Below are 112,375 nucleotides of genomic sequence, written 5' to 3'. Positions count from 1 at the left end.
GGGCAGGGTGTGGAAGATGCGGTCGACCGGGGTGGCGCCGGTGCCGTCCAGCAGGCGCGAGGCGCTGCGTTCGGTGGCGGGGTGTTGCGCCACCAGTTCGGGCGGCAGGTCGAAATCGAAATCAGAGAGCGTGAAAGCGCGCATGGGCTTGAGGGCTGGACAGGCCCGTTCCAAGGAAGCGTGGGATTCTCCCATGCCCCCTGCGCAGCCTTCGCATGCCATGCAAAATCCGCCGATGCCAACCACACCCACCACCGCTGACCCGATCCGCTTCGGCCCCGTGCCGCAGCATGTGCTGGTGACCGGGGGCACGGGCTTCATCGGCCGGCTGCTGGTGCAACACCTGGTGCAAGGAGGCCATACGGTCACGGTCTGGACACGCAACGCCACCGCCGCTGCCCGCCATCTGGGCGCCGGCGTGCGCTGCGTGGAGCGGCTGCAGGACATCGCGCAGCAGCAGCAACCCTGCGACGTGGTCATCAACCTGGCGGGTGCGCGCATCCTGGGCCTGCCGTGGACTGACGCGCGCCGTGCGCAGCTGCTCGCCAGCCGCGAGGGGCTGACGAACCAGCTGGTCGAGTGGATGGCCGGCCTGCCGCGCAAGCCTTGGCTGCTGCTCTCGGCCTCGGCCGTCGGTTACTACGGGGTGCAGTCTCCGAGAGACGACTCCGCCCTCACCGAAGACGCGCCGCCGCAGCCCATCTTCATGTCCGAGTTGTGCCAGCGCTGGGAGCAGGCCGCCATGCGCGCGGCGCCGCTGGGTGTCGAGGTGGTGCGCCTGCGCTTTGGCGTGGTGCTGGGGCGCGGGGGCGCGCTGCCGCAGTTGCTGCTGCCGATCTCGCTGGGCCTGGGCGGGCCGCTGGCCGGCGGGCGGCAATGGTTCTCATGGGTGCATGTGGAGGATCTGCTGCGAGCCATCGCCCACACCTGGACCTTGGCCCGCCAAGCGCACGACGCCGGCCGGGCACCTGCCACGCCGGTCTACAACGTCACCGCACCGGGCACCGTGCGCCAGGCCGAGTTCAGCCGTATCGCTGCCAAGCTGATGCACCGGCCTTGCTTTCTGCCCCTGCCCGGCCTGCCGCTGCGTGTGCTGATGGGCGAGCAGGCCGACCTGCTGCGCGAGGGCCAGCGCGTGGTGCCTGCAGCGCTGCTGCGCAGTGGCTTTGCGTTTCGGTTTTCGGATGCCCAGGCGGCACTGGCCGATCTGCGCTGACATGCAACTGGCAGCACGCGTCAGCGCGCCGCGTCTCTCGTTTCTCCATCTTCCCAATGGGCGAAGGGGCCATACAGCCTTGTGCGCCATCTGCTGCAAGCGGCCCGCAGCGCAAGGCCAGTGAGCGTCCTGTGGATCTGACCGCCAAGCCTGCCAAGCCCGCTGCCTCGGCCAAGCTCAGTGGGCCGCAACGCGCGCTGCTGAAGATGGACCTCAAGCGCGACATCGACCTGGCCCTGCACCTGCCGCTGCGCTACGAAGACGAAACCCGCATCACCCGACTGGCCGATGCGCGTGACGGCGAGGTCGTGCAGATCGAGGCGACCGTGCAGACCTGCGAAGTCAAGCTGGGCCCGCGCCGCCAACTGCTGGTGACGGTGGACGATGACAGCGACACCTGTGTGCTGCGCTTCTTCACCTTCTACCCCTCGCACCAGAAGGCCCTGGCGCCCGGGGCCAGGGTGCGCGTGCGCGGCGAGGTGCGCGGCGGCTTCGTCGGCCGCACGATGCTGCATCCCCACTTTCGCGCGGCAGCGGGTGAGCTGCCCAGCGCGCTGACCCCGGTCTACCCCACCACCGCCGCCCTGCCGCAGACCTACCTGCGCCGCGCCGTGCTGGCGGGCCTGGCCCGTGCCGAACTGCGCGAAACGCTGCCGCCCGGTCAGTCGCCCGTAGCCTGGAGCCTGCGGCAGGCGCTGGAGTTCCTGCACCACCCCACGCCCGATGTGTCGGTCGAGGCGCTGGCCGACCGCAGCCACCCAGCCTGGCAGCGCCTGAAGGCCGAGGAACTGCTGGCACAACAGCTGTCGCAGCTGACTGCCAAACGCGAGCGGGGCCGGCTGCAGGCGCCGGTGTTGCAGGCCGCAGGTGCCGAGGCCCTGCCCGCGCAATTGCTGGCCGCGTTGCCGTTCGCGCTGACCGGCGCTCAGCAGCGCGTAGTGGCCGAGATCACCGCCGACCTCGCGCGCGCACTGCCCATGCACCGCCTGCTACAGGGCGACGTGGGCTCGGGCAAGACCGTGGTCGCCGCGCTGGCCGCCACGGTGTGCATGGACGCCGGCTGGCAGTGCGCGCTGATGGCGCCCACCGAGATCCTGGCCGAGCAGCATTTCCGCAAGCTCGTGGGCTGGCTGGAGCCCCTGCTAGCCGCTCACGGCCGGCGCATCGCCTGGCTGGCCGGCGGCCAAAAGAAAAAGGAGCGCGACACCATGCTGGCGTTGATCGCCAGCGGCGAGGCCGCGCTGGTCGTCGGCACGCACGCCGTGATCCAGGACAAGGTGCAGTTCCAGCGCCTGGGCCTGGCCGTCATCGACGAGCAGCACCGCTTCGGCGTGGCCCAGCGCCTGGCACTGCGCGGCAAGCTGGCGGCCGAGGGGCAGGAGCCGCACCTGCTCATGATGAGCGCCACGCCCATCCCACGCACGCTGGCCATGAGCTACTACGCCGACCTGGATGTGTCCACCATCGACGAGCTGCCACCCGGCCGCACGCCGGTGCTGACGCGCGTGGTGCACGACGCGCGGCGCGACGAGGTGGTCGAGCGCATCCGTGGCCAGATCGACGAGGGCCGGCAGGTCTACTGGGTCTGCCCGCTGATCGAAGAGAGCGAGGCGCTGGACCTGGCCAACGCCACCGCCACGCATGCAGCGCTGGCCGATGCCTTGCCCGGCGTGCTGGTGGGCCTGCTGCACTCGCGCATGGCACCGGCCGAGAAGAAAGCCGTCATGTCGCTGTTCACCGACGGGCTGATGGGTCTGCTGATCAGCACCACGGTGATCGAGGTCGGTGTGGACGTGCCCAACGCCTCGCTGATGGTGATCGAGCATGCCGAGCGCTTCGGCTTGTCGCAGCTGCACCAGCTGCGTGGGCGCGTGGGGCGCGGGGCGGCGGCATCGGCCTGCGTGCTGCTGTTCTCCACGGGCGACGCGCCACGCCTGGGCCAGACCGCGCGCGAGCGGCTGAAAGCCATGGTCGAGACGTCCGACGGCTTCGAGATTGCCCGGCGCGACCTGGAAATCCGCGGCCCGGGCGAGTTCCTGGGCGCACGCCAGTCCGGCGCGGCGCTGCTGCGCTTTGCCGACCTCAGCACCGACGCCGACCTGCTGGCCTGGGCGCGCGCGCTGGCCCCCGTGATGCTGGACCGCTACCCCGAACTGGCCGAGCGCCATGTGCAGCGCTGGCTGGGCGGCAAGGCCGAATTCCTCAAGGCGTGAGGGGGCCACAATAGATCCCATGACGCCGACCGAACTGAATTCCATCGTCGCCGTGATCGTCGGAGCGAAGGGCGAGGGGCCCCGCTTGCGGGGATCGACCCGCGCAGGCGATCAACAACGGCGAGCAGCTGTCAGCGGAGCTGTGAGATGACCCTCACCGAACTGAAGTACATCGTCGCCGTGATCGTCGGAGCGAAGGGCGAGGGGCCCCGCTTGCGGGGATCGACCCGCGCAGGCGATCAACAACGGCGAGCAGCTGTCAGCGGAGCTGTGAGATGACCCTCACCGAACTGAAGTACATCGTCGCCGTTGCCCGCGAAAAGCATTTCGGCAAGGCCGCCGAGGCCTGCTACGTGTCGCAGCCCACGCTGTCGGTGGCGATCAAGAAGCTCGAAGAAGAACTGGACCTCAAGCTGTTCGAGCGCAGCGCCAACGAAGTCACCGTGACCCCGCTGGGCGAAGAGATCGTGCGCCAGGCGCAAAGCGTGCTGGAGCAGGCCGCCAACATCAAGGAAATCGCCAAGCGCGGCAAGGACCCGCTGGCCGGTCCGCTGCGCCTGGGCGTGATCTACACCATCGCCCCCTACCTGTTGCCCGACCTCGTGCGCCAAGCCATCCAGCGCACGCCGCAGATGCCGCTGATGCTGCAGGAAAACTTCACCGTCAAGCTGCTCGAATCGCTGCGCACCGGCGAGCTGGACTGCGCCATCGTGGCCGAGCCTTTTCCCGACACCGGGCTGGCGATTGCGCCCCTCTATGACGAGCCCTTCCTGGCCGTCGTGCCGACCTCGCACCCGCTGGCCAAGCAGGACCACATCACCGCCCAGCAGCTCAAGGCCGAGACCATGCTGCTGCTGGGCAATGGCCACTGCTTTCGCGACCATGTGCTGGAGGTCTGCCCCGAGTTCGCGCGCTTTTCCAGCGACGCCGAGGGCATCCGCCGCAGCTTCGAGGGCTCGTCATTGGAGACCATCAAGCACATGGTGGCCGCCGGCATGGGCGTCACGCTGGTGCCGCGCCTGGGCGTGCCGCGCGAGGCCTTGTCGGCGCACGCCGGCAAGCGCCGCCGGGGCGAGGAGCCCTACGTCAAGTACCTGCCCTTCGATGGCGATCCGCCCACGCGGCGCGTGGTGCTGACCTGGCGCCGCAGCTTCACGCGCTACGAGGCCATCGCCGCGCTGCGCAACGCCATCTACGCGTGCGAGCTGCCGGGCGTGAAGAGGCTGTCTTGATTGGCCGTTGCCCGTCGCCGGCATAGGCGGCGCCAGATTGCAGCGTCCCAGCCGCCTGTTTCAGAATATTTGCTTTCATCCAACGGAGAACCCATGGCCAAGAACCCCAAGTCCGCCGCAACCGCATCGTCGTCCGCACCCGGCATCAACATCGGCATCAGCGACAAAGACCGCGCGGCCATCGCCAAGGGCCTGTCACACCTGCTGGCTGACACCTATACGCTGTACCTGACCACGCACAACTTCCACTGGAACGTGACCGGTCCCATGTTCAACACGTTGCACGTGATGTTCATGACCCAGTACACCGAGCTGTGGAACGCCGTCGACCCCATCGCCGAGCGCATCCGCTCACTGGGCCACAAGGCGCCTGGCTCGTACACGCAGTTCAGCCAGCTCGCCAGCCTGCCCGACGCACCGGTCGAGCCGCCGAACGCGCTGGAGATGGTGCGCATCCTCGTCAAGGGCCACGAAGCCGTGGCCCGCACCGCGCGCGAACTCTTCCCCACGGCCGACAAGGCCAGCGACGAGCCCACGGCCGACCTGCTGACGCAGCGCCTCACGGTGCACGAGCAGACCGCGTGGATGTTGCGCTCCTTGCTCGAAGAGTGAAGCCTTGGCCGCGTCGATGCCAGCCGCGCCACCGGGCCGGCTGCAGCTCTACCTCGACCTGATCCGCTGGAGCCGGCCGGCTGGCTGGCTGCTGCTGCTGTGGCCCTCGCTCAGCGCGCTGTGGGTGGCGGCTGATGGCTTCCCCGGCTGGCACCTGCTCACGGTATTCGTGCTCGGGACCATCCTCATGCGCAGCGCCGGCTGCTGCGTCAACGACGTGGCAGATCGTGATTTCGACAAGCATGTCAAGCGCACGGCGCAGCGGCCCGTGACCAGCGGGCGCGTCTCTGTGCGCGAGGCGTTGACGCTGGGGGCCGTGCTGGCGCTGGCGGCCTTCGGCCTGGTGCTGACGACGAATCTGGCCACCATCGCCTGGTCGTTCGTGGCGCTGGCCGTGACTCTTGTCTACCCCTACGCCAAACGCTTCGTCTCCATGCCGCAGGCAGTGCTGGGCGTGGCGTTCAGCTTCGGCATTCCGATGGCGTTCTCGGCCGTGCGCGGCGGGCCGGCGTGGGAGCTGTTCCAAGGTGGGGCGTTCAGCCTGCAGGCCGCGTGGGACAGCGTGCCACCGCTGGCGTGGGTTCTGCTGGTGGGCAATCTGTTCTGGGTGATCGCGTATGACACCGAGTACGCGATGGTGGATCGGGACGACGACCTCAAGATCGGGATGAAGACCTCGGCGATCACGCTGGGGCGCTTCGACGTGCCAGCGGTGCTGGCGTGCTACGCGCTGTTCCTGCTGGTCTGGACGTTTGCGCTGCGGCAGCTGGTGCCGGGCTGGCTGTTCCTGGTGGGCATCGCCGCTGCGGCTGCGCAGGTGGTGTGGCATGCGGGCTTGATCAAGGACCGCACGCGCGATGGGTGTTTCAAGGCCTTTCGGCTGAACCACTGGCTGGGGTTTGCGGTGTTTGGCGGTATCGCCGCCGCTTACACGCTGCGCTGAGGCGCGCTCAACCCGCGCCGAACTCGTCGCCCAGTTCCCGTGCGCGCTGCTCAGCGGCGCGCATGGCCTTGACGAACGCCTCGGCAACCTGAGCTTGCTCCATCGACGTGATCGCCGCATAGGTCGTGCCGCCCTTGGACGTGACGCGCTGGCGCAGCACGGCGGGTGGCTCGTCGGAGCAGCGGGCCAGTTCGGACGCGCCGGTGAAGGTGGCCACGGCCAGCTGGTGCGCCTGCTCTGGTGGCAGGCCCATGTCGGTGCCGGCCTGCACCATGGCTTCGATGAAATAGAACACGTAGGCCGGGCCGGAGCCGGACATCGCCGTCACCGCATCGAGCTGCGATTCCTGCGCCACCCACAGCGACGCGCCCGTGGACGCGATCACCTGCTCGACGCGCGTGCGGTCCGCCGCCGTGACCGCGTCGCGAGCGAACAGGCCGGTCACGCCCTGGCCGATCAGCGCCGGTGTGTTCGGCATGGCGCGCACGATGCGCTCGGTGCCCAGCCAGCGCGCGATGCTGTCGCTGCGGATGCCCGCCGCCACGCTCAGGTGCAGCGCCTGGGCGGTGTGGGCGCGCACCGGGGCGGCGGCTTCCTGAAAGACCTGCGGCTTGACGGCCCAGACCACCAGATCGGCATCGGCCAGTGCGGGGCCGGCCGATTCAAGGGCGGTCACGCCGTGGTCCGCTGCCAGCTTGGCCCGCGTTTCTGCAAAGGGCTCGACCACCCGCACGCGGCTGGCCGACAGACCTTCTCGGAGCAGGCCGCCGATGATGGCGCTGGCCATGTTGCCGCCGCCGATGAAGGCGATCGATGCGTTCGATGGTGGGTTGTTCATGGTGGTGGGAGGCAAGGGCAATGCCCGGTCCGGGCAGGGGCAGCCATTGTCGCCAACCCGGCCGTTCATGCGGCCGCGCGAGAATGGCTTGATGCCCTCGACCACCCAGCTTCTTGCCACGCCGCGCGCTTCCTTGATGGCCCAGCTCGCCCAGGGCGATCGCTACGACCTGGTCGTGGTCGGCGGTGGCGCGACCGGGCTGGGTGTGGCGGTGGATGCGGCTTCTCGCGGGCTCAAGACGTTGCTCGTGGAATCGCACGATTTCGCCAAGGGCACCTCGTCGCGCGCGACCAAGCTGGTCCACGGTGGCGTGCGCTACCTGGCCCAGGGCAATATAGGCCTGGTCCGCGAAGCCTTGCGCGAGCGCACCACGCTGCTGCGCAACGCCCCCCACCTGGCGCAGCCGCTGGCCTTCGTCATGCCCTGCTATGAGTTTTGGGAAGGCCCGTTCTATGGTGCCGGGCTCAAGGCCTACGACCTGCTGGCTGGCGAGGCCGGGTTGGGCACGACGCGCTTCCTCACCCGCACCAAGGCCCAGGCGGCGCTGCCCGGGCTGCGCACCCAGGGACTCAAGGGCGGCATCCTGTACTGGGACGGCCAGTTCGACGACGCCCGGCTGGCGCTGGCGCTGGCCCGCACGGCCGCCGCCCAGGGCGCGCTGGTTCTCAATTACTGCGCCGCCACGGACCTGATCCACGAGAACGGCCGCATCGCCGGTGTCCGCGTGCAGGACCAGGAGACCGGCGCGTTCCACACCGTGCGCGCCGGCTGCGTTGTCAACGCCACCGGTGTCTGGGTCGATGCCCTGCGCGAGCAGGACGCGGCGGCGCTTTCGCAGCCCGTGCAGCCGCTGGTCGCACCGAGCCAGGGCGTGCACGTGGTGGTGGACCGCAGCTTTCTGCCGACCGAGCATGCGCTGCTGGTGCCCAAGACGGCCGACGGGCGGGTGCTGTTCGCGGTGCCCTGGCTCGGCAAGCTGATCCTGGGCACCACCGATACACCGCGACAGGACCTCGCGCGCGAGCCACGCCCTTTCGGCGAGGAGCTGGACTTCATCCTGCGCGAATCCGCGCGCTATCTCGCCCGAGCGCCCCGCCCGGCAGACGTGTTGAGCTGCTGGGTGGGCCTGCGCCCGCTGGTGCGACCGGCGCAGGACGATGCCACCGCCACCCGGCAACTGAGCCGGGAACACACGGTGCTGGTCAGCCGCAGTGGCCTGGTCACGGTCACGGGCGGCAAGTGGACGACCTACCGGGCCATGGCCGAAGACGTGCTGGCACGCTGCCTGGAAGACGGGCTGCTGCCGCAGCGGGCGCCATGCCGCACGCAGCGGCTGCAGTTGTGGGGGGCCGACGATCTGCTGCCGCAGAACCGGCGTTCGATGGCCGAGGCGCAAGGCCCGCACAGCTACGGCAGCGATTGGCCGGCGGTGGTCGCCCTACCCGGCGCCGACCGCATGCTGGGCGACAACCTCACCGAGGCCATGGTGCGGTTCGCCGCACGTCATGAGTACGCGCGCACTGTCGAGGACATGCTGGCCCGCCGCGTGCGACTGCTGTTTCTCGATGCGCAGCGCGCCGCTGCGCTGGCGCCGCTTGTTGCTGCGGTGATGCGGGAGGAAACGGGTGTCGACCCCCAGCTGGACGCCTTTCTGGCGCTCGCCGCTTCCTACCAGGAGCTGCCTACTTCGACAATCTGATCGAAACGTGTTGACAGGGCGATTTCGGGCAAGCATAATCGCGGGCTTCGCCTTCAAAGCGTTGCTCTTGCCCAAACGCAAGCACCCCGAGTGGTTCGGAGTGTGCGCGACGGGCCCAAGACTGATCAGGTGGGTGTGGTGCCGGTTTCCCGGTGTCATGCCCTCCCGGTACAAGTTGGGAAATTACTGAAATGATCCAAACTGAATCCCGGCTGGACGTGGCCGACAACACGGGTGCGAAGTCCGTCCTGTGCATCAAGGTGCTCGGTGGTTCCAAGCGGCGCTATGCCAGCGTGGGCGACATCATCAAGGTGAGCATCAAGGAAGCCGCGCCGCGAGGCCGCGTCAAAAAGGGCGAGGTCTACAGCGCTGTTGTGGTGCGTACCGCCAAGGGCATCCGTCGTGGTGACGGTTCGCTCGTCAAATTCGATGGCAACGCAGCCGTGTTGCTCAATGCCAAGCTGGAGCCCATCGGCACCCGCATCTTTGGACCGGTGACGCGCGAGCTGCGCACTGAAAAGTTCATGAAGATCGTGTCCCTGGCTCCTGAAGTTCTGTAAGGGGACGCCACATGAACAAGATTCGCAAGGGCGACGAAGTGATCGTGCTGACCGGGCGCGACAAGGGCAAGCGCGGCACGGTGTTGCAGCGCACGGATGACTCCCATGTGCTGGTCGAGGGCATCAACCTCGTCAAAAAGCACACCAAGCCGAACCCGTTGAAGGGCACCACCGGTGGCATCGTGGAAAAGGGCATGCCCATCCATCAGTCCAACGTGGCGATCTTCAATGCCGCGACCGGCAAGGCCGACCGCGTGGGCATCAAGTTGTCGGAAGACGGCAAGACGCGCTCGCGTGTCTTCAAGTCCAGCGGCGCAGACATCAAGGTGGCATGAGCATGACGCGCTTTCAAGAAATTTATCGCGACAAGGTGGCTCCCGAGCTGGTTGCCAAGTTCGGCTACAAGTCGCCGATGCAGGTCCCCCGCCTGACCAAGATCACGCTCAACATGGGTGTGAGCGAGGCCGTCGCCGACAAGAAGGTCATGGACAACGCCGTCGGCGACCTGACCAAGATCGCCGGCCAGAAGCCTGTCGTGACCAAGGCCAAGAAGGCCATCGCCGGTTTCAAGATCCGCGAAGGCCAGGCCATCGGCTGCATGGTCACGCTGCGTGGCGTCAAGATGTATGAGTTCCTGGATCGTTTCGTCACCGTGGCTTTGCCGCGTGTGCGTGACTTCCGCGGGATCAGCGGCCGCGCCTTCGATGGCCGCGGTAACTACAACATCGGCGTCAAAGAACAGATCATCTTCCCTGAGATCGAGTACGACAAGGTCGATGCCTTGCGCGGTCTCAACATCAGCATCACCACGACGGCCAAGAACGACGAAGAGTGCAAGGCACTGCTCGCCGGTTTCAAGTTCCCGTTCAAGAACTGAGGTCATCCATGGCTAAACAAGCTTTGATCCAACGCGAACTGAAGCGGGACCGTCTGGTTGCCAAGTACGCGACGAAACACGCCGAACTGAAGGGCATCGCCAACGACGCCAAGAAGTCCGATGAAGAGCGCGCGTTGGCTCGCCTGGCACTGCAAAAGCTGCCGCGCAACGCCAACCCCACGCGTCAACGCAACCGTTGCGAAATGACCGGTCGCCCGCGCGGCACGTTCCGCCAGTTCGGTCTGGCGCGCGCCAAGATCCGTGAATTGGCTTTCGCTGGGGATATTCCCGGCGTGACCAAGGCCAGCTGGTAAGTAGGCAGGAGATTCGATATGAGCATGAGTGATCCCATTGCCGACCTGCTGACCCGCATCCGCAACGCGCAGATGGTGTCCAAGACCACGGTGTCGCTGCCTTCTTCCAAAGTGAAGATCGCCATCGCCCAGGTGTTGAAGGACGAGGGTTACATCGACGGCTTCCGCGTCAAGAACGAAGGTGGCAAGACCGAACTCGAGATTGCGCTGAAGTACTACGCCGGCCGTCCCGTGATCGAACGCATCGAGCGTGTGAGCCGCCCCGGCCTGCGCGTCTACAAGGGCCACGACGCTCTGCCCCAGGTCTTGAATGGCCTGGGTGTGGCGATCGTGACCACGCCCAAGGGCGTCATGACCGACCGCAAGGCGCGCGCATCCGGTGTGGGTGGCGAAGTCTTGTGCTACGTCGCCTAAGCCCGGCACCGAGGAGAAATCGAACATGTCTCGAGTAGGAAAAATGCCGGTGTCCATCCCTTCAGGGGTGGATGTGGTGATCAAGGATGACCAGATCAGCGTCAAGGGCACGGGCGGCAATTTGTCTCTGTCCCAGAACCAGCTGGTCACGGTCACGAACGAAGACGGCAAGCTGAGCTTCGTTCCCGTCAATGAATCGCGTGAAGCGAATGCCATGAGCGGCACCATGCGTCAGCTGGTGAACAACATGGTGGTCGGGGTGACCAAGGGCTTCGAGAAGAAGCTGACGCTGGTCGGCGTGGGCTACAAGGCCCAGGCGCAAGGCGCCAAGCTGAACCTGGCTGTCGGCTACTCGCATCCGGTCAACGTCGATATGCCTGCGGGCATCACGGTCGCCACGCCGGCGCCGACGGAAATTGTGCTCAAGGGCGCAGACCGTCAACGCGTCGGCCAGATCGCCGCCGAGATTCGTGCTATTCGTCCGCCAGAGCCTTACAAGGGCAAGGGCATCCGCTACGCGGACGAGAAGATCACGATCAAAGAAACGAAGAAGAAGTAAGGGGCAGCATCATGTTGACCAAGAAAGAACAACGTTTGCGCCGTGCGCGGCAGACCCGAATCCGGATCGCTACGCAAGGGGTCGCACGCCTGACGGTGAACCGCACCAACCTGCACATCTACGCCGCCGTGATTTCCGGCGACGGTGCGAAGGTGCTGGCCAGCGCGTCCACGGCCGAAGCTTCCATCCGCAAGGAACTGGGCGGCTCGGGCAAGGGTGGCAATGCCGCCGCTGCCCAGGTCGTCGGCAAGCTGATCGCCGAGAAGGCCAAGGCTGCTGGCGTGGAGAAGGTTGCGTTCGACCGCTCCGGCTTCGCCTACCACGGCCGCGTCAAGGCGTTGGCCGACGCTGCCCGCGAAGCTGGCTTGCAGTTCTAAACAGATCGGAATTCATCATGGCAAGAATGCAAGGCAAGATGCAGGGCAAGGCTGAAGGGCCTGAGGACGGTCTGCGCGAGAAGATGATCGCGGTCAACCGCGTGACCAAGGTGGTGAAGGGCGGCCGTATTCTCGGTTTCGCCGCACTGACCGTGGTCGGTGACGGTGATGGCCGCGTCGGCATGGGCAAGGGCAAGTCCAAGGAAGTGCCCGCAGCCGTGCAGAAGGCGATGGAAGAAGCCCGTCGCAACATGGTCAAGGTCACGTTGAAGAACGGTACCGTTTTCCACAAGGTGTACGGTCACCACGGCGCGGCCAACGTCATGATGGCGCCTGCTCCCAAGGGTACCGGCATCATTGCGGGCGGCCCGATGCGCGCGGTGTTCGAAGTGCTGGGCGTGACCGACATCGTGGCCAAGAGCCACGGTTCGTCCAACCCCTACAACATGGTGCGTGCAACGCTGGACGCGCTGCGCAACTCCACCACTCCGGCCGAGATCGCCGCCAAGCGTGGCAAGACGGTCGAAGAGATCGTCGGCTGAGCAAGGTAATCACATGACTACCCAACAAACTGTCAAGGTGCAATTGGTGCGCAGCCCGATTGGCACCAAGGAATCGCACCGCGCCACCGTACGTGGCCTGGGTCTGCGCAAGCTCAATAGCGTGAGCGAACTGCAGGACTCGCCGGAAGTGCGCGGCATGATCAACAAGATCAGCTACCTGGTCAAGGTTCTCTGAAGAGGTCGATGATGGAACTCAATGGCATTCAACCGGCTGCAGGCGCCAAGCACGCCAAACGCCGTGTCGGCCGTGGCATCGGCTCCGGCCTGGGCAAGACCGCAGGCCGCGGTCACAAGGGTCAGAAGTCGCGCGCTGGGGGCTACCACAAGGTGGGCTTCGAGGGCGGTCAAATGCCCATGCAGCGTCGCTTGCCCAAGCGTGGCTTCAAGTCGCACCTGCTGCAGTTCAACGACGAGGTCACGCTGACTTCGCTCGAGAAGCTGGGCGCGTCCGACGTCGACATGATGAGCCTGAAGCAGGCTGGCCTGATCGGTGAGATGGCCAAGGTGGTGAAGGTCATCAACACCGGCACGCTGTCGCGCGCTGTGAAGTTGACCGGCATCGGTGCGACGGCTGGCGCCAAGGCTGCGATCGAAGCAGCCGGCGGCAGCCTGGCCTGAACCCAGCACCCGTGAACGAGGATTCGACCGGTGGCCACTAGCTCCGCAAACATTGCAAAGACCGGCAAGTTCGGCGACCTGCGTCGCCGGCTCGTCTTTCTGTTGCTGGCGCTGGTCGTGTACCGGATCGGAGCGCACATTCCGGTGCCGGGCATCAATCCGGAACAACTGCAGCAGCTCTTCAGTGGGCAGCAGGGCGGCATCCTGAGTCTGTTCAACATGTTCTCAGGTGGCGCGCTGTCGCGCTTTACCGTGTTCGCGTTGGGCATCATGCCGTACATCTCGGCGTCGATCATCATGCAGTTGATGACCTACGTCGTGCCGACCTTCGAGCAGATGAAGAAGGAAGGCGAGGCAGGCCGTCGCAAGATCACGCAGTACACGCGGTACGGAACGCTGGCCCTGGCCTTGTTCCAGTCGCTGTCGATCGCGATTGCGCTCGAAAGCTCGGCAGGCCTGGTGATTTCGCCTGGCTTCGGTTTTCGCGTCACTGCCGTGGTGAGCCTGACGGCTGGCACGATGTTCCTGATGTGGCTGGGTGAACAGATCACCGAGCGGGGTCTGGGCAACGGCATTTCGATCCTGATTTTTGCCGGCATCGCAGCAGGTTTGCCGAGTTCCATCGGCGGGCTTCTGGAGTTGGTGCGTACGGGTGCGATGAGCATCATCGTGGCACTGGTCATCGTGATCGCGGTGGCAGCGGTGACGTACTTTGTAGTGTTCGTGGAGCGCGGCCAGCGCAAGATCCTGGTCAATTACGCGCGCCGTCAGGTGGGCAACAAGGTGTATGGCGGTCAGTCGTCACACCTGCCGCTCAAGCTGAACATGGCAGGCGTGATTCCGCCGATCTTCGCGTCGTCGATCATCCTGCTGCCGGCAACGGTGGTGAGCTGGGTGAGTTCGGGTGATTCCATGCGCTGGCTGAAGGACATTGCCGGCATGCTAAGTCCGGGCCAGCCGATTTATGTGATGTTCTACGCTGCGGCGATCATCTTCTTCTGCTTTTTCTACACGGCGCTGGTGTTCAACAGCCGTGAAACCGCAGACAACCTGAAGAAGAGCGGTGCGTTCATTCCCGGCATTAGGCCTGGTGAGCAGACCGCGCGCTACATCGACAAGATCTTGCTGAGGTTGACGCTTGCGGGCGCGATCTACATCACGTTTGTTTGTTTGCTGCCTGAATTTCTGATTCTCAAGTACAACGTGCCGTTTTATTTCGGTGGTACGTCGCTGCTGATCATTGTGGTGGTCACCATGGACTTCATGGCCCAGGTCCAGAACTACATGATGTCGCAGCAGTATGAGTCCTTGCTCAAGAAGGCCAACTTCAAGGGCGGTTGAGATTGACATGTCACCTGGCGAGTGCGCGGACAGTGGTCCGTGCCAAGCGGGTTGAAACGGTTAAACAGTTTTAGGAGAGAGTTATGAGAGTTTCGGCTTCGGTAAAGAAAATTTGCCGCAACTGCAAAGTCATCCGTCGCAAGGGCGTGGTTCGTGTGATCTGCACCGATCCGCGTCACAAGCAGCGCCAAGGCTGAGCAAGAGTTTAAGAGGACGTTATGGCACGTATTGCTGGTATCAACATTCCGCCGCATCAGCACGCTGAGATCGGCCTGACCGCTATCTTCGGAATCGGCCGCACGCGTGCGCGCCAGATCTGCGAGGCCACCGGCATCGCATATTCGAAGAAGGTCAAAGACCTGACCGACGCCGATCTGGAAAAGATCCGCGACCAAGTCGGCCAGTTCACGATCGAAGGCGATCTGCGCCGCGAGACCACGATGAACATCAAGCGTTTGATGGACATCGGTTGCTACCGCGGCTTCCGTCATCGCCGCGGCCTGCCCATGCGTGGCCAGCGTACGCGCACCAACGCCCGCACCCGCAAGGGTCCGCGCAAGGCCGCTCAGGCCCTGAAGAAGTAAGGATTGAGAGAACACCATGGCTAAAGCACCGTCGAACAACGCCGCGCAACGCGTGCGCAAGAAGGTCCGCAAGAACGTCTCCGACGGTGTTGCGCACGTGCACGCTTCGTTCAACAACACCATCATCACGATCACCGATCGCCAGGGCAATGCCTTGTCGTGGGCATCGTCCGGTGGCCAAGGTTTCAAGGGTTCGCGCAAATCGACGCCCTTCGCAGCCCAGGTGGCTTCCGAGGTCGCTGGTCGCGCCGCGATCGAACAAGGCATCAAGAACCTGGACGTCGAGATCAAGGGCCCAGGCCCTGGTCGCGAATCGTCGGTGCGCGCATTGGGCGCCCTGGGCATCCGCATCACTTCGATCTCCGATGTGACGCCGGTTCCCCACAACGGCTGCCGCCCGCAGAAGCGTCGCCGGATCTGATCGCCGCCGCGACCTTCTCCATCATCCAAGCCCACCGCCGTCGGCACACAGACCGACGGCTCCCACAGCGACGCTGTGGCAGCTGAATTCAAAGGACTACACAAGTGGCACGCTACCTAGGCCCCAAGGCCAAACTCTCCCGCCGTGAAGGCACCGACCTGTTCCTGAAGAGCGCGCGCCGTTCCATCAGCGACAAGGCCAAGTTCGATTCCAAGCCCGGCCAGCACGGTCGCACTTCGGGCTCGCGTACCTCCGACTTCGGCCTGCAACTGCGCGAGAAGCAGAAGGTCAAGCGCATGTACGGCGTGCTGGAGAAGCAGTTCCGCCGCTACTTCGAGGAAGCCGATCGTCGCCGTGGCAACACGGGCGCCAATCTGCTGTTCCTTCTGGAGTGCCGGCTGGACAACGTGGTCTACCGCATGGGTTTCGGGTCCACGCGTGCCGAAGCGCGTCAGATGGTGTCGCACAAGGCCATCACGGTGAACGGCCAGAGCGTCAACATCCCGTCGTACCTGGTGAAGACCGGTGACGTGGTGGCGGTGCGCGAGAAGTCCAAAAAGCAGAACCGCGTGGTCGAGGCTTTGCAGCTGGCGCAGCAGGTTGGCATTCCCGCCTGGGTAGAGGTCAGCATCGACAAGGCCGAAGGCACCTTCAAGAAGGTTCCGGACCGCGACGAGTTCGGCGCCGACATCAACGAGTCGCTGATCGTCGAGTTGTACTCGCGTTAAGTCGCACCGTATCGAGAGATTTCATTCCTGGGCCTTCAGGGCACTGCGGCCCAGGCACTCCACCAGCCTTACCGGTGTAACGAGCTGGGGGTATTGAGAGGACGCTGCATGCAAACCAATTTGCTGAAACCCAAAGCCATCAACGTAGAGCAACTGGGTCTGAACCGGGCCAAGGTTGCGCTGGAGCCATTCGAGCGCGGCTATGGTCACACCCTGGGCAACGCGTTGCGCCGGGTCCTGCTGTCGTCGATGGTCGGCTATTCGGCAACCGAGGTCACGATTGCGGGCGTGCTGCACGAGTATTCGTCGATCGACGGTGTGCAGGAAGACGTCGTCAACATTTTGCTGAATCTCAAGGGTGTGGTGTTCAAGCTGCACAACCGCGACGAAGTCACGCTGAGCTTGCGCAAGGATGGCGAGGGGATGGTCACGGCTGCTGACATCCAGACGCCGCACGACGTGGAGATCATCAACCCTGAGCATGTCATCGCCACGCTGTCGCAAGGCGGCAAGCTGGACATGCAGATCAAGGTCGAGAAGGGCCGTGGCTACGTTCCGGGCAGCCTGCGTCGCTACGGCGACGAGCAGACCAAGTCCATTGGCCGCATCGTGCTGGACGCATCGTTTTCTCCGGTCAAGCGCGTGAGCTACACCGTCGAGAGCGCTCGCGTCGAGCAGCGTACGGATCTGGACAAGTTGGTCGTCGAGATCGAGACCAATGGTGCGATCACGGCCGAAGATGCAGTGCGTGCTTCCGCCAAGATCCTGGTTGAACAGCTCGCCGTGTTCGCCCAGCTGGAAGGCAGCGAACTGGCCGCATTCGATGCGCCCGCGCCTCGTGGCAATGCGCAGTTCGACCCGATCCTGCTGCGCCCAGTGGACGAGCTGGAACTGACGGTGCGTTCGGCCAATTGCTTGAAGGCCGAGAACATCTACTACATCGGCGATTTGATTCAGCGCACCGAGAACGAGTTGTTGAAGACGCCGAACTTGGGCCGCAAGTCCTTGAATGAAATCAAGGAAGTACTGGCGTCGCGCGGTCTGACTCTGGGCATGAAGCTGGAAAGCTGGCCGCCCGCGGGCCTGGACAAGCGCTGATCGATAAGTCACCCGCTAGCGCGGGATGTGCACGGGTGGTACCTGATACGGCCATCCTTTTAATAAGCTGAAGGAAAAAGCACCATGCGTCACGGACACGGACTCCGCAAACTCAACCGCACCAGCTCGCATCGACTTGCGATGTTGCGCAACATGATGAACTCGTTGATCGAACACGAAGTCATCAAGACCACGGTTCCGAAGGCCAAGGAATTGCGCCGCGTCGTTGAGCCCATGATCACCCTGGCCAAGGAAGCCACGGTGGCGAACCGCCGCCTGGCGTTCGACCGCCTGCGCAGCCGTGACAGCGTCACCAAGCTGTTCAACGACCTGGGCCCCCGCTTCAAGGCGCGACCGGGCGGCTACACCCGCATCCTGAAGATGGGGTTCCGCGTGGGCGACAACGCGCCCATGGCGTTGGTCGAACTGGTCGATCGTCCCGCAGCTGTCGAAAATGATTCGGCCGACGAAGCCAAGGCTTAAACGTGCTATACTCACTGTCTTGTCGCGCGATGGAGCAGCCTGGTAGCTCGTTGGGCTCATAACCCAAAGGTCGCAAGTTCAAATCTTGCTCGCGCAACCACAAACAGCATAACGGCCGGTCATTTGACCGGCCGTTTTTGTTCGTGCGCGCTTTGCACGTGATTCGCCGATGTCCTCGCCCGCACACATGTGGGCGCCAAAACCGCTCGGGGGGATCCCGCTTGACGCGCGTATTTAGCGTCAAATCCTGAACATGTTCCGCGCAAAAAATGCGCAAGTGGATGAGAATTGCACTGATCTAGTGCGGTGATCGCACGAAACGTGGCCAGCGGTGTTGTTCTTCCGGTCATCATCGGCAATTTGGGGAGTCCATGACATCTCGACGGGGCGATGCAAAGCCGGCCGATGCAGGCCTCGCGCCGTTGGGTGCGGTCGTGGAAGCCTCGGCGTCTGAATCGCATGCGGTGGCCGTGCCGGACATCCGCCGAGCCGCACTCGCGTTGGCCGACGTCGTCTGGGACTGGGATGTGCCGGGCGCGACCGTCTGGTGGAGCCACTCCTGTCATGGCTTTCTCGGCGGTGATGCGCAGCACTGGTCTACGCATGGGCTCGCCTGGATCTCCGACGTCCAGCCGCACGACCGGGCGCGCGTCACCCAATCGCTCGAAGCCGTACTGGCCAGCTCCAGCGCCCGATGGACGGGCGATTTCAGGCTCCTGCGCCAGGACGGCCGCACGATTCGGGTCAGCGCCCGCGCCTGGCTGAGCCGTGACGATCGTGGCGCTGTGCAGCGTGTCGTCGGTGGCCTGACGGACGTCACACCCTGGTTCGACGATGGCCCTGAACTGGCCCGTCTAAGCCGCGCCCGTCGCATGCTGCAGGCTTGCAATGAAAGCCTGATCCGCGCCGATTCCGAAGAGGTTCTGTTGCGCGGCATCTGCAGCGCGTCGGTCGAGATCGGCGGCTACGCCATGGCCTGGGTGGGCTACGCGCGCGAGGATGTCGACAAGACCATCGAGGTCATTGCCCACGCGGGCGACGATGCGGACTTCATGAAGGGCATCGCCATGTCGTGGTCCCAAGACGGCCCGAATGGCAGCGGACCTGCAGCGCGCACCATTCGCAGTGGCGAGCTGATCATCGTGGAAGACATCGGGCAGGATGCTTCCTTTGCGCCCTGGCTGCCAGATCTCGTGGCCAACGGATTTCGTGGCGTTGCCTGCCTTCCGTTGCGCGACGCGCGGCGCACGTTCGGGTTTTTCTATCTGTACGCTCCCGATGTGGTGCGGATCGGCGCTGATGAGGTCGCGCTTCTGCAAGAGCTGGCCAACAACCTGGCCTTCGGCATCGGCAACCTGCGTTCGCGCGCACAGCAAGCGCGCCTGCAGGCGGCAGTGCTGAAGGCTGCAATCGCCGTGTCGGCTGCTTCCGGCGAAGCGTTTTTCGGGCAGCTGGCCCTGCACATGGCCGATGCTGCCGGCGCACGGGCGGCCTTCGTCGCACGCTTTCGCGGCGACCAGCCGCTGATGTTGGATACGCTTGCCTCCGTCGTTGATGGCAAGGCGGTCGCCAATCTCCAGTACCCGATTCACGGCACCCCGGCAGAGGCCTTGCTGACCCAGCCCACGGTGTTCGCTACCGAGCTGCCGCCGTTCTCCGCCAAGATGCGCGGCGTTCTGAGCGGCCACAATCCTACGGCCTATGCAGGTGTTCGCGTCGAAGACTCGTCGGGCGCGCTGCTCGGCGTGATCGTGACGCTGTTCGACACCAGTCCGCTAGATGTGGGCCTGGTCCATTCGACCTTGCAGATCTTCGCCGCGCGGGCTGCCTCGGAGATCGAGCGCCAGGATGCCGATCGGCGGCTGCGCCGCCAGGCGTCATTGTTGAACCTGGCACAGGACGCCATCGTGGTCTACGGCATGGACCGTCGCGTCCAGTTCTGGAACCAAGGGGCCGAGCGCCTGTACGGCTGGCGCGAAGCGGAGCTAGGCCCTGATTTCAGCGTCACCAGCCTGCACCCCGAGCCTGCCGCGTTCGAGGAGGCCATGACGCTGGTATGCCAGCGCGGCGAATGGAGCGGCGAGCTGGTCCAGGCCCGCCGTGACGGCTCCCCGGTCACGGTGGGTGCGCGCTGGACGCTGGTGCGTGACGAGCGTGGAGAGGCCGAGGCGATCCTCGCGATCCACACCGACGTCACCGACCGCAAGCGCGCCGAGCACGAAATCCAGCAGTTGGCCTTCTACGACCCGCTGACGCAGCTGCCCAATCGATTGCTGTTGATGAACCGCCTGCAGCGCGCGCTGGCGGCCGAGCAACGCACCGGGCGGGGCGGCGCGCTGCTGTTCATCGACCTGGACAACTTCAAGACCCTGAACGACACACTGGGCCACGCCATGGGCGACCTGCTGCTGCAACAGGTCGCCGGCCGGCTGCTGGCCTGCGTGCGCGGGGTCGACACCGTGGCGCGTCTTGGGGGTGACGAATTCGTCGTCATGCTCGAAGACCTGAGCCCGCGCGAGCACGAAATGGCCATGCAGGCACGCCACATCGGCGAGAAGATCCTGCTGGCGCTGAGCGTTCCCTACCAGCTGGCCAGCAACGAGCACCTGTCCACGTCCAGCATCGGCATCGCCCCGTTCAAGCACCACAGCGACAGCGTCGGAGAACTGCTGAAGCAGGCGGACATCGCGATGTACCAGGCCAAGGCGGCGGGCCGCAACACCCTGCGGTTCTTCGATCCCGGCCTGCAGGCAGCCGTCACCGCGCGGGCCGCGCTGGAGGCCGACCTGAGGCTGGCCCTGGCGCAAGAAGAGCTGTTGCTGCACTACCAGCCCCAGGTGGATGCGGCAGGCCGCATGACCGGTGTCGAGGCGCTGGTCCGGTGGCAGCACGCCCAGCGCGGCGCCATCGCGCCGGCCGACTTCATCCCTCTGGCCGAAGACACCGGGATGATCCTGCAACTGGGACGCTGGGTCTTGCAGGAGGCCTGCCGGCAGCTTGCCGCCTGGGCCGAAGACCCGCGCACCGCCATGTTGACCATGGCCGTCAACGTCAGCTCGCGCCAGTTCCGCCACCCCGATTTCGTCGCCCAGGTGGCCAGTGTGCTGCAGCACACGAAGGCCGATGCAGGGCTGCTGAAGCTGGAGCTGACCGAGAGCTTGCTGGTCGAAGACATGGACATGACCGTGGGCAAGATGACGGCGCTGCGCGCTTTCGGCGTTGGCTTCGCGCTGGACGACTTCGGCACCGGTTACTCGTCGTTGAGCTACCTGCGCAGGCTGCCGCTGGACCAGCTGAAGATCGACCAGTCGTTCGTGCGGGACGTGGTGCACGACGTCAACGATGCCGCCATCGTTCGCACCATCATCGGCCTGGCGGCCGGCCTGGGACTGCAAGTACTGGCCGAGGGCGTGGAGACCACGGCGCAGCGCGACTTCCTGGCGCGTGAAGGTTGCAGCGCCTACCAGGGCTACTTGTTCGGCACGCCGGTGTCGGGCGCTGCCTTGCTGGCCATACTGGCTGACGCGGCTGGTTCGTCCAGCGCCACCTCCACCAGGCAGTCGTAGAAGGTGGGCGCCTGGCCCAGGTCGGTCAGGCGCTGGCTGGTCAGCTCGTTGACGTTGCGCCCGTCCAGGCCCAGCTTGCGCCACCAGATGCTCAGGCCGTGCACCACGCCTTCGCGGGCGCGGGTGGTCACGTGGGCCTTGCAGCGGTAGGTGCCACGCGCGTTGAACACGCGCACCACCGCGCCATCGACGATGCCGCGCACCAGCGCGTCGGCGGGGTGGATCTCCAGCAGCGGCTCACCTTCGATGGCCCGCAGGCTGGCCACGTTCACGAAGGTCGAATTGAGGAAGTTGCGGGCAGGAGGCGAGATCATCGCCAGCGGCCATTCGGTGCTGCTGCCGATGGCTTCGAAGTTCGGGAGGTGGTCGGGCAGACCGTCCATGCCCTGGTCTGCCAGCCGCTGGCTGAAGAACTCGCAGCGGCCCGACGGTGTCGGAAAGCCGCCATGCGCAAACGGTGCGTCCGGCAGCGCCAACGTTGCGAAGCCGTCGCGCAGCAGCTGGTCGAAGTCGATCTGCTGGCCATAGGCGGCGCGGCACAGAGTCTGGTCGTCGTCCTGCAGGCAGGGATTGTCCAGGCCCATGCGCAACGCCAGGTCGCGAAAGATCTGCGTGTTGCTCCGTGCCCGCCCGAGCGGTGCGATGGCCGGCCGGTTGAGCAGCACGTCGGTATGGCCATAGCCGGCGTGGATGTCCCAATGCTCCAGCTGCGTCGTCGCCGGCAGGATGACATCGGCGTAGTCCGCCGTGTCGGTCTGGAAGTGCTCCAGCACCACCGTGAACAGGTCCTCGCGCGCAAAGCCCTGCACGACCTTGGCCGATTGCGGCGCCACCGCCACCGGGTTGCTGTTGTAGACGACCAGGGCCTCGATGCGCGGGCCGAAGCTGTCGCCGCCACGTTCGAGCAGCGCGTCGCCGATGGTGCTCATGTTGATGGTGCGTGAGCGCTGCGCCGCCCGCAGGTCGGGCCGCTGCAGCGCGGCGCGGTCGACCGGGAACTGGCCCGAGCTGCTGAGCAGCACGCCGCCGGCGCGGTGGCGCCAGGCGCCGATCAGCGCCGGCAGGCAGGCCACGGCGCGCGCCGCATTGCCACCGCCGCGCACGCGCTGCATGCCGTAGTTCAGACGGATGGCGGCCGGGCCGGCGCCGCCGAGCGTTGCCCGGCAGGCACCGTAGTCGCGCGCCAGCCGCTCGATCTGCTCGGCCGGCACGCCGCACACGTCGGCTGCGCGGGCCGGTGGCCACTGCAGCGCCCGCTCGCGCAGCGCATCCCAGCCCAGCGTGTGCTCGCGCAGGTAGTCGTGGTCCAGCCAGTCGTGCACCACCAGTTCATGCATCAGCGCCAGTGCCAGCGCGGCATCGGTACCGGGCCGCAGCGCGATGTGCTCGTGGCATTTGTCGGCGGTCTCGGTGCGGCGCGGGTCGATGCACACCAAACGGGCGCCGTGGCGCTTGGCCTCTTGCGCATAGCGCCAGAAGTGCAGGCTGCTGGTGATCGCGTTGCTGCCCCAGATCAGGATCAGCCTGGCCTCGGCGAAGAACTCAACCTTCATGCCCACCTTGGCGCCCAGCGTCTGCACCATGGCCTCGGCACCGGCGGAGGCGCAGATCGTGCGGTCCAGCAGCGAGGCGCCCAGCGTGTGGAAGAAGCGTGCCGCGATGCTCTCGCCTTGCACCAGCCCCATGGTGCCGGCGTAGCTGTAGGGCACGATGGCCTGCGGCGTGCGTGCGGCAATGGCGCCCAGCCGCGCCGCGATCAAGTCCAGCGCCTCGTCCCAGCTGACCGGCGCGAACTGGCCGGAGCCCTTGGGGCCGACGCGCTTCAGGGGCTGCAGCAGCCGGTCCGCGTGGTAGGTGCGCTCGGTGTAGCGCGACACCTTGGTGCACAGCACGCCACCCGTCTGAGCGTGCGCGGGGTTGCCCTGCACCTTGGTGGCCACGCCGTCGACCACGGTGGTCAGCAGCGCGCAGGTGTCCGGGCAGTCGTGCGGGCAGGCGCCCCGCACCTGGTGCGTCGTCGTGTCCATGTTCATTCCAGAGCGCGTGTGCTGGCCAGCCCGAGGATGAAGTCCTCGCAGCGCGCCAGCTGGTCCAGGCTCACGTATTCATCGGGCTGGTGCGCCTGCTGGATGCTGCCGGGGCCGCAGACCACGGTCGGGATGCCGGCGCCCTTGAACAACCCGGCCTCGGTGCCGAAGGCCACCAGCGTCGTGCGCGGCTCGTTCGCCAGGCGCTGGGCCAGCCGCGTCACCGCATCGCCTGCCGAGCCCAGGAAGCTGGGAATCTCGCAGATCGTCTCAAAGCGAAAGCCCGCCTGCGGCGCCACGCGCTGCATGGCCGGCTCCAGCGTGCGCGCGTGGTCCAGCACCTGCTGCTGCATGGCGCGCGCATCGGCCGTCGGCAGATCACGAAACTCGTAGCGGAACTCCGCATCGCGCGGCACCACGTTGTCGGCGATGCCGCCGTGGAACTGCCCCACGCTGGCCGTGGAGAACGGCACGTCGAAGCCGTCGTAGCGCGGCTCGTCGCGCTCGAAGCCCTCGGCCATGTCGCGTACCTTGCCCACCAGCCGCGCCGCCATCTCGATCGCGTTCACCGATTGCGGCGTCAGCGAAGAATGCGCCTCCTTGCCGCGCACGCAGCACTTGTAGCGGTACACGCCCTTGTGGGCGATGGCCGGCACCATGCTGGTGGGCTCGCCGATGATGCAGGCCAGCGGTCGCACACCGGCGTCGCGCAGGTCGGCAATCAGCTCGCGCACGCCGAAGCAGCCCACCTCTTCGTCATAGCTCAGCGCCAGGTGGATCGAAAACGGCGCCGGGCTGTTCGCCAGGGCCTGCGCATGCGCCAGCGCGATGGCGATGAACGACTTCATGTCGGCCGCGCCGCGCCCATACAGCCGGCCGTCTTCGACCGTGGCCGACAGTGGGTCGCGCGTCCAGGCCTGGCCGTCCCAGGGCACGGTGTCGGTGTGGCCCGACAGAATGATGCCGGCCGGCTTGCCCTCGCCCAGCGTGGCGAACAGGTTGGCCTTGGTCCGGTCGGCGTTGAAGGTCAGCCGGCTCTTCACGCCGATGCCGGCCAACAGGTCGCGTGCCAGGTGGATCAGCTCCAGGTTCGAGTTCTGGCTGACGGTGTTCATTCGTACCAGGGTTTGCGCGAGGGCAAGGGAGGGGGCGGAAAGCATGGGCGGCATTGTCTGTGCATCCTCGATAGACTGCAGCGCTCACACGCTGACGCATTCCGACTGCCAACCCCTCGCGCACAGGACATCCCATGAAGATCATCGACTCCATCGTCGGCCAGGCCGCCGGCATTGCCAGCATCCGCCGCGACATCCACGCCCACCCCGAGCTGTGCTTCGAAGAAGTGCGCACCGCCGATGTGGTGGCTGCCAAGCTGACCGAGTGGGGCATCCCCATCGAGCGCGGCATGGGCACCACCGGCGTGGTGGGCATCGTCAAGAATGGCACCTCCACCCGCGCCATCGGCCTGCGCGCCGACATCGACGCCCTGCCCATGCAGGAGTTCAACACCTTCGCCCACGCCAGCCAGCACGCCGGCAAGATGCACGCCTGCGGCCACGACGGCCACACCGCCATGCTGCTGGCGGCAGCCCAGCACTTCGCGAAGAACCGGAACTTCGACGGCACCGTCTACCTGATTTTCCAGCCGGCCGAAGAGGGCGGCGGCGGTGCCCGCGAGATGATCAAGGACGGGCTGTTCGACAAGTTCCCGGTGCAAGCGGTGTTCGGCATGCACAACTGGCCCGGCATGCCGGTGGGCAGCTTCGCGCTGGGCGAGGGGCCGGTGATGGCCTCGAGCAACGAGTTCAAGATCACCGTGCGCGGCAAGGGCAGCCATGCTGCGTTGCCGCACAACGGCATCGACCCGGTGCCGATCGCCTGCCAGATCGTGCAGGCCTTCCAGACCATCATCAGCCGCAACAAGAAGCCGGTGGACGCTGGCGTGATCTCGGTCACCATGTTGCACGCCGGCGAGGCCACCAACGTGGTGCCCGACAGCTGCGAGATGCAGGGCACGGTGCGCACCTTCACGCTGGAGGTGCTCGACCTGATCGAGACGCGCATGCAGCAGATCGCGCAGAACATCTGCGCCGCGTTCGACGCCACTTGCGAATTCGAGTTCGTGCGCAACTACCCGCCCACCGTCAACCACCCGGCCGAGACCGCCTTCGCGCGCGATGTGATGGCCAGCATCGTCGGGGCCGACAACGTGCACGCCCAGGAGCCCACGATGGGCGCCGAAGACTTCGCCTACATGCTGCAGGCCCGGCCCGGCGCCTACTGCTTCATCGGCAACGGCGACGGCACCCACCGTGACATCGGCCACGGCGGCGGCCCCTGCACCATCCACAACCCCAGCTATGACTTCAACGACGAGCTGATCCCGCTGGGCGCCACCTTCTGGGTGCGGCTGGCCGAGGAGTGGCTGGCCAAGGCCCCTGCATGATCGGCGTTGCCCAGGCCTTTTCTCCGAGTTACGCGCGCGCCCGCGTCGCCTTTCTGGAAGGGGCTGCGCGTGCCGGCCTGATGATCGAGTCGCACCGTCACCCTTTGGCCGGCCCCGAGGGCGAGGTGCTGGCCATGGACGTCGCGCGCGACGGCCCCGCCGACGCGCAGACCTTGTTGATCGTGACCAGCGCCTGCCACGGCGTGGAGGGCCATTGCGGCAGCGGCGTGCAGGTGTTCGCGCTGCACGATGAAGAATGGCGTGAGAAGGCGCGGGCCGCGGGCGTCGCCGTGCTCTATGTGCACGCGCTGAATCCGCACGGCTTTGCGTTCACCCGCCGCGTCACGCACGAGAACGTGGACCTGAACCGCAACTTCCAGGATTTCTCGCAGCCGCTGCCAGTCAACGACGCCTACCGCGCCGTGCACGATCTGATGCTGCCCGCGGCCTGGCCGCCGACGGCGCAGAACGAAGCGGCGACTGCCGACTACATCGCGCGCCATGGCGCAACTGCGCTGCAGGCCGCCCTCAGCCAGGGCCAGCATGCCTTCGCCGATGGTTTGTTCTTCGGCGGCACGGCGCCGACCTGGAGCAATCTCGCCTGGCGCCAGGTGCTGCGCACGCACGCGCAGCGCGCCACGCGCCTGGCCTGGATCGACCTGCACACCGGCCTGGGGCCGAACGGGATCGGTGAGCGCATCTTTGCCTGCCGCGACAATGCCGCCGCGCTGGCGCGTGCGCGCGCCTGGTGGGGCGCGGGCGTGACCTCGATCTACGACGGCTCCTCGACCTCGGCCTTCCTGACCGGCCTGGCCTTCCAGGCCGTCTACGACGAATGCCCGCAGGCGCAATACACCGGTCTGGCGCTGGAATTCGGCACGCAGCCGTTCGAGCAGGTGATGCAGGCATTGCGTGCCGACCACTGGCTGCACCAGCACCCTGAAGCGCCCGAGGCGCTGGCGCAGCAGATCCACGCGCAGCTGCTGCAAGCCTTCTACACCGACACCGACGCCTGGAAGGGGCAGGTCATCAGCCAGGCGCGCCAGGCCATGTTTCAGGCGGTGGACGGGCTGGCAGCCAAGGCGTGAGCGCGCTGGCCCGGTGCCAGGCGCTCATCGTTCTCAGCTGTCCTGGCGCGCGTGCGCCAGCTCCAGCAGGCCGTCGAAGATCAGGTTGTCCACCAGCTCGAATTCGCGCGTCATGTGGGGCGCCATCTTCCAGCCGGCGCCGCCGGTCATGATGCAGGCCGGCGCCTCGCCGCAGCGCGCCTGCAGGTGCTGCACCATGCGTTCGACCGCGCCTGCAATGGCGTAGGTGCCGCCGCTGGTCAGGCCATCGCTGGTGTTGGTGGGAAAGTCGCAGACCTCGCCGGTCGGCACGTGCAGGCCTGCGGTGCCCGATTCGAGCGCGCGCAGCATGATGCCGTGGCCCGGCAGGATCAGGCCGCCGAGAAAGGTGCCGTCCGTGGCCACGGCCTCCACCGTCACCGCCGTGCCCACCATCACCACCACCATCGGCCGCGGGCCGTCGCGCCGCAGCACGCGGTGGCGCGCGCCCACCATCGCCACCCAGCGGTCCGCGCCCAGACGGGTCGGGTGCTCGTAGCCGTTGGTCATGCCGGCCTCTTCGGATTTGGAGACGACCCAGCGCGGGCTCACGTCCCACAGTTCCATCTGCTCCTCGGTGCGGCGCTTGAGCGCATCACCGGCGACCTGGCAGCCCAGCATGTAGCGCGGCTCCTCCAGGTCGGCCCAGGTGCCGTCGGCCAGCTTGTCGATGTTCTCCAGAAACTCGGCGCCGTGGGCGATGAGCCGGGCCCCCGGATGCGGGGCGTTGTACTGCGCCCACTTGAGCCGGGTGTTGCCAATGTCGATGGCCAGAAATGTCACGCTTGTCTCCTCCGCGCTGCGCGCTGTGTGCCGCATTGGGTCGGCATTATCAGCGCGTGTCTACAGCAGCGGCGTCAGGTCCGGCCGGGGGATGGTTTGCATGCTCTCGAAGGCGCGCGCGGCGCGCAGCACCAGCGCATCGCCGAACATCGGGCCGACGATCTGCAGGCCGATCGGCAGGCCGTCGGCCGTCAGGCCACAGGGGATGCTGCAGGCCGGCTGCTGCGTCAGGTTGAACGGGTAGCTGAAGGGCGACCAGCCCAGCATGGCCTGCGCGTCCATCGGCGCCTGCCCGGCGGGGCGCGCGTCGAACGCGGGCACCGCCACGGCGGGCGTCAGCAGCAGGTCATAGCCGCCCATGAACTGGCGCATCCGCGAGCCCAGCGCACCGCGGCGCAGGTGCAGGTCCTGCACGTCCAGCGTTGAAAGGCGCGCGCCGATCTGCGCTTGCGCAGCGAAGTCAGGGTCGGTCTGCGCCTGCTGCGCCGGCGTCAGGCCGCTCCACACCTGCCAGGCGCCCAGGAACCACAGGCCGGTGGAGATGTCCAGAGGGTCGTCGAACAGATGGTCCACCTGCTCGACCAGTGCGCCCATGGCGACGAAGGCTTCGGCCGCTTTCAACGTCGCGGCGGCCACCTCGGGGTGCACGTCCTTGGCATAGCCCAAGGTGGGCGACCAGGCCACGCGCAGGCCGCGCACGCCATCGTTCAAGCCCACCAGGTAGTCCCGCGTGTCGGGGGGCAGGGCGGTCCAGTCGCGGGCATCGGGTTGCTTGATGATGTTCATGACGGTCGCGGCGTCCAGCACGCTCATGGTGTGCGGGCCCAGGTGCGCCACCGTGCCGAAGGGCGACAGCGGGTAGGCCGGCACGCGGCCGAAGCTGGGCTTCAATCCGAAGTTGCCGCAGAACGACGCCGGGATGCGCACCGAGCCTGCGCCGTCGGTGCCGATGGCGATCGGCCCCATGCCAGCCGCCACCGCCGCCGCCGCGCCGCCGGACGAGCCGCCCGTCGTCTTGGCCGCGTTCCAGGGGTTGCGCGTGATGCCGGTCAGCGGTGAATTGCACTCGCCTTTGCAGCCGAATTCGGGTGTGCTCGTCTTGCCCAGAATCACCGCGCCGGCCGCGCGCAGCCGCGCGGTGACGGGCGCGTCCACGTCCCACGGCTGGTCCGGGTCGACGGTGTGGCTGCCGCGCCGCGTCGGCATGCCGCGCGTGAGGATGAGGTCCTTGATCGACACCGGCACGCCATCCAGAGGGCCGATCGGCGTGCCCTGCTGCCAGCGCTGCGTGCTGGCCTTGGCGGCCTGGGCGGCGCCCTCCGGGTCCAGGTGGCAGAACGCGTTCAGGCGGCGGTCAACGCGGTCCATGCGCGCAAACACCGCACTGGCCGCCTCCAGTGGCGAGGCCTGGCCGGTGCGGTAGAGCTGCACGAGTTCATGGGCGGTGCAGTCGGCGAGGGCGTGCTGATCGGTGCGGTGCGTGGCCATGGATTTCCTTGTCGGTGATGCGTGGCGCCACGCGGCATGCGCGGCCCGGGGTGCGCGCTACTACGGTCGGGTGCGGACGGACGGGTGCAGGTTCTTCCACGGCAAATCGCCAGGGTCGGCTGCCATCGGGCCGGCGGCCTTGGCGATGAGGATGTGGCTGGCGATCGGCGTGAAGTCGGCGCGAAAGTGGTTGGAGCTTTTGACGACGATGAGCTTCATGGCCTCCGGCACGATGCCCACCATGCGCAGCAGCTCACGGTCCAGCAGCTGCGTCTTGCCGCTCGCCACGGCGACCAGCACGCCTTCGATCTCCAGGCAGGCGCAGGGCCCCAGGTCCAACACCACGCCGGTCATCATCGGCCCGCGCAGGGTGACCTGGCCGTCGCCCAACGCGCGCACGCGCCAGCGGCCCTGCACCGGCGCGTCGCTGGGCTGGCCGGTGAAGGTGGGCACGGCCGTGCCCAGCGCCAGTTCGACGTGGGCACCGACACCTGCGGCATGCGCGCGGCTGGCCGCGGCCGGGTCGAACATCAGGCCCAGCGCCACGGCTTCGGGGTGGACGCGGCCTGCGCCCTGTTGCAGCAGCGCGCGCAGCATGCCGGTGGTGTTGCTGTCGCCGCCGGCGCCGGGGTTGTCCTGCGTGTCCGCAATGACGACGGGCCGCGTCGCGTGTTCGGCCAGCTTCAAGCCCTGGGCCACCGCGTCGGCAGCGTCCAGCACATCGGGGCGCCATTGGCCAGGCTCGGCCACGCGCTCGTACAGGGCCTGCGCGGCGGCCTCGGCCTGGCCGCCATGGCTCCAGACCATGGGCGCGCATTCGTCGAAATCGGCCGCGGGAAAGCCCATGCAGAAGCTGCTGACCGTACCGTAGCGCTGGTCGATCTCCAGCAGCGCGTCGTACAGGGTCTTGGCCGGCTCCATCCAGGTGCTCTGCGCGTTCAGCGGAATCAGGAACGGCAGCCGGTGCGCCTGCACCGGCTCGCGCCGGCCGGCCCGCAGGCGGCGCACCAGCAATTCGGCCGCCAGCTCCCCCGTGGCCGCCATGTCCACATGCGGGTAGCTGCGGTAGGCCACCAGCGCATCGGCTTCGCGCAGCATGCGCTGCGTCACGTTGGCGTGCAGATCCAGGCTGGCGACGATGGGCAAATCCGGGCCGACGGCCTGGCGGATGCGGCCCAGCAGCTCGCCCTCGCTGTCGGCTGCGTGCTCGGCCACGGCCGCGCCGTGCAGGTCCAGGTACACCGCGTCGAAGCCACCTTGCCGCACGTCGTCCATCAGCGCGGCGCAGATGCGCTCGAAGGCGTCTTCGGTCACGAAGGAGGAGGGGATCGCGCCGGCCCAGGCACTGGGCACCAGCTGCCAGCCCAGCCGCGCCGCCGCGTCGATAAAGCCGCCAATCGGGATGTTGACGCCGCGCAACTGCTCCAGCATGGCGCTGCCGCGCATGTAGGCGGGGAAGGCATCGCCCCGGTTGAACGCGGCCCAGTCGGCCAACGTGGGGGCGAAGGTATTGGTTTCGTGCTGGTAGCCTGCGACGAGAATTTTCATGGCGCCCATGGTAGCCAGTGGACGGTGTGCCTCCCGTCGAATGGCTGCGGAGCAGGCCAGGCCAGGGCACCCGCGGAACTGGCTTTGCCAGGCCGCTGGGTGCGTCCCCCTCGCGCAGCGCAGGGGGGAGCTGCGAAGCAGCTTGGGGGGTGGTTCACTTGATCCCTGCCGGGGCCGCCTGCAGCAGCGAGCGCGTGTAGTCGTGCTGCGGGTTGGCGTACAGCGCGGCCGTCGTGCCCTGCTCGACGATGCGGCCCTGGTGCATGACGATCACGCGGTCGCACAGCTGCGCCGCCACGCGCAGGTCGTGCGTGATGAACAGCAGCCCCAGGCCCAGTTCGTCGCGGATGCCCTGCAGCAGCTGGAGGATCTGCGCCTGCACGCTCACGTCCAGCGCGCTGACGGCCTCGTCGGCCACCAGCACATCGGGCTTGCAGGCCAGCGCGCGGGCGATGGCGATGCGCTGGCGTTGCCCGCCCGAGAACTGGCTGGGGTAGCGCTGCAGTCCCTCGCGCGGCAGGCGCACCTTGTCCATCAGTTCTTCGGCAAGCGTCAACGCTGCAGCGCGCGTCACGCCCAGGTTCATGGCGCCTTCGACGATGGAATCGCCCACCTTGCGGCGCGGGTTCAGCGAGCGGTTCGGGTCCTGGAACACCACCTGCACGCGGTCGCGCAGCGGGCGCAGTTGCGACTCGCCCAGTTGCGCGACCTCGGCCTCGCCCCAGCGAATGCTGCCGCTCGTAGGGTCGATCAGCCGGATCAGGCAGCGCGCCAGTGTGGACTTGCCCGAGCCAGATTCGCCGACGATGCCCAGCGTCTCGCCGCCGCGCACGGCCAGCGCCGCCTGCTGCAGCGCGTGGGTCTCGCGGCGCTGGCCCCGCCAGTTGCGGCTCACGTAGGTTTTGTCCAATGCCTGGGCGGCCAACAGCGCCGGGCCGGTGGGCGCAGGCCGTGGCGGCGGTGGCGTCATGCTGGGCACGGCGTCCAGCAGCATGCGGGTGTAGTCGGCCCGGGGCGCGCGCAGCACGGCGTCGACGGGGCCCTGCTCCACGCAGCGGCCCTGGTGCATGACCAGCACCTCGTCGGCAATTTCAGCCACCACGCCCATGTCGTGGGTGATGAACAGCACGCTGGTGTCCAGCGCCTGGCCGGCTTGCAGGTCGGCGATCAGCCGCAGGATCTCTTTCTGCGTCGTCACGTCCAGCGCCGTGGTCGGCTCGTCGCAGATCAGCAGCGCCGGCTTCAGGATCATCGCCATCGCGATGACGATGCGCTGGCGTTGCCCGCCCGACAGCTGGTGCGGGTAGCTGCGCAGCATGCGCGGCGGCTCGGGCAGTCGCACGCGTTCGAAGATGCGCAGCACCTCCTGCTGGCGCTGTGCGGTCGGCCAGTCGGTGTGGGCGCGCAGCAGCTCGTCGACCTGGTCGCCGCAGCGCATGACCGGGTTGAGTGCCGTCATCGGCTCCTGGAACACCATGCCCATGGCCTTGCCGCGCAGCTGGCGCAGGCGCAGGGCCGAGGCATCGAGCAGCGATTCGCCGTTGAGCAGCACACGGCCGGCGCTGGGCTTCAATTCCTTGGGCAACAGGCCCATGACGGTGGTCGCCATGACCGACTTGCCCGAGCCCGATTCGCCGACCACGCACAGCGTGCGGCCCGGCAGGATGGTGAGGCTCACGTCCTCGATGGCATGGGCGCGGTCGGCCCCAGAGGGCAGCGCGACGCTGAGGTTCTCAATCTGCAGAACCGGCTTCATCGTTTTGCGAACTTCGGGTCGAGCACGTCGCGCAGTCCGTCGCCGAGCAGGTTGATGGCCAGCACCGTGGGCACCAGGAACAGCGCCGGGAACAGCACGTTGCTGGGGTACTGGGTGAACTGCACGCGGCCCTCGGCCATGATGTTGCCCCAGGTCGGAATCTCGGCCGGCAGGCCCAGGCCCAGGAACGAAAGGATGGCTTCGGTCAGCACGGCCGAGGCGGCGATGAAGGTGCCCTGCACGATCAGGGGTGCCAGCGCGTTGGGCAGGATGTGGCGCGCCAGTATGGTGTGCGTGGGCGTGGCCAGGGCGCGCGCTGCCTCCACGAACGGCTCCTCGCGCAGCGTCAGCACCAGGGCACGCACCAGCCGCGTGACGCGCGGCACCTCGGGAATGGCGATCGCGATCACCACCGTCCACAGCTGGGCGCCCAGGGCCGCCACCAGCGCGATGGCCAGCAGGATGGCGGGGATGGCCATCATCCCGTCCATGAAGCGCATCAGCACCATGTCCACGCTGCGGAAATAGCCGGCCAGCATGCCCAGCACCGCGCCGAGGGTCACCGCCACGCCGGCCGTGAACGCCGCCACCAGCAGCGAGGTGCGTGTGCCGTAGAGCACACGGCTGTAGATGTCGCGGCCAAAGTTGTCGGCGCCCATCCAGAAGGTGTGCGCAACGCTGGTGCCGTCCAGCAGCGCGAAGTCGCCGCGCGTGCCGCGCAGCGTGTTGATGTGCGCCGAGTCCATGGCCGAGGGGTCGACCGTGCCCAGCCACGGCGCGGCCAGCGCCACTGCCAGCAGCGTCAGCAGCACGAGGATGCCGAATTTGAAAGCACTGTTGCGCCAGAGCTTGATCATGGCGGCGGCGCAAGGAGAAGGCGTGTGCGTGGGGGCATCATGAAGTTCAGTACCTGATCCGTGGGTCGAGCACGAGATACGACAGGTCCACCAGCAGGTTGACCAGCACATACAGCACGCTGAAGCACAGCACCACGCCCTGGATCACCGGGAAGTCGCGGTTCAGCACCGCGTCTACCGTCAGCGAGCCCAGGCCGGGGATGGCAAACACCGTCTCGGTCACCACCACACCACCGATCAACAGCGCCACACCGATGCCGATCACGGTGACCACCGGCACGGCCGCGTTGGCCAGCGCGTGGCGCATCAGCACGGCACTCTCGCGGATGCCCTTGGCGCGCGCGGTGCGGATGTAGTCCTCGGTCAGCGCCTCGGACACGCTGGCGCGTGTGACGCGGGCGATCAGGGCCACGTAGATGGTGGACAAGGTGACCCAGGGCAGCACCAGCTGCGTCGCCCAGGCGCCCACGCCCTGCGACGACGGGCCGAACAGCCGCCGGTAGCCCTGCACCGGCAGCCACTGCAGCTCGATCGCGAAGATGTAGATCAGGATGTAGCCGACCACGAACACCGGCACCGAGAAGCCCGCCACCGAGAAGCCCGACAGGATGCGGTCGAGCCAGCCGCCCATGCGCCAGGCCGCCAGCGTGCCCAGCGGCACGGCGATCAGCACCGACAGCAGCATGGTGCCGGCCGCCAGCGAGAGCGTGGGCTCGATGCGCTGCGCGATGAGTTCGGTAACCGGCTTGCCGAGGTAAAACGAGTGGCCCAGGTCACCCTGGAGCACACCGGAGAACCAGATCCAGAACTGCGCCGGCAGCGAGCGCGTCAGGCCCAGCTGCTCGCGGATGCGGTCGATGTCCTCGTTCGTGGCGTTGTTGCCGGCGATCACGGCGGCCGGGTCGCCCGGTGTCAGCCGCAGGATCAGGAACACCACCACAGCCACCACCAGCAGCACCGGCACGATGGCGCCGAGGCGCTGGGCGAGGAAACGCAGCATGCGGGGGGTGCGTCAGTTCTTCTTGATGTTCCAGTAGACCTGTGCGCCGCCGGGCACGATGCCGCTCACGTTGGTGCGCACCGCAGCGGGGTTGTTGTACTGGCCGAGCGGCACGTGCGTGGCGGTCTCGAACGCGCGCAGCTGCAGCTGCTCGGCGATCTTCTTCTTGTCGGCATCGGTCGCGGCCTGGGCGAACTTGACCTTCAGCTCCTCGATCTGCTTGTCGTCCTGCCAGCCGAACCAGCCCTTGTCGCCGGCCGCATTCATCATGGCCATGGTGAGCGGGTTCAGGATGTCGCCGGCCGTCCACGCGGTGAGGAAGGCGTTCCAGCCGCCGGCCGAAGGCGCGTCCTTCTTGGCGCGGCGTGCCACCAGCGTGGCCCAGTCCATCTGCTGCATGTCCACCTTGAAGCCGGCCGCTTCCAGCTGCTGCTTGGCCACCAGCGGCAGCTTGCTGATGGAGGCCAGGTCGGTCGGGCGCATCAGCAGCACGGGGGTGCCGTTGTAGCCGGCTTCCTTCAGCATTTCCTGCGCCTTCTTCGGGTTGGCGCTGCCGGTGAAGTTCGGGCCCACGGCCTCGCTCGCGAACGGTGTGCCGCAGGGGAACATGCTCTTGCAGAAGCGGTACATGCCGGGCGCGCCGACCTGCGTCTTCAGGAAGGCCTCTTGCCCCATCGCCACCATCGCCGCCTGGCGGATCTTCACGTTGTCGAACGGCGGGTGCAGGTGGTTGAAGCGCAGGATGTACTGCAGGCCATCGGGCTGGGCATCGACCAGCTTGATGTCCTTGGTCGCCTTCAGCGTGGCGTACTGCTCGAAGGTGGGCTGCTCGATGATGTCGACCTCGCCGGCCAAGAGCGCATTGAACTGCGTCTGCGGGTCGCGGATGACGACCCACTCCACGCGGTCGATGTAGACCAGCTTGCCGCCGGTGGTGCCGTCCGGCGCCTCGGCGCGTGGTTTGTATTTGTCGTTCTTCACGTAGACCAGGCGCTCACCCGGCTTGTACTCGGCCGGCACGAACTTGAACGGGCCCGAGCCGATGTGTTCCTTGATCTGCTCACTGCCTGGCGTGGCCGCGATGCGCGCCGGCATGATGAAGGGCACGTTGGAGGAGGGCTTGCCCAGCGCCTCCAGCATCACGCCGAAGGGGGCCTTGAGCTGGATGACGAAGGTCTTGGCATCCGGCGTGGTCCAGGCCTCCACGTTGCGTGCCAGCACCCCGCCGAAGCTGTCGCGGCTGGCCCAGCGCTTGAGCGAGGCGACCACGTCCTCGCTGGTCACGGGCTTGCCGTCGTGGAACTCCAGGCCGTCACGCAGCGTGAAGGTCCAGGTCAGGCTGTCCTTGGACATGGCCCACTTGTCCACCATCTGCGGCTTGACCTTGCCAGCCGCGTCGGTGCCGAACAAGGTGTCGTAGACCATGTAGCCATGGTTGCGCGTGACGAAGGCCGTGGTCCAGATCGGGTCCAGGATGGTCACGTTGGCATGCGGCACCACGCGCAGCGTGTTGGCTGCAGTCTGGGCCAGGGCCGGCAGCGGCGCCAGCATGGCTGCGGTCAGGGATGCGATGGCGATCAGAGAACGACGTTTCATCAAAACAACTCCTGCAGTGGTGGGGACGCGGGCTGCAATATAAAGCTTGGCATGACACACCCCGATTCTTTCGACGCACTGGACGCCACGGCCTTGTCGCAGGCCATCCATGCCAAGCAGCTTTCATGCCGCGAGCTGATGCAGTCCACGCTGGCCCGCATCGCAGCGCTGAACCCGCGCCACAACGCCATCGTCAGCTTGCGCGACAGCGCGGTGCTGCTGGCCGAGGCCGACGCGCACGACGCGGTGCTCGCGCGCGGCCAGTCCAAAGGCTGGTTGCACGGCATTCCGCAGGCCATCAAGGACCTGGCGCCCACCGCCGGCATCGCCACCACGCTGGGCTCGCCGCTACTGCGCGAAGCCGTGCCGCGCGAGGACGGGCTGATGGTGCGGCGCCTGCGCGATGCCGGGGCGATCGTGATCGGCAAGACCAACACGCCGGAGTTCGGCCTGGGCTCGCACACCTTCAACGAGGTGTTCGGCACGACGCTCAATGCCTACGACCCCACGCGCGCGGCCGGCGGCAGCAGCGGCGGCGCGGCGGTGGCGCTGGCGCTGCGCCTGGTGGCCGTGGCCGACGGCAGCGACTTCATGGGCAGCCTGCGCAACCCGGCCGGCTGGAACAACATCTTCGGCATGCGTCCCAGCCAGGGCCGCGTGCCGCTGTGGCCGGCGCAGGATGTGTGGATGGCGCAGCTCGGCACCGAAGGCCCGATGGCCCGCACCGTGCGCGATCTGGCCCGCATGCTGGACACGCAGGCCGGCTACGACCCACGCGTGCCGCTGTCGCTGGACGACGGCGCGCGGTTCGACGGCACGCTGGCCGGCCTGGAGCCGCGCCATGTGCGCATCGGCTGGCTGGGCGATCTGGAGGGCTACTTGCCAATGGAAGACGGCATCCTGGACGTCTGCACGCAGGCGCTCGAACGCTTGCAGGCGCTGGGCTGCGCGGTCGACCCGACGCCGCTGGGCACCGCGCCGGAGCCCGTGTGGGAGGCCTGGCTGGTATGGCGACGCGCGCTGGTGGCGTCGCGCATCGCGCCCTTCCTGCTGCGCCGGGAGAACCGCCAGCTCATCAAGCCCGAGGCGCTGTGGGAGCACGACCAGGCGGCCCTGCTGACCGGCACCCAGTTCACCGCCGCCAGCGCCCGGCGCAGCGCGTTCTACCAGCACCTGCTGACGCTGTTCGAGCGCCACGACTTCCTGGCGTTGCCCACGGCTCAGGTCTGGCCCTTCGACGCCCAGCTGCGCTGGCCCGAGCAGATCGCCGGCCGCGCCATGGACACCTACCACCGCTGGATGGAAGTGGTCATCTACGCCACCTTCGCCGGCCTGCCCGCCATCAGCGTACCCGCCGGCTTCGACGCCCGCAGCCTGCCCATGGGTCTGCAACTGATCGGCCGCCCGCGCGACGACGCCGGCGTGCTGCGCCTCGCTGCGCTCTACGAGACCGCCGCGCAGGACATCCTGCAACGCAGGCCATAAGCGACCGTCCACAGCCGCAGAGAAAGCCCTGTCAGGGCCAGGGCACCCGCGGAACTGGCTCTGCCAGGCCGCTGGGTGCGCCCCCTTTCGCGCAGCAGAAGGGGGGAGCGGCGAAGCCGCCGGGGGGTTGGTCTCTATATGGCGCCAAGCCAGCAAGCGCGCTGGATGGCGGTGATCTTGTTGTCCGCCTTGAGCTTGGCCATGGCATTGGCCAGATGGAAGTTCACCGTGCGCTCGGTGCACTCCATGCGCTGCGCGCTGGCGCGGGCCGTGAGGCCGTCGAACGCCAGCACCAGACATTGCAGTTCGCGCGGCGTCAGCGGGCAGTAGACGGCCACCAGCGCGGCCTTCAGGGCCGGCCAGATCTCCAGTGTGGGCCAGGTCAGCGCGGCCGCCTGGTCGCGGTGCTCCAGCGCCTTGGTGCAGAACACCAGGCAATCGAAGCGGCGCCCGGCCGGCAGCCCGAAGCCGATGCGCACCACACTGCGGGCGCCGCGCGCCATCCAGCGGCTGCGCCAGTCGGTGTCCGAGGGGGGGTGAAAGGCTTCGAGCTGTTGCCAGGCCGCCAGCGGGATGCGCGAGGCGCGCCAACCTTCGCCGAAGTCGCCCGCGTCGACGAGCGCGAACGCGGCCGCTTGGGCATCCAGCGGGTGAGTGGCCAACAGGCGCCGGCTGCCGGCATCGCCCAACACGTCCGGGCCCAGCACGACCACCGATTCCACGGCAGACTCGGGTAGTCCGCTGTGCCAGCGGCGCATCAGGTCCAGCAGCGCGGTGCTGTCAGATCTGGCAGGTAGGCGTGTCGACATGGCAAATCCGTGCCGCGACAATACCACTGGCGCCACCCTTGTTTGACCGTATGCAATGACTTTTCCGCTGTTTCAATGCCCAGGCAGCCTTGCCTTCCTGGATGACGACCCCGACTACCTGCAGATGCTGGGGTTGATGCTTCCGGACGGCTGGAACGTTCGGCTGTTCCTGCGCGCGGACGACTGCCTGGCGCAGCTGCAGCAGGAGCCCCTGCGCTGGGAGGCCGATGCCTGGGCCCAGCAGCAGATCATCGACCGCTGGCGCCAGGGCGCCACGCCGCTCGTGCCCCAGCTGTTGCGCTATTGGGCCGAGCACGCCACTGCACGCTATGCGCTCACGCACGCCTGCGTGGCCGACTATTCGATGCCCGACGTCGATGGCCTGCAGGTGCTGGCCGCACTTGGCGATTGGCCCGGCCTGCGCATGCTGCTGACCGGCCAGGCCGACGAGCAGATCGCGGTGGAGGCCTTCAACCGCGCCCTGATCGACCAGTTCCTGCCCAAGCAGGCGCCCGATGTGTCGGACCGCCTGAACGAGGTGCTCCGCAGCATGCCGTCCAATGCCAACACGCGGTGTTCGCAGATCTGGCGCAGCACGCTGACGCCGGTGCAGAACGCCCAGCTGCGCGTGCCGCAGGTGGCGCAGGCCCTGCATCAGCTGGTGGCGCGCCAGGGGTTCGTCGAGTACGTGGTGTTGGGCGACCCGTTCGGCCTGCTGGGGCGCACGGCCGAAGGCGCTGTCAGCTGGGTGCAGCTGGAGCCAGCCGATGGCCTGGAGGAGTTGGAGTCGCTGGCCGAATCCGTCGGGGCCGACGAGGCCACGCGGGCCGAGATCCGCTATGGCCGCCAACTGATCGACCTGGAGCTGGGACAGGCACTGGGCCGCACCGGCCCGCCCCAGCTGCGGCCAGCCTTCGCGCTGGGCCCGGAGGGTGGGTTGCTGGCCGCGCTGTTCAGCGTGGAGCCGGCGCACGCCCCCGCGACGGACACCAGCTACGCGGCCTGGCAGGCCGCTCAGCCGCCGCGCCTGGTGCGCAGCTGATCAGTTCTGTCGCCAGGGCAGCCCGCGCAGGCGCCAGCCGCCTCGTTGGTTGCGGTGCGCGTCGCCGTCCGGGTCGCCTTCGAAGCCTTCCAGAATGTTGTAGGCCTCGATGCCCAGCTCCGTTGCGCGCTTGGCTGCCGCCACCGAGCGCACACCGCTGCGGCACAGCAGCAGCACCTTGCCGCCGGGCGGCACGGCGGCGCGCAGGGCGGCGTCGAAGCCGGTGTTCAGCGCCATGCCGGGCCACTGCTTCCAGGCCACGGCCACCGCGCCCGGCACGAATCCCACCCACTCGCGTTCTGCGTCGGTGCGCACATCGACCAGCACCGCATCGCCCGCCTGCCACCAGCGGTGCGCCAGCGCGGGCGTGACATCGCCCGCGTAGCCTGGTGCCGGCCGGGGCTGCTGCTCGTCATCGCCGCCGGGCGCCTCGACCCTGCCGGACTGCAGGTTGGCCGGCACGGCTTCGTCCATGCGCTGCGGACGCGGCAGGTCCAGCGCCTGCATGGTGGCGACGAACGCGGCCAGGCTCTTGCCGGCAATGCGCGGGTTGCTGCGCTTCTCCTGGCCGATGGTCGACGAGGTGCGCCCCTGGTAGTCGTGGCCGGGCCAGACCACGGTGTCGTCGGGCAGCGCGAACAGCACTTCGGTCAGGCTGTGGTACAGCGCTTGTGCGCTGCCGGACTGGAAGTCGGTCCGCCCGCAGCCGCCGATCAACAGCGTGTCACCGGTGAAGACGTGGCCACGCCACACGAAGCTCATGCTGCCAGCCGTGTGGCCGGGCGTGTGCAGGGCGCGCAGCGTCTCGTTGCCGAAGGCCAGCGTGTCGCCGTGCGCCAGTTGCACGGACGCGGTCGTGATGCCGCAGCCAGCCGGCGCCGCAGTCCGGGCGCCCGCGTGCTCGGCCAGCAGCGCGGCGCTGGTGATGTGGTCGGCATGGGCATGCGTCTCCAGCGTCCAGGCCAGCCGCAGGCCACGTTCCTTCAGCACCGCCAGGTCGCGCGCGAGCTGCTGGTCCACTGGGTCGATCAGCACGGCGGTCGAGGTGGTGGGGTCGACCAGCACGTAGGTGTAGGTGCTGGAAGCGGCGTCGAACAGCTGCAGGGGTTCCATGGCGTGTGGTGGGTTGGGGTGAGAGCGGCAGTGTAGGACGCGCCCCCCGGGCGGGTTATCCCTGTACGGGTGAATCCGGTTTCACTGTCTGGACAAGTGCTTGAACATGCGACCCCTTCTGCCTGTAACTTTTTGGAGACAACGCATGACCGAACCCAAGGCCTCGACCAGCACCACCCGGCGCCGCAATCTGCTCAAGGGAGCTGCCGTTGCGGCCGGTGCGATGAGCGCCCCCATGGTGGCGACCGCGCAGACGACCACGCTGCGCTTTCAGAGCACCTGGCCTGCCAAGGACATCTTCCACGAGTACGCACAGGACCTGGCCAAGAAGATCAACGACATGGCCGGCAACCGGCTGAAGATCGAAGTGCTGCCAGCCGGCTCGGTGGTGCCCGCGTTTCAGCTGCTCGACGCCGTGGCCAAGGGCACGCTCGATGGCGGCCATGGTGTGGTGGCCTACTGGTACGGCAAGAACTCGGCGCTGGCGCTGTGGGGTTCCGGCCCGGGCTACGGCATGGACGCCAACATGGTGCTGGCCTGGCACAACTACGGCGGCGGCAAGGCGTTGATCGAAGAGATCTACAAGAGCCTGAACCTGGACGTGGTCTCGTACCTGTACGGCCCGATGCCCGTCCAGCCGCTGGGCTGGTTCAAGAAGCCGGTGGCCAAGGTCGAAGACATGAAGGGTCTGAAGTTCCGCACCGTGGGCCTGGCGGTGGACGTGTTCACCGACATGGGCGCGGCCGTGAACCCGCTGCCCGGTGGCGAGATCGTGCCGGCGCTGGACCGCGGCCTGATCGACGCGGCCGAGTTCAACAATGCCACCAGCGACCGCATCCTGGGCTTTCCCGATGTGGCCAAGAACTGCATGCTGCAGAGCTTTCACCAGAGCGGCGAGCAGTTCGAGGTGCTGTTCAACAAGAGCAAGCTCGACGCGCTGCCAGCCGAGCTCAAGGCCATCATCGACTACGGCGTGCAGGCCGCCAGCGCCGACATGAGCTGGAAGGCGATCGAGCGCAATTCGAAGGACTACGTCGAGCTCAAGAAGCAGGGCATCAAGTTCTACAAGACGCCCGACGCTATCCTGCGCGCGCAGCTGGCCTCATGGGACAAGACCGTGGCCAAGAAGTCGGGCGAGAACGCCATGTTCAAGAAGGTGCTCGATTCGCAGCGGGCCTTCGCCGAGCGCGCCGGCCAGTGGCACAACGACTACACGGTCGATTTCAAAATGGCCTACAACCACTACTTCGCCAAGAAGCGCGGCTGAAGTTTTTCGCGCAAGCATGACAAGGGCGCCCGCTTGCGGCGCCCTTGTCGTTCCCACTCCTTCACGGCATTCGTATTCCCCATGCAGAAGATCTTGCTCACGGTCGACGCCATCTCGACCTTCATCGGAAAAGCCGCCGCCTGGGCCGTGGTGGGCCTGACGGTCCTGATCGGCTGGGAAGTGTTCTCGCGCTACGCGCTGAACAACCCGCATGCCTGGGTGCTGGACGCGCAGATCATGCTGTACGGCACCCTGTTCATGCTGGCCGGGGCCTACACGCTGTCCAAGAACGGCCATGTGCGCGGCGACGTGCTGTATGGCTTCTTCAGCCCGCGTGCGCAGGCCAGCGTCGACCTGCTGCTGTACATCGTGTTCTTCCTGCCCGGCATCGTGGCCATGACCTGGGCCGGCTGGACCTACGCGCAGGAGTCGCTGGCGATCCGCGAGCAGACCTTTTCGGCCACGCCGCTGCCGCTGTACCCGTTCAAATTCGTGATCCCGGTGGCGGGCGCCACCTTGCTGCTGCAGGGCCTGGCCGAGATCGCGCGCTGCGTGATCTGCCTGCGCGAGGGGCAATGGCCCCGGCGCGGCGAAGACGTGGAAGAGGTGGACGTCGAAAAACTCAAGGAGATGGTGCACGTGAAGGACAGCGACATCGAGGCGCTCGACCGTGAACTGCTCACCAAGGGGAGCAAGGCATGAAGTTGCGCAAAGAACTGTGGTTTGGCTTTTCCATCATGGCGATGGTGCTGATGGCCATCGTGTGGATGCTGCTGAGCCTGGAGACCATCACCAAGGGCCATCAGGGTTTGCTCATGCTGTCGCTGGTGGTGGTGGCCATCATGCTGGGTTTTCCCACGGCGTTCACGCTGATGGGCATGGGCATGATCTTCACCTGGCTGGCGTACGACCGTGACATCAACCGCACGTTGGACCTGATGGTGCAGGCCGCCTACAAGAGCATGGCCAACGACGTGCTCATCGCGATCCCGCTGTTCGTGTTCATGGGCTACCTGGTCGAGCGCGCCAACCTGATCGAGGCGCTGTTCAAGAGCATGCACCTGGCCATGGCGCGCGTGCCCGGCTCGCTGGCCGTGGCCACGCTGGTCACCTGCACCATCTTCGCCACGGCCACCGGCATCGTCGGTGCGGTGGTCACGCTGATGGGACTGCTGGCGCTGCCGGCCATGCTGCGTGCCGGCTACAACACCTCGATTGCGGCCGGTGCCATCACCGCCGGAGGCTGCCTGGGCATTCTGATCCCGCCTTCGGTGCTGCTGATCCTGTATGGCGCAACGGCCGGCGTCTCGGTGGTGCAGCTGTACGCGGGCGCCTTCTTTCCCGGGCTGATGCTGGCCGGTCTGTACATTCTTTATGTGATCCTGATCGCCAAGATCAAGCCGCAATGGGCGCCGCCACTGTCGGCCGAGCAGCGCCGCGTGACCTTGCCCCCGTTCACCCAGGCGCTGCCTGCGGACACCGATCACTACGCGCCGGGCCGGTTGTTCGCGGCCCTCAAAGGCAAGCGCAACGCGGCCGTACCCATGGCCCATGTGCTGCGCCAGCTGGCCGTGGTGGTGCTGCCGGGGCTGCTGTTCCTGCTGCTGGCCGTCAACAGCTACCGCTCGGTGACTACCGTCGAAGTGCAGGCCGAGTACGACATCCAGCCCATCGGCGCGACCGAGGGCGGCGTGTCGTCGCAGGAAGAGGGCGGCCTGCAGGAGCCGCCAACCGATACAGGTGTGCAAGAGCCCCCGAGCGAGGGTGCGCTGCAGGAACCGCCGACCGACGGCGCCGTGCAGGAACCCCCGGCCGCAGGCGCCGTGCAGGAGCCGCCGACCGAGGGGGCCGTGCAGGAGCCGCCGGCTGCAGGCGCCGCGCAGGAGCCACCCGCCAGCGAGGCGGCCCAGGCGCCGCCCGGTGCAGTGGCAGAACCGCCGGTCGCAGTAGCCCCCGCCGCTGGCGTTGCCGAGCCGTCTGCCGCCAAAGCTGATGCCGCGCCGGCCGTCACAAAGCAGCCGGCACCCACGTGGTGGTGGGTGGTGTTCGGCGCGCTGGGCGCACTCGTGGCCGTGTTTTACCTGTTCCTCAGCTTCGCGCGCCTTGAGATCTTCAAGATGTTGCTGGGCTCGTTCTTCCCCTTGCTGGTGCTGATCCTGTCGGTGCTGGGCTCCATCGTCTTCGGCCTCACCACGCCTACGGAGGCGGCGGCCATGGGGGCCCTGGGCGGGTTCGTGCTGGCGGCCGCCTACAAGCGGCTGACCTTCGATGTGGTGCGGGAGTCGGTCTACCTGACCTCCAAGACCACGGCCATGGTGTGCTGGCTGTTCGTGGGCTCGGCCATCTTCTCGGCCGCGTTTGCGCTGCTGGGCGGGCAGGAGCTGATCGAGCGCTGGGTGTTGTCGATGAACCTGTCGAAGATCGAGTTCCTGGTGCTCTCGCAGGTCGTCATCTTCCTGCTCGGCTGGCCGCTGGAATGGACCGAGATCATCGTGATCTTCATGCCCATCTTCATCCCGCTGCTGGACCATTTCGGTGTGGACCCGCTGTTCTTCGGCCTGCTCGTGGCGCTGAATCTGCAGACCGCGTTCCTGTCACCGCCGGTGGCGATGTCGGCCTTCTACCTCAAGGGCGTGGCGCCGCCGCATGTCACGTTGAACCAGATATTTGCGGGCATGTTGCCGTTCATGGGCATCCAGATCCTGGCCATCGTGCTGCTCTACATCTGGCCGGCCATCGGCATGTGGTTGCCGCAGACCCTTTACAAGTAGAGAGGCATCCCAAGCCGGCTGGGCGATGCGGTCTGCAAGAATGACCGCAGGAGGTCTCCCCATGTTCAAGGCTTTGGTGATCGAGAAGGACGCCGCCGGCTACCGCGCCGGCGTGCAGCAGGTGGACGACAGTGCGCTGCCGGCCGGCGACGTGACGGTGCGGGTGGACTACTCCACCATCAACTACAAGGACGGCCTGGCCATCACCGGCAAGTCGCCGGTGGTGCGCAGCTTTCCGTTGCATGCGGGTATCGATTTCGCAGGCGTGGTCGAGGCCAGCGACGATGCGCGCTTCAAGAGTGGCGACCGCGTCGTGCTGAATGGCTGGGGCGTGGGCGAATCACACTCCGGCGGTCTGGCGCAGAAGGCGCGCGTCAAGGCCGACTGGCTGGTGCCGCTGCCCGAGGGGCTCAGCACACGCCAGGCCATGGCCATCGGCACGGCCGGCTACACCGCCATGCTGTGCGTGCTGGCGCTGGAGCGCCACGGGCTGCTGCCCGGGGCCGGCGACATCCTGGTGACCGGTGCCAATGGTGGGGTGGGCGGCGTGGCCATCGCGCTGCTGGCCGGTCTGGGCCACCGGGTCGTGGCCTCGACGGGCCGGCCCGAAGAGTCCGACTATCTGCACTCGCTGGGCGCAGCCGCCGTGATCCACCGCGACGAACTGTCCAGCCCCGGCAAGCCGCTGGCCAAGGAGCGCTGGGCGGGCGTCGTCGATTCGGTGGGCAGCCACACCTTGGCGAATGCCTGCGCCGCCACGCAGTACGGCGGCGCCGTCGCCGCCTGTGGACTGGCACAGGGCATGGATTTTCCGGGCTCGGTCGCGCCATTCATCCTGCGTGGCATCACGCTCTACGGCATTGACAGCGTGATGGCCAAGCCCTCGGTACGCATGCCGGCCTGGGAGCGGCTGGCGCGCGACCTCGACCTGGCCAAACTGGACGCCATCACCACCGAGATCGGCCTGGCAGAGGCGCTGCAGGCCGGCGCCGACATCCTGGCCGGGCGCGTGCGCGGGCGGCTGGTGGTCGACGTGAACCGGTGACGCAGGCCATGGCTGGTGGCGACAGCTCGCGTGAGGAACTTCACCACCGTCAGATCGACCTGCGGTTCTACCGCCGCGCCGATGGCCTGTACGAGGTCGAAGGCCGACTCATCGATGCCAAGACACACCCGTTCCGCCCGCAACTGGCGACGCAGGACACGCCGCCCGGCACCCCCATCCATGACATCACCGTGCGGCTGGTGGTGGACGATGACTTGCTGGTGCACGACGCCCTGGCGCTGATGCGCAGCACGCCTTACAGCACGTGCCAGGGCGCCACCGCCACGCTGGCACCGCTGAAGGGCCTGCGCCTGGGGGCCGGTTGGAACAAGCGCGTGCGCGAGCTGCTCGGCGGCGCGGCCTCGTGCACGCACATCCTGGAGCTGATGGGGCCGCTGGCGACCACCGCCTTCCAAGGCCTGGCGCCGCAGCGGCTGGCCACCATCAACCAGCCCGGGAGCGAGGCGCAGCGCCAGGCCAAGGTCGACAGTTGCTACGGCTATGCCGCAGGGCGCGAGGTGGTGGCCCGGCTGTGGCCGCATCTGCACCGGCCGGTGGCGGCGCCAGCCCCAGACCCGTCGGACGCTTAGGCCTGCGCCGCCTGCGCCAGCGCCACCACCCCACGCAACCCCAGCAGATACGACAGCGGCCCCAGCCCCTGGATGGTGCCCTTCACGGCGGGCGAGATGATCGAGTGGCTGCGCCAGGGCTCACGCGCGGCGATGTTGGACATGTGCACCTCCAGCACCGGGAACGGCATGGCCTTGATGGCGTCGTGCAGCGGCACGCCGTGCTGCGTCAGCCCGGCCGGGTTGACCAGCGCACCGGCGGCGGTGTCGATGTGGGCGTGCAGGAAGTCGAGCAGCGCGCCTTCGTGGTTGGACTGGATCGTGCGCACCTCGACCTGCAGTTCACGCGCGAGAGCTGCAATCTGCGCGTCGATCTGCGCCAGGGTGGTGGTGCCGTAGATGTGCGGCTCGCGGCGGCCGAACAGGTTCAGGTTGGGGCCGTGCAGGACAAGAATTTGCATGGTGTTCGTCTCTTGGTCCGGCTTATTTCTGCAGCTTGGCCAGCTCGTCGTTGTACAGCTTCACGATGCCGGCGTCGTAGCTGGCGGCGAACTTGTCGGTGACGGGCTTGACGATCTGGCGCATGCGAGCCTGCTCGGCGGGCGCCACCTCGTTGTACTGCATGCCCTTGGCCTGCAGCTCGCCCACGGCTTTCTGTGCCGCGGCGCGGCTGACCTGGCGCTGGTAGCCGCGCGCCTCGTTGGCCGCGTCGTTCATCATCTTCTGCTCGGCCGGCGAGAGCTTGTCCCAGAACCGCTTGCTGACCAGCACGATGTTGGCCGCGTACACGTGGTTGGTGGCGCTCACGAACTTGTTCACTTCGTAGAACTTGTTCGACAGGATCACTGCGAACGGGTTCTCCTGGCCATCCACGGCCTTGGCTTCCAGCGCGCCGAACAGTTCGGCGAACGGCATTGGCACCGGGTTGGCCTTGAAGGCCTTGAACGATTCGAGGAACACCGGGTTCGGGATCACGCGCAGCTTCAGGCCCTCCAGGTCTTCGGGCTTGGTGATGGGGCGCTTGCTGTTGGTCACGTTGCGAAAGCCCAGGTCCCAATAGCCCAGCGCGACCAGGCCTTTCTCGGGCAGCTTGGCCAGCAGGGCCTGGCCCAGCGGCCCGTCCAGCAGCGCGTCGGCCTGTTGGAAGCTGGAGACGGCGAACGGGAAGTCGACCAGGCCGAACTCCTTGACGATGCCCGCCAGCGAGGTCGTCGCCGGGGCCGACATCTCCTGCACGCCGCCCTGCAAGGCCGACTGCTGCTGCAGCTCGTTGCCCAGCTGCGAGGCCGGGAACTCCTGCACCTTCAGCTTGCCGCCGCTTTTGGTGGCCAGCAACTCGGCGAAGCGCTTGACCCCGAAGCTGACGGCATGGTCGGCGTTGTTCAGGTGGCCGAACTTGATCGTGCGTTCCTGAATGTCCTGGGCCAGGGCGGCGGTGCCGGACAGGGCCAGGACGGCGCAGGCCAGTGCGGTGCGGAGCATGGAGTTCACGGTGGTTCCTTGTGAGGTGAGGTTTCGACCGATCGTAACAAATATGGAAAATGTTTCCGTATAGGAATACCCTTCCAGCACGTCGATGGCGGGGTGCACAATGCCACCCATGTCCAGCACGCTCGAACGCTCCTTCGCCGTCCTTGAATACCTGGCCGTGCGGCCTGAGGGCGTGACCCTGTCCACCATCGCGCAGGACCTGGCGCTCCCCCTGTCCGCCTGCCACCGACTGCTGGCCGAGCTGGTGCGCTGCGGCTATGTGCGCCAGATGCGCGACCACGGCGACTACGCGTTGACGACCAAGCTGGCCGCGCTGGGGCTGTCCTACCTGGGCGGCTCGGGCATCGTCGACATCGCCCAACCCGTGATCGACCGCCTGGCCGATGTCTCGGGCGAACTGGTGCGCCTGGCCATCGTCGATGGCGACCGGCTGACCTTCGTCGCCAAGGCGCAGGGCGCGCGCTTCGGCCTGCGCTACGACCCGGACATGGGCATCGATGTGCGGCTGTCGTGCAGCGCCGGCGGCCATGCGTGGCTGATGACGCTGCCTGAGGAGCGGGCGCTGGAGCTGATCGTCAAGCAGGGTTATGGCGAGCCGAGGGACTACGGCCCGCGTGCGCCGACCGGCTGGAAGGCGGTGCTGGAGATCCTGGAGCAGGACCGCACCCGGGGCTACGCGATGATCGAGGAGATGTACGCGCCCGGCATGAACTCCATGGCCGTGCCCGTGCAGCGCCGCGGCGAAGCCACCATCGGGGTGATCACCATCGCCGGGCCGGCAATCCGGCTGACGGTGCCGCGCATGGTGGAGATGGCGCCGCAACTGCTGGCCGCCGCGCAGGAACTGGCCATGGCCAGCACGGCCTCGCCGATCTTCGTGCGCCAGGCCGCCGCGTCGGCCGAGGCCCAGCCGGCGGGCTGACGGCGCGTTCCCGGTTCAGTCGCGCTCCGGCGTGCGGCGCACGCGCCTGCCGCGAAACAGGAACACGGCGCCCACTGCCGCGAACACCAGTGCGCCGATCGGCACCTGCGGCGCCCGCACCAGATAGAGGGCCGGCTGGGCCTCGTCCTGGCGGCTGGCCGTCTGCGCTGCGGACCGGTCGCTGGCCTGCGTGGCCTGCGCGCCCAGCGTGCAGATGGCAAGGGTCAACGCGGTGATGGTTCGAAGCGGACGCATGCGGGCTCCAGGAAACGTGGATCGGAACCCCGATCTGACCGCACCGCGGTCGCCCCGTCATCGTTAAATGTGCCTAGAAATGCGCAGGGCCGCATTCAGCCGTGGAGCATTTCGACGATACCGTCCACGAATTCCTTGATCGACTGCTGCGCCTTGGGCTCGATCGCGGTGAATTCCACCGGGTAGCCGAAGCCCACATCCAGCCGCACCACGCGCAGCACCTTGGCGTAGATCTCGGTCAGCTCGTCCCCCATCAGCGACAGCGAGAGGTTGAAACGGATGTCGTCGAACGCTTCGAGCTCGGCCCCGCTGCGCACGAACATGCCGCCGTAGCTGATGTCGGTGATGCAGCCCTGCAGCGTGCGCGGCAACACCGATTTGCCGCGGATCTGCCGGAACGCCAGCGACATGTCCACCTCCACGCGCGGGCTGTTGCGGATCTCGCGCTTGGGCGTCACCAGCACGCGCGGCAGCCGGGTGGACAGCAGCTCGTACATGCGCACCGCGCCGCGCTTGCCCTTGACGCTGACCTCGTTCACATCGCCCGTCTCGATGAAGTCGCGAGCTTGCTGCCAGGTGTTCTCCGACAGCAGGATCTGGCCGCGCAGGCTGTGCGCCTCGATGCGCGAGGCCAGGTTCACCTGCTCGCCGATGACGGTGTATTCGCTGTGCAGCGCCGAGCCCAGGTGGCCGGCCACCACCTCGCCCGTGTTGATGCCGATGCCCATGTACCAGGGCACCATGCCGTGGCGCTGGTTCTCGGCGTTGACTTCGTCCATGGCGATCTGCATCTCGATGGCACAGCCGATGGCCGCCTCGATGTCCAGCGTCAGCGCGTCAGGCGCGCCGAACAGCACCATGATCGCGTCGCCCATGAACTTGTCGATGGAGCCGCCCCAGCGCACGATGATCTCGGTCATGCGGCCCAGGTAGCGGTTCAGCGCCTCCACCATGGCCAGCGCCGAATGGCGTTCGGCGATCGCGGTGAAGCCCCGCAGGTCCGACAGCAGGATGGTCACGCGGCGCATGTCCGCGCTGGCTTGCGGCTGCATCACGCTGTCGATCGTGGCGCACAGCTGCGCGTGGCACGCGGCCGTGTCGCCAACGCTCAGCGCGCCCGATCGGGCGAGGGCGAGCAGGCGGTCAGCCAGTTGCTGGCGTTGCAGTTGTTTCATGCTGCGGCGCGGGGTAGGCGCTGTCGCCAATGCGGCGGGGCGCCAGTGTAGGCCCGGCGTCACTGGGCCTATGCTGCGGTCCACCATCACCACACGGAGACTTTGACATGCATGACCTGTTCTCGCTCGCGGGCCGCACGGCCTTGATCACCGGCGGTTCGCGCGGCATTGGCCGCATGATCGCGAAGGGCTTTCTTGCCCAGGGCGCACGCGTCTACATCTCGGCGCGCAAGGCCGAAGCCTGCGAAGAGGCGGCGCACGAACTGTCGGCCCTGGGCCACTGCGTGGCGTTGCCGGCCGACGTGTCCAGCGTGCCGGGTGCGCAAGCCCTGGCCGATGCCTTCCTCGCGCACGAACCGCAATTGGACATCCTGGTCAACAACGCCGGCGCCGCCTGGGGCGCGCCCTTCGACGAGTTTCCCGAGGCCGGCTGGGACAAGGTCGTGAACCTGAACATGAAGGCACCGTTCTTCCTGACGCTGGCCCTGGCCGCGCCGCTGCGGCTGGCGGCGCAGCACCGGCCGGCCAAGGTGATCAACATCGCCTCCATCGACGGCATCGGCGTGAACCCGATGGAGACCTATTCCTATGCGGCCAGCAAGGCCGGGCTGATCCAGCTCACGCGGCGCATGGCGCTGCGGCTGATCGAGGACAACATCGTCGTCAGCGCCATCGCACCCGGCGCCTTCGCGTCCGAGATGAACCGCGCCGCGCGCGACCACGCCGACGAAGTGGTCCAGCACATCCCGGCGCGGCGCATCGGCACCGAAGAAGACATGGCCGGCGCCGCCATCTATCTAGCCTCGCGTGCGGGCGACTACGTGGTGGGCAGCACCCTGACGGTCGACGGTGGCGTGCTGCTCGTGCGCTGACCTTCCTGGCGGCACAATGGGCGCCTTTGCGCCCTTGCCGGAGAACGCCCCGCATGAGTGATCTGCTGCTGAACACCCCCGAGAACCGCGAGCCTCTGCAGGCCTCCTTCAGCGACGCGGCGAACCCGCTGGGGCTGGACGGCATCGAGTTCATCGAGTACGCCACCTCCAAACCGCAGGCGCTGGGCCAGGTGCTGGAGATGATGGGCTTTCGGCCGATCGCGCGGCACCGCTCGCGCGAGATCCTGCTGTACCGCCAGGGCGAGCTGAACATCGTCGTCAACGCGCACGCGGCCGACAGCCCGGGCGCCAACCACGAAGTGCCCTCGATCTCGGCCATGGCACTGCGCGCGCGCGACGCCCGTGCCGCCTACCACTACGTGCTGGAGCGCGGCGCCTGGGCCGTGTCCACGCATGCCGAGGTGATGGAGCTGAACATCCCCGCCATCCACGGCCCCGGTGCCAGCCGCATCTACTTCGTGGACCGCTACAAGGAGTTCTCGATCTACGACGTGGACTTCGTGCCGATTCCCTCGGTCGACCAGCGGCCGCCGGCCACGGCCGGCATCCATTTCTTCGGCGTCGTGCAGTACATCGGCCCGCAGCGCAGCAATGACTGGATCGAGTTCTACGCCGAACTGTTCGGCACCGATCTGATTCCGGACGACCAGCGCTTCGGCATCATGCCCAAGGGCACGCTGCTGCGCACCCCGGCGCTGGACGCGCGCCAGCGCTTCATGCTGCAGCTGGTCGAGCCCGAGCTGTACGTGCACGATGCGGATGAGAAGCTGCAGCGCATCGGCCTGGGCGTGCCCGACGTGCTGGCCGCCGTGCAGGCGCTGCGTGCGCTGGGCGTCGAATTCGTCGAGACCGCGGCGGCGCACACCGAGCGGCGCGGCGCGATCACCAAGACCTACCTGGGCTCGGTGGTGTTCGAGCTCGTCCACAGTGAGCAGGAGTAGCGCCGGCATGGACAAGCGGCTGCACACCCACGGCAACATCTCCGGCTTCGGCATGGACACCATCACGCTGGCCGGGCCGCTGGAGGACAAGCTGGCGGCCATGAAAAACGCCGGCTTCACGCAAGTCATGCTCAAGGCCAACGACCTGGTCGGCCACCCTGGCGGGCTCGGCGCGGCGGTGCAGGCCGTGAAAGACAGCGGCCTGCGCGGCACGGGCTTCCAGGTGCTGCGCGATTTCGAGGGCCTGTCGGGCCACCTGCACCACTACAAGATCGACATCGCCAAGGCCATGCTGGAGATGTGCGCCGCGCTGGGCTGCAAGGTGCTGCTGGCCTGCTCGTCCACCTCGCGCCACGCCTCGCACGACCTGGACCACATCGCGCGCGACCTGCGCAAGCTGGCCATGCTGGCCGTTCCGCTCGGCATCAAGATCGCGTACGAAGGCCTGTCCTGGGGCCACACAGTCAACGAATTCACGACGGCGTGGGATGTGGTGTGCCGGGCCGATTGCCCCAACCTCGGCATCGGCATCGACTCGTTCCACGTGCTGGCGGCCAAGACGGCGCTGGACGAAATCGACTACCTCGATCCGTCCAAGATCTTCCTCGTGCAGCTGGCCGACTTCATGTGGCAGAACGCCGAGACCTTCGAGGAGCGCATGGCCACGGCGCGCACCTTCCGCGTGTTCCCGGGCGAGGGCGTGCACAGCGAGCAGGTGGTCGATCTGGTGCTGCGGCTGGACAAGCTGGGCTACCGGGGTGACTACAGCTTCGAGGTCTTCAACGACGACTACGTGCAGATGCCGCTGCCCATGGTGGCCGAACGTGCACGGCGCTCGGCACTGTGGCTGGCCGAGGACGTGCTGCAGCGCTCGGTGCCACTGCCGAACCAGATGCGGTTGAAGTCGATGGCCAGCTGAGGGCTTGAGGGGAAGGGCGGGCGGGCACTTCCGGGCCTACCGCCGCTCGGTAAACGGGGCGTCCACAAGATGGATGACGCTGCCCAAGTCCTGGGCAAGCACCGCGACCTGTGCAGCCAGGTCACACCCAAAGTTCTCGTGGGCCGTCATGATTTGGCAAGCCATGCGTCCGTGGCCTCGCTCACACCCAGGCCAGCCACAGATTGATCGTCAGGAACGACAGCGTCGTCGCCACCAGCAGCGCGGCAGCGGCCAGGCCATCCAGCCCGTACTTCTGCGCCAGCACCGGGTAGATGCTGAGCATCGGCACGCTGGCGTAGATGATGGCGGCGCGCTGCAGGCTCAGGTCGGCCGGCGGGAACACGGTGATGGCGGCCAGCACCGCAGCCGGGTGCAGCAGCAGCTTGCCCAGCGCCACCGTGGCCACATCCTGCAGCATGCCGCCGGGGCGCAGGCCCACCAGTGCGCCGCCGATCACGAACAGCGCCAGCGGGCTGGCGGCACCGGCCACCACGCCCACCGTGCGCTGCAGCACGTCGGGCACCGGGATGTCCAGCGCCGTGACGCTGATGCCCACGATGATCAGCGGGTTGCGCACCAGCCTTGCCACGATCACCCGCAAGCGCGACCACAGGCTGCCGGTGGCGTCATCGGCGTCGGCCGCGGCCAGCGCGAGGGGAACGATCAGCAGGTTCTCGATCAGCATGGACAGCGCCAGCCCCACGCTGGCCGTGGCCCCGCCCACCAGTTGCGAGGCCACCGGGTAGCCGATGAAGGCGCTGTTGGAATTGGCCATGCCCAGCGCCAGCAGCGCCGATTTGGCCGAGCCTTCATGCCGCCGGTGGCGCGCCCACCACCAGACGGCTGCCAGCACCGCCAGCGAGCCCGCGCCATAGGCCAGCAAATAGCGTGGGTTGAGGATGTCACCCAGCGGCCTGCCCGACAGCGCGCGGAATAGCAGCGCAGGCAGCGCGATCAGCGTCACGAAGCGGCCCAGCACGCGCATCTGCTCCTGCGTGAACACCTCGCAGCGCACCATCAGATAGCCGCCCAGGATCAGCAGGTAGATGGGCGCGGTGGCAGCCAGCACGCTGCCGGTGTTGCTCATGGCAGGCGGGCGGCCCGCCCTGCTTCCCTGCGGCCGAAGGGGGAGCAGGCGCGGCGCAGCTTCACTGGTCTCTTTGCAACGCCATCGCCGCCAGCCGCACTGGCGCGTTGGCCGCGCCATAGCCGTCGTAGCCGCCGATGCGCTGCACCAGTTCGAAGTGAAAGCGCTCGTCGAATGCGCCCAGGTACAGCTGCAGGAACTCGCCGCCGCCCGGTTCGCGGTCGTACAGGATGCCGAGCGCGCGCAAGTCGGCCAGCCGCGCATCGTCGATGTCGAATTTGGCGGCCAGGTCGTCGTAGTAGTTGTCGGGCACCCGCAGCAGGGGCGCGCCCATGGCCTTGAGCGCACGCGCCGTGGCGACGAGGTCGTCGACCCGCACGGCGATCTGCTGCACACCGGCGCCACGGAACTGCGACACGGCGCGCGAGACCGAGGTGTTTTCGCGCTCGGAGACGGTGATCGACACCCGCACCGCGCGGTCGCTGGACTCCAGCTCGCGGCTGCGGATCACGCCGTACGGGTCGTGCAGCACCACCTGGCGTTCGGCCGACAGGCCCAGCACCGCGCGGTGGAACAGCAGCCAGGGCTCGACCTGACCGGCCGGCACGGCCTGCACTACATGGTCGATGCGCGCGTGGGCGCCGGCCGGCGTGTCGCGCAGCGCGGCCTCGTCCATCTCGAAGAACGCCTCGAAGGCATGGCGGCCGGACTGTGGGGGCGCGCAGACATGCAGCAGGCTACCGTCGGGCGCGCGCACGGCCGGGATGCTCAACTCCTGGGCGCTGCCCTGGCTGGTCACGCGCGGGCTCAGCAGCGCTTCGGCGCGGGCGAGCGTGGCGTCGGTGTCGGGCGTGGTCAGCGCCAGCGCGCAGACCGAGGGTCCATGCAGCTCGAAGTGGCTGCGCGCCGGCGAGTCGGCTTCCAGGTTCAGCACGATGCGCACCTCGCCCTGGCCGTACAGCTGCACGTCCTTGCTGCGGTGCGTGCCGATGCGCGCGAAGCCCATCGACTGCAACCAGCCGGCCATGCGCACACCGGCGGCCGGGTCGACGGCGAACTCGACGAAGCCCCAGCCGGCCAGCGGCGGTGCGGCAGGAGGCGCGAAGAGCGGCACGGCCGCCAGCTGGGGCGCGTCAAGCGGCGGCTGGCGGCGCACCTGGTCTTCCAGCCACAACAGTGAGCGCATCGCATCCACGGCGTTGGCGCGCGCAGACGTCGAGCGGAACTCGTCGTTGAACACCTCCAGCGACAGTGGGCCGGTGTAGCCGGCGTCCACCAATGCCCGCGTGAAGCGCGTCACGTCCATCTCGCCCTGGCCGGGGAAGCAGCGGTAGTGCCGGCTGTGGCTCAACACGTCGGTGTTGACCCAGGGCGCATCGGCCAGCTGCACGAAAAAGATCTTCTCGCCCGGCAGTTGTGCGATGGGGGCCGGGTCGTCGCGGATGGCCAGCGTGTGAAAGCTGTCCAGCGTCAGGCCCAGGTGCGGGTGGTTCACGCGGCGCACCACCTCCCAGGCCTGGGCGAAGCGGTTGACCTGCGCGCCCCAGGCCAGCGCCTCGTAGGAGATGAACAGGCCGCGCTGGGCGGCGCGCTCGGCCAGCTGCGCGAACTGCTCGGCCAGCAGCGCCGGGTCGCCGATGGCGTCGGGCTGCACGTTCGAGCAGACCAGCAGCATCGTGGTGCCCAGCTCGGCCATCAGGTCGAACTTGCGCTCGGCGCGCTCCAGGTTGCGCGCCAGCATTTTGGCCGTGGGCGCGTCGAAATCGCGAAAAGGCTGGAACAGGTCGATCGTGAGGCCAAGGTCTGCCGCCATGCGCCGTACCTCGGTGGCACTGCCCGGGTATTGCAGCAGGTCGTTCTCGAAGATCTCCACGCCGTCGAAGCCGGCGGCTGCGGCGGCCTGCAGTTTGTCCGGCAGCAGGCCCGAGAGGCAGACGGTGGCGATGGCTCGGCGCATCGCGGGCCTCAGCTCTTCTGGGCGTTGGCCAGATTGACGGCGGTGCGCAGCGCCAGCAGGTAGCTGTCCACGCCGAAACCGGCGATCTGGCCCTTGGCGATCTCGGCGATCACCGAGTGGTGGCGAAACGCTTCGCGCGCGTGGATGTTGGACATGTGCACCTCCACGATGGGGCAGGCCAGGATGGCCAGCGCATCGCGGATGCCGTAGCTGTAGTGCGTCCACGCGCCGGCGTTGATCAGCACCGCGTCCACGTTGTCGAAATAAGCCTGGTGGATGCGCTCGGCCATCGCACCTTCGAAATTGGTCTGAAAGCAGGTGACCTGGGCCCCCAGCTCCTCGCCCAGCGCGACCAGTTGCGCGTCGATCTCGGCCAGCGTGGTCGTGCCGTACTGCTTCGGGTCACGCTTGCCGAACATGTTGAGGTTGATGCCGTTCAGCACGAGGATGTTCATGGGGGTCTCCAGCTGGTCAGAAAAGAGTTACTTCCTGACTTTGGCCAGCTCGGCCTGCAGCTCGGCCACGACTTCCTGGCCCACCGTCACGGCGTGCTTGGCCGTCACCGGGCGCATCTTGTCGCGCATCTTGGCGATCTCGGCTGCCGGCAATTCGGTCACCTGCATGCCGCCCTTCTTCATGTTCTCCAGTGCGACGCTGACCTGCGCACGGGCCTGCTGGCGCTGGAACTTGGTGGCCTCAGCGGCCGCGTCCGCAACGATCTTCTGCTGCGCCGGCTGCAGGCTGTCCCAGAACTTCTTGCTGATCAGCACCGACTGCGGGTTGTACTGGTGGTTGCTCAGCACCACGTGCTTTTGCACCTCGTACATCTTGTTGGCGTTGATCACGGTGAGCGGGTTCTCCTGCCCGTCGATGGCCTTTTGCTCCAGCGCGGCATAGACCTCGGGGAAGGGCAGCGGCGTGGGGTTGGCATCCACGGCCTTGACCCAGTCCACGTTGATCGGGTTGGGGATCACGCGCAGCTTCAGGCCGGCCAGGTCTTCCACCTTCAAGATCGGGCGCTTGCTGTTGGTGATGTTGCGAAAGCCCAGCTCGAAGTACGACAGGCCGACCATGCCCTTGGCTTGCAGCTTCTCGTGCAGCTTCTTGCCGAAGGGGCCGTCGACGATGGCCTCGACCTCGGCGTTGGTGCCGAACATGAACGGAAAGTCGTAGATCGCGAATTCCTTGACCTGCGCGGCCAGGATGCCGGAGTTCATCGACGCCATCTCCAGCGTGCCGCCCTGGATCGCCGACACATTGGCCTGGTCGCTGCCCAGCGTGCCGCCCGGGAACAGGTTGACCTTGAGCTTGCCGCCGGACTTGGCCGTCACGATCTCGGCAAACTTCTCCATCCCCATCACGATCGGATGGCCCTTGGGGTTCTGCGTGGCGAACTTGATGGTGCGGGTGTCCTGCGCCTGGGCAGCGCCGAAGGCGGCGATGGCGGCGGTGGCGACGAGGGTCTTGAGCAAAAGGCGTTTCATGAGGGTCTCCAGAAGTCAGGTGTGCGAAAGGGAACGGGCAGGGCAGCGCAGCGGGTTCAACCGGCCAGCCAGCGGGCAGGCACGATGACGATGGCGGGGAACAGCACCATCAGGAACATCAGCGCGAACTGGGCGATCATGAAAGGCCAGACGCCTTTGGTCACTTCGTCCATGCTGATCTTGCCGACGCCGGCCACGGTGTTGAGCACCGTGCCCACTGGCGGCGTGATCAGGCCGATGGCGTTGTTCATGATGAACAGCACGCCGAAGTAGATCGGGTCGATGCCCGCAGCCTTGACGATGGGCATCAGCACCGGCGTGAGGATCAGGATCGTCGGCGTCATGTCCATGGCCGAGCCGACCACGATCACCAGCACCATGATGGCCGCCATCAGCAGGCGCGGGTGGTCCAGCAGCGGCTGCAGCAGGCTGACGATCTGGTCGGGCAGCTGCGCCACGGTGATCAGCCAGGCGCTGACCATGGCGGCTGCCACCAGGAACATGATCACCGCCGTGGTCTTGGCCGCTGCCAGGAACAGACCGTACAGCTGGTTGAGCTTCAGCTCGCCGTAGACGAAGACCGAGATCACCAGCGCATAGACGGCGGCCACGACGGCGGCCTCGGTCGGCGTGAACACGCCGAACTTCAGGCCCACGATCACGATCACCGGCAGGCCCAGCGCGAACAGCGCATCTTTCAGGGCCACGAGGATCTCACCGGAGTTGCGGCGCGGCTGCGGTGCCACGTTCTCCTTGCGGCCGACCCACCACCAGGTGATGCACAGCGCCACACCCAGCAGCACGCCGGGCACGATGCCGGCCAGGAACAGCTTGGAGATGGAAACGTTGGCCGCCACGCCGAAGATCACGAAGCCGATGGACGGCGGGATCACCGGCGCGATGATGCTGGCCGAGGCCAGCAGGCCGGCCGAGCGCGCCTTGTTGTGGCCGGCCGCCACCATCATCGGCAGCAGCAGTGCCGACAGCGCAGCCGCATCGGCCACCGCCGAGCCCGACAGCGCCGCCATCATGATGGCCGCCGCGATCGCCACGTAGCCCAGGCCGCCACGGATGTGGCCGACCAGCGCCATGGCGAACTGCACGATGCGCCGCGACAGGCCACCGGCGTTCATGATCTCGCCGGCCAGCATGAAGAAGGGCACGGCCAGCAACGGGAAGCTGTTGGAGCCCTCGATCAGGTTCTGCGCCAGGATCTGCGAGTCGAACATGTCCATGTGCAGCATCAGCGCCACACCGCTGAGCAGCAGCGAGAACGAAATCGGAATGCCCAGCGCCATGGCGGCCAGCAGGGAACCCAGGAAAATTACAACGGTCATGCCAGGTTCTCCTTAGCCGTGGGGGACGTCTTCGGACTCGCGGATGTTCACGAGTTCGTTGTCGCTCATCTGGCCGGTGACCAGGCGGAACAGTTGCAGCACCAGCACCGGCGCTGCGAGCACGGAAAACACCATGCCGCTGGCGTAGAAGTAGCCCATGGACGTTTCCATGACGGCGCTGGTCGAATCCCAGTTGATCTTCACCTGCTCGTAGGCGCCCTTGAAGATCAGCCAGCAGCACACCAGCATCAGCGCCAGCGCGATCAGCAGGCACACCTGCTTGCCGCCGCGCGGCAGCCGCGAGATCAGCGTGTCCGTGCCCAGGTGGGCGCGCTCGTTCAGCGCGACGACCCCGCCCATGAAGGTCAACCAGACGAACAGCCAGCGCGACAGCTCTTCAGACAACGTGATGCCCGAGTTGAAGCCGTAGCGCATGACGACGTTGCCAAACACCATGACGACCATCAGCGCCAGGCTGAGGACCATCAGCCAGGCCAAGAGCCGGCAGTAGCCATCGATGATTTTTTGAACCACGCGGTTGTCTCCTCTTTTTGAAGTGTTAGTAATGTACGAACTGGTTAGTTTTCTATGATCAGTAGTTTCCCTAGGTTTTAGACGCACGCATAGCGCAGCACGGTGTCCACGATGGACTCGCGCCGGCGGGCCGCGACCTGCGGGTCGGAGTAGTCGCGCTTGAAGATCAGGCCGAAGGTGTGGCGGTTGGCGACGTTGAAAAACGTCAGCGCCGAGATGGTGGCGTGCAGGTCGATCGGGTCGAGCCCGGGGCGGAACTGGCCACTGTCCACGCCGCGGGCGTAGACCTTCTCGACCGCCGAGATCGCCGGAATGTTCAGCAGCTGGATGGTCTGGCTCTGCGCCAGGAACTGGCCGCGCAGCATGTTCTCGGACATCACCAGGCGGATGTAGGGCTCGCTCGTGAAGTGGTGGTCGAACGTGAACTCGACCAGCCGGCGCAACGCGGCTGCGGGCTCCAGATCGTCCAGCTGCAGCTCGGATTCGGTCTTGCGCATGGCCGCGTACGACGCTTCGAGCACGGCCAGATACAGGCCTTCCTTGCTCTCGAAGTAGTAGTAAATCATGCGCTTGCTGGTCTGCGTGGCGGCGGCGATCTCGTCGATGCGCGCCCCGGCCAGGCCCTTCTCGGCAAACTCGATCAGCGCCACCTCCATGATGTTGGCCATGGTGCGCTCGGGGTCGTTGGTGCGGGTGGGTTCCCGGCTTGGCGATCGGGTGCCGGCCACCCGGCGCCGGGAATGTACCGTTTGGTTCATTTTGGCGAGTATAGGGAGTGACCCCGCTGCCCACGCCTGCGTAATTACCCGATGGCCGTTGCGCTTGCACCAGCGATTTCGACCACGCGACCCGAGGCGGCGGCCTCGGCGATGGCCTCGGTGACGCGCAGGTTGTGCAGTCCGTCGCGCGCGCTGACCAGCGGCTTTGCCTCGCCGCGCACCACGGCGCCGAAATGCGCGATCTGGTGGCGCAACGGGTCATCGCGCACCACGCCCGCGCTGCCGACCTCGAACGGCTTCCACCACGAGCGGTCTTCGGGGCGAGGGTAGGTCTTGATGCGCATCGTCGGCACCGACAGGCTGCCGTTGGTGCCGGTGACGACATAGCAGTCTTCGTCGCCATAGCTCGGGTAGGCGGGGTTCTCCTGGCTGGTCTGCTCCCAGCTGCGTGCGCAGGCGGCTGTGTCCGACAGCATGAAGCTGCCCAGCACACCGCTGGCAAACCGCAGGTTGATGGCCACCGTGTCTTCCACCGCGAAGCCGCGCGTGGCGTTGGACGCGAACGCCTGCACGGCCACGATCTCGCCGCACAGCATGCGCAGGTTGTGCACCTCGTGGATCATGTTCAGCAAGATCGGGCCGCCGCCCGGCTCGCGCCGCCAGGGGCCGTCATCGAAGTAGCTGTCGGCCTTGTAGAAGGTGGCGCTGCCCATCACCGCCACCAGCCGGCCGAGCTGCCCGGACGCCACGACCTGCTGCGCCTTGGCCATGATGGGGCTGTGCGCGCGGTGGTGGCCGATCAGCACCCGGGCGCCGGTGCGCTCGACCGCCTGCAACAGCCGCGTGCCCTCGGCCACTGTGGTGGCGATCGGCTTTTCCAGCAGGATGGGCAGGCCGGCTTCGATGCATTGCAGCGCCTGCGGCACATGCAGCGCGTTGGGCGTGGCCAGCACCAGGCCGTCGGGCCGGTCGCGGGCCAGCAGTTCGTCGATGGACGTGTAGAGCGGAACGCCGGCCCGGGCCGCCACGCCGACGGCGGCCGGCGAGGGGTCGACGATGGCCGACAGCGTGCAGCGCGGGCTGGCCTGCAAGGCGCCGATGTGGGCCTGGCCGATATAGCCGGCCCCGGCCACAGCAATGCGGGTTGTCTCCATGGGGGTGTCTGGTGTGGGTGATGAATCTGGGTGAATGTGGGGTACGCGTCGGGGCCTCACCCCACCTGCGCGGGCGCCACGTCGACCGACCCGCCGCTGCGCGCCGCCTGCCCGATCGCCTCCAGCGTAGCGGCGTTGTCCAGGCTGGCGGCTGCGGCGCGCTCTATGGCGGCGAAGTCACCGGCCTGCACGACCTGCGCAAACGCCTCGGCCGCAAAGCGAAAGCCGCTGCCGTGGTCCGACACGATTTCTTCGAACGGCACGGTGTTGGCCACGCCGCGCCGCACGCGCAGCTGGCTGGGCTGGTAGCCCAGGGGGTGATCCGTCGCACTGGCGCTGGTGTGGTTGAGAAATTCCGTCTCCAGCGTGCCACCGGTCGCAGCAATCGTTGCGCGCCGCACGTTGGCCACGTCCATCGCGCACGACAGTTGGGCACGCCGGCCATCGGCGTAGTGCAGCGTGGCCATCAGGCTGATGTCGACGCCGGTCTCCGCCCAGGTTGCATCGGCCTGCACCCGCGCCGGCGCGCAGCCCATCACCAGGCGGATCAGGCTCAGCGGGTAGCTGCCGGCGTCCAGCAGCGCGCCGCCGCCAAGCTCGGGCTTCATGCGGATGTTCTCGTCCGGGTTGCGCAGCTGAAAGCCGAAGCACGCCTGCACCGATCGCACGCTGCCGATGGCGCCACTGCGGATCAGCTCCAGCATGGCGCCGGTCTGCGGCTGGAAGTAGTAGGGGTAGGCCTCCAGCACCATCACACCATGCCGGCGCCCCGCGGCGAACATGGATTGCGCCTCGGCCAGGCCCAGGGCCAGCGGCTTCTCGCACAGCACATGCTTGCCGGCCTCGGCGGCCTTGACCGTCCACTCGGCATGCAGGCTGTTGGGCAGGGGGATGTAGACGGCGTCGACTTCCCCATCGGCCAGCAGCGCCTCGTAGCTGCCATGGTGCCGGCCGATGCCGTGGGCGGCTGCGAACTCGGCCGCCGTCTCGGAACGGCGGCTGGCGGCAGCGACCACGCGCACCTGCGGGCTGGACGCCACGTCGCGCACGAACTGTTTGGCGATGTTGGCGCAGCCGAGGATGCCGATGCGCAAAGGCTGGTCGGGCGTGGCCGGGTGGTGCATGGGCGACTTCTCCTATGGATGGTGGTGGGGCGGGCGTGCCTTCGAACTTTGATTGTCAAGCGCCAGCCTGTGCCGCCGCATGCTCAGGCTGTGGCTGCACTTGCGCGTGCTGGTGTGGCGCCTGCGCCGTTGCGTGTCCAGTCAGATCCTGCCCCGCCGCGTGCCGGCCGGCGATGTAGCCGAAGGTCATCGCGGGGCCGAGGTTGATGCCACCGGAGGGGTAGAAGCCGCCCATCACACTGGCCATGTCGGTGCCCACCGCGTACAGCCCGGTGATCGCCTGGCCTTGCGCATCGACGACCCGCGCATGGGCATCGGTCTTCAACCCGGCAAAGGTGCCGAAGCTGCCCGGGAACACCTGCACCGCGTAGAACGGCCCGTGCTCGATCGGCGCCACGCAAGGGTTGGGGCCATCGTGCAGCGGGTCGCCCATCTTGCGGTTGTAGGGGGTGGAGCCGCGACCGAAGTCCGGGTCCACGCCCCGGCGTGCGTGTTCATTGAAGCGCCGCACTGTCTCGGCCAGGCCCGCCGGCGGAATGCCGCAGGCCACGGCCAGCGCCTCGATGGTCGCGCCGCGCTGGAGGTAGCCGCTGCGAACGGCCGGCCCCACCGGCAGCGGGAATGGCCGCGCGTGGCCCAGCCCGTAGCGCCGCTGGAAGCGGTGGTCGCAGACCAGCCAGGAACAAACCGCTTCGCCCTCGGGCGCCTGCGCCACCATGGCCGCCGTGTAGTCGTAGTAGCCACCGGCCTCGTTCACGAAGCGCTGGCCGTTGGACAGCACCCCGATCAGCCCCGGCTTGCCCCGCTCAATGATGTGCGGGAAGTGGCCCACCGTGCCGTCGGCATGCGGTACGCGCGAGACCGGCGCCCAGGCCACCGGCGAGGCCAGGTCGGTCGCCAGCACGCCACCGGCCTGCTCGCCCAGCGTGATGCCGTCGCCCGCGCAGGTGTCGGGCGGCAGCGCCAGGTGTTCGCGGCCGGTCGGCGTGCGCGGGAACAGTGCTTGCCGCCGCGCGATGTCGTTCGGGAACCCGCCCGCCGCCAGCACCACGCCGCGTGTGGCGCGGATTTCGATGTCGCCGCCGGGTGCGGACACGACCGCGCCGCGCACGGCCCCGTCCTCCATGATCAGCCGCCGCGCTGGCGCCGATTCGATCAGCTGCACCTTCAGGTCGTCCGCCGACTTGGCCAGCCGGCCGATCAGCGCCACGCCGTTGACCAGGTGCATCGCCCGCCCATGCAAGGCCAGGTCGCGCAGGTGCCGCACGAAGCGTTTGGTCACGTGCCAGAACGCCTTGGGCGAGCGCGTCATGCTGAGGAAGGCGCCAAGGTCCGCGCCCGCCATGATCGGCATGCCCAGGAACGAGGTCTCGCGCATGGTGGTGCGCAGGCGCTTGTTCAGCGGGCCCAGGGCGCGCGCGTCGTATGGCGCGGCAATCACCTGGTGGCCCTGGGTGCCTGCGCCTTCCACCGCGCCGTGGATGTCGGGGATGGCGTTGCCCTCGGCAAACTGCAGGGCCGTGTGCTGCTCGAAGAAGGCCACCATCTGCGGCGCGTTGTCCAGGAAGGCATCGACCCGGGCCGCGTCGTAACGGTCACCGAGTTCATGGCGCAGGTAGGTGCGCGGCTGCTGCGGGTCTTCATGGATGCCGGCGCGCTTGGCGAGCGGGTTGCCCGGCACCCACATCCAGCCGCCCGACCAGGCCGTGGCGCCGCCGAACACGGGTGCTTTTTCGACGACGACGACCTTCAGCCCGTGCCAGGCCGCCGTGACGGCGGCCGAGAGGCCGGAGGCGCCGGAGCCGACGACCAGCAGGTCGCAGTCGATGCGGCGCGGGGCAGATGTCGGGGTAGATGCCATGGCGTTCATGCCCCCAGCTGCGCCAGCACGCGCTGTGTGGCGGCCAGGGCGCGGCGCGCTCGCTCGGTCGGCCCGACGCTGCGGGCCAGCGTCTGCGTCGGCACCTCGATGCTGAGCGGCACGTCAGGCGGCACCGCGCGCAGCAGGCCGAGCAGGTCCAACTCGCCCTCGCCGGGGAACAGCCGCTCGGCGCGCGCCTGATCGAGGATCGCCGCCATCGTCGGCGGCACGGCGGCCGGCACGTCGCAGAACTGCAGGTAGCGCAGCCGCGCGGGCGGCACCAGCGCGATGTCTTCCATGCGGCTGCGCGAGCGGCTGAAGTGGAACGGGTCGATCAGCACGCCGGCGTTTGCGGCGCCACAGCGCTCGACGATGCGAGTGGCCTGCGGCAAGTCCTTGGCCTCTGTCCACGGCATGAATTCGAGCACGGCGCCCAGGCCGTAGCGTCCCGCCAGTTCGCAGAACGCCGCGAAGGTGGCGATCTGGCGCGCATCGTCCGGGTCATTGCCGGCCACCAGCAACTCGCGGGCGCCCAGGCGCGCGGCTGTGGCGACTGCGGCCTCGTAGTCGGCCACGCGGGTGTCCGGTCGGATGCGGAAGATCTCGGCGTCCAGCACCTTGACGCCGGTGCCAGCCAGCCGCGCCTCGACTTCGCGCAGCAGCGGCGTGTCGCCCACGATGTCGTATTGCAGCTCCGTCGGCGTGGCGGGCAGCAGGCGGATGCCGATGTGGCTGAAGCCGGCGTCGAACGCGCACGTCACCATCTCGGGCGGCGTCAGCTCCAGCACCGTGAGGGCGGCGAGCGAGAGGGGGCGGGTCATGTGCTTGTCTCCGTTGGCGTTCAGTGACGCAATGGATCGAATCTAAAGAAAACGAATCGCCTCCACAACGGTCTAGATGTAGTCCTATGATTCACGGATCGTGAACCTCGACTTCCAGCTCGCCGACCTGCGTGTGTTCTGCCTGGCGGCCCGCAAGGCCAGCTTTGCGGCCACGGCGATGGAGCTGGGCACCTCGCCCGCCTATGTCAGCAAGCGCATCGCCCTGCTCGAAAAGGCGCTGGGCGTCACGCTGTTCCACCGCGCGGCCCGGCGCGTGACGGTGACCGACGATGGCGAGCGCGTCTACGCATCGGCGCAGCAGATCTTTCAAGGTGTGGACGACATGGGCGAGACCGTGGCCGGTGGCCGGCTCGACCCGCGCGGCACACTGCGCGTGACCACCAGCTTCCGGTTGGGCCGCCTGCACATCGGGCCGGTGCTCTCGTTGCTGGCCGAGCGCTACCCGGCGCTCAGCATCACGCTGGACACGGTCGACCGGCGCGTCGACCTGATTGCCGAGAACATCGATCTGGATGTGCGCGTCGGCGAGGTCAGCGAACCGCATCTCGTGGCCCACCGCATCGCACCCAGCGCGCGGGTGGTGTGCGCTGCGCCCGCCTATCTCGCACGGCGCGGCACGCCGGCCAGCGTGGCCGAGTTGAGCCAGCACGATTGCCTGGTGCTGCGCGACCGGCACCAGGCCTTTGGCGTGTGGCACCTCACCGGGCCGAGCGGCGCGCACAAGATCAAGGTCACCGGCCGCCTGTCGTCCAACGACGCCCAGATCGTGCGGGGGTGGAGCCTGGATGGTCACGGCATCCTGCTGCAGGGCGACTGGGACCTGGCCGACGACCTGCAGGCTTGCCGCCTGGTGCCGGTGCTGCCGGCCTACCGCCAGCCGGCCGACATCTGGGCCGCCAGCACGGTGCGCCTGAGCCATTCGGCCAAGGTGCGCGCCTGCGTGCGCTTTCTGCAGGAGCAGTTGGCCGGGGACGGCCCGTTTGCGCTGCAGCGCAACACCGCTGGGGCGGCGACTTTCAACCGAGCCTGATGGGGTAGCCTCTCACGACACCCCATGAACGCCGAGCCGGCGCCATCGTCCGGTGCCCGCAGAACCAGGAGTACCCCGTGATCATCGAGAACCAACGTGATGTGACAGCGGCCGTGCTGGCCGAACTTCAGCGCGCCACCGATCCGCGCTTCAAGGACATCATGACCGCCGCCGTCACGCATCTGCATGGCTTCGTGCGCGATGCGAAGCTGACCGAGGCGGAGTTCCACCAGGCCTGCAGCATCGTTGCCAAGCTGGGGCAGCTGACGACGGCCTCGCACAACGAGGTCGTGCTGATCGCCGGCTCCCTTGGCGTGTCCGCCCTGGTGTGCCTGCTCAACAACGGCGACGACGGCCAGAGCGAGACCACCGCCAACCTGATGGGCCCGTTCTGGCGCATGGACTCACCACGCACGGCGAGCGGCGGCTCCATCGTCCGGTCACCGACGCCGGGCGATCCCGTGTTCGTGACCGCCTGGGTGCGGGACCGTGCAGGCCGGCCGGTGGCCGATGCCGAGGTCGACGTCTGGCATGCATCGTCCGAGGGCTTCTACGAGAACCAGGACCCGGGCCAGGCGGACATGAACCTGCGCGGCAAGTTCATGACGGACGCGTCGGGCCGCATCGCATTTCGCAGCGTCAAGCCGGTGGGCTACCCGATCCCGCTGAGCGGCCCGGTCGGCGCATTGCTGAGGGCACAGGGCCGGCACAACATGCGGCCGGCCCACATCCACTTCATGATCTACAAGCCGGGCTTCAAGACGCAGTTCGCGCAGGTCTATTCCAGCGACGACCCGAACCTCCACACCGATGTGCAGTTCGGCGTCACCAAAGCGCTGGTCGGCCAGTATGTGCTGCACTCCGGCGAGCCTGCGCCGGCGCCGGATGTGCGAGGCGCCTGGTACACGCTGGAGCACCGTTTCGTGATCGAGCCGGGCGAAGCGCGGTTGCCCAAGCCCCCGATCACCGGCAAGGCCGATGGCGACCGGCCCGCCCTGGCGGTGCTGCGCCGGACAGAGATCAGTCCTCCAGCACCCGCACCTTGACGCTCTTGCCCTTGATGCGCCCGGCGTTCAGCCGGCGCACGGCCTCGTGGGCCAGTTGGCGCTCCACGGCCACATAGGTCGAGAACTCGTTCACGTCGATCTTGCCGATCTGCTCGCGTGTGAAGCCGGCCTCGCCGGTCAGCGCGCCCAGCACGTCGCCGGCGCGGATCTTCTCCTTGCGCCCGCCCAGGATCTGCAGCGTCGCCATCGGCGGCAGCGCCGGCGGCTGGCCGTCGTCCTGCAAGGCCGAGAGCTTGGTCCACACCGTCGGCTGGCCTTGCTGCTGCTCGATGCGGCCGACGCGTCCCATCTCGTCCATGCTGGCCAGGTTCAGCGCCAGGCCCTTCTCGCCCGCGCGGCCGGTGCGGCCGATGCGGTGGATGTGCACCTCGGCGTCCGGCGTCACCTCCACATTGACCACGGCCGACAGGCGCGTGATGTCCAGCCCGCGCGCGGCCACATCGGTGGCCACCAGCACCGTGGCGCTGCGGTTGGCAAAGCGCACCAGCACCTGGTCGCGCTCGACCTGCTCCAGCTCGCCATACAGCGCCAGCGCCGCGAAGCCGTGGCCGCGCAGCACGGCCAAGAGGTCGCGGCACTGCTGCTTGGTGTTGCAAAAGGCTAGCGCGCTGTCGGGCTTGTGGTGGCGCAGCAGGCGCACCACGGCGTCGAGCCGGTCGCCTTCCTTCACCTCGTACCAGTGCTGTGTGATGTGGCTCACGTCCTGCTGTGCGTCGATCTTGACCGTGAGCGGGTCGCGCAGGAACTGCTTGGCCAGCTGGGCGATTCCCTCGGGGTAAGTGGCCGAGAACAGCAGCGTCTGGCGCTCGCTGGGGCACTGCTTGGCGACCTTCACGATGTCGTCATTGAAGCCCATGTCCAGCATGCGGTCGGCCTCGTCCAGCACCAGCGTGCGCAGGCCTTCGAGCTGCAGGTGGCCGCGGTCCAGGTGGTCCATCACGCGGCCGGGGGTGCCGACCACGATGTGCGCGCCGTGCGCCAGGCTGGCTGTCTGGTTGCGCAGCGGCACGCCGCCGCACAGCGTCACGGTCTTGATGTTGTCCTGCGCGCGGGCCAGGCGCCGCAGCTCCTGCGTGACCTGGTCGGCCAGCTCGCGCGTGGGGCACAGCACCAGCGCCTGGACGCCGAAGAAGCGCGGGTTCAGCCCCGCCAGCAGCGCCAGGCCGAAGGCGGCCGTCTTGCCGCTGCCGGTGGCGGCCTGGGCGATCAGGTCGCGGCCGGCCAGCGCTGGCGGCAGGCTGGCGGCCTGGATCGGCGTCATGCGGTCAAAGCCCAGCTGGGCGAGGTTGGCGAGGGTGGCCGCGTCGAGCGGCAACCGGGCGAACGCGAGGTTCGCGGGATTTGAATCAGACATAGCGCGATTGTCCGGGTTGGTCATGCCAACAAGCGCACGGATTGCGGCGCAAAATCGCGAACTGGCACCGATATCAGTGATTGCATCGGCGTTTCCAGGGGCGCAAGGCCTTCCAGAATGCCGCGAAAGGACACCGCATGGATCTGCAGTACCAGTTGAAGGCCGGCAGCTACTACCTCTACGACCTGACCTCGCCGCCCAGCGAGTTCACCGGCGAGCACAAGCTCAAGCTCAAGACCGACACCGTGGCGATCGCCTTCGACGCGAGCACCGGGCACCTGCACCAGCACGGCAGCCCGCCCCGCATCCAGTCCTGGGCCAACACGGCGCGGCGACGCCTGCGGGCCGCCGGCGCGCAGGACAGCGCCAACGACATCGTCGTCGTCTCTGGCCCGCTGCCGGTGGACGAGATCAACAAGTGCCTGGCCATCACCGGCTACTGCCGGCGCCTGTTTGCCAGGCTGGGCAGCCTGCCGCACGGCAAGTTCGTCGGCGCGCGCGCCTGAGGCAGCCGCACTACCTGGTTCTTCCAGAAGCGTCCGGCCGCCCGCCGGTCCGGTCCCAGGCTTCCGGGTTGGGCCACCTTCGGGAATGGGGACAGGTGGGCCAGGCTCGCCAACGACCCGGCCGCACTAGCGTTGCCTGGGGTCAGGCCTGGCCTGTTCCTCGGACGGAAACCCTTCACCCTTCCTGCGCTACCATTCTTACCTCACGTAAGGAGTTCACATGGCGATGGCAACGATGACCAGCAAAGGGCAGATCACGGTTCCGCAGGCCGTGCGCGAATCGCTTGGCTTGCGGCCAGGCGCCAAGGTCGATTTCGTGCCCATGCAAGAGGGCTTCCGCTTGGTGGCGGTGCGGCGCGATGTCGCCACGCTCAAGGGGCGCTTTGCCGGGCGCGTGGCGCGTCCGGTCAGTCTGGCGGAGATGGACGAGGCGATCGCGCAAGGCGGTGCAGCACGGTCCGCACTGCCGAGGCAACGCAAGTCTTGAGTGCCATGGTGGGTCTTGATACCAACGTGCTGGTGCGGTACCTCGCCCAGGACGATGCCAAGCAGGCTGCAGCGGCGACGCGGCTGATCGAGAGCGAACTGAGCGACCGTGTGCCCGGCTACCTGACTGTCGTCGTAGTGGTCGAGCTGTGCTGGGTGCTTCAGCGGCTTTACGCCGCCAGCGCAGCCGAAGTCGCGCAGGCCATCGACGACATGCTGGCGATGCCGGTGTTCGTGTTCCAGGAGCGCGAGGCCGTGCAGGCTGCGGTCCGCAGCGTACGTACGCGGGGCGGCTCGCGGTTAGGACTTTCCGACGTGCTGATCACCGAGCTGGCCACGCGCGTTGGCTGTGTTCGGGTGATGAGTTTCGACAAGAATGCGGTGCGCTCGGCTGGCATGACGCTCTTGGTGTGAGCGAACTCGCGCATCAACTCGCGCAGTACCTGCGATGCCGGCCGATCAGTGCCAGCACGCGCGCCACGCATCAGCCTCGTCTTGGTGCATCGCCTTGTCCGCGTTTCATCAATGGCAGTGAGCCAGAACACTCCTCACAGTCTCCAATCGTTGCCCTGAAACGGCCTGTCACGTACCGGCCACGCGGGGCACAGCATCTGCACGACCTCCATCAGGCTCAACCACTCCGCGATAGGGTCGATCCCGGAATCGTTGGCCAGCGGCGGCTGAAACGCGACACCCGCTTCGCGCGCCAGCACCATGCCCGCATCGGCGTCGCTGCGCGCAGGTTCGCCTTTGGCTGCCGTGCTATCGGAGGAGTTCATCCAGCAATTCCAGTTTGTCGAACAAGGTGAAGTACTCACGCAACTCGGCCATGTCGAGCGAGGCGATATGCCGTTGCATGAGGGCTCGAATGTCGTCCAGGTCGCGCGTGCGCGTCGCGTCGTTCACGAATCCTTGCAACTTGAAGCCAATGAGCCCTTCGACGCTGATGACACGCAGGCGGCCCATGGGCGTTTCCCGTGTCTGCGCACCAGCCAGCAGGCGGCGCGCCAGGGGGCGGTGCGCGTACAGCAGATCCAGCCCCTCTGTGCCCCGCACATAGTTGGCGGCGTTCTCACTGCGGTACAGGCACTGGTAGCCCAGTTCCAACAGCGCGTCATGCACCTGGTCCGCCGCTTCGGCCTGGACCAAAAAATCCACGTCCTGCGTCGCGCGCACCACCTGATGCGCCGCCACCGCCAAGCCTCCGATCAAGGCGGGCTCCGTGCCGCTGCGTGCGAACATGGCCAGCGCTTCACGGATTTGATCGGCCAAGTTGGGCATGTTTGCAGGGGGGCAAGAGTAGGCGTTCGCACCATTGTGTCCATGAACCGCCCGCTTGCGCTGGCGCCTGCGCCTGAGGGCGTTCGGCCGTCGTCCGGGGCGGTGAAGGGCGGCGCCTAAAATCGCGTCCACCATGCGTTCCCCTGTCCTTGCCTTTTTCCTCGCCATCGCCATGGCCTGGATGGGCCTGGCGGCGCAGAGCCAGGCGGCCTGGGTCACCTCGGCCAGCCTCGCTGAACAAGCGAAGGCCGCGCAACTGGGCCAGCCACAACCGGGCATTGCCACCAGCGTCGAGCGCAGTGGCTCCCTTGGCGACCACCACCTGGACGATCTGCCGATCCAACTGCTGGCCGACCTGATCGGCCTGTTGCGCCAGCCCTGCGCCGCTGGTGCGGCCGGCCTGCCGTTGCGCCCGCAAGCGACGCTGGCCGAGGCCGGGCCACCGCCTTATTTGGCCGGGCTGCGCCGCCCGCCCATCGCGCGCGCCTGATCTGCCCGGCGGGCCGTTCATCGGCCGCCCCCCGTCGTCTCGATCCCTGCCCGCTGGGGCCCGGCGCGCTGCAACCGCAGCACGCCGCATTGTTTTGCTCACCCACTTTGGAAGCCTTGTGGAAATACTTGTTTTGTCGGCCCTGATCATGATCAACGGCCTGTTCGCGATGTCTGAGATCGCCTTGGTGACCGCGCGCCGTGCGCGTCTGCAGAAGCTCGTGGAAGAGGGCGACGCGGCCGCCGCGGCCGCCATCAAGCTGGGCGAAGACCCGACGCGCTTCCTGTCGACCATCCAGATCGGCATCACCTCCATCGGCGTGCTGAACGGCATCGTGGGCGAGGCTGCACTGGCCGCGCCGCTGGCCGCCTGGCTGGCCGAGCTGGGGGTGCCCGCGCCCTACAGCGGCTATGGCGCCACCGGCCTGGTGGTGCTGCTGATCACCTACTTCTCCATCGTCGTCGGCGAGCTGGTGCCCAAGCGCCTGGGCCAGACGCACCCGGAAATGCTGGCGCGGCTGGTGGCGCGCCCGATCGAATGGCTGGCCGTGGCCACCAAGCCCTTCGTGCGGCTGCTGACCATCTCCACCCATTTCCTGCTGCGCATGCTGGGCGTGAAAGACGGCAACCCCAACCCGATCACGGCCGAAGAGATCCACGCCATGCTGGCCGAGGGCACGAAGGACGGCGTCATCGAATCGCACGAGCACGACATGGTGCGCAACGTGTTCCGCCTGGACGACCGGCAGATCGTCTCGCTGATGGTGCCGCGCGGCGATGTCGCCACGCTGGACGTGGAACTTTCGTTCGAGGAGAACCTGCAGCGCATCGAGGACAGCGACCACGGGCGCTTTCCAGTCGTGCGCGGTGGCTTGGGCGAGGTGCTGGGCATCCTCAACGCGCGCCAATGGCTGTCGCGCGCGCTGCGCGGTGGCCCGCGCGACCTGACGCTTGAGAAGCTCCAGGAGCCGCTGTATGTGCCCGAGACGCTGACCGGCATGGAACTGCTGGACAACTTCCGATCCACCGACATGCAGATGGCGTTTGTGATCGACGAGTACGGCGAGGTGCAGGGCATCGTCACGCTGCAGGATCTGATCGAGGCCATCACCGGTGAATTCCAGCCGCGCGACCCGCAGACCTCCTGGGCCGTGCAGCGCGAGGACGGCAGCTGGCTGCTGGACGGCCACATCCCCGTGCCTGAGCTGAAGGACCGTCTGAACCTGGCGAGCGTCCCCGAGGAGGAACGCGGCCGCTACCACACGCTGTCGGGCATGCTGATGCTGCTGTCCGGCCGCGTGCCCAAGGTGGCCGATACCGCCGAGTGGGAAGGCTGGCGCCTGGAGATCGTCGACATGGACGGCAAGACCATCGACAAGGTGCTGGCCCAGCGGCTGGACATCGCAGCCGACCCGGCCGCCGTGATGGCGGCCGAGCCCGAGGCGCGGGCCTGAGCGGCCCGGCGCCGCCTGCCGTCAGAAGTCCATCAGGCTCAGTCCCACGCTGAGCACCGTGCGCTTGCGGTTGTAGTCGATCAGGCTGTCGCCATAGCCGTGGAACAGCTGGGTGTGCAGCCGCAGGCCGCTGCGCAGCCAGCCCTCGCCCTGCGGACCCAGCGCGCGCAGCCATTCCACGCGCACCGAGCCCTTGCTGCCGCCCTTGAGCGGGTGGCGCAGCGTGACGTTCAGGTTGTCGCGGTTGTTGATCGTCCAGCCGCCGGTGATCTCGCCGCGGCCGACGAAATCGGTGATGTCCGCGTTGTCGTCGCTCTCGGCGCGCTCGTGCAGGCGGTGCCAGATGCGGCCGGTCAGGCGAAAGCGGTCGTCCTTCTCGAAGCCGGCCATCAGGTAGACGCGGTTCCAGCTGCGCGAGAGTGGCAGCGACTGGCCATTGGACTGGTGCACCAGCCCGAGGCCGGTGTAGCGCATGCGCCAGCCGCCCGGCAGTTTGGCGTCCGTCGGGTAGACGTAGATCAGCTCGGGCTCATGGTCAGTGGATCGGAACGGGCGTGACAGCTGCGGCGTGAACACCTGCCAGTAGGATTGCTGCGAATACCCCAGCCACAGCGAATCGACGTGCGAGCCTTCGCTCGGCGTCAGCAGGCCCTGGGCCAGTTTGGTGCGGATCGACAGCTGGATCCGCGCCTCGGTGCGCCGGTAGTCGTAGATCTCGGTCGACTGGTTTTCCGGGTTGGGCGAGGTGGGCGAGGCGTTGGTGCTGCTGGAGCGCGCCATCGACAGGCTGATCGGCCGGTAGCCGCGCAGGCCAAAGACTCCGCAGTCGGTGCCCGATTCGAGTTCCCACTCGCGCGACAGCACCGAGTAGCGCGTGTCGTGGCAGCGCTCCACCACCGGCGCCTCGGGCTTGGCCAGTGGCGCCACGTCGACCACCGCCGTGGTGGCGGTGGTGGTGGCGGCCTCGGGCGTGCGCGTGGCGCTGGCGGCGTTCGCGCGCGCGGCAGCACGGGCGTTCACGGCGGCAGCTTCGGCGGCCTGCTGCGTGGCCCACTGGTCAAAGCACTGCAGCCGCGCGTCGGTGGCCGGCAAGGCAGTGCACGCCTGCCAGGACGCAGGGCCGACGGGCGTCGGCTGCGCCTGGGCCGGCAACGCGCTCCACAGGCTCGCGCCCAGGCCGGCGGTGAACGCCAGGCGCCGGGCTGCGGAACTGGAGCAAGGGATGGGGAGGGGGCTGCGCCGGGTGGGCTCGCTCGACATCGGGAATCCTAAAAGTTGGTGTTCTGGGTCGCGGATCATGTCATTGCCAGCCACCTTGTCGGCGCAGGACAAAGTCGCGTCTTGCGCCGGTGTCGGCATCGGTCCACACGCCGCTGATCTGCTTGCCGCAGGCGCCGCCGACCACGCGGCCGATCCAGTTGGCCGAGATGCGGCGGCCGTCGCGCGATTCTTCGAGCGTGAAGTCGCCGTCGTCCACGTCGCCGGCCACCAGCGCCGTGAAGCCGTCGCGCTCGACCTGGCCACGCACGCTCTCTGCCAGCTCGGGGTGGCGTTCGAGCTGCAGCACCGCGGCCGTCTGGCCGGTCGCATCGGACCAGCTGGCGCGCCAGGCGCCGTACAGGTGCACGGCGCGCACCTCGTGGGGGGCGGGGCAGGCGGCGGGGGTGTCCTGGGCCGAGGCGCAGACCGCTGCGAACGCCAGCAGGCCGGGTGCAAGGTAGTGGCGGGCGTTCATCGGCGGGCGGCCTGGTGCTGACTGTCCCCGCCCCGCGCCAGGGTTCTCGGCAGCTCGGCATCGTTCATGGCGAATTCCTCACAGGCACTCGCATCGTGACTCAGGCCACACCGGCCGCGCCGGCGACCTTCTTGGCGAACTCGGCCCGCAGTGCGCGCAGCTTCTCGCGCGGGTCTTCCTTCGCGGTGGTCTGGTCCAGCCCCATCTCGGCGATGAAGCGGCTGGGCAGCGTGGCGACCATCTCGCGGCCCTTCTTGCGCTTGCGGGTCCAGCTGACGGCCAGCGTGCGCTGGGCGCGCGTGATGCCCACATACATCAGCCGGCGCTCTTCCTGCAGGCGCTGCGTGGTCTCGTCGCTGACCACCTGCTGGCGGCCGTTGTCGTCGTCCAGCTTGAAGGGCAGCATGCCCTCGTTGACGCCGACCAGCATCACATGTGGCCACTCCAGCCCTTTGGAGGCGTGCAGCGTGGACAGCGTCACCACGTCCTGGTCCTTCTCGCGCTCACTGATGGTGGACAGCAGCGACACCGTCTGCGCCACCTCCATCAGCGACTTGGTCTCGGCCGTGTTGTTCACACCGGCTGCATCGTCGATCTGCCCGCCGCAGCGCGCCGACATCCAGTCCACGAAGTCCATCACGTTGGTCCAGCGCGTGGCGGCTACCTGCTCGCTCTCTTCGCCGTCGTACAGGTGCTGCTCGTAGCCGATCTCCTTCAACCACTCCAGCATGAAGGCGCGCGCATCCTCGGCGCCGATCGTGCGGCGCGCGCGGTATTCCAGGTCGTTCACGTACCGGCCGAACTCCTGCAGGCTCTCGAAAGCGCGGCGCGGCAACGCGCTTTCCAGCGACGACGAAAACAGCGACTCGAACAACGAGAGTTTGTACTGCGTGCCATACACACCCAGCTGCCCCAGCGTGGTGTGGCCGATGCCGCGCTTGGGCGTGGTGATGGCGCGCAGAAAGGCCGGGTCGTCGTCGTTGTTGACCCACAGGCGGAACCACGCGCACAAGTCCTTGATCTCCGCGCGGTCGAAGAAGCTCTGCCCCCCCGACACCTTGTAGGCCATCTGCGCCTTGCGCAGCGCCTTCTCGAACGGCTTGGCCTGGTGGTTGGCGCGATAGAGCACCGCGAAATGGCGGAACTCCTGGTGTTGCGAATTCGCCCGCAGCGACTGGATGCGCGCCACCACGCGCTCGGCCTCGTGCTCCTCGTTGTCGGCATCCACTACGCGCACGGGCTCGCCCTCGCCCAGCTCGGAGAACAGCGTCTTGGGAAACAGCTTGGGGTTCGGCCCGATCACGTTGTTGGCCGCACGCAGGATGGCGCTGGTGGAGCGGTAGTTCTGCTCCAGCTTGATCACCTTGAGCTGCGGGTAATCGACCGGCAGGCGCTTCAGGTTGTCCAGCGTGGCGCCGCGCCAACCGTAGATGGATTGGTCGTCGTCACCCACCGCCGTGAAGCGGGCGCGTTCGCCGACCAGCAGCTTCAAGACCTCGTACTGCGTGGCGTTGGTGTCCTGGTACTCGTCGACCAGCACATGGCCCAGCACCTCGTTCCACTTGGTGCGCACGTCGGCGTGGTCGCGCAGCAGGCGCAGCGGCATGCCGATCAGGTCGTCGAAATCCACGCTCTGGTAGGCCGTCAGCCGCTCCTCGTAGCGCGCCATGATGCGGGCAGTGATGCGCTCGTTGTCGTCCACCGCCTGCGCCTCGGCCTGGGCGGCCGACAGGCCCATGTTCTTCCACCTGCTGATGGTCCACTGCCAGATGCGGGCTGTGGCCGCGTCGGTCGTGCCGCCGGCGTCCTTCAGGATCGAGGTCACGTCGTCGGTGTCCAGGATGCTGAACTGGGGTTTGAGCCCCACGCGGTGCCCGTCCTCGCGCACCATGCGCACGCCCAGCGCGTGGAAGGTGCAAATCACCACGTCCTTGGCGGCGCGGCCGATCAGCTGCTTGGCGCGCTCGCGCATCTCGGCGGCGGCCTTGTTTGTGAAGGTGATGGCGGCAATGCGCTTGCCCGGCAGGCCGGCCTGGATCAGTGCGCCGATCTTCTGGGTGATCACGCGCGTCTTGCCCGAGCCGGCGCCGGCCAGCACGAGGCAAGGCCCGTGCATGTAGTTCACGGCCTCCTGTTGGGCGGCGTTGAGTCCTGCGGACATGGGCAATGTTGGTGTTGGCCCGGGCGGGGCAACGGGCTGGTGGCCCGCCATCGCCGAAAGCGGGCGGATCATACCGGCCACATTGTTTCAAGAAGTTTGCCTTCGACGCAAAGTACTTGCTCGTGATGGGATCGAATGGATAAAGTGAAGGCACAAGATAAACAACTGGTACTGGATATGAGATCTTTCTCGTTGAGCATCGGTCGCCGCCTGTACCTGTTGTCGTTCGTGCTGGCCCTGGCACTGGCGGGCGTGGCCTGGTTTGCGCAGGACGCGATGGGCGTGGTGTCGACCTCAGCCTCCAGCACCGAAAGCACCCGCGTGCCGCAGTTGCAGCGCATGGCCCAGCTCGAACTGAACGTGACCCGCGTGTCCCTGCAACTGCGCCACGCCATGCTGTCGCGCAATCCGGCCGAGCAGGGCGCTGCCATCGCCGATGTCGGCGAGAAGCGCAAGCACATCGACCAGGCCTTCACCGACTACGCCAGTGTCAGCACCGCCCAGGACAGCGACGAAGTCAAGACGATCCAGGGCCTGATGGCTGGCTTCTGGCAAGCAGGTGAGGCCAATCTGCGTCTGATCCAGGAGGACCGAAAGTCCGAGGCGTTCGCCTATCTGGTCGACCGCACCATCCCGGCGCGCAACCAGCTGCTCACCGCGCTGGCCAACGCCGTGCAGGCGCAGGAGCGCGGGCTGCGTGAAGACCTTGCCAAGATCCGCGCCAAGGCTGCGCTCACGCTGCGGGTGCTGGTGGCGATGGTGCTGGCCGCCATTGCTGGCCTGCTGCTGTTTGCCTGGTACATCTCCAGAGTTCTGCGGCACCGGGTGGCCTTTTCGTGCACCATGGCCGAGCGCGTGCGCGACGGCCACCTGAGCCAGGGCGTGACCGACCGGGAACACGACGAGTTCACACCCCTGCTGGCGGCGCTGGGCGACATGCGTACCGCGCTGGGCCGCGTGGTGTCCGACGTGCGCGGCATCGCCGTCAGTGTGCAGAGCGCCAGCGCCGAGATTGCGCAGGGCAACTCCGACCTGAGCGGGCGGACCGAAGAGCAGGCCAGCACCCTGCAGCACACCGCCAGCGCGATGGAGCAGCTCAACGCCACGGTGCGCCAGAACGCGGAGAGTGCCCAGCGCGCCAACGAGTTGGCCCAGGGCGCGCGGGCGGTGGCGAGCCAGGGGGGCGCTGTCGTGAGCGAGGTGGTACAGACCATGCAGGGCATCACCGAGAGCTCGCGCCAGATTGGGGACATCGTGGGTGTCATCGACAGCATCGCCTTTCAGACCAACATCCTGGCGCTGAACGCGGCGGTCGAGGCCGCGCGCGCCGGCGAACAGGGGCGGGGCTTCGCCGTGGTGGCCTCCGAGGTGCGCAGCCTGGCCAGCCGCTCTGCCACCGCCGCCAGGGAGATCAAGACGCTGATCGCGGCCAGCGTGGGGCGCGTGGAGCAGGGGACGGTGCTGGCTGATCGAGCCGGCGCGACCATGCAGGAGATCGTCGGCTCCATCCAGCGCGTGACCGACATCATGGGCGAGATCAGCCGCGCCAGCGTGGAGCAGAGCGATGGCGTCTCGCAGATCGGGCAGGCTGTCACGCGCATCGACCAGGCCACACAGCAGAATGCGGCGCTGGTCGAGCAGAGCGCGGCGGCAGCGGCCAGCCTGAGCGCGCAGGCGCAGAACCTGGTGCAGTCCATGTCCGTGTTCAAGCTGGACAACGCGGCGGGGCCGCGGCTGCTGTCCGCTGCGTGACGCGTGGCGGGTGACGGGTGACGGGTGACGGTGACGGTGACGGTGACGGCGTGACGTCGTAGCGGACGGTCGGCCTTTTTGCGACGCAGCCGCTACGGCATGGCGGCGTGCGGCTGGCGCGCCGGCCAAGGCCCCGGCAACACAGACAATCGCCGGCATGTTGCCCCCACGCTCATCGCTTCGCGTACCGCTGGCCCCCGAGGGCGCCCCTCACCGCCTTGGGGCGGCCGGGCGGCGTTGAGATGCTCGCCATCCTTGCCGTCACCTTCCCCTTCTTCGCGCTGGTGCTGGCCGGTTACCTGGCCGCCCGGCGCCGCCTGCTGCCGCTGGAGGCCATTGCCGGCCTGAACGGCTTCGTGCTGTTCTTCGCGCTGCCCTGCCTGCTGTACCGCTTCGGCGCCAACACACCGCTGGCCCTGCTGCTGGACGCCGGCGTGGCGGTCGTCTACCTGGTCTGCGGGCTGGTGATGGTGGGTTTCATCGTGGCCGCCAGCCTGAACCGGCGCGTGCGCTGGAACGATGCCGCCTTCGGTGCGCTCGTCGGCGCGTTTCCGAACACCGGCTTCATGGGCGTGCCCCTGCTGGTGGCGCTGCTGGGCCAGGCCGCGGCCGGCCCGGTGCTGGTCACGCTGCTGGTGGACATGCTGGTCATCTCCTCGCTGTGCATCGCGCTGTCGCGGCTGGACGGCGCAGGCAGTGCCGGCGCGCGCACGGCCGCCCGCAAGGCGCTGCAGGGCGTGGCGCTGAACCCGCTGCCCTGGGCCATCGTGCTGGGCATGGCCAGCCAGGCACTGGGCCTGGCGCTGTGGAAGCCGCTGGGCGACACGCTGGACCTGCTGGCCGATGCCGCCTCGCCCGTGGCGCTGTTCACCATCGGCGCCGTGCTGGCGCGCTCACAGATTCTGGCCGCGCGCGGCGACCACGCTGCACCACCATTGCGCGACGTGCTGCCGGTGGCCGCGGCCAAACTGGTGGTGCACCCGCTTCTGGTGCTGCTGGTGGGCGCGGTGGCCATGCGCCTGGGCCTGCCGCTCACGCCCTTTGCGCTGACCACCATGGCGCTGGCGGCGGCACTGCCGAGCGCCAGCAACGTCGCGCTGCTGGCCGAGCGCTTCGGTGCCGACACCGGCCGCATCGCGCGCATCATCCTGTGGTCGACGGGCGCTGCCTTCTTCACGTTCTCCGGCGCGGTGGCCCTGCTGCAGGAGTGAGTCGCGCGAGCGCTTACGCGGTCGGCACCGCCTGGCCGACGGTTGCTGAAGGCGGCGCGTCGGGCTGGGGCTGCGTGCCGATCTCAGCCCACTGCGGCGCCGTGGCCCGCAGTGTGTCCATCAGGTCACGGGCCATGGCTTCGAGCAGGCGCACTTCGCGCTGTGTCAGCTCGCGCGGCGTGTTGTCCAGCAGGCACAGCGTTCCCAGCACGTGGCCGCCGGCATCGCGCAGCGGTGCGCCGGCATAAAAGCGCAGCCCGCGTGTCTGCAGCGCCGGGTTGCTGGCAAAGCGCATGTCGCGCGCGATGTCGGGCACCACCAGCGTCTGCGCATTGGCCACCACATGGCCGCACATCGACGCGGCGCGCGGCAGCTGCAGATCGGCGCCGCGCACCGGCCCCGCTGCGCTCTGCAGGGCACCGTGCGCGCCGGGCACCTGCTGCTGGTCTTGGTCGATCAGCGAGACCATGGCCATGGGCACGTCGAAGATGTCGGCCGCCCGCTGCGCCGCTGCATCGAACAGCAGCTGCGCACGCGGGTCCAGCGCACCGCTGGCGTGCAGCGCGGCCAGGCGCTGTGCGTCGGCTTCGGGCACTACGGCGGGCATGTAGCCTTCGGCCAGGTCGGCGCCCAGCAGCGCGGCGATGCGCACCGCCGCCTCGCCGATGGACGTCACCACCGCATCCGCGCCTAGCGTCTGCAGCGCCGATTCGCCCAGCAGCTCGGCCGGCGCGTTCCACAGCCCCAGCACGATGCGCACACCGGGCCAGCGGCGCCGCAGCCGGCGGCAGAAATGCCGGGCCTGCACGGTCGGCTCGGGGCTGAGGTAGGACAGGCAGACCACGCGCGCCTGCGCCAGGTCCAGCGCGGCGATGCTGTCTGACGTCACGGCGCCTGCGGGGCGGAAGTCGGCCGCCAGGTTCTCGCGCGACAGGGCGTGCGCCAGCATGCGTGCGGCCAGCGTGTCCACCTCCCACTTGCCGCCCACGCAGACCACTTGGGCACTTTCCAGCGGCTGCGGGTCAGGGTGTTGCTCGCGCAGCTCATCGATCAGGGCGTCCATGCCCGTCACCACGCGCAGCCGGTGTTCGGCGGTGGCCACGCTGGCGTGGTCGCTGGAGGCCATGCGCAGCACGGGCAGACCGGTCTCGCCATAGAAGGCGATGAGCCGGCCATCGTCGTCCACCTGGTCGGCAGCCAGCTCGATGGCTTCTTCGACATCGCCGGCGATCAGCCGCTGGTAGATGCGCGTCGGCGTATCCAACGCCGGCGCGCTGCCCAGCAGCACGTCCAGAAAGCGCAGGCGCGGCAGGTGCCGCCCGATCACCAGCAGGCACACCGTCAGCGGCGTCGACATGATCAACCCGACCGGCCCCCACAGCGCCGTCCAGAAGGTGGCGGCCACCATCAGCGACATGGCCGACAGCCCGGTACTGGCGCCATACAGCCAGGGCTCGACCACGTTGTTGCTGAGCAGCTCCAGCGCCACGATGAGCGCCAGCGTCCACAGCACCATGCTCCAGCCCGGGTCCACGGCGAACGCCAGGCCGAGCGGGAAGATGGCCGACACCATCGGCCCGATGTAGGGCACGAAGCGCATCACGGCCGCCACGGCGCCCCACAGAATCGCCCCCGGCACGCCGATGATCCACAGCCCTGCAGCCATCGGCACGCCGTAGGTGAGGTTGACGATGAGCTGCATCGTCAGGTACTTGCTGATGCGGTGCCCGGCCTCGTCCATCGCATCGGTCGAGCGGTGCAGGCTGCCGCCCCACAGGCGCAGCAGCCGGTCGCGCAGGTCGAGCCGGTCGAGCAGCGTCAGCACCACGAACACCAGCACGATGCCGGTATTGGCCAGGGTGCCGCTGCTGGCGTTGAGCCACGCCAAGGCTTGTTGGAAGGCAGACGGGGGGCGCGCGACCAGTTCGACGCGTTGGGGCGGCCGCGTGGCCGCGGCCGGGGCCGAGCCGGGCGGCTCCAGTGCCGGCGATGTCTGTTCGACTTCGGTCTTCAGCGTGTCGAAGGTCTTGACCACGCCGTCGAACATGCCCGGTGTGCTGGCACTGGTCCGCAGGTCACGCAGCTTGGTGAGGATGTTGCTTTGGTAGGTGGGCAGCTGGGCACTCAGCGCGCTCACCTGGTTGCCCAGGAACAGACCGGCCAGCCCGAGGCTGGCCAGCGCGGCCATGACCACGATCAGCACCGCCACCGCGCGCGGCAAGCCCCAGCGCTTCAGGCGCACCACCAGTGGGTCCAGCACGAAGCCGAGCAGGAAGGCCAACGCCAGCGGCATCAGGATGTTGCGGCCGAAGTACAGCGCCGCGATGATGACGCTGCCCGTCACCAGGCTGACCATCAGCTTCAGCTCGGGCACCAGCGCCGTCAATGCCGCCAGCGATGGCGCCGCAGGCGCAAACGACAGGCCAGCAGGCTGCAGCCGGTCACCGCCATCGGCCTCTCGCGCAAGCCGCGGCTGCACACGCGCCTGCGCCTGGGGAGAGCGGGTGTCCACGGGGTGGCTGATGCGAGAGGGAGCGGGTGAGCGCTGCGCCGCAGTCAGCGGCGCTTCTTGCGCTTGGGCGCGGCCGCCGTGAAGGGCGCGGTCCACAGGGCCATCAGGTCCTGCGTGGACTGCGTCGCCGCCGTGCGGCTGGCCCGTTTGACCTGCGCGCTGGCCTGCCCGCGCGCCGTGCCGGCAGCCTTGTTCGCTGCCGAGTTGGCAGCGCTGAGCCACATGCTCATGAACGGGTTCTTCTTCAGCCAGGGGTTGGACATGGGACGCTCCAGTAAGGGTGAGCCATGGTCGCGCGGATCGCGCTGGCGGGCTGTGCAGGCGGGCCGGGACCGGCTGTCAGCCGAGGCGCCGTGCCGTCGCCCGTCTAGCTTCCGGGGCGCCCGCCTACATGCACTGGCGCCTGTGCATGACAACGCGCGGGCCGCGCCTGCGCACAATCATCCAAGCATTTTTTTGGGGGCGTTCCGAGTCGTGGCGCACCCATCTGCCAGACCGACTCTCCCATTCCCCTGACCGCCATGAAGCTCTTCCACTGCACCAACTGCGGCAATCGCGTCTTCTTCGAAAACCAGCGCTGCGAGGTGTGCGGCAGCATGCTGGCCTTCTCCACCGAGGAGCGCGAGATGCTGGCGTTCCAGGTCTCGCCCGAGGGCGTGTGGGCGCGCGCCGGCACCCCCGGCCCGGCCTACCGGCCCTGCATCAACACCGCTGAAGGCGTGTGCAACTGGCTGGTGCCGGCCGAGCATCCGCACCAGCACTGCGTATCGTGCCGCACCACGCACACCATCCCGGCCCTCAGCAAGCCGGAGAACCGTCTGTACTGGGCGCAGCTGGAACTGGCCAAGCGCCGCCTGTTCTTCACGCTGCTGCAGCTGGGCCTGCCCGTGCCGAACAAGGTCGACGACCCGGCCAACGGCCTGTCGTTCGAATTTCTGGAAGAGATGAGCCAGGATGTGCGCGTGCTGACCGGGCACGACGAGGGCGTCATCACGCTGAACATCGCCGAGGCCGACGACGCGCGACGCGAGCAGATCCGCCTGTCCATGCGCGAGCCCTACCGCACGCTGCTGGGGCACTTCCGCCATGAGATCGGCCACTACTACTGGGACCGCTTGATCCGCGATACGGCGTGGATAGACGAGTGCCGCGCGCTGTTCGGTGACGAGACCATCGACTATGCACAGGCGCTGCAGAAGCACTATGCCAATCCGCCGGCCGACTGGCCGCTGCACTACATCAGCGTCTACGCCAGCTCACACGCGTGGGAAGACTGGGCCGAGAGCTGGGCGCACTACCTGCACATGGTCGATGGCCTGGAGACGGCCGCGTCCTGGGGCCTGCACCTGGCCAATTCCATCCCGAACGGCCCCGAACTGACGGCGCAGCCGCTGGACCCGGAGGCCGCCGACATCAGCGCCACCGTCATCGAGGCGTGGCTGCCGGTCTCGCAGTTCATTAACGCCATGGACCGCAGCCTGGGCACGCAGGACAGCTACCCCTTCATCGTGGTGCCGTCGGTCGTGGCCAAGCTGAACTTCATCCACCGCGTGGTGCAGGCCGCGCGGCGTGGCGAGGCGCCCATGAACTTCCAGATGCAGCACGCGGCGGCAGTGCAGAGCGCGCCCGGTGCGTCGGTGGAACCGGCGCCGGTGGCCGCGCCGGCGTTGCAGTCTGGCGGCGCCCCGGTGCCCGACGCGCCGCCCGTCCAAGAGCCTGTGCCGCAGATGGCCGTGCAGCCGCCCATGCAGAGCTCGCTGGCGCCGCAGTCGGCCTGACGGCCGGGGCCGCTAGGGCGCCATCAGGCGCCGTACCAGATCGACGTCCGGGTAGCCGTCGGCCGGCAGGCCCATGCTGCGCTGCCAGCCGCGGATGGCAGCGCGTGTCGCCGGCCCCATGACACCGTCGGGCGTGCCACTGGTGAAACCGCGCGCATTCAGCGTGGTCTGCAGTTCGCGCAGTTGGGCGCGCGAAAGCGGCTGCAGGTCGCGCGGCCATGCCGCCACCACGCCCGGCCCACCCGTGAGCTTCTGCGCCAGAAGGCCCACCGCCAGCGCATAGCTCGTGGAATTGTTGTAGCGCAGGATGGCGCGGAAATTCGGCCCCACGAGGAAGGCCGGGCCGCGTGCGCCGGCCGGCAGCAGGACGGCGGCCTGGGTCAACGCGGGCAGGGGCGCACCGTCCACGCCACGCAAGCCCTCGCTGCCCCACTGCGCACTGCTCTGGCGCAACGATTCGTCGGCCCGGCCGACGTCGAAGCCGGGCGGCAGCTGCACCTCGACCCCCCAGGGCTGGCCGGGCTGCCAGCCCGAGCGCGCGAGGAAGTGCGCGGTCGAGTGCATCACGTCGGCCATGCTGCCCCAGATGTCGCGCCGGCCATCGCCATCGGCGTCCACCGCGTAGGCCAGGAAGTTGGACGGCAGGAACTGCGTCTGCCCCATGGCACCGGCCCACGAACCAACCATCTGTGCACGCGCGATGTCGCCGTTCTGCAGGATCTTCAGCGCCGCCAGCAGCTGGCCGCGGGCCCAGTCTTCGCGTCGGCCTTCGAAGCCCAGCGTGGCCAGCGCGTCGATGGTCGGGATGCCACCGGTGTGCGTGCCGTAGTTGCTCTCCATGCCCCAGATCGCCGCGAGGATGCCCACCGGCACGCCGTAGCGTGCGGACGCGGCATCGGCCTCGGCGCGCACGCGCAGCAGTTGGTCTTGCCCACGCAGCACGCGCTGTGGCGAGACGGCCGAGTCCAGGTAGTCCCACACGGTGCGCGTGAACTCGGGCTGGGCGCGGTCGGAATCCACCACGCGGGGCAGGTACTGCACGCCATCGAAGGCCTGGTGCAGCGTGGCGTCGGCAATGCCGGCAGCGCGGGCCTGCTGCTGGAAGTCGGCGATCCAGCGGGCGAAGTCCTGCGCCGTCGTGTCCGGGGTCGTGGGCGACGCGGTGGCGGGTGCCGGTGTCGTTGCCGTTGCCGTTGCCGTTGCCGGCATGGGTACAGGTGGCGGTGTCGATGTCGTCGTGGCTGGCGATGACGGCAAGGGATCGGGGGCCGGCGTCATCACGCTGGCCGCCGGGGCCGATGCGGCCTGGGGCGCGGTTGCAGGAGCGGTCGCAGGCGCTGTGGCGCAGCCGGCCAGGGCCGCAGCCGCCAGGCCGAGCGCGGCAGGCCAGCCGCGTGGCAGAGATCGAGGAGGGTTCAGAAGCATCCGGCCGATTCTGGCGGGTCGGCCAAAGCCGCCACCCGCACACGGACTTCATCGCCCACGGCGATGGGGCCACCCGACAGCACCCGCGCGGTGAGCCCGCCGTGGCCGCGCAGCGCGTTGTAGGCGCCCGGACCCAACGCTTCCTCCATCTTCGAACACGGGTCGCAAGGCCCGGTCGCCAGCAGCACCACCGACGCGCCGATGCAGATGTGCAGCGGCTGGTCGGCAAACAGCGTGCGCGCCGCCACCAGGTTGAGGCCCTCGATCACCAGGTTTCGGCGCAGCTGGGCCGCGTCCACCTGCGCCAACCCGGCCCAGGCGGCGATCAGCGGCAGGTGCTCGGCCTGCAGCAGCGTCACCTGGCGCTTGTGGCCACCCGCACGGGTCGGTGGGCGCTCGGCGCTGCGGTCGCCCTGCAGGCCACGGTCGGCCAGGGCCAAGGCCTGCGGCACGCTCAGCACCGGCGCATCGCGCGCCGGGCGCAGCAGGATGGCGCGCACGCGGCCGGGGTGGGGAAACTGGCGGGTGAGATGGCGCAGGTCGGGCATGGGGGCATGCTCGCACAGGCGTTCGATGGATGAGCAGCACCCGACTGGCGCCTTGGGGAGTGCACCGGGCGCGGCAGGCGCCGCACGCAAGGCACGCGCGGTCTCAAGGCACGGCTGGCGTAGCCGGACACCGCCGGTACGGCGCGCGGCATCATCACCCCATGCCCCGCCCGCTGACCCTCGCCCTGCTGCGCCGCTACGCGATTGCCCGCACGCTGTTCAAGCCCACCACACTGCCGCGCGCCATCGCCCGGCTCGGCTTTGTGCAGGCCGACCCGATCCGCGCACCGGCCCGCGCGCAAGACCTCACGCTGCGCCACCGCGTCGAGGGCTACCGCGCCGGCGAGCTGGAGCGGCGCTATGCCCGCCTCGGGCTGGAGGAAGACTTCTTCGTCAACTACGGCTTTTTGCCGCATGCGCATGCCGCGCTGATGCACCCGCGCACGCCCGCGCGTCCGTGGGACGCCACACGCACGCGCCAGGCCGCCGAGGTGCTGGCCTTCGTGCGCGAGCGTGGCGCCGTGCACCCGCGCGAGGTCGACGCGCATTTCGCGCACGGCCGCGTGCGCAACTGGTTCGGCGGCGCCACCAACGCCAGCACCGCGCTGCTGGACGACATGCACTACCGCGGGCTGCTGCGCGTGGCGCGGCGTGACGGCGGTACCCGCGTGTACGCGGCCCGTACGCCGCCGGCCGTTTCCGTTGCCGACGCTGCGCCCCAACCGACGCTGGACACCTGCGCCACAGCTGCGCCCGAAGCGCGGCTGGACGCGCTCATCGACCTCATCGTCGCCAAGTACGCGCCGCTGCCCGCCGCCAGCCTGGGCCAGCTGCTCAGCCTGCTGTTGCGCGGCGGCAGCCCCCAGTGGTCGGCCGATCGCCTGGGCGCCCTGGTGCGGGCTCGCCAGCGGTTGGCGCATGCCAACGTCGAAGGTGTGGACTGGTACTGGCCGGCCGACGAGAACCCCGCCTTCACGCGCTGGCGGCCCGACGCCACGGTCCGCCTGCTGACCCCGTTCGACCCACTGGTCTGGGACCGCCGGCGGTTCGCGCTGTTCTGGGGCTGGGAGTACCGCTTCGAGGCCTACACGCCCGCACCGCTGCGCAAGCTGGGCTACTACGCGCTGCCGCTGTTGTGGGGCGAGCAGGTGGTCGGCTGGGGCAACGTGACGGTGGCGGGCGGGGTGCTCAGCGCCAGCCTGGGTTATGTGGCGGGGCAGGCGCCGGCGGATGCGGCGTTCGCGCAGGGGCTGGAGGATGAGTTGGCGCGGATGGGGGTGTTTCTGGGGCTGGCGTGAGGGTTGCCATCCCCTTCGGCCCGCCGAAGCCCGCTACAGGTGCCGGGGCGCGTCCATGCGCTCGTGCAGTACCCGCACCACCACCACGGTGTCACCTTCCATGCGGTAGAAAAAGGCGCACACCGCCCCGTCAACCCTCCGCCGCATACGCCGCCGTCGCCGCCAGCGCATCGGCCACGCGCACCTGCGACTCGTGCACGCCGGCCGGCAGCACGATGACCCCGTCCTCGTCGGCCACCAGCCGGTGCCCGGGCGTGAAGGTCGCGCCGCCGAAGGTCACCGGCACGTCCACCTCGCCTGCGCCCGTGCGTCCGGCGCGGCAGGGCACGGTGCCGAGCGCCTTCACGCCGATGTCCATCGCGTCGATCTCCGCGCTGTCGCGGATCACGCCGTGGATCACCAGGCTGGCCCAGCCGTTGCGCAGCGCCTTGTCGGCCATCACGTCGCCGAACAGCGCGCGCGCCAGCGAGCCGCCGCCGTCGATCACCAGCACCTGGTCATGGCCGCTCTGGCTCACGACGTCGCGCATCAGCGCGATGTCTTCGAAGCAGCGGATGGTGCGGATGGTGCCGGCAAAGGCGCGGCGCTGGCCGTAGCCACGCAGCGGCAGCGCGCAGGCTTGCGCGGGCTCGCAGGCATCGCACAGGTCGGAGGTCTTGGGGGGTGGGGTGTGCATCATGGCGGCCATCTTCGCGCCATTCGCCGCGCCCGTCCGATGGGCCTGCGCTGCGTCCGGCAATTCCCTCAAGCGCCCGACGGCGGCGCCGCCGACAGCGACGGCACCGGCAGCTCCCGCAGCGCCTCGGCCAGCGCAGCCTGGCAGCGCGTCTCGTCGCCGACCTGCTCCATCAGCAGCAGCGCCAGACGCGCCAGGAACAGCGACTCGCGCTCCTCCCCGGCCTGTGTGATGGCGTGCGCGCACGCGGCGTAGAGGCGGTCGCGCGCCTCGGCGGGCAAGCCGCCCGGCGTCAGAGTTTCCATGTCGGATCCAATCGGTCGATGCGCCGCAGCATGGCGGCAAACAGGTCCTGGCCCATGGCATCGCCGCGCAGGAAGCGGCGCGCGTCGTCCACGCAGCCCTGGCGCACGGCCTCGGCGATGGGCTGGCGCGGCCCCAGTGCGGCGCCGGCCACCTGCACCTCGCAGGCGCGCTGCAAGGCCCACAGCGTGTACAGCGCCTTGGGCAGGGTCTCGCTCCAGACCAGGAGGCCATGGTTGCGCAGGATCACGGCCTGCCGCTGGCCGACGCTGGCCAGCAGCCGCGGCCCCTCGTCGGCGTGCAGCGTGATGCCTTCGAAGTCGTGGTAGGCCACTCGGTCGCTGAGCTGGGCCGCGTAGAAGTTCGTGATCGACAGGCCCTCGGCGCTGCAGGCCACCGCCATGCCGGCCGTGGTGTGCGTGTGCATCACGCACTGGGCGCCGTCCAGGTGGCGGTGCAGCGTGGCGTGCGGCGTGAAGCCGGCCGGGTTGATGGGCCAGGCGCTGTCGCTGAGCAGCCGGCCGTCCAGGTCCACCTTCACCAGGTTCGACGCCGTGACCTCGCCGTAGTGCAGCCCGAACGGGTTCAGCAGAAAGTGGTGGTCCGGCCCCGGCACGCGCAGCGAGATGTGGTTGTAGATGCCCTCGCTCCAACCCCACAGGTCGAAGATGCGGTAGCACGCCGCCAGCTGCAGGCGGGCCTGCCATTCGGGGGCGGCCATGCCGCCGGGGCGGGCGGCCAGGGCCTCAGTCACAGGGTCGTGGGGGGTGGTCGTCACAGCGTGGTCTCCTCGTCTTGGATGCAGGCGGCTCGGCGCAGCGCCTGTTCGATGGCGCCGGGTGGCGGCCGGCCCTGCCAGCGCGCGGCGACATGGCCGTCGGGCCGCAGCAGGTAGGCGGCGCCTGCGGCTTGGGCGCCCAGTGTGGCGTATGCGCTGGGGCCGGCGGCATCGGCGGCCTGCAGCACGCGCAGCGACAACGGCAGGCCGCTGTGCTGCGCAGCCACGCGCACCTCGTGTTCGGGCCCATCGGCGCTGCCGCCCTCGTCGCACAACCACAGCAAGGTAAAGCCCGGGGCCAGCGTGTCCAGCAGGTGCCCGCGCGCCAGCGGCTGGTCGGGCAGCACCTCGCCCGGTTGGGGGCCGGCCATGTCGGTCCAGCCGGCGGGGTGGGCAGCGGCTGCAGCTTCGGTGGCGCCTGCAGCACTTGCAGCACTTGCAGCAGCGGCCGTATCGGGCGTGGACAGCGGCGAATCCGCATACCGCACGGCCTCGGTCTGGCGTGGGTTGATGAGCTCGGCGATGCCGCGGTGCCGTTCGGCCAGCGACAGCGCGGCCTCGCGCAGCAGGTCAAAGCCGCGCGAGGGCGGCGACATGAATTCAGTGCTGCGCATCGCGCTCTCGGCGTTGATGTGAAAGGCGGCGATGCGCTCGTGCGAGTAGCTGTCCAGCAGCGCCGTGCCGGCCCGGCGCTGCGCCACCAGCGCCAGCTTCCAGGCCAGGTTGTCCGCATCGTCGAAGCCAGAGTTCAGCCCGCGCACGCCGAAGATCGGCATCGCGTGCGCCGCGTTGCCGGCGAACAGCACGCGGTTGTGGCGGTAGCCCGCAAGCGTCAACGCGCCGGCGCGGTAGACCGAGCTCCACACCGGCTTCCAGGGCAGGTGGCCTTCGCCGATGGCGTCCAGGTGGCGTTGCACGAAGGCCTGCACAGCGGCCGGCTGCAGGGCGTCATCGGTGCTTTCGCCCGGGCGCAGCTGGTAGTCGATGCGCCAGATGTCGTCGGGCTGCGGGTGCATCAACACGGTGGAGCCGGGGTTCCACGGCGGGTCGAACCAGGCGCGGCGCTCGGCCGGGTGGCGGCTGGGCAGTTCGATGTCGATGATCACGTAGCGGCCCTCGTAGGCCGCGCCGTGCAGCTCCAGGCCCAGCGCCTTGCGCACGAAGCTCTGCCCGCCGTCGCAGGCCGCCAGCCAGTCGGCGTCCAGTGCGTAGTCGCCCAGCGCGTTGCGGGCCTGCAGGCGCACGCCGTCGGCTTCTTGGGTGAAGCCGGTCAGCGATGTGCCCCAGCGCAGATCGATCAGGCCGGGCGTGGCCGCGTTGCGCCGCTCGATTGCCTCCAGCAGGAACTGCTCGATGTCGTACTGCGCCAGGTTCAGCATCGGCGGCAGCTTCTGCGTGGCGTCGTGCGGCATGTCAAAACGCAGCACCTCGGTGGTTTTGTAGAAGCTGCGCCCGGTCGTCCACGGCAGGCCCTTGGCGAGGAAGGCGTCCAGCGCACCCAGGCGCTGCAGGATCTGCAGGCTGCGGCGCGAGATGCAGATTGCGCGGCTGCCCACGCAGACGGTGTCGTCCGCCTCCAGCACCACGCTGGGCTGGCCCTGCGCCGCCAGGCCCAGCGCCAGCGCCATGCCGACCGGGCCGCCACCGGCGATCACCACCGCGTGGCGTTGTGTCTCCACGCCGTCCATCAGCGGTGGCTGTAACGGGGCGTAACGGGTGTAGTTGAACGCGCCGACCGAAGGCGGCAGGCCGGTGACGGCCGGTGGCGTGGGGCCGGCGGCGGCATGGGCGGGCAGGGTGGCGCGGGGGTGCATGGCGTTCCTCGGCGGATGGGAAGTGGGGTTGGTTGCCAGGGATTGTGGGGATGCCGCGGTGGCCTGCGTGTCGTAACTTGTGAGGACACTTCCCCGCCTCTCCATCGCACCTGCCACCAAGCATGCAACGCTGGCGCCTCCACGCTCCCCACACGCCACTGGATGCGGCCCTCGTCGGCGCAGTGCTGGCCGGCATCGGCACGCCGCTGTTGGCCGCGCGCATCCTGCAGGCTGTGCAGGCCCTGCTGCCGGTCACCTTCTGCACCGTGTTCGCGGTCGGCGCGGACGGATGCATCCAGACCGTGTCGGCCGCCAGCAGCTATGGCGAGGCGGCCGAGCGCACCGCCGGCCTGTACGCGGCGCGGCGCTTCGATCGGGTCGATCCGCACATGGTCTGGCTGGCCGCACGGCCACGCCCGGCGCGCTCGCAGCTGTGGCTGGGCCACCACCTGGGCGATGAACTGGAGGATGCCGACTACCGCGCCGCCTGCTATGGCGACGTCGGCATCCGCGAGCGTGCCTCGGTGTTGTCGCTGCAGCCGGACGGCCAGCGCGCCGCCGTCAGCTTCTACCGCAGCCTGGCGCAGCCGGCCTTCGGCGCTGCCGACTTCGCGCTGCTGGCCGCGCATGCCTTGCTGCTGGCCGAGTCCACCGCCGCACATGGGCGCGTGGCCGGCGCTGCGGGCCCGGCGCCGGTGCCGGCGTTCGCCGCGCGCTTGCATGCGCTGAGCCGACGCGAGCGCGAGGTGGTCGCCCGGCTGGCCAGCGGCGGCACCGGTGCGCAGGCGGCGCAGGAACTGGGGCTGGCCCTCAGCACGGTGCGCACGCTGCAGTACCGCGCGTTCCGCAAGCTCGGCATCGCCACGCTGAAAGACCTGTTGCGCGGCGGGCGCAGCGCCTGATGTGCAGGCGCCGCAGCGCCTGTGTCACGCCGCAATCGCCAGCGGGGCGCCGTGGCCGCCACGCGCCGCGCCGCCGCCTTCGGTGCGGAACACCGCCACCGCCTCCACCAACTGCTGGGCCTGCCCGTGCAGGTGGCTGGCGGCCGCAGCGCTTTGCTCGACCAGCGCTGCGTTCTGCTGCGTGGCGCGGTCCATGTGCGCGATGGCCTCGCCCACCTGGGCCACGCCTTCGCTCTGCGCGCTGCTGGCCGTGCTGATCTCGCCCATGATGTCGGTCACACGGCGAATGGCGTTGACCACCTCGCCCATGGTTGCGCCCGCCTTGTCGGCCAGCAGCGTGCCTGCGCCCACACGCTCAACGCTGGTGCCGATCAGGCCCTTGATCTCCTTGGCGGCCGCGGCGCTGCGCTGGGCCAGGTGGCGTACCTCGCTGGCCACCACCGCGAAGCCACGGCCCTGCTCGCCGGCGCGTGCTGCCTCGACCGCCGCGTTCAACGCCAGGATGTTGGTCTGGAACGCGATGCCGTCGATCACGCCGATGATGTCGGCGATCTTGTTGCTGCTGTCGTGGATGCCGCGCATGGTGGCCACCACCTGGGCCACTTCCTGCCCGCCCTTGCCGGCGATGTCGGATGCGCTTTGCGCCAGCTGGTTGGCCTGGCGCGCGTTGTCGGCGTTCTGGCGCACGTTCGCGTCCAGCTGCGCCATCGAGGTCGTGGTCTGCTGCAGCGCCGAGGCCTGCTGCTCGGTGCGGCCTGACAGGTCCTGATTGCCATGCGCGATCTCGGCGCTGGCCCCCTGGATGCTGCTGCTGGCCGCGCGCACGGTGGACACCACTTGCGCCATGCGCGAGAAGGCCGACTGCATGGCCAGGGCCGATGCGGTGGATGCCGGCAGCGCGCCCACGTCCAGGCTCAGGCCATCGGGACGGTCGACTTCGGCAATCATGCGGTGCAACTCATCGCCCTCGCGTGCGTTGGCCTGCATGCGCAGCGCCACGAACACCTCCAGCGCCGACTGCAGCACCACATAAGCGGCATGCAGCACGATCCGCAGGAAGTCCGGCTGCGTGGTGCAGTAAAAGCCGAAGCCGGCCGCCTGCAGGCGGTCGAACAGCACGTGGTGCACCGCGAACAGTGCGGCCGTCAGCACGATCAGCCGCCAGTCGCGCCAGACCAGCACGATGGCCAGCGCCACGAACACGCCGAAGTGGAACTCGATGGTGCCGCGCGACAGCTGGATGTGCAGCGCCACCAGCACCACCAGCGCCGTGCACAGCCACACGCGCGATGCTGGCCCGCTGCCCCACAGCGCCACCACGACCGAGAGCGCCAGCACCGGCAGCGCCACGCCTGCGCCCAGGCCCAGGGCATCGTAGTGCCAGCCGATGGCCAGTGCCGCCAGCGCTGCCAGTACGATGGTCACCAGCACCACGCGGCTGCCGGTCTGCTTGGATGCTTCGGCTCGGGATTGAGGTGCCGTTGCTGCGTCGTTTGGGTGGTTCATCCCGCTTCCTGTCGTGTGCGTCTGTGGGTTGTCTCAGCGTGCCGCGCCGCCGTAGCGCGCAAGCTGACGGCCGCTGCGGGCGCGAGGGTGCACGGCGGGGGGCATTCGCACAAGCCTGTCAGATCTGTCAGGCGCAGCGCGCCGCGCGCCAACTTTCACCGTTCTTCACACAGCTTGACGGGCGCGACGCCTGCACGCGCAGCGGCCACTTCACAATGGCTTCGGCACGCGGAATGCCGGCACACCGTGCCAGCCCGCGCACCACGCAAAGGACACATGATGACCATGCAACGCCGCCACCTCTTCGCCGCTGTGGGCGCACTGGCCCTGGCGCTCGCCAGCCCTCTGGTCAGCGCCCAGCCGCGTGGCCGTGATGACGACCGCGACGGCCACCCCGGCCGCGGCAGGGGCCATGACAAGCATGACAACCGCCACGATGGCCGTCACGACGGTCGCCATGACGGCCGGCGCGACGACCGTGGCCCGCATGGCCGCGACGGCCACCGCGGCCCCGACCGCCACGCACGCGGCCCCGGCGCCGGCCCCGATCGCCGTTACTACCGTGGGGATCGCCTGCCACCGGATTTCCGGCGTCACCAGTACGTCGTCAACAACTGGCGCGGATACCGCCTCAGCGCGCCGCCGCGCGGCTACCACTGGGTGCAGCTGGGCGCCGACTTCGTGCTCGTGGCGATCGCCACCGGTGTGATCACGCAGATCATCCTGAACCATTGACTTGCGCGCTCGCGCGTTGCGGCGCGCGGCCCTTGCGTGCCCCGGTACCGTGAAGCCGGCCGCCAGGACCCAGGTTCTTCAGCCCCCGCCCAGCTGCCGCGTGACGTGTGCCAGCACGGCGTGGTTCGGCGGCTCGCCGTACGCACGCGCGTAGAGCGCGTGGAACCGCTGCAGCACGCCGGGCGGTGGCTGCACCGGTAACAGCGGCTGCGCACGCAGCGTGCCGGTGGCCCAGTAAGGCTGCATTTGCAAGGTGACCGGCTCCACATCGCCACCCAATGCCACGCCGCTCACGAGCAGCAGCGGCCGGTCGTCGATCAGCAACAGCGGGAAGTGCGGCAGCGTGCACAGATCGGGCGGTGGCGGCGGCACCGTGCTGCCCAGGCGCAGCGCCGGGTGGTAGCCCGGCGGGGTCGGCACCTCGAACAGCACACGCAGCACGAGCAACAGGCCTTCCTGCGGGTCCGTCTGCAGATCGCGCCACGCCAGGTGCGCTTCCAGCGCCGCCAGCGCGCCGTCGCGCCCCAGCGGCCACAGCGCGTTGACGGCGTCGATCACGGGCTGCGGCTGGTAGGTGGCGAAGTCCAGCCGGCCGGCAGCGCTGAGAGTGGCGGCGAGCTTCATGTCATGACGTGAAACAGCCTGGGAGCATCGGGTCGCCCGTGCTTGCCCACGATCCGAAGGCGCTGCGCGTCAGCAGTGCCGAGCCGATGCCGGCCGGCGCGGTGGTCGACGACAGCAGAGAGCCAGCGTTCGCCACACCGCCCGAGGTGAAGCCCGAGAGCGCCGGGTCGCGCGCCGTCCAGAACACTGTGCCGACGACGGACAGGCTGGTCGTCGAACCCAGCGCGCCCAGATCCGGCCGTTCCCAGCGGTCACGGTTGCCGGTGGCGCCCAGGCTGCCGGTGATGCCGCCGCTGGCGTCCACTTCCCACGCTTCGTAATACGACGGCGTCAGCCTGACGCTGGCATTGGTGATGGCCGAGCCATCGGCCTTGGTGCCCGCGTACGTGCTGTCGACCCGCTGCACGATCCAGCCGCTGGTGCCGTCCGTCACCCACTTGATCCACCACTTGAAGTGGGCGTTGTTGTTCCACTCCGCGGCCGACAGGTCAGCCGTGGAGATGCTGGTCGCGTCGCCGCCGATGGCTGTCGGCCCGGTCTGTGCCGGCACCTGCGGTGCGCCCTGGGCCGAGGTCGGCTCGCCGCTCAGCGCCTCGTGTTCTGCAGCGCCCGGCCGGTCGCCGGTCGCGGCACGCCGGGTGCTCGTGATCGAAAAGCGGCTCAGGTCATGGCCAAAGCGTGCAGGGCCGCCAGCGCGGTCGTCGGCCAGGTCGGCGCCGCTCTGCGCACGCGAGGAACGCGCGGCTGCCGAAGACAGCGCGCAGGCGCCGGGCCGCGCTGCAGAGGAACCCTGGCGCGCGGCCCGCAATCTGTCGGCATGGGCATGCATGGTCGTCTCCCGAACGTTGCACGGCGCGGCTTAGCGCGTCGACTGCGGCAGCGTGAACACGATGTTTGCCGCACCCCTGAAAGTGTCGCCTTTCGGCGCCAGAAACACCAGCGCGCAGCTGTCACCGAAGAAGCTGGCGGCATTGCCGCTGGCCACCGCCATGCTGGCCACCACGGCGCCGTAGAACACGCGATCCTGCACCAGCCCGGCCGTGAAGATGTTGCCGGTGCAGCTGACCAGCACGCCTGCGCACATGCTGTTGTGGCCGGTGAAGGTGTTGCCGTGCAGTACCACGGACTGGAACGCGCCCTTCAGCGCATCGGCCACCTGGCCCTGCAGCAGCGGCTCCACCAGTTCCTTGCCCAGCAGCATGCGCGGCAGCTGGTTCTGGCTGAACACCAGCCGGCCCGTGCCCAGGCCGGCTGGCAATTCGAAGCCACCGTTGTTCAGCCGCTCGATCACCCGCGTGATGATCCCGTCTGCCGGGTCGCCATAGAGCGCCACATCGCCCAGGATGCGGTTGCCCACGATCTCGCACAGCCCGGTGATGCCCTGCAGCAGCAGCGAGGCCGGCGCCGCGGCCGCGATCTCGCAACCGGCCATGCGCACGTCGCCCGCGCCTTCCACCCGCACGCCGGTGTTGCCACGCCCGCCGACCTGCAGGTTCGTCAGGCGCAGGTCGGCGTTGGCGGCCAGCACCAGGCCGACGCGTGGCCCCATGCCCAGCACCAGATCGCGGATTTCCAGCGCCGCGAAGCCGCCCAACGCGATCGGCGCCGTCACGCTGATGAGCGCCGTGGCGCCGCAGCCGTGCAGCGACAGCCGCGCCGTGCGGGTGCGCTCTGCGGCCAGCTGCAGCCCCTCCAACTGGTGGCGGCCGGGCAGGAAGCAGATGCACAGCGCGGGATCGTCGGCCTCCAGCAACTTGGCCAGCAGCGCCGTGGTCAACGCCGGGAAATCGCCACCTTCGCCGATGGTGATCTCGCAGCCGCGCCTGCCGCCGCCCTGCGCCGGTGTGGCGGCCTTGGCCGCGAACACCGCCTGCTGCTCGGCCACCACGGTGCCGCCCGTGGTCAGCAACTGCGCGCGCACGCGCTGGGCCTGCGGCGTGCCCAGCTGCCAGTTGCACTGCGCCACGCCCTGCGCGTCGCACAGCGCGTCCACCGTGGGGCCGGTCTGCGTGCCCCAGGGGGCCACCAGCGCCAGCGTGCCGGCACCGGCCTCGATGGCAAAGCGCACACGCGCGCCCGGCACCGGCAGCGCACCGCGCGCCACGCGCACGCGCAGCGGCTCAGGCAGGTTGCCGCCGGGGGTCGTGTCCTGCCCGTCGCCGCCCACGTACAGCAGCTGCGTCATCTGGGTGAGCGGCGGGAACAGGTCGCGGCAGTCGACGATGGCGCTGACCAGCCCACCCGCATCCACCGTCACCAGGCCCAGCCGGGCCCAGCCGTCGTGCACGCCGGCAGGCGGTGTGGCGATGGGTTCGCCGTCTTCATCGCGCGGCCATTCCACGTCGGCCGTGACGGTGCGCGCGGGCACCTGCCAGTAGTCGCCGGGCCGGTAGCGGCCGGCGGCGGTGAAGCGGATCTGCACGCCGTCTTCCAGCGTGATCCAGTCGCCCTCGGTCACGGCCAGCGCGTGGGCGCCCGCGGCTACGGGCCGCTGGTCCCAGCGGCGCAGCACCGGGTGCAGCGCAGCGTCCTGCCCCAACGCGCCGGTGGGCACGCCGGCCAGCACCAATTCGAGCGCGTCATCGCCGTCGTTCAGGTATTCGAACAGCTGGCCGGCGCGGCCCTGCAGCTCGGCCGCGTCGTCCACCAGTTCCACGCGGTCGTGCAGCGCCAGGTCCAGGTTGGCGTCGCGTCCGCGTGCGGCCACGCGCACCGTCGTGCGGCTGGCAGCGGTGTCGATGCTGACCGACTGCACGGCATAGGCCACCGAGCCGTTCTCGCGCGACCACTTGAAGGTGGCCGCGCCGGTGGCGGTGTCCACGCTGTGGATCTCCACGCGGTAGAGCTGGTTCTCCAGCCGCCGGTAGCCGGCGCTGGCGGCGATGTCGCAGACGCCGGTGCTGGTGAGCTGCGGCTCGGAGCGCGCGGCCAGCCGGGCGTTGGTGGGCGCGGTCAGCGTCGTCCAGTCGGGCACGCTCGCGCCGCAGTGCCAGCCGGCGTTGTTGGGCGGCTCGGGCAGTGCCAGCGTGCGCACCTGGGCCACCTGCTGCGCGCGCGTGGCGGTGTCCGGCCCGCCCAGCGCCACCTCGCGGATGTCGGGCGCCTCCAGGCAGCTGAGGTGGCGCTGCCAGGCCCGCAGGTAGACGAGGTGCGTGCCGGGCGCCAGGCGTTGCGGCACGCCGCCATCGGGCTGGTTGGCCAGCGAGGCGGCCGTCTCCCACTCGCAATGCTGGCCCTGCACGTAGTAGCAGCCGGCGCCGATCTGCAGGCTGGCGGCCGGCAGCGCAGTGGGCGCGCCGGCGCCGGTGGCCTGCACGCGCCAGAAGCTGCCGCCGCCGACCAGCCAGGGCTGCTCGGCCCCGGCGACGGACACGCCGGCCAGCGCCGGGCTGCCCAGGATGGGGATCGCCGTCCAGCTGGCGCCGCCGTTGGTGGTGCCGCGCAGCGCGCCGTTGTCGCCGGCCGCCCAGCCCACGTTGGCATCGCGAAAGCGCACCGCCCGCAGCGCGGCGCTGCCGCCGCCGGTGCCGGCAGACCAGGTGGCGCCGCCGTCGCTGCTGCGCACGATGGTGCCGCCGTCGCCCACGGCCCAGGCCTGTGCGCCCGAGGTGGTGACGGCGCGCAGCGTCGCCGTGGTGGTGCTGTCCACTGCCGTCCAGCTCTGGCCGCCATCGGTGCTGCGCAGAATGCCGCCGCCCGGCCCCACCGCCAGGCCGTCGGTCGCGCTGCTGAAGGCCACGGCGTAGAGCCGGCCCATGCCCGCCGCGTGCCGCGTCCAGGTGGTGCCGCCGTCGACCGTGCGCAGCACCAGCCCCCCATCGCCCACGGCCCAGGCGCGCTGGGCGTCGAACACAGAGACGCCGCGCAGCGTGGAGAGCAGGCCGCTGCTTTGCGTCGTCCAGGCCGTGCCGCCGTTGTTGCTGCGCAGGATGGTGCCGCCGTCGCCTACGGCCCAGCCGGTGTTGGCGACGCGGGCCACGGCGCGCAGGTGGCGCGTGGTGTTGGTGGCGGCCAGCGTCCAACCCGTACCGCCGTTGGTGCTGACCAGCAGCACGCCGTCGGCCCCGGCGATCCAGATGGCGCCCGCGTCCTGTGCGTGCACGGCCAGTGCCTGCATCCCGCCCGACAGCGCGAAGCCGGCGTTGTCGACCGGCGCGCCGCTGGCACCGATCACGTCTTCGGCCAGCCGCTCGGCCCGGTGCCGCGTCAGGTCCCCCTGCTCGTTGAAGTCCGCGTCGGTGACCACGCGGCCCTGCTGCAAGCGCACCGCCGTGTAGTGGTCGCGCGGGTCGAAGGTCTCGCGGGAGAGATCGGCTTTCATGTCTCGTTCTCCTCAGTTCGAAAAATGCACGCCGGCCGTCAGTCCCAGGCGCAAGTACTCGGTCAACGCGTCGCGCAGGTTGGCTTCGCGCTGTGGCTGTTGCAGGTGTTCGTAGACGCCCATCTCGGCGCCACTGGCCGCGCCGGTGCGGATCTGCTGCGGGCAGCGCGCCTCCAGCTGGCCCAGGGCCGGGTCGCCGTAGCGGCGCGACACGAACAGCGGGCGCAGCGTGGCCTCGATCTCGGCGCGCAGCGCGCCCTCTTGCGCGGCGGTCGGCGGCGTGCCCAGCGCCAGACCCTCGGCACGCAGGGCGGCGATGCGCGTGTCCGTCTCCAGCTGCGGCTGGCAGCGGTAGCGGCGCGGCACTTGCGAGGCGGGTGGCACGTAGCAAAAGCGCACGCAGCCGGTCTGCCGCCGCGCGGCCGTGGCGGGTGCGTCGAAGATGCAGTCGCTGGCCGTGAGCGTCTGCCCGTTCACGGCACCGAAGAAGGTGGCGCGCTGCAGATCGAGGGCGGCCTCTGGTGCATCCAGCGCGGGGCCAGCCGCACCCAGGCCCAGCAGGCTGTCGGCCACTGCCACGCCGCTCACCGGCCCGGCCACGGTGACGGGTGCGGCCAGGCTGTGCAACACGCGCAGCAGCAGGCGCGGGCTGTCGGCACCCACCGTGATGCCTGGACCCGCCGCAGGCAGCACCGTGCTGTGCGCCAGCTCCACCTGGCCCAGCGGGCCGGCGATCTCCACCGCGCCCTGCAGCAGCAGACCGTGCAGGAACAGCGCACCTGGGTTGGCGTCGTCGGCATCGGCCGTGCCCTGCACCTGCAGCCGCCCCTGCCAGTGCGCGCGAATGTCCATCGCCTCCACGCGCCCGGGCCGGCGTTCGACACTGCCGGGCGGCGCGCCGGGGATCGGCTGCAGCGGCCAGCGGCCGGCGATGACCAGCAGCTGCGAGGCCTCGGCGATCTGCAGCACCAGCGGCGCGGCGTCGTCGATCTCGCTCACGCTGTCCATCACCACGATCACGCCGGTGCGGCCCGGCGGCTGCGTGTGCCATGCCGCCACCGCCGTGCGCAGCGAGGGGAACAGCGTGCCGCTGCCGTCGTCCGCCAGCAGGTGCGAGACGCCGACCTGCCAGACGCCGGGGTCGAAGAACCCGCCTTGCTCGGCATCGACCGCACTGCCGCCCGAGAGCTGCGCGCTGGCCGCGCGCAAGGCCGGGCCACGGTCGTATGGCCCGCCGCCGATGTCGGCCACGCTGGCGTGCGCGGCATGCAGCCAGACGCGCTCCACCTCGAGTGCGGCCGGAAAGCCGATGCGTCCGCGCTGCACGTCGAGTGCCGCCACGCGCGGCGTCGGCAGCGCCAGCTCCACGGTGTCGGGGATGTCGCAGATGCACAGGTCTTCGCGCGGGATCTCGATGGGCAGCGTCTCGCCAGCCAGTTGTGCAAATACGCGCAGCACCGGCGCGTCCTCCGTCATGAAGCGCGGCGCGGGTGTGGCCTGGCCGGCGCGCAGGCGTTCCAGCTCGGCATGCAGCACCAGCGCGCGCAGCGGCGCGGCGGCATGCTCTTCGCGCGCGGCCTCGGTCACGCTGCCGCCGGCCTCGGTGCGCGGCGTGTTGAACAGCGGCGCGTCGACGCCTGCCGGGTGCATGTGCCAGAAGCCGCTGATGTCCAGCCGCGCGCTGATGAAGTCGGCCTGCGCGTCGCCGGGGCTGCCCGTGCCCAGCGGCTGCGGCTGCAAGCGCCACAGGAAGATGCCGATGTGCGGGATGTTGAAGCGCCCGCCCCGCGTGTCGGCGTTGCGCACCTCCAGCGTGTGGCCGAACGGGTCGAAGGCGCCGGCCGAGGCCTGCACCCCCTCGGCCGCCGCCGCGTCGCGGATGCAGGCCGTGGCCGTCGGCCGGCTGCGCACGTGGTTCATGTGCTGCGTGGTGGCCAGCCGCTGGAAGAACTCGACCGCCGCTGCCGGCCAGCCCGTGACATCGCGCGCCAGTTGCTCCAGTACCAGCGCCGTGCCCTTGCGGCGCCGGTAAGCCAGCGTGTTGGCGACCCAGGCGCGGGTGCTGACCCCCGCCGAAGGCACCGGCCGGATCGGCCGCGCGCCGACCAGGTCGCCGATGTAGGGGACGGTCCATTCGTCGCAGGTCTCGATGAACCAGTTGTCGTAGAGGCGCGCGGTGTCGGCTTCCAGCGCTTCGAGTTCTTCTTCGACGACGGCCAGCAGTGCCCGCAGCGGCTCGCCCTCGGCTGTGTCGCGCAGGCGGTGGATGGCGGGGAGGAGGTGGTAGAGGCGTTCGGGGGTGAGGAGGCTCATGGCGGGCTCCTGGTGGGTGGGGCGGTGCGGGGAGTGACTGCGGTCCTGACCCCGGTCCTGGCCCCGGCTGTGACGCCGACCCCGTGCGGCGTGCGCAGCAATGCGAAGGTGCGAAGTGCCCCCCAGGCCGAGCGAAGCAAAGGCCCGAATCGTTGGCCGAGCGCAGCGATGGCCCGCACGTCCCCGCTCCCGCTCCCACCCCTGTGCCCACGCCGAGGAGCGCAGTGCCATGGGTGGCGCGGAGCATCGCGCGCTTCGTTGTCATGCTCATTGCACTTTGTTTGAGCTGAACGAACGCAGTGAGTGGTGCGAGTTGTGCAATGCACCCATGGCACGAGCACCGCAGGTTGCCCGGAGCGCAGCGGAGGGACGTGGGGACCGGGGTCGCCTTCTCTTTGGTTACTTTCTCTTGGGCGATAGCCAAGAGAAAGTGACTGCGCTGCCGGGCGCATATCCCGGCACCTCTCCGCGAGAGCGGCAATGCCCTCCGCAGGAGCGCCGAAGTTCTCTGCTAGCCGTGAGGCGTCTGTCCGCAACAGCGGTGCTTCTCTCCGCGAGGGCGGTGCTTGTTTAAAGGTGCGGGGTTTCGCCCCCGCGGACGACCTACTTTTCTTGCTCCGCCAAGAAAAGTAGGCAAAAGAAGGCGGCCCCCGGTCGCCGCGTCCCTCCGCTTCGCTCCGGGCAACCTGCGGTGCGCGCGGCCTGGGCGCATTGCACAACTCGCACCACTCACTGCGTTCGTTCACCTCGAACAGGTGCAATGAGTCAGACAACGAAGCGCATGATGCTCTGCGCCGCCCAGTCCACTGTGCTCCTCGGCGCGTCCACAGGGGGAAAGCCCGGAAACCATGCGGGCCATCGCTGCGCTCGGCCTTGCGCTCGGGCCATCGCGTTGCTCGGCCCTCGTTCGTGCGGGATCTCATAGCACCGCCTCCACCAGTTCCAACGCCGCCGGGTTTAACAGCAACAGCTCCGCTGCCACCATCTCATTGCCCACCGCATCCCACCTCGCCCCAAACGCCACCACCACCTGCACCGCCCCGGTGGTCGGCGCCCCCACCCCGAACGGTTGCAGCACCTCCAGATCCACCGCCACCACCCCCGGCACCTGGTGCAGCAGCGCCACGATCTCCGCCGCCGTGACCGACTGCGCGATCTCCCGCGCGCCGAACCCGTAAGCCGTTTGCATCCGGGCCATGCCCTCGGCCAGCACGACGGACGCCTCATGCACCGGGTCGATCGCTACCCGCACCGTGCAGCGGAACAAACGCAGTGCCGCCGCCTTCAACTCGAACGCCTGGCCCGGGTCCGACTGCGCCGCCATGGCACTGCGCAGGTTCGCCAGCACCTGCGCGCCGGGCTCGCCGCCGGTCGCGCCGGCCACCGAGACCAGCACGCGTGAGGCGCCGCCCACCGCCGCCAGATCGGCCCGCGCCTTGCCAATGCCGGGGAAGGCGCGCGCGTAGTCCTGGTAGTCCGACAGCGCCACCACGCGGTCGAACGCCAGCAGCGTCAACGTCGCATTGCGACGCGCGTCCTCCAACTGGTCGGGCCCCTGCGCGCCACTGGCCGGCAGTGGATTGGTGACGCCACGCAAGCCCAGCGGCATCGCACGCGGCATGGTCAGCGTGCCGGCCGCGACCTCGCCATCGGGGCCGATGCCGGTGCGGTAGCGTGCCTCCACGTTCATCTGCCCGCTCGGCAAGCGCGCGCCGTGGCGGCCATCGCCGAACAGCAGCGTCATGCGCGCTTCGTTGTCGATGCGCGTGGCGAACGCATGCGCGTCGGGCGCGGCGCCATAGAGCGAAGGGCGCTCGGCCCACAACAGACCGTTGACGCGCAGCGCGAGCGTGCTCTGCACCCCGGCGGCGCTGGCAGCGGACAGATGCGTCGTCGGCGGGCGCGCCAGCGTGAACTGCTGGAAGGCGCTGGCCGCGTCCCCACTGCCCAGCACTTCGCGCACGCTCTCGCCATGCGTGGCGGCCACCACGTTGGCATGGATGCGCAGGCCCTCGCGCTGGTAGCTGTAGGCCAGGTCGTCCTGCAGCACCAGCGTGCTGCGCCCGGCGCTGTGCAGCACCTCGTCGACCACCGCGATCTCGGCCGCCTGCACACCGGGCACATCGTGCCGCTCGCCGACGAAGGCCACGGGCTTGCCGCGCACCAGGCCCAGCACCATGGTGGAGAGTTCGACGCGGCGGCTGCCGGCCTCCACCGGCGCATCGATCGGCAGCTCCACCAGCGGCTGGCGCCGGCTGGCCACATGGGCCGTGGTGTCGCGGAACTTGAAGTCCTGCGTCGGCGTGCTGGCCAGCGGCTGGCCGGTGGCGGTCGCCAGCCGCAGCGCCAGGGCGCGGCCCGACATGCCGTAGTCGGCGCGCGCCGTTTCGCGCGCGTCGAACAGGGCATAGGTGGTGGCCGCCACGCTGGGCGAATCGAACACCATCCAGCTGCCCGGCGCCAGGCGCGGCACGGGCCGCTCCAGCAGCGCGTGGCAGGGTGGGTGGCGCGTGCTGTCCAGGTGGTCGCGGCCCTGCGAGTCTTCCCAGATGCTGCGGGTACTCGTCAGGCCCGCGTCGGCCGGGTCGGTCGAGGCGCCGTCGCCGATGTCCCAACCGTTCGGGTAGGGGTTGCCGCGCAGGTTCTCGGCCGGCAGCGAATCCCACTTCGGCGCGTTGTGGCCGAAGAACCCCAGCCGCGCGCCGAAGGTGAAAGCGCCCGCTTCGGTCGCCACCGGCCGCGCGGCGCTCTGTACGCTGGCGGTGACGGCCTGCACCAGCTGCAGGCTGCTCCAGCCCTGCAGGGCGATCATCGATTGCAGCTCGGTCTCTTGCCAGCTTTGCTGGGTGATGGTGTTGTGCAGGTTGCTGCTGGTGAACGCCACGGCCTGGACCTGTGCCTGGCCGAAGAAGCTGGCGGTCATCGTCAGCATCGGCACGGCCCATCCGATCACCGGCGGCGCGGCGGGTTGGGTCGGATCGGGCAGCGGCTCGAGTTCGACCAGCACGCGGCGCAGCGCGGGCTCTTCGGTCACGCTGCGGGCGCGCAGCACCAGGTGTTGCAACGTGTTTTCCTTCTTGCCCACGAACAGCAGCAGCTCGCCCGGCTGCAGGCCGTTGGCCTGGTCGCTGAGGTAGACGCGCGCCACCTCCACCGCGTCCACGTCGGGCTCCGCCGGCAGGTACGGGTCGAGCCGGTACAGGTCGCCCGGCGACAGCGCGGGGTGCAGCCCATCGGTGGTGGCTGGCAGGCTGCCGGCGGGGTAGAGCAGCGCCAGCCGCTGCTTACCGTCGACGGTGACGAACGCCAGGTCGGCGGGCCGCGTGAGGCGCGGGCGCAGCGCGTTCCATTCGGCGCGGGCCAGCAGTTCGCTTGTCGTCTCGAACACCTGGGGCAGCTTGTCTTGCGGCGGCACGCTCTGCACCGGCGCCTGGGCGGCGATGGTGCAGACGCCGGGTGCGCCGGGCGCGTCTTCCACGGTGTAGACCAGGTGCACGCTGGCGGCCACGCCGGGCCGCAGCTCGTAGCCCACGGCGCGTGCCAGCTCCAGCACCGACCGGCGCTCGGTCGCGGTGCGCAGGAAGCCTTCGTTGGCGATGCGCTCCTGGTAGAAGCTCAGCACGTCGGCCACGCACGCGGCGGCATCGACCAGCGCGATGGCCGGGTCGTCGGGCTCGCGTGTGGTGAGGGTGGCGAGGGGCCGGGGGGCGTTGGCGGCCGAGCCGGGTGTGCGCCACAGCGGCAGGTTGGAGAGCATGCGGGCGTGGAAGCCCGGGTGCGTGTCGATGCGCCAGGCGATGGACGCGAGGCCGGGGTCGTTGTGGATGGGGTCGCGCGGTTGCTGCGGTTCGCAGCAGTGGCAGCCGTCGAGGGTGTCGTCACTCATGAGAGCCTCCTTTCGGCTGGTGTAGCCGTGGCCGCAACCGCAACCGCAACCGCAACCGCGTGGGCCGAGCGCAGCAAAGGCCCGAGTCGTTGGCCGAGCGCAGCGATGGCCCGCACGTCCCCGTGCCCGCTTTCCCCCCTGTGCCCACGCCGAGGAGCGCAGGGCCATGGGTGGCGCGGAGCATCGCGCGCTTCGTGAACTGACTCATTGCACCTGTTCGAGGTGAACGAACGAAGTGAGTGGTGCGAGTTGTGCAATGCACCCATGGCACGAGCACCGCAGGTTGCCCGTAGCGAAGCGGAGGGACGTGGAAACCGGGGGTCGCCTTCTCTTTGGTTACTTTCTCTTGGCGAAGCAAGAGAAAGTGACTGCGCTGCCGGGCGCACATCCCGGCACCTCTCCGCGAGAGCGGCAATGCCCTCCGCAGGAGCGCCGAAGTTCTCTGCTAGCCGCGAGGCGCCTTGCCGCTTGCGCGGGGCACATTTCCGCTGGCGCGGTGCTTGTTTGAAGGTGCGGGGTTTCGCCCCCGCGGACGACCTACTTTTCTTGCTCCGCCAAGAAAAGTAGGCAAAAGAAGGCGGCCCCCGGTCGCCGCGTCCCTCCGCTGCGCTCCGGGCAACCTGCGGTGCGCGCGGCCTGGGCGCATTGCACAACTCGCACCACTCACTGCGTTCGTTCACCTCGAACAGGTGCAATGAGTCAGTCAACGAAGCGCATGATGCTCTGCGCCGCCCAGTCCACTGTGCTCCTCGGCGCGTCCACAGGGGGAAAGCCGGGGACCATGCGGGCCATCGCTGCGCTCGGCCCTGGCGCTCGGTCCATCGCGTTGCTCGGCCTTGGGGGCCTTGGGGGCCTTGGGGGCGTGGGGCGCCTCTCATGACACCACTCCCGCCGCATGCACTTCAAACTCGATCCGCCCCATCTCCGGCGCATTCGGGTCGCTGTCCAAGCGCGCTATCTCCAGCCGCGCCATCGCAATCCGCCCCGCGTCGATCTCGCCGGCCGCCGCGCGCCTCAACCGCTGAAAACGCAACGGCTCCACATGCGACACGCCCGGCACCGCCATCGCCGCCGCGACCACGGCACTCAGGTACACCGGGTCGCCGAAGCTGAACCGATCCGGGTGAAAGAAGCCGCCCTGCGCCGTCGTGAACACGCGCAGCAAACGCCGCTGCACATCGGCTGCGAAGTACCCCGGCTTCGCGCACACGTGCAGCGCGATGTCCAGCGCCACATAGGCCGGCGCGTCGATCTCCACGTCGTGCCCGGCCATCCGGTAGCGGTCGATGAAGGCCGTGATGCTGTCCTCGAAGGCCGGGTCCACCGCCGCGCCACCACGCCGGTCCACGGTGATGAACATCGTGTGCCAGCTGCCCGTCCAGCGCCGCGTGGCCACGGCGCGCTGCACGCGGGCGTCGCGCATCGTCACCTCGGCGTAGTCGGCCGCCGTCACCGCGCGCTCCTGCCGGCGAAAGGCCTGCGGTGCGTCCATGCGGGCGCGGGCCAGCGGCTCGGGGTCGGCACCGCCCGTGGCCGGCAAGGGGTTGCGCACCCGCAGCACGCCGTCGAAGCCGCACAGCACATGGGCGATCGCCTCGGCCCCCACATTGCCGGCACGGCCGTTGCCGTCCCGCGTGCGCAGCGACAGGGCCTCGCCCGCGCCGGGTCGCCGGCCGTTCACGCCATCGCCGAAGCGCAGCACGATGCGGCCGTCGCTGCCGGTCTCCACCACGCAGTCGGCCGCGTCGGCACTGCTGCCCAGCATGTCGCGCCGCACCTGCCAGCGCCGCGCATCGCCATCGCTTTGCACCAGCAGCGCGGCGCGCATGCTGGCCGGCTCGCCGGCCTGGCGACGCAGTGCGCTCGCGGCGCTGCTGGAAGGGTCCAGCAGCACAGTCTCGCCCGCGCCGTTGCGCAGCAGCGCCTGGCGTGTCAGCGGCAGCACGGCCGGCTGGGCCGGCCGCAGGCGCGGCACGCGGCCGCCGGGTACCGGCACCAGCGGCACCTCGCGCAGCGCACTGGCGCCGTGGTCGGCCAGCGCGATGTTGGCGCAGGCGCCCGCCATGTCCGGCACCAGCACGCCGCCGATCACCTTGGACAGGCACAGGTCGAACGTCAACGCGTCGTCCGCATGCCAGTGCACCTCGACCAAGGGCTCCTGCGTGACCGGGTCCAGCCGCGGCGCAGGCGAGGGCGCGCGGTTGGCATCGGCGGCAGGGTCCACCCGCGTGAGCCGCACCACCTGGCGCTGCAGCGGGTCGGCGTCCTGCGGCAGACCGGTGGTGGTGTCGGCGCGCGATTCCAAGAGCAGCAGGTCGCCCGCGCGCAGGCGCAGCCGGTTGGCCACGTTGTCGCGCAGAAACGCGCGCGTGGCACCGCGCGGCAGGCAGCAGGCCTCGTCGCTCCAGGTGTAGAGCTGCAGGTCGTTGTGCGCGCTGTAGAGCGTGAGCGGGCTCAGCAACTCGAAGGGCTGCGCGCCGGCCGCCACCATCGCTTGCGCGCTGTCCGGCGAGCCCAGGCGCGTGGGCGTGCCCGGGCTGCGCGTGAGCAGCAGCGTGCCGTCCAGGCCGGTGTCGGGGTCGCACCCGGCAAGGCCCAGGCCATCCGCCGAAGGGTCGATCTCGAACGCGACCCAGGCCCGCGCATTGCAGCCTTCGTCCAGCGTGTAGTCGAGCAGCCGCGCGTGCCGTGCGACCGATGCCCGTTGCCGTGCCGTGCCGAGGTAGGCCTCGGTGGCGACCGCGTCCTGGTAGTAGGCGATCTCATCGGCGCGGTAGGCCAGCGCTTCGCTGAGCGTGACCAGCAGGTCGGCCGGGCTGCGCTCCTTCCAGTCGGGCATCTGCACCGAGAGCCGGTCCAGCACCAGCCGCCGAAAGCTCGCGTAGTCGCGCGCCAGGTAGTCGATGTCGGGCGTGGTCTCGGGTGCTGGTTCGCATTCGATGTCGGCACGGCAGTCGAAGTCGCTCGGGCAGTCGACCTTGAAGCTGAACGCGATCTGCGCCAGCGCGGGGTCGATGCCGTCGGGTGGTGCGTCCGAACCCGCAGACGCCACCAGCCGCAAGGTGTAGCGCGAGAAGTCGCCGATGCTGTCCAGGTCCAGCGTGAGTGTGTTGCCGACGGCGGTCACGCCGACCACCTGCGGATCGCGCACGCGCACGCCGCCGCGTATCTCGATGTGTGCGGCGGTAAGCGGCGCAGGTGGCGCGTCGGCGGTGTCATGCACGAGGATGAGCCGCAGCTGCGGCTGGCCGTGGATGACTTCCAGCGCGTCGATGCCGTTGAACCAGCGGGGTGGTGTTTCGAGCGCGGCGGCGCGGACGGCGGCGATGCGGCGCGGGTTGCTGCAGAGGTATTGGGCGGTGGTCATGGGATCCTCCTTGCTGGCGCAGGCCGAACGCAGCGAACCCGTAACCCCCAGGCCGAGCGAAGCAACGGCCCGAGCGCCAGGCCGAGCGCAGCGATGGCTCGCACGTCCCCGATCCCGCTCCCACCCCTGTGCCCACGCCGAGGAGCGCAGTGCCATGGGTGGCGCGGAGCATCGCGCGCTTCGTTGACATGCTTATTGCACTTTGTTTGAGCTGAACGAACGCAGTGAGTGGTGCGAGTTGTGCAATGCACCCATGGCAGGAGCACCGCAGGTTGCCCGGAGCGCAGCGGAGGGACGTGGGGACCGGGGTCGCCCTTTCTTTGGTTACTTTCTTTCGGCGAAGCGAAAGAAAGTGACTGCGCTGCCGGGCGCATATCCCGGCACCTCTCCGCGAGAGCGGCGTCTACTCCCGCGAGAGCGGTGCTGCCCTCCGCAGGAGTGCCGAAGTTCTCCGCGAGAGCGGCGTCTTCTCTCCGCTGGCGCGGTGCTTGTTCCAAGGTGCGGGGTTTCGCCCCCGCGGACGACCTACTTTTCTTGCTCCGCCAAGAAAAGTAGGCAAAAGAAGGCGGCCCCCGGTCGCCGCGTCCCTCCGCTTCGCTCCGGGCAACCTGCGGTGCGCGCGGCCTGGGCGCATTGCACAACTCGCACCACTCACTGCGTTCGTTCACCTCGAACAGGTGCAATGAGTCAGACAACGAAGCGCATGATGCTCTGCGCCGCCCAGTCCACTGTGCTCCTCGGCGCGTCCACAGGGGGAAAGCCCGGAAACCATGCGGGCCATCGCTGCGCTCGGCCTTGCGCTCGTGCCATCGCTGCGCTCGGCCCTGGGGCTCTGGCCGTTGCGCTCGGCCCTGGGGCTCTGGCCGTTGCGCTCGGCCGTGGGGCTCTGGCCGTTGCGCTCGGGCATCTGGCCCGGGCCGGTGCGCTCGGCCTGACAGTCGCTGGCTCATACGGCCCCCCTCCTGAACTCCGCCACCCCACCCTCACCCGTCTCCAACACCGTGTAAATCACCACCACCGTCAGCGTCGCGTCCTCACTCTGCGCACGCACCTCCTCGATCCGCAGCAGATGCCCCAGCCACTGCTGCAGCGACCCATGCACCAGCGCCTGCACCGTGGCCGCCAGCTCCGGGCTGTTCGGCGCGAACACCAGCTGCATCAGACCGCAGCCGAACTCCGGCCGGTTCACGCGCTCGCCCGGTACGGTGAACAGCAGTTGCTCGATCAGGTTGCGCAGATGCGCATGGCGTGCGGACATCGCGCTGCGGCCGCGGCCGTCCACGCGCAGGGGAAAGGCAAGGTTGGAGTCCATAGGTCATCCCTCCTACATGCCGATCACACGGGTCTGCGCCATCACCGCCACCAGTGGCGTGCCGGTGGGCGCGCAAATCGCCTGGCTGCTCATCAACAACACCGGCTGGCCCGCGGCGAACACGCGCGTGGCCGCGACGATCCATTGCGCCGTCACACACGGCCCGTTGCCCTGCGGTGGCGAGAACGCACAGCCCGCCACCAGATACGGCGCGGCCTGCGTGGCCACCGGCTGGCCCGAGACCAGCACGCGCGGCACCGGCGCGCTCGGCATGGCCTGCCCGCCGTGGGCACAGAGCACGGTGGCGCCGAGGTGGAGCAGGGGGCCGCTCATGGCATGGTTCCTACACGACCGTCAACGCACCAGCGTTGATCGTGACGGTGGGCCCCAGCATCGTCAGCGACGCGCCCTTGCCGTTCTGGATGTAGATGCCCGTGTCGTTCACGATCAGCGTCGCACCGGTCGCGCTCTTGAGCATGATCCCGCCCGTGGGCCCGGGCAGGTCGCTGATGGTCAGGCCGTTCTGCAGCGGCGTCTGCAAGGTGATGGCCTGCATCACCGGCGGTGTGAGGCGGGCCAGCGCCGGCACCTCGGCCGCGCTGCCCCAGAAGCAGCCGACCCAGATCGGGTGGTCCGCATCGCCCTGCTCGTACTCGATCCACACACCCGAGCCGATCATCGGCAGCGCGAACATGCCGTTCTGGATGCCGGCCACCGGCACACACGGCATGGCCCAGGTGCCGGGCATCAGGCCAGTCACGTCGGGCACCTGCACCATCAGCCGGCCCATCTGCATCGGGTCGATGTTGCTCATCACCAGGCCGCGGTACTTGCCGTAGAACTTTTCGCTCACAGGGTCTCCTCGTGTGTCATACCGGCACCTTGGGCGTGATTGACACCAGGCCGTTGCGCGTCAGCTCGAAGCTCTGCTTGAACTCGCCGCGCTTGAGGTTGCTGGTCACGCTGCTCACGTAGTACAGCCCGTCGTACGCCACGCCCACGCCGCGCACGCCCACCAGGCCGCGCGCCTTCAACAGCCGGCCGTAGCGCAGCACGTTCAGGCTGCCGCTGCCGGTCACCGCGTCCTGCGATTTGGCGGCTCGGGCCAGCCCTGCGGAGATCGCGCGCATCGGGCTCATCTTGGCCGTGTCCGTCATGAAATCGATGTTGGACAGGGGCGTGGGCAATGCGCCCAGCGGCGGCTGCAGCGGGTTCAGGTTGGGGATCGGAATCGGGATCGGAAAGCGCGTCAGCTGGTTCTGGATGAACACCACCGGCAGCACGCCGGCCTCGGGGTCGAAGCTGAAGCTCAGGTTCTCGACATTGGTCAGCGCGTCCATGTCCACGTTCAGCGCGGGCTGCGGAATGCCGACCTTGATCTCGGGGCCGAAGTACGCGATGTTGGTGCCCGGCGCCGGCCCCGGCTCCACGTAGAACACATAGCCCACCTGGCGCGCCAGCTCCTGGATGTAGGCCAGGTCCGTTCCCTTTTGCGACGGGATCTTGTCGATCGGAATCTGCACGTCGGGGAACAGCACCGGGATGACCATCGGGATCAGCCCGAACGGCGCGTACTTGGCGCACAGCAGCGCCACGCGCGCTTCCACCGGCACGGCTGGAAAGGGCAGGCCGCTCCAGTCGATCTTGTCCATGGCCTTGGTGACGTCCTCGCCGGTCACCGTCAGGCTGCCGGGGCTGCCCTGGCCGCCGGGCTGCACCTGCACGCGGGTCATGACGCCGTCGAACAGCGGCTGCGCCTGGCCGTTCATGGTTAGCACCAGCATCACGCGCAGCGCGGGCGTGACGGGCGTGGCGTTGACGCCTGCCAACAGGAAGATGGTGTTCAGCTCCGAGCGCGCGGTGATCGAGAACTTCAACTGAAAGCCGCTGGCCGCGCCGGCCGCCGTGCGCACCTCCACGCTCTCCAGCGCCTCCAGCACCACGCGCGGCACCGGGATCGGCACGATCGGGCCGATCAACAGGGTCAGCTGGATGCCTTTGGCGAACATGTCAGGCTCCGTGGCCCGCAGTGGGGGCCGGCACGCCCTCGGGCAGCGTGATGCGCAGCCTGGTGCCGGGCTCGGCCGTCAGCGCCTCGGGCTGCATCGCACCGTTCGCGTCGGCCATGCGCCACCACTGCGTGGCCAGGCCCAGGTGACGCGCGGCCAGGTGGTCGGGCCGCTCGCCGGCGGCCACGGTGGCGGTGGCCAGCAGCGCGAAGTTCTCTGGTGGTGGCAAGAAGCGCCTCGTCACGAACACCACCGTGCGGCCATCGGGCAACGTGGTCTGCGCCGTCGGCAGGCCGTGGTAGCGGCTGTCTGGCGGGAAGCTGGCGGGCGCCAGGCCATTGGCCTGCATGAAGGCTTGTAGCGGGTCGATCATGGAAGGACTCCGGTGAGGCGGTGCATGTCAAACCCCCGAGATGCCGAGCGTGGAGAACGAGACCGGCTGCACCTTGGCCGCCAGCTGCTCCTTGCCCTGCAGATAGGCCATGAACAGCGCCCCACCCTTGGACGAAAACCCCAGGTCGTCCACCGTCAGCACGCGCAGGCTGAACGAGAGCTTGGCGCGGATCGGGTTCAGCGACGGGTCGAAGGCTTCCTCGGTGATCGAGAAATCGGCCAGCTTCACCGGGATCACCCGGCTCTTGCCCCAGATGAACAGCAGCAGCGGCGCCAGCATCGGCGCGATCTCCAGCGTGCCGGTGCTGGCCTGGCTGTCCACCCGCTGCAGTTGCGCCGCGCTGGGGTGCAACAGTGATTCCAGCACCGCCAGCGGCGGTGCGATGCCGTGGGCCGTGGCGTTGGCGTTCTGATCGGGGAATTCCAACTGGTCGGTGGCGTCCAGCTCGGCATCGAAGCTGATGGTCTCCACCGCCGGGCCCTTGAAGCGCGTGGGCTCGGCGCGGTTGGCGCCACCCTCGGCGCCGGCCTCTTGCGACTGCAGCTTGCGCGTCAGCGTCTCGGCGTTGTATTGCAGCGAGATCACGCGCTGCACCTGCGCCGTCTCGGGGTCGATCAGCACCAGGCCGCCCTTGATCAGCTTGGGGGAGAAGGGGGTGGTGGTCATGG

At 68.7% G+C, this 112,375-nt stretch carries 106 protein-coding genes and 1 tRNA gene (1 of these 107 running past the window's edge); 51 read left to right on the top strand and 56 right to left on the bottom strand.

What is annotated here, in order from left to right; translation table 11 throughout:
* Positions 1 to 144: the beginning of a tRNA preQ1(34) S-adenosylmethionine ribosyltransferase-isomerase QueA gene (gene queA / locus AC099J_RS12995; protein ID WP_479615673.1), read on the bottom strand. It extends 915 nt beyond the left edge of the window; only the first 144 of its 1,059 coding nucleotides appear in the window; its start codon is at positions 142 to 144; the stop codon falls past the left edge of the window.
* Positions 145 to 235: 91 nt separating this feature from the next.
* On the opposite strand from queA, the gene AC099J_RS12990 reads away from it, so the two are divergent.
* From AC099J_RS12990 to ubiA, 5 genes are all read left to right on the top strand, one after another.
* On the top strand, positions 236 to 1,216 hold the full coding sequence (locus tag AC099J_RS12990; protein ID WP_479615672.1) for a TIGR01777 family oxidoreductase: 981 nt from the start codon (positions 236 to 238) through the stop codon (positions 1,214 to 1,216).
* A gap of 56 nt (positions 1,217 to 1,272) precedes the next feature.
* Positions 1,273 to 3,429, top strand: coding sequence for an ATP-dependent DNA helicase RecG (recG, locus tag AC099J_RS12985; RefSeq protein ID WP_479615671.1), 2,157 nt, complete (start codon positions 1,273 to 1,275; stop codon positions 3,427 to 3,429).
* A gap of 275 nt (positions 3,430 to 3,704) precedes the next feature.
* Entirely contained in the window at positions 3,705 to 4,661 is a 957-nt protein-coding gene (locus AC099J_RS12980) for a LysR substrate-binding domain-containing protein (protein ID WP_479615670.1), read from the top strand.
* A gap of 93 nt (positions 4,662 to 4,754) precedes the next feature.
* Entirely contained in the window at positions 4,755 to 5,273 is a 519-nt protein-coding gene (locus tag AC099J_RS12975; protein WP_479615669.1) for a Dps family protein, read from the top strand.
* A gap of 16 nt (positions 5,274 to 5,289) precedes the next feature.
* Complete coding sequence (gene ubiA / locus AC099J_RS12970; protein ID WP_479615917.1) at positions 5,290 to 6,216, top strand: 4-hydroxybenzoate octaprenyltransferase; 927 nt, start codon at positions 5,290 to 5,292, stop codon at positions 6,214 to 6,216.
* Positions 6,217 to 6,223: 7 nt separating this feature from the next.
* On the opposite strand, the gene proC is transcribed toward ubiA, so the two are convergent.
* Positions 6,224 to 7,054: a pyrroline-5-carboxylate reductase gene (gene proC, locus AC099J_RS12965; protein ID WP_479615668.1), complete on the bottom strand. Its 831-nt coding sequence runs from the start codon at positions 7,052 to 7,054 to the stop codon at positions 6,224 to 6,226.
* Between the two features lie 91 nt (positions 7,055 to 7,145).
* Between proC and AC099J_RS12960 the strand changes: the two genes are divergently transcribed.
* The 20 genes from AC099J_RS12960 to AC099J_RS12865 all read left to right on the top strand — a co-directional run bounded on the left by AC099J_RS12960 (position 7,146) and on the right by AC099J_RS12865 (position 21,256).
* Positions 7,146 to 8,753 carry a glycerol-3-phosphate dehydrogenase/oxidase gene (locus AC099J_RS12960; RefSeq protein ID WP_479615667.1) on the top strand — a complete coding sequence of 536 codons (1,608 nt, stop codon included), beginning with the start codon at positions 7,146 to 7,148 and terminating at the stop codon, positions 8,751 to 8,753.
* A 191-nt stretch (positions 8,754 to 8,944) separates the two neighbouring features.
* Positions 8,945 to 9,313 (top strand): 50S ribosomal protein L14, encoded by a 369-nt coding sequence (rplN, locus tag AC099J_RS12955; protein WP_025596343.1) that lies wholly within the window; start codon positions 8,945 to 8,947, stop codon positions 9,311 to 9,313.
* A gap of 11 nt (positions 9,314 to 9,324) precedes the next feature.
* Entirely contained in the window at positions 9,325 to 9,648 is a 324-nt protein-coding gene (gene rplX, locus AC099J_RS12950) for a 50S ribosomal protein L24 (RefSeq protein WP_479615666.1), read from the top strand.
* A 2-nt stretch (positions 9,649 to 9,650) separates the two neighbouring features.
* Entirely contained in the window at positions 9,651 to 10,190 is a 540-nt protein-coding gene (gene rplE, locus AC099J_RS12945; RefSeq protein ID WP_479615665.1) for a 50S ribosomal protein L5, read from the top strand.
* An 8-nt stretch (positions 10,191 to 10,198) separates the two neighbouring features.
* The gene (gene rpsN / locus AC099J_RS12940) at positions 10,199 to 10,504 is read left to right on the top strand and encodes a 30S ribosomal protein S14 (protein ID WP_479615664.1); all 306 of its coding nucleotides are present in this window, start codon (positions 10,199 to 10,201) and stop codon (positions 10,502 to 10,504) included.
* 18 nt (positions 10,505 to 10,522) lie between these two features.
* Positions 10,523 to 10,918: a 30S ribosomal protein S8 gene (rpsH, locus tag AC099J_RS12935; protein ID WP_479615663.1), complete on the top strand. Its 396-nt coding sequence runs from the start codon at positions 10,523 to 10,525 to the stop codon at positions 10,916 to 10,918.
* A gap of 25 nt (positions 10,919 to 10,943) precedes the next feature.
* Positions 10,944 to 11,477, top strand: coding sequence for a 50S ribosomal protein L6 (gene rplF, locus AC099J_RS12930; RefSeq protein ID WP_479615662.1), 534 nt, complete (start codon positions 10,944 to 10,946; stop codon positions 11,475 to 11,477).
* A gap of 11 nt (positions 11,478 to 11,488) precedes the next feature.
* Positions 11,489 to 11,854, top strand: a complete 366-nt coding sequence (gene rplR / locus AC099J_RS12925; protein WP_479615661.1) for a 50S ribosomal protein L18 — start codon at positions 11,489 to 11,491, stop codon at positions 11,852 to 11,854.
* Between the two features lie 17 nt (positions 11,855 to 11,871).
* Positions 11,872 to 12,396, top strand: coding sequence for a 30S ribosomal protein S5 (gene rpsE, locus AC099J_RS12920; RefSeq protein ID WP_479615660.1), 525 nt, complete (start codon positions 11,872 to 11,874; stop codon positions 12,394 to 12,396).
* Positions 12,397 to 12,409: 13 nt separating this feature from the next.
* The gene (gene rpmD / locus AC099J_RS12915; protein WP_055840933.1) at positions 12,410 to 12,592 is read left to right on the top strand and encodes a 50S ribosomal protein L30; all 183 of its coding nucleotides are present in this window, start codon (positions 12,410 to 12,412) and stop codon (positions 12,590 to 12,592) included.
* Between the two features lie 11 nt (positions 12,593 to 12,603).
* On the top strand, positions 12,604 to 13,035 hold the full coding sequence (rplO, locus tag AC099J_RS12910; protein ID WP_479615916.1) for a 50S ribosomal protein L15: 432 nt from the start codon (positions 12,604 to 12,606) through the stop codon (positions 13,033 to 13,035).
* Between the two features lie 30 nt (positions 13,036 to 13,065).
* The gene (gene secY, locus AC099J_RS12905) at positions 13,066 to 14,376 is read left to right on the top strand and encodes a preprotein translocase subunit SecY (protein ID WP_479615659.1); all 1,311 of its coding nucleotides are present in this window, start codon (positions 13,066 to 13,068) and stop codon (positions 14,374 to 14,376) included.
* An 83-nt stretch (positions 14,377 to 14,459) separates the two neighbouring features.
* Entirely contained in the window at positions 14,460 to 14,573 is a 114-nt protein-coding gene (gene rpmJ / locus AC099J_RS12900) for a 50S ribosomal protein L36 (protein ID WP_028820150.1), read from the top strand.
* Positions 14,574 to 14,594: 21 nt separating this feature from the next.
* The gene (rpsM, locus tag AC099J_RS12895; RefSeq protein WP_479615658.1) at positions 14,595 to 14,960 is read left to right on the top strand and encodes a 30S ribosomal protein S13; all 366 of its coding nucleotides are present in this window, start codon (positions 14,595 to 14,597) and stop codon (positions 14,958 to 14,960) included.
* 16 nt (positions 14,961 to 14,976) lie between these two features.
* Positions 14,977 to 15,381, top strand: coding sequence for a 30S ribosomal protein S11 (rpsK, locus tag AC099J_RS12890; protein WP_479615657.1), 405 nt, complete (start codon positions 14,977 to 14,979; stop codon positions 15,379 to 15,381).
* Between the two features lie 104 nt (positions 15,382 to 15,485).
* On the top strand, positions 15,486 to 16,109 hold the full coding sequence (gene rpsD / locus AC099J_RS12885; protein ID WP_479615656.1) for a 30S ribosomal protein S4: 624 nt from the start codon (positions 15,486 to 15,488) through the stop codon (positions 16,107 to 16,109).
* Positions 16,110 to 16,217: 108 nt separating this feature from the next.
* On the top strand, positions 16,218 to 17,207 hold the full coding sequence (locus AC099J_RS12880; protein ID WP_479615655.1) for a DNA-directed RNA polymerase subunit alpha: 990 nt from the start codon (positions 16,218 to 16,220) through the stop codon (positions 17,205 to 17,207).
* Between the two features lie 84 nt (positions 17,208 to 17,291).
* A complete protein-coding gene (gene rplQ, locus AC099J_RS12875) occupies positions 17,292 to 17,690 on the top strand; it encodes a 50S ribosomal protein L17 (protein WP_479615654.1) in 399 nt (132 codons plus the stop codon).
* 23 nt (positions 17,691 to 17,713) lie between these two features.
* Positions 17,714 to 17,790 (top strand) — tRNA-Met (locus tag AC099J_RS12870).
* A 271-nt stretch (positions 17,791 to 18,061) separates the two neighbouring features.
* Positions 18,062 to 21,256 carry a sensor domain-containing phosphodiesterase gene (locus AC099J_RS12865; protein WP_479615653.1) on the top strand — a complete coding sequence of 1,065 codons (3,195 nt, stop codon included), beginning with the start codon at positions 18,062 to 18,064 and terminating at the stop codon, positions 21,254 to 21,256.
* Here the strand turns inward: AC099J_RS12865 and AC099J_RS12860 are convergent.
* The gene (locus tag AC099J_RS12860; protein WP_479615652.1) at positions 21,160 to 23,283 is read right to left on the bottom strand and encodes a molybdopterin-containing oxidoreductase family protein; all 2,124 of its coding nucleotides are present in this window, start codon (positions 23,281 to 23,283) and stop codon (positions 21,160 to 21,162) included. The genes AC099J_RS12865 and AC099J_RS12860 overlap by 97 nt on opposite strands.
* Positions 23,284 to 23,285: 2 nt before the next feature.
* Positions 23,286 to 24,452, bottom strand: a complete 1,167-nt coding sequence (argE, locus tag AC099J_RS12855) for an acetylornithine deacetylase (RefSeq protein WP_479615651.1) — start codon at positions 24,450 to 24,452, stop codon at positions 23,286 to 23,288.
* Between the two features lie 80 nt (positions 24,453 to 24,532).
* On the opposite strand from argE, the gene AC099J_RS12850 reads away from it, so the two are divergent.
* Both AC099J_RS12850 and AC099J_RS12845 read left to right on the top strand, forming a co-directional pair.
* Positions 24,533 to 25,729: a M20 aminoacylase family protein gene (locus tag AC099J_RS12850; protein WP_479615650.1), complete on the top strand. Its 1,197-nt coding sequence runs from the start codon at positions 24,533 to 24,535 to the stop codon at positions 25,727 to 25,729.
* Positions 25,726 to 26,817: a M14 family metallopeptidase gene (locus AC099J_RS12845; RefSeq protein ID WP_479615649.1), complete on the top strand. Its 1,092-nt coding sequence runs from the start codon at positions 25,726 to 25,728 to the stop codon at positions 26,815 to 26,817. Before AC099J_RS12850 ends, AC099J_RS12845 begins: the two co-directional genes overlap by 4 nt.
* Before the next feature lie 33 nt (positions 26,818 to 26,850).
* On the opposite strand, the gene AC099J_RS12840 is transcribed toward AC099J_RS12845, so the two are convergent.
* The 7 genes from AC099J_RS12840 to AC099J_RS12810 form a co-directional block, all read right to left on the bottom strand.
* The gene (locus AC099J_RS12840) at positions 26,851 to 27,618 is read right to left on the bottom strand and encodes a type III pantothenate kinase (RefSeq protein WP_479615648.1); all 768 of its coding nucleotides are present in this window, start codon (positions 27,616 to 27,618) and stop codon (positions 26,851 to 26,853) included.
* 60 nt (positions 27,619 to 27,678) lie between these two features.
* A complete protein-coding gene (locus tag AC099J_RS12835) occupies positions 27,679 to 29,106 on the bottom strand; it encodes an amidase (RefSeq protein ID WP_479615647.1) in 1,428 nt (475 codons plus the stop codon).
* Between the two features lie 60 nt (positions 29,107 to 29,166).
* A complete protein-coding gene (locus AC099J_RS12830) occupies positions 29,167 to 30,654 on the bottom strand; it encodes a M81 family metallopeptidase (protein ID WP_479615646.1) in 1,488 nt (495 codons plus the stop codon).
* Between the two features lie 154 nt (positions 30,655 to 30,808).
* On the bottom strand, positions 30,809 to 32,410 hold the full coding sequence (locus AC099J_RS12825; protein WP_479615645.1) for a dipeptide ABC transporter ATP-binding protein: 1,602 nt from the start codon (positions 32,408 to 32,410) through the stop codon (positions 30,809 to 30,811).
* Positions 32,407 to 33,267 (bottom strand): ABC transporter permease, encoded by an 861-nt coding sequence (locus AC099J_RS12820; RefSeq protein WP_479615644.1) that lies wholly within the window; start codon positions 33,265 to 33,267, stop codon positions 32,407 to 32,409. The genes AC099J_RS12825 and AC099J_RS12820 overlap by 4 nt, the downstream gene beginning before the upstream one ends.
* Before the next feature lie 46 nt (positions 33,268 to 33,313).
* Complete coding sequence (locus AC099J_RS12815) at positions 33,314 to 34,267, bottom strand: ABC transporter permease (protein WP_479615643.1); 954 nt, start codon at positions 34,265 to 34,267, stop codon at positions 33,314 to 33,316.
* 12 nt (positions 34,268 to 34,279) lie between these two features.
* Positions 34,280 to 35,863, bottom strand: coding sequence for an ABC transporter substrate-binding protein (locus AC099J_RS12810; RefSeq protein ID WP_479615642.1), 1,584 nt, complete (start codon positions 35,861 to 35,863; stop codon positions 34,280 to 34,282).
* Between the two features lie 51 nt (positions 35,864 to 35,914).
* Between AC099J_RS12810 and AC099J_RS12805 the strand changes: the two genes are divergently transcribed.
* On the top strand, positions 35,915 to 37,348 hold the full coding sequence (locus AC099J_RS12805; RefSeq protein ID WP_479615641.1) for an amidase: 1,434 nt from the start codon (positions 35,915 to 35,917) through the stop codon (positions 37,346 to 37,348).
* Positions 37,349 to 37,482: 134 nt separating this feature from the next.
* On the opposite strand, the gene AC099J_RS12800 is transcribed toward AC099J_RS12805, so the two are convergent.
* Positions 37,483 to 38,157 (bottom strand): helix-turn-helix transcriptional regulator, encoded by a 675-nt coding sequence (locus AC099J_RS12800; protein WP_479615640.1) that lies wholly within the window; start codon positions 38,155 to 38,157, stop codon positions 37,483 to 37,485.
* Positions 38,158 to 38,212: 55 nt separating this feature from the next.
* Between AC099J_RS12800 and AC099J_RS12795 the strand changes: the two genes are divergently transcribed.
* Positions 38,213 to 39,199, top strand: a complete 987-nt coding sequence (locus AC099J_RS12795; RefSeq protein WP_479615639.1) for a response regulator — start codon at positions 38,213 to 38,215, stop codon at positions 39,197 to 39,199.
* On the opposite strand, the gene AC099J_RS12790 is transcribed toward AC099J_RS12795, so the two are convergent.
* On the bottom strand, positions 39,200 to 40,312 hold the full coding sequence (locus tag AC099J_RS12790) for an MBL fold metallo-hydrolase (RefSeq protein ID WP_479615638.1): 1,113 nt from the start codon (positions 40,310 to 40,312) through the stop codon (positions 39,200 to 39,202).
* Between the two features lie 145 nt (positions 40,313 to 40,457).
* On the opposite strand from AC099J_RS12790, the gene AC099J_RS12785 reads away from it, so the two are divergent.
* The 5 genes from AC099J_RS12785 to AC099J_RS12765 all read left to right on the top strand — a co-directional run bounded on the left by AC099J_RS12785 (position 40,458) and on the right by AC099J_RS12765 (position 45,985).
* Positions 40,458 to 41,579: a TRAP transporter substrate-binding protein gene (locus AC099J_RS12785; protein WP_479615637.1), complete on the top strand. Its 1,122-nt coding sequence runs from the start codon at positions 40,458 to 40,460 to the stop codon at positions 41,577 to 41,579.
* Positions 41,580 to 41,660: 81 nt separating this feature from the next.
* The gene (locus tag AC099J_RS12780; RefSeq protein WP_479615636.1) at positions 41,661 to 42,281 is read left to right on the top strand and encodes a TRAP transporter small permease subunit; all 621 of its coding nucleotides are present in this window, start codon (positions 41,661 to 41,663) and stop codon (positions 42,279 to 42,281) included.
* Complete coding sequence (locus AC099J_RS12775; RefSeq protein ID WP_479615635.1) at positions 42,278 to 44,350, top strand: TRAP transporter large permease subunit; 2,073 nt, start codon at positions 42,278 to 42,280, stop codon at positions 44,348 to 44,350. Before AC099J_RS12780 ends, AC099J_RS12775 begins: the two co-directional genes overlap by 4 nt.
* Positions 44,351 to 44,411: 61 nt before the next feature.
* Entirely contained in the window at positions 44,412 to 45,395 is a 984-nt protein-coding gene (gene acuI, locus AC099J_RS12770; protein ID WP_479615634.1) for an acrylyl-CoA reductase (NADPH), read from the top strand.
* Entirely contained in the window at positions 45,392 to 45,985 is a 594-nt protein-coding gene (locus AC099J_RS12765) for a DUF2889 domain-containing protein (RefSeq protein WP_479615633.1), read from the top strand. Before acuI ends, AC099J_RS12765 begins: the two co-directional genes overlap by 4 nt.
* On the opposite strand, the gene AC099J_RS12760 is transcribed toward AC099J_RS12765, so the two are convergent.
* Positions 45,982 to 46,425, bottom strand: a complete 444-nt coding sequence (locus AC099J_RS12760; protein ID WP_479615632.1) for a type II 3-dehydroquinate dehydratase — start codon at positions 46,423 to 46,425, stop codon at positions 45,982 to 45,984. The genes AC099J_RS12765 and AC099J_RS12760 overlap by 4 nt on opposite strands.
* A gap of 22 nt (positions 46,426 to 46,447) precedes the next feature.
* Positions 46,448 to 47,446, bottom strand: a complete 999-nt coding sequence (locus tag AC099J_RS12755; RefSeq protein ID WP_479615915.1) for a TRAP transporter substrate-binding protein — start codon at positions 47,444 to 47,446, stop codon at positions 46,448 to 46,450.
* Positions 47,447 to 47,564: 118 nt separating this feature from the next.
* Here AC099J_RS12755 and AC099J_RS12750 point away from each other — a divergent pair, with 118 nt between their 5' ends.
* Positions 47,565 to 48,377, top strand: a complete 813-nt coding sequence (locus tag AC099J_RS12750) for an IclR family transcriptional regulator (protein WP_479615631.1) — start codon at positions 47,565 to 47,567, stop codon at positions 48,375 to 48,377.
* 15 nt (positions 48,378 to 48,392) lie between these two features.
* Here AC099J_RS12750 and AC099J_RS12745 read toward each other — a convergent pair whose 3' ends face one another.
* Together AC099J_RS12745 and AC099J_RS12740 are read right to left on the bottom strand one after the other, a co-directional pair.
* Complete coding sequence (locus tag AC099J_RS12745; protein WP_479615630.1) at positions 48,393 to 48,632, bottom strand: hypothetical protein; 240 nt, start codon at positions 48,630 to 48,632, stop codon at positions 48,393 to 48,395.
* A 95-nt stretch (positions 48,633 to 48,727) separates the two neighbouring features.
* Positions 48,728 to 49,807 carry an adenylate/guanylate cyclase domain-containing protein gene (locus tag AC099J_RS12740; RefSeq protein WP_479615629.1) on the bottom strand — a complete coding sequence of 360 codons (1,080 nt, stop codon included), beginning with the start codon at positions 49,805 to 49,807 and terminating at the stop codon, positions 48,728 to 48,730.
* Positions 49,808 to 49,914: 107 nt separating this feature from the next.
* Between AC099J_RS12740 and AC099J_RS12735 the strand changes: the two genes are divergently transcribed.
* The 3 genes from AC099J_RS12735 to AC099J_RS12725 are packed head-to-tail and all read left to right on the top strand — an operon-like array spanning position 49,915 to position 52,560.
* Positions 49,915 to 50,679, top strand: coding sequence for an SDR family oxidoreductase (locus tag AC099J_RS12735; RefSeq protein WP_479615628.1), 765 nt, complete (start codon positions 49,915 to 49,917; stop codon positions 50,677 to 50,679).
* 53 nt (positions 50,680 to 50,732) lie between these two features.
* Complete coding sequence (locus AC099J_RS12730; protein ID WP_479615627.1) at positions 50,733 to 51,641, top strand: 4-hydroxyphenylpyruvate dioxygenase; 909 nt, start codon at positions 50,733 to 50,735, stop codon at positions 51,639 to 51,641.
* Between the two features lie 7 nt (positions 51,642 to 51,648).
* Positions 51,649 to 52,560, top strand: coding sequence for a sugar phosphate isomerase/epimerase family protein (locus AC099J_RS12725; protein WP_479615626.1), 912 nt, complete (start codon positions 51,649 to 51,651; stop codon positions 52,558 to 52,560).
* Positions 52,561 to 52,741: 181 nt separating this feature from the next.
* On the opposite strand, the gene AC099J_RS12720 is transcribed toward AC099J_RS12725, so the two are convergent.
* The 11 genes from AC099J_RS12720 to AC099J_RS12670 all read right to left on the bottom strand — a co-directional run bounded on the left by AC099J_RS12720 (position 52,742) and on the right by AC099J_RS12670 (position 64,659).
* A complete protein-coding gene (locus tag AC099J_RS12720) occupies positions 52,742 to 53,668 on the bottom strand; it encodes an AEC family transporter (RefSeq protein ID WP_479615625.1) in 927 nt (308 codons plus the stop codon).
* Positions 53,669 to 53,729: 61 nt separating this feature from the next.
* The gene (locus tag AC099J_RS12715; protein ID WP_479615624.1) at positions 53,730 to 55,625 is read right to left on the bottom strand and encodes a bifunctional sugar phosphate isomerase/epimerase/4-hydroxyphenylpyruvate dioxygenase family protein; all 1,896 of its coding nucleotides are present in this window, start codon (positions 55,623 to 55,625) and stop codon (positions 53,730 to 53,732) included.
* Positions 55,626 to 55,633: 8 nt separating this feature from the next.
* A complete protein-coding gene (gene aroQ, locus AC099J_RS12710) occupies positions 55,634 to 56,080 on the bottom strand; it encodes a type II 3-dehydroquinate dehydratase (protein WP_479615623.1) in 447 nt (148 codons plus the stop codon).
* 27 nt (positions 56,081 to 56,107) lie between these two features.
* Entirely contained in the window at positions 56,108 to 57,109 is a 1,002-nt protein-coding gene (locus AC099J_RS12705; RefSeq protein ID WP_479615622.1) for a TRAP transporter substrate-binding protein, read from the bottom strand.
* 56 nt (positions 57,110 to 57,165) lie between these two features.
* A complete protein-coding gene (locus tag AC099J_RS12700; RefSeq protein ID WP_479615621.1) occupies positions 57,166 to 58,446 on the bottom strand; it encodes a TRAP transporter large permease subunit in 1,281 nt (426 codons plus the stop codon).
* A 12-nt stretch (positions 58,447 to 58,458) separates the two neighbouring features.
* Positions 58,459 to 58,980, bottom strand: a complete 522-nt coding sequence (locus tag AC099J_RS12695) for a TRAP transporter small permease (RefSeq protein WP_479615620.1) — start codon at positions 58,978 to 58,980, stop codon at positions 58,459 to 58,461.
* A gap of 77 nt (positions 58,981 to 59,057) precedes the next feature.
* On the bottom strand, positions 59,058 to 59,648 hold the full coding sequence (locus tag AC099J_RS12690) for a TetR/AcrR family transcriptional regulator (protein ID WP_479615619.1): 591 nt from the start codon (positions 59,646 to 59,648) through the stop codon (positions 59,058 to 59,060).
* A gap of 134 nt (positions 59,649 to 59,782) precedes the next feature.
* Positions 59,783 to 60,853 (bottom strand): Gfo/Idh/MocA family protein, encoded by a 1,071-nt coding sequence (locus tag AC099J_RS12685; RefSeq protein ID WP_479615618.1) that lies wholly within the window; start codon positions 60,851 to 60,853, stop codon positions 59,783 to 59,785.
* A 56-nt stretch (positions 60,854 to 60,909) separates the two neighbouring features.
* Positions 60,910 to 61,977: a Gfo/Idh/MocA family protein gene (locus AC099J_RS12680; RefSeq protein WP_479615617.1), complete on the bottom strand. Its 1,068-nt coding sequence runs from the start codon at positions 61,975 to 61,977 to the stop codon at positions 60,910 to 60,912.
* Positions 61,978 to 62,032: 55 nt separating this feature from the next.
* A complete protein-coding gene (locus tag AC099J_RS12675) occupies positions 62,033 to 63,838 on the bottom strand; it encodes an FAD-dependent oxidoreductase (protein ID WP_479615616.1) in 1,806 nt (601 codons plus the stop codon).
* A gap of 5 nt (positions 63,839 to 63,843) precedes the next feature.
* On the bottom strand, positions 63,844 to 64,659 hold the full coding sequence (locus AC099J_RS12670; protein WP_479615615.1) for a sugar phosphate isomerase/epimerase family protein: 816 nt from the start codon (positions 64,657 to 64,659) through the stop codon (positions 63,844 to 63,846).
* Between the two features lie 100 nt (positions 64,660 to 64,759).
* Between AC099J_RS12670 and AC099J_RS12665 the strand changes: the two genes are divergently transcribed.
* Positions 64,760 to 65,710 carry a LysR family transcriptional regulator gene (locus AC099J_RS12665; protein ID WP_479615614.1) on the top strand — a complete coding sequence of 317 codons (951 nt, stop codon included), beginning with the start codon at positions 64,760 to 64,762 and terminating at the stop codon, positions 65,708 to 65,710.
* Positions 65,711 to 65,787: 77 nt separating this feature from the next.
* Positions 65,788 to 66,756: a dioxygenase family protein gene (locus AC099J_RS12660; RefSeq protein ID WP_479615613.1), complete on the top strand. Its 969-nt coding sequence runs from the start codon at positions 65,788 to 65,790 to the stop codon at positions 66,754 to 66,756.
* On the opposite strand, the gene dbpA is transcribed toward AC099J_RS12660, so the two are convergent.
* Positions 66,731 to 68,155, bottom strand: a complete 1,425-nt coding sequence (gene dbpA / locus AC099J_RS12655; RefSeq protein ID WP_479615612.1) for an ATP-dependent RNA helicase DbpA — start codon at positions 68,153 to 68,155, stop codon at positions 66,731 to 66,733. The two genes, AC099J_RS12660 and dbpA, sit on opposite strands and share 26 nt — an antisense overlap.
* A 113-nt stretch (positions 68,156 to 68,268) precedes the next feature.
* Between dbpA and AC099J_RS12650 the strand changes: the two genes are divergently transcribed.
* The 3 genes from AC099J_RS12650 (at position 68,269) to AC099J_RS12640 (ending at position 69,537) form a co-directional block, all read left to right on the top strand.
* Complete coding sequence (locus tag AC099J_RS12650) at positions 68,269 to 68,637, top strand: hypothetical protein (protein WP_479615611.1); 369 nt, start codon at positions 68,269 to 68,271, stop codon at positions 68,635 to 68,637.
* A 220-nt stretch (positions 68,638 to 68,857) separates the two neighbouring features.
* On the top strand, positions 68,858 to 69,124 hold the full coding sequence (locus AC099J_RS12645) for an AbrB/MazE/SpoVT family DNA-binding domain-containing protein (RefSeq protein WP_479615610.1): 267 nt from the start codon (positions 68,858 to 68,860) through the stop codon (positions 69,122 to 69,124).
* Positions 69,125 to 69,129: 5 nt separating this feature from the next.
* Positions 69,130 to 69,537 (top strand): PIN domain-containing protein, encoded by a 408-nt coding sequence (locus tag AC099J_RS12640; RefSeq protein ID WP_479615609.1) that lies wholly within the window; start codon positions 69,130 to 69,132, stop codon positions 69,535 to 69,537.
* Positions 69,538 to 69,671: 134 nt separating this feature from the next.
* Here AC099J_RS12640 and AC099J_RS12635 read toward each other — a convergent pair whose 3' ends face one another.
* A complete protein-coding gene (locus AC099J_RS12635; protein WP_479615608.1) occupies positions 69,672 to 69,902 on the bottom strand; it encodes a hypothetical protein in 231 nt (76 codons plus the stop codon).
* Positions 69,886 to 70,404 carry a nucleotidyltransferase family protein gene (locus AC099J_RS12630; protein WP_479615914.1) on the bottom strand — a complete coding sequence of 173 codons (519 nt, stop codon included), beginning with the start codon at positions 70,402 to 70,404 and terminating at the stop codon, positions 69,886 to 69,888. The genes AC099J_RS12635 and AC099J_RS12630 overlap by 17 nt, the downstream gene beginning before the upstream one ends.
* A 133-nt stretch (positions 70,405 to 70,537) precedes the next feature.
* Here AC099J_RS12630 and AC099J_RS12625 point away from each other — a divergent pair, with 133 nt between their 5' ends.
* Together AC099J_RS12625 and AC099J_RS12620 are read left to right on the top strand one after the other, a co-directional pair.
* Positions 70,538 to 70,894 carry a hypothetical protein gene (locus AC099J_RS12625; RefSeq protein WP_479615607.1) on the top strand — a complete coding sequence of 119 codons (357 nt, stop codon included), beginning with the start codon at positions 70,538 to 70,540 and terminating at the stop codon, positions 70,892 to 70,894.
* Positions 70,895 to 71,012: 118 nt separating this feature from the next.
* A complete protein-coding gene (locus tag AC099J_RS12620; protein ID WP_479615606.1) occupies positions 71,013 to 72,347 on the top strand; it encodes a hemolysin family protein in 1,335 nt (444 codons plus the stop codon).
* Positions 72,348 to 72,368: 21 nt separating this feature from the next.
* On the opposite strand, the gene AC099J_RS12615 is transcribed toward AC099J_RS12620, so the two are convergent.
* From AC099J_RS12615 to AC099J_RS12605, 3 genes are all read right to left on the bottom strand, one after another.
* Positions 72,369 to 73,607 (bottom strand): phospholipase A, encoded by a 1,239-nt coding sequence (locus AC099J_RS12615; RefSeq protein ID WP_479615605.1) that lies wholly within the window; start codon positions 73,605 to 73,607, stop codon positions 72,369 to 72,371.
* Between the two features lie 40 nt (positions 73,608 to 73,647).
* Positions 73,648 to 74,082: a hypothetical protein gene (locus AC099J_RS12610; protein ID WP_479615604.1), complete on the bottom strand. Its 435-nt coding sequence runs from the start codon at positions 74,080 to 74,082 to the stop codon at positions 73,648 to 73,650.
* A 100-nt stretch (positions 74,083 to 74,182) separates the two neighbouring features.
* Entirely contained in the window at positions 74,183 to 76,243 is a 2,061-nt protein-coding gene (locus AC099J_RS12605) for a UvrD-helicase domain-containing protein (RefSeq protein WP_479615603.1), read from the bottom strand.
* 177 nt (positions 76,244 to 76,420) lie between these two features.
* On the opposite strand from AC099J_RS12605, the gene AC099J_RS12600 reads away from it, so the two are divergent.
* Together AC099J_RS12600 and AC099J_RS12595 are read left to right on the top strand one after the other, a co-directional pair.
* Positions 76,421 to 77,995, top strand: coding sequence for a methyl-accepting chemotaxis protein (locus tag AC099J_RS12600; RefSeq protein WP_479615602.1), 1,575 nt, complete (start codon positions 76,421 to 76,423; stop codon positions 77,993 to 77,995).
* Between the two features lie 242 nt (positions 77,996 to 78,237).
* Positions 78,238 to 79,206, top strand: a complete 969-nt coding sequence (locus AC099J_RS12595) for an AEC family transporter (RefSeq protein ID WP_479615601.1) — start codon at positions 78,238 to 78,240, stop codon at positions 79,204 to 79,206.
* Positions 79,207 to 79,219: 13 nt separating this feature from the next.
* On the opposite strand, the gene AC099J_RS12590 is transcribed toward AC099J_RS12595, so the two are convergent.
* Complete coding sequence (locus AC099J_RS12590; protein WP_479615600.1) at positions 79,220 to 81,718, bottom strand: AI-2E family transporter; 2,499 nt, start codon at positions 81,716 to 81,718, stop codon at positions 79,220 to 79,222.
* A gap of 44 nt (positions 81,719 to 81,762) precedes the next feature.
* A complete protein-coding gene (locus AC099J_RS12585; RefSeq protein ID WP_479615599.1) occupies positions 81,763 to 81,981 on the bottom strand; it encodes a hypothetical protein in 219 nt (72 codons plus the stop codon).
* Between the two features lie 258 nt (positions 81,982 to 82,239).
* On the opposite strand from AC099J_RS12585, the gene AC099J_RS12580 reads away from it, so the two are divergent.
* Positions 82,240 to 83,496 carry a zinc-binding metallopeptidase family protein gene (locus AC099J_RS12580; protein ID WP_479615598.1) on the top strand — a complete coding sequence of 419 codons (1,257 nt, stop codon included), beginning with the start codon at positions 82,240 to 82,242 and terminating at the stop codon, positions 83,494 to 83,496.
* Positions 83,497 to 83,508: 12 nt separating this feature from the next.
* Here the strand turns inward: AC099J_RS12580 and AC099J_RS12575 are convergent, their stop codons facing one another.
* A complete protein-coding gene (locus tag AC099J_RS12575) occupies positions 83,509 to 84,705 on the bottom strand; it encodes a lytic murein transglycosylase (protein WP_479615597.1) in 1,197 nt (398 codons plus the stop codon).
* 206 nt (positions 84,706 to 84,911) lie between these two features.
* The gene (locus AC099J_RS12570; protein ID WP_479615596.1) at positions 84,912 to 85,469 is read right to left on the bottom strand and encodes an MOSC domain-containing protein; all 558 of its coding nucleotides are present in this window, start codon (positions 85,467 to 85,469) and stop codon (positions 84,912 to 84,914) included.
* Between the two features lie 161 nt (positions 85,470 to 85,630).
* Here AC099J_RS12570 and AC099J_RS12565 point away from each other — a divergent pair, with 161 nt between their 5' ends.
* Positions 85,631 to 86,767, top strand: coding sequence for a DNA glycosylase AlkZ-like family protein (locus AC099J_RS12565; protein ID WP_479615595.1), 1,137 nt, complete (start codon positions 85,631 to 85,633; stop codon positions 86,765 to 86,767).
* A 33-nt stretch (positions 86,768 to 86,800) separates the two neighbouring features.
* On the opposite strand, the gene AC099J_RS12560 is transcribed toward AC099J_RS12565, so the two are convergent.
* The 5 genes from AC099J_RS12560 to AC099J_RS12540 form a co-directional block, all read right to left on the bottom strand.
* On the bottom strand, positions 86,801 to 86,890 hold the full coding sequence (locus AC099J_RS12560) for a type II toxin-antitoxin system RelE/ParE family toxin (RefSeq protein WP_479615594.1): 90 nt from the start codon (positions 86,888 to 86,890) through the stop codon (positions 86,801 to 86,803).
* A 7-nt stretch (positions 86,891 to 86,897) separates the two neighbouring features.
* Positions 86,898 to 87,443 carry a ribonuclease E activity regulator RraA gene (gene rraA, locus AC099J_RS12555; protein ID WP_479615593.1) on the bottom strand — a complete coding sequence of 182 codons (546 nt, stop codon included), beginning with the start codon at positions 87,441 to 87,443 and terminating at the stop codon, positions 86,898 to 86,900.
* A 68-nt stretch (positions 87,444 to 87,511) separates the two neighbouring features.
* Positions 87,512 to 87,748, bottom strand: a complete 237-nt coding sequence (locus AC099J_RS12550; protein ID WP_479615592.1) for a hypothetical protein — start codon at positions 87,746 to 87,748, stop codon at positions 87,512 to 87,514.
* Positions 87,736 to 88,467 (bottom strand): class II aldolase/adducin family protein, encoded by a 732-nt coding sequence (locus AC099J_RS12545; protein ID WP_479615913.1) that lies wholly within the window; start codon positions 88,465 to 88,467, stop codon positions 87,736 to 87,738. The genes AC099J_RS12550 and AC099J_RS12545 overlap by 13 nt, the downstream gene beginning before the upstream one ends.
* Before the next feature lie 53 nt (positions 88,468 to 88,520).
* Positions 88,521 to 90,338: an FAD-dependent monooxygenase gene (locus tag AC099J_RS12540; RefSeq protein ID WP_479615591.1), complete on the bottom strand. Its 1,818-nt coding sequence runs from the start codon at positions 90,336 to 90,338 to the stop codon at positions 88,521 to 88,523.
* A 122-nt stretch (positions 90,339 to 90,460) separates the two neighbouring features.
* Between AC099J_RS12540 and AC099J_RS12535 the strand changes: the two genes are divergently transcribed.
* Positions 90,461 to 91,240 (top strand): helix-turn-helix transcriptional regulator, encoded by a 780-nt coding sequence (locus AC099J_RS12535; RefSeq protein WP_479615590.1) that lies wholly within the window; start codon positions 90,461 to 90,463, stop codon positions 91,238 to 91,240.
* A 24-nt stretch (positions 91,241 to 91,264) separates the two neighbouring features.
* On the opposite strand, the gene AC099J_RS12530 is transcribed toward AC099J_RS12535, so the two are convergent.
* Complete coding sequence (locus tag AC099J_RS12530; RefSeq protein ID WP_479615589.1) at positions 91,265 to 92,746, bottom strand: methyl-accepting chemotaxis protein; 1,482 nt, start codon at positions 92,744 to 92,746, stop codon at positions 91,265 to 91,267.
* A gap of 279 nt (positions 92,747 to 93,025) precedes the next feature.
* Here AC099J_RS12530 and AC099J_RS12525 point away from each other — a divergent pair, with 279 nt between their 5' ends.
* Positions 93,026 to 93,481, top strand: coding sequence for an RcnB family protein (locus AC099J_RS12525; protein ID WP_479615588.1), 456 nt, complete (start codon positions 93,026 to 93,028; stop codon positions 93,479 to 93,481).
* Between the two features lie 78 nt (positions 93,482 to 93,559).
* Here the strand turns inward: AC099J_RS12525 and AC099J_RS12520 are convergent, their stop codons facing one another.
* From AC099J_RS12520 to AC099J_RS12465, 12 genes are all read right to left on the bottom strand, one after another.
* Positions 93,560 to 94,105, bottom strand: a complete 546-nt coding sequence (locus AC099J_RS12520) for a hypothetical protein (protein ID WP_479615587.1) — start codon at positions 94,103 to 94,105, stop codon at positions 93,560 to 93,562.
* A gap of 1 nt (position 94,106) precedes the next feature.
* On the bottom strand, positions 94,107 to 94,934 hold the full coding sequence (locus AC099J_RS12515) for a hypothetical protein (RefSeq protein ID WP_479615586.1): 828 nt from the start codon (positions 94,932 to 94,934) through the stop codon (positions 94,107 to 94,109).
* A 30-nt stretch (positions 94,935 to 94,964) separates the two neighbouring features.
* A complete protein-coding gene (locus tag AC099J_RS12510; RefSeq protein WP_479615585.1) occupies positions 94,965 to 98,426 on the bottom strand; it encodes a DUF6519 domain-containing protein in 3,462 nt (1,153 codons plus the stop codon).
* Between the two features lie 12 nt (positions 98,427 to 98,438).
* A complete protein-coding gene (locus AC099J_RS12505) occupies positions 98,439 to 100,739 on the bottom strand; it encodes a hypothetical protein (RefSeq protein ID WP_479615584.1) in 2,301 nt (766 codons plus the stop codon).
* A 919-nt stretch (positions 100,740 to 101,658) separates the two neighbouring features.
* The gene (locus AC099J_RS12500) at positions 101,659 to 104,625 is read right to left on the bottom strand and encodes a baseplate J/gp47 family protein (RefSeq protein ID WP_479615583.1); all 2,967 of its coding nucleotides are present in this window, start codon (positions 104,623 to 104,625) and stop codon (positions 101,659 to 101,661) included.
* Positions 104,626 to 105,499: 874 nt separating this feature from the next.
* Positions 105,500 to 107,992 (bottom strand): putative baseplate assembly protein, encoded by a 2,493-nt coding sequence (locus tag AC099J_RS12495; protein ID WP_479615582.1) that lies wholly within the window; start codon positions 107,990 to 107,992, stop codon positions 105,500 to 105,502.
* Between the two features lie 946 nt (positions 107,993 to 108,938).
* Positions 108,939 to 109,304, bottom strand: coding sequence for a GPW/gp25 family protein (locus AC099J_RS12490; RefSeq protein ID WP_479615581.1), 366 nt, complete (start codon positions 109,302 to 109,304; stop codon positions 108,939 to 108,941).
* Between the two features lie 12 nt (positions 109,305 to 109,316).
* Positions 109,317 to 109,637: a hypothetical protein gene (locus AC099J_RS12485; RefSeq protein ID WP_479615580.1), complete on the bottom strand. Its 321-nt coding sequence runs from the start codon at positions 109,635 to 109,637 to the stop codon at positions 109,317 to 109,319.
* A gap of 10 nt (positions 109,638 to 109,647) precedes the next feature.
* Positions 109,648 to 110,157: a phage baseplate assembly protein V gene (locus AC099J_RS12480; protein WP_479615579.1), complete on the bottom strand. Its 510-nt coding sequence runs from the start codon at positions 110,155 to 110,157 to the stop codon at positions 109,648 to 109,650.
* Positions 110,158 to 110,173: 16 nt separating this feature from the next.
* Positions 110,174 to 111,313: a hypothetical protein gene (locus AC099J_RS12475; protein WP_479615578.1), complete on the bottom strand. Its 1,140-nt coding sequence runs from the start codon at positions 111,311 to 111,313 to the stop codon at positions 110,174 to 110,176.
* A 1-nt stretch (position 111,314) separates the two neighbouring features.
* Positions 111,315 to 111,686: a LysM domain-containing protein gene (locus AC099J_RS12470; protein ID WP_479615577.1), complete on the bottom strand. Its 372-nt coding sequence runs from the start codon at positions 111,684 to 111,686 to the stop codon at positions 111,315 to 111,317.
* Between the two features lie 27 nt (positions 111,687 to 111,713).
* Positions 111,714 to 112,373 (bottom strand): CIS tube protein, encoded by a 660-nt coding sequence (locus tag AC099J_RS12465; protein ID WP_479615576.1) that lies wholly within the window; start codon positions 112,371 to 112,373, stop codon positions 111,714 to 111,716.
* Positions 112,374 to 112,375: the final 2 nt, after the last annotated feature.

It is taken from the genome of Rhodoferax sp. RT4P68, assembly GCF_056521305.1.
The sequence above is the reverse complement of the archived record's forward strand: the minus strand, read 5'-3'. Positions and strand labels throughout refer to the sequence as shown.

Coding starts and splice junctions, on each gene's coding strand:
- AC099J_RS12990 (WP_479615672.1), top strand. CDS start 236: ATGCCAACCACACCCACCACCGCTGACCCGATCCGCTTCGGCCCCGTG.
- recG (WP_479615671.1), top strand. CDS start 1,273: ATGGGCGAAGGGGCCATACAGCCTTGTGCGCCATCTGCTGCAAGCGGC.
- AC099J_RS12980 (WP_479615670.1), top strand. CDS start 3,705: ATGACCCTCACCGAACTGAAGTACATCGTCGCCGTTGCCCGCGAAAAG.
- AC099J_RS12975 (WP_479615669.1), top strand. CDS start 4,755: ATGGCCAAGAACCCCAAGTCCGCCGCAACCGCATCGTCGTCCGCACCC.
- ubiA (WP_479615917.1), top strand. CDS start 5,290: ATGCCAGCCGCGCCACCGGGCCGGCTGCAGCTCTACCTCGACCTGATC.
- proC (WP_479615668.1), bottom strand. CDS start 7,054: ATGAACAACCCACCATCGAACGCATCGATCGCCTTCATCGGCGGCGGC.
- AC099J_RS12960 (WP_479615667.1), top strand. CDS start 7,146: ATGCCCTCGACCACCCAGCTTCTTGCCACGCCGCGCGCTTCCTTGATG.
- rplN (WP_025596343.1), top strand. CDS start 8,945: ATGATCCAAACTGAATCCCGGCTGGACGTGGCCGACAACACGGGTGCG.
- rplX (WP_479615666.1), top strand. CDS start 9,325: ATGAACAAGATTCGCAAGGGCGACGAAGTGATCGTGCTGACCGGGCGC.
- rplE (WP_479615665.1), top strand. CDS start 9,651: ATGACGCGCTTTCAAGAAATTTATCGCGACAAGGTGGCTCCCGAGCTG.
- rpsN (WP_479615664.1), top strand. CDS start 10,199: ATGGCTAAACAAGCTTTGATCCAACGCGAACTGAAGCGGGACCGTCTG.
- rpsH (WP_479615663.1), top strand. CDS start 10,523: ATGAGCATGAGTGATCCCATTGCCGACCTGCTGACCCGCATCCGCAAC.
- rplF (WP_479615662.1), top strand. CDS start 10,944: ATGTCTCGAGTAGGAAAAATGCCGGTGTCCATCCCTTCAGGGGTGGAT.
- rplR (WP_479615661.1), top strand. CDS start 11,489: ATGTTGACCAAGAAAGAACAACGTTTGCGCCGTGCGCGGCAGACCCGA.
- rpsE (WP_479615660.1), top strand. CDS start 11,872: ATGGCAAGAATGCAAGGCAAGATGCAGGGCAAGGCTGAAGGGCCTGAG.
- rpmD (WP_055840933.1), top strand. CDS start 12,410: ATGACTACCCAACAAACTGTCAAGGTGCAATTGGTGCGCAGCCCGATT.
- rplO (WP_479615916.1), top strand. CDS start 12,604: ATGGAACTCAATGGCATTCAACCGGCTGCAGGCGCCAAGCACGCCAAA.
- rpmJ (WP_028820150.1), top strand. CDS start 14,460: ATGAGAGTTTCGGCTTCGGTAAAGAAAATTTGCCGCAACTGCAAAGTC.
- rpsM (WP_479615658.1), top strand. CDS start 14,595: ATGGCACGTATTGCTGGTATCAACATTCCGCCGCATCAGCACGCTGAG.
- rpsK (WP_479615657.1), top strand. CDS start 14,977: ATGGCTAAAGCACCGTCGAACAACGCCGCGCAACGCGTGCGCAAGAAG.
- AC099J_RS12880 (WP_479615655.1), top strand. CDS start 16,218: ATGCAAACCAATTTGCTGAAACCCAAAGCCATCAACGTAGAGCAACTG.
- rplQ (WP_479615654.1), top strand. CDS start 17,292: ATGCGTCACGGACACGGACTCCGCAAACTCAACCGCACCAGCTCGCAT.
- AC099J_RS12865 (WP_479615653.1), top strand. CDS start 18,062: ATGACATCTCGACGGGGCGATGCAAAGCCGGCCGATGCAGGCCTCGCG.
- AC099J_RS12860 (WP_479615652.1), bottom strand. CDS start 23,283: ATGGACACGACGACGCACCAGGTGCGGGGCGCCTGCCCGCACGACTGC.
- argE (WP_479615651.1), bottom strand. CDS start 24,452: ATGCCGCCCATGCTTTCCGCCCCCTCCCTTGCCCTCGCGCAAACCCTG.
- AC099J_RS12850 (WP_479615650.1), top strand. CDS start 24,533: ATGAAGATCATCGACTCCATCGTCGGCCAGGCCGCCGGCATTGCCAGC.
- AC099J_RS12845 (WP_479615649.1), top strand. CDS start 25,726: ATGATCGGCGTTGCCCAGGCCTTTTCTCCGAGTTACGCGCGCGCCCGC.
- AC099J_RS12835 (WP_479615647.1), bottom strand. CDS start 29,106: ATGGCCACGCACCGCACCGATCAGCACGCCCTCGCCGACTGCACCGCC.
- AC099J_RS12830 (WP_479615646.1), bottom strand. CDS start 30,654: ATGAAAATTCTCGTCGCAGGCTACCAGCACGAAACCAATACCTTCGCC.
- AC099J_RS12825 (WP_479615645.1), bottom strand. CDS start 32,410: ATGAAGCCGGTTCTGCAGATTGAGAACCTCAGCGTCGCGCTGCCCTCT.
- AC099J_RS12820 (WP_479615644.1), bottom strand. CDS start 33,267: ATGATCAAGCTCTGGCGCAACAGTGCTTTCAAATTCGGCATCCTCGTG.
- AC099J_RS12815 (WP_479615643.1), bottom strand. CDS start 34,267: ATGCTGCGTTTCCTCGCCCAGCGCCTCGGCGCCATCGTGCCGGTGCTG.
- AC099J_RS12810 (WP_479615642.1), bottom strand. CDS start 35,863: ATGAAACGTCGTTCTCTGATCGCCATCGCATCCCTGACCGCAGCCATG.
- AC099J_RS12805 (WP_479615641.1), top strand. CDS start 35,915: ATGACACACCCCGATTCTTTCGACGCACTGGACGCCACGGCCTTGTCG.
- AC099J_RS12800 (WP_479615640.1), bottom strand. CDS start 38,157: ATGTCGACACGCCTACCTGCCAGATCTGACAGCACCGCGCTGCTGGAC.
- AC099J_RS12795 (WP_479615639.1), top strand. CDS start 38,213: ATGACTTTTCCGCTGTTTCAATGCCCAGGCAGCCTTGCCTTCCTGGAT.
- AC099J_RS12790 (WP_479615638.1), bottom strand. CDS start 40,312: ATGGAACCCCTGCAGCTGTTCGACGCCGCTTCCAGCACCTACACCTAC.
- AC099J_RS12785 (WP_479615637.1), top strand. CDS start 40,458: ATGACCGAACCCAAGGCCTCGACCAGCACCACCCGGCGCCGCAATCTG.
- AC099J_RS12780 (WP_479615636.1), top strand. CDS start 41,661: ATGCAGAAGATCTTGCTCACGGTCGACGCCATCTCGACCTTCATCGGA.
- AC099J_RS12775 (WP_479615635.1), top strand. CDS start 42,278: ATGAAGTTGCGCAAAGAACTGTGGTTTGGCTTTTCCATCATGGCGATG.
- acuI (WP_479615634.1), top strand. CDS start 44,412: ATGTTCAAGGCTTTGGTGATCGAGAAGGACGCCGCCGGCTACCGCGCC.
- AC099J_RS12760 (WP_479615632.1), bottom strand. CDS start 46,425: ATGCAAATTCTTGTCCTGCACGGCCCCAACCTGAACCTGTTCGGCCGC.
- AC099J_RS12755 (WP_479615915.1), bottom strand. CDS start 47,446: ATGCTCCGCACCGCACTGGCCTGCGCCGTCCTGGCCCTGTCCGGCACC.
- AC099J_RS12750 (WP_479615631.1), top strand. CDS start 47,565: ATGTCCAGCACGCTCGAACGCTCCTTCGCCGTCCTTGAATACCTGGCC.
- AC099J_RS12745 (WP_479615630.1), bottom strand. CDS start 48,632: ATGCGTCCGCTTCGAACCATCACCGCGTTGACCCTTGCCATCTGCACG.
- AC099J_RS12740 (WP_479615629.1), bottom strand. CDS start 49,807: ATGAAACAACTGCAACGCCAGCAACTGGCTGACCGCCTGCTCGCCCTC.
- AC099J_RS12735 (WP_479615628.1), top strand. CDS start 49,915: ATGCATGACCTGTTCTCGCTCGCGGGCCGCACGGCCTTGATCACCGGC.
- AC099J_RS12730 (WP_479615627.1), top strand. CDS start 50,733: ATGAGTGATCTGCTGCTGAACACCCCCGAGAACCGCGAGCCTCTGCAG.
- AC099J_RS12725 (WP_479615626.1), top strand. CDS start 51,649: ATGGACAAGCGGCTGCACACCCACGGCAACATCTCCGGCTTCGGCATG.
- AC099J_RS12720 (WP_479615625.1), bottom strand. CDS start 53,668: ATGAGCAACACCGGCAGCGTGCTGGCTGCCACCGCGCCCATCTACCTG.
- AC099J_RS12715 (WP_479615624.1), bottom strand. CDS start 55,625: ATGCGCCGAGCCATCGCCACCGTCTGCCTCTCGGGCCTGCTGCCGGAC.
- aroQ (WP_479615623.1), bottom strand. CDS start 56,080: ATGAACATCCTCGTGCTGAACGGCATCAACCTCAACATGTTCGGCAAG.
- AC099J_RS12705 (WP_479615622.1), bottom strand. CDS start 57,109: ATGAAACGCCTTTTGCTCAAGACCCTCGTCGCCACCGCCGCCATCGCC.
- AC099J_RS12700 (WP_479615621.1), bottom strand. CDS start 58,446: ATGACCGTTGTAATTTTCCTGGGTTCCCTGCTGGCCGCCATGGCGCTG.
- AC099J_RS12690 (WP_479615619.1), bottom strand. CDS start 59,648: ATGGCCAACATCATGGAGGTGGCGCTGATCGAGTTTGCCGAGAAGGGC.
- AC099J_RS12685 (WP_479615618.1), bottom strand. CDS start 60,853: ATGGAGACAACCCGCATTGCTGTGGCCGGGGCCGGCTATATCGGCCAG.
- AC099J_RS12680 (WP_479615617.1), bottom strand. CDS start 61,977: ATGCACCACCCGGCCACGCCCGACCAGCCTTTGCGCATCGGCATCCTC.
- AC099J_RS12675 (WP_479615616.1), bottom strand. CDS start 63,838: ATGGCATCTACCCCGACATCTGCCCCGCGCCGCATCGACTGCGACCTG.
- AC099J_RS12670 (WP_479615615.1), bottom strand. CDS start 64,659: ATGACCCGCCCCCTCTCGCTCGCCGCCCTCACGGTGCTGGAGCTGACG.
- dbpA (WP_479615612.1), bottom strand. CDS start 68,155: ATGACCAACCCGGACAATCGCGCTATGTCTGATTCAAATCCCGCGAAC.
- AC099J_RS12650 (WP_479615611.1), top strand. CDS start 68,269: ATGGATCTGCAGTACCAGTTGAAGGCCGGCAGCTACTACCTCTACGAC.
- AC099J_RS12645 (WP_479615610.1), top strand. CDS start 68,858: ATGGCGATGGCAACGATGACCAGCAAAGGGCAGATCACGGTTCCGCAG.
- AC099J_RS12640 (WP_479615609.1), top strand. CDS start 69,130: ATGGTGGGTCTTGATACCAACGTGCTGGTGCGGTACCTCGCCCAGGAC.
- AC099J_RS12635 (WP_479615608.1), bottom strand. CDS start 69,902: ATGAACTCCTCCGATAGCACGGCAGCCAAAGGCGAACCTGCGCGCAGC.
- AC099J_RS12630 (WP_479615914.1), bottom strand. CDS start 70,404: ATGCCCAACTTGGCCGATCAAATCCGTGAAGCGCTGGCCATGTTCGCA.
- AC099J_RS12625 (WP_479615607.1), top strand. CDS start 70,538: ATGCGTTCCCCTGTCCTTGCCTTTTTCCTCGCCATCGCCATGGCCTGG.
- AC099J_RS12615 (WP_479615605.1), bottom strand. CDS start 73,607: ATGTCGAGCGAGCCCACCCGGCGCAGCCCCCTCCCCATCCCTTGCTCC.
- AC099J_RS12610 (WP_479615604.1), bottom strand. CDS start 74,082: ATGAACGCCCGCCACTACCTTGCACCCGGCCTGCTGGCGTTCGCAGCG.
- AC099J_RS12605 (WP_479615603.1), bottom strand. CDS start 76,243: ATGTCCGCAGGACTCAACGCCGCCCAACAGGAGGCCGTGAACTACATG.
- AC099J_RS12600 (WP_479615602.1), top strand. CDS start 76,421: ATGAGATCTTTCTCGTTGAGCATCGGTCGCCGCCTGTACCTGTTGTCG.
- AC099J_RS12595 (WP_479615601.1), top strand. CDS start 78,238: ATGCTCGCCATCCTTGCCGTCACCTTCCCCTTCTTCGCGCTGGTGCTG.
- AC099J_RS12585 (WP_479615599.1), bottom strand. CDS start 81,981: ATGTCCAACCCCTGGCTGAAGAAGAACCCGTTCATGAGCATGTGGCTC.
- AC099J_RS12580 (WP_479615598.1), top strand. CDS start 82,240: ATGAAGCTCTTCCACTGCACCAACTGCGGCAATCGCGTCTTCTTCGAA.
- AC099J_RS12575 (WP_479615597.1), bottom strand. CDS start 84,705: ATGCCGGCAACGGCAACGGCAACGGCAACGACACCGGCACCCGCCACC.
- AC099J_RS12570 (WP_479615596.1), bottom strand. CDS start 85,469: ATGCCCGACCTGCGCCATCTCACCCGCCAGTTTCCCCACCCCGGCCGC.
- AC099J_RS12565 (WP_479615595.1), top strand. CDS start 85,631: ATGCCCCGCCCGCTGACCCTCGCCCTGCTGCGCCGCTACGCGATTGCC.
- rraA (WP_479615593.1), bottom strand. CDS start 87,443: ATGCACACCCCACCCCCCAAGACCTCCGACCTGTGCGATGCCTGCGAG.
- AC099J_RS12550 (WP_479615592.1), bottom strand. CDS start 87,748: ATGGAAACTCTGACGCCGGGCGGCTTGCCCGCCGAGGCGCGCGACCGC.
- AC099J_RS12545 (WP_479615913.1), bottom strand. CDS start 88,467: ATGGCCGCCCCCGAATGGCAGGCCCGCCTGCAGCTGGCGGCGTGCTAC.
- AC099J_RS12540 (WP_479615591.1), bottom strand. CDS start 90,338: ATGCACCCCCGCGCCACCCTGCCCGCCCATGCCGCCGCCGGCCCCACG.
- AC099J_RS12535 (WP_479615590.1), top strand. CDS start 90,461: ATGCAACGCTGGCGCCTCCACGCTCCCCACACGCCACTGGATGCGGCC.
- AC099J_RS12530 (WP_479615589.1), bottom strand. CDS start 92,746: ATGAACCACCCAAACGACGCAGCAACGGCACCTCAATCCCGAGCCGAA.
- AC099J_RS12525 (WP_479615588.1), top strand. CDS start 93,026: ATGACCATGCAACGCCGCCACCTCTTCGCCGCTGTGGGCGCACTGGCC.
- AC099J_RS12520 (WP_479615587.1), bottom strand. CDS start 94,105: ATGAAGCTCGCCGCCACTCTCAGCGCTGCCGGCCGGCTGGACTTCGCC.
- AC099J_RS12515 (WP_479615586.1), bottom strand. CDS start 94,934: ATGCATGCCCATGCCGACAGATTGCGGGCCGCGCGCCAGGGTTCCTCT.
- AC099J_RS12510 (WP_479615585.1), bottom strand. CDS start 98,426: ATGAAAGCCGATCTCTCCCGCGAGACCTTCGACCCGCGCGACCACTAC.
- AC099J_RS12505 (WP_479615584.1), bottom strand. CDS start 100,739: ATGAGCCTCCTCACCCCCGAACGCCTCTACCACCTCCTCCCCGCCATC.
- AC099J_RS12500 (WP_479615583.1), bottom strand. CDS start 104,625: ATGAGTGACGACACCCTCGACGGCTGCCACTGCTGCGAACCGCAGCAA.
- AC099J_RS12495 (WP_479615582.1), bottom strand. CDS start 107,992: ATGACCACCGCCCAATACCTCTGCAGCAACCCGCGCCGCATCGCCGCC.
- AC099J_RS12490 (WP_479615581.1), bottom strand. CDS start 109,304: ATGGACTCCAACCTTGCCTTTCCCCTGCGCGTGGACGGCCGCGGCCGC.
- AC099J_RS12485 (WP_479615580.1), bottom strand. CDS start 109,637: ATGAGCGGCCCCCTGCTCCACCTCGGCGCCACCGTGCTCTGTGCCCAC.
- AC099J_RS12475 (WP_479615578.1), bottom strand. CDS start 111,313: ATGTTCGCCAAAGGCATCCAGCTGACCCTGTTGATCGGCCCGATCGTG.
- AC099J_RS12470 (WP_479615577.1), bottom strand. CDS start 111,686: ATGATCGACCCGCTACAAGCCTTCATGCAGGCCAATGGCCTGGCGCCC.
- AC099J_RS12465 (WP_479615576.1), bottom strand. CDS start 112,373: ATGACCACCACCCCCTTCTCCCCCAAGCTGATCAAGGGCGGCCTGGTG.